General features: G+C 74.8%; 74 protein-coding genes and 1 pseudogene (1 of these 75 running past the window's edge). 41 read left to right on the top strand and 34 right to left on the bottom strand.

All coding sequences use genetic code 11. The annotated features are described in order from the left end of the window. Nucleotides 1-2,288, top strand: the 3' portion of a protein-coding gene (locus Q3W71_RS25580) for a M14 family zinc carboxypeptidase (RefSeq protein ID WP_302922004.1). 511 nt of this gene lie to the left of the window's left edge; the window shows 2,288 of its 2,799 coding nt (coding positions 512-2,799); its start codon lies off the left edge, out of view; the stop codon is at nt 2,286-2,288. Nucleotides 2,289-2,384: 96 nt separating this feature from the next. On the opposite strand, the gene Q3W71_RS25585 is transcribed toward Q3W71_RS25580, so the two are convergent. Then, nucleotides 2,385-3,497 carry an NYN domain-containing protein gene (locus Q3W71_RS25585; protein ID WP_302922005.1) on the bottom strand — a complete coding sequence of 371 codons (1,113 nt, stop codon included), beginning with the start codon at nt 3,495-3,497 and terminating at the stop codon, nt 2,385-2,387. Between the two features lie 310 nt (nt 3,498-3,807). On the opposite strand from Q3W71_RS25585, the gene Q3W71_RS25590 reads away from it, so the two are divergent. From Q3W71_RS25590 to Q3W71_RS25600, 3 genes are all read left to right on the top strand, one after another. Continuing rightward, a complete protein-coding gene (locus Q3W71_RS25590) occupies nt 3,808-5,067 on the top strand; it encodes a family 16 glycosylhydrolase (protein WP_302922006.1) in 1,260 nt (419 codons plus the stop codon). 200 nt (nt 5,068-5,267) lie between these two features. Next, a complete protein-coding gene (locus Q3W71_RS25595; protein WP_302922007.1) occupies nt 5,268-6,353 on the top strand; it encodes a Gfo/Idh/MocA family oxidoreductase in 1,086 nt (361 codons plus the stop codon). A 13-nt stretch (nt 6,354-6,366) separates the two neighbouring features. Beyond that, complete coding sequence (locus Q3W71_RS25600) at nt 6,367-6,744, top strand: nuclear transport factor 2 family protein (protein ID WP_302922008.1); 378 nt, start codon at nt 6,367-6,369, stop codon at nt 6,742-6,744. Between the two features lie 106 nt (nt 6,745-6,850). Here Q3W71_RS25600 and Q3W71_RS25605 read toward each other — a convergent pair whose 3' ends face one another. After that, the gene (locus Q3W71_RS25605; RefSeq protein ID WP_302922009.1) at nt 6,851-7,933 is read right to left on the bottom strand and encodes a cellulose binding domain-containing protein; all 1,083 of its coding nucleotides are present in this window, start codon (nt 7,931-7,933) and stop codon (nt 6,851-6,853) included. Nucleotides 7,934-8,340: 407 nt separating this feature from the next. On the opposite strand from Q3W71_RS25605, the gene Q3W71_RS25610 reads away from it, so the two are divergent. Continuing rightward, the gene (locus tag Q3W71_RS25610) at nt 8,341-9,555 is read left to right on the top strand and encodes a cyanophycinase (protein ID WP_302922010.1); all 1,215 of its coding nucleotides are present in this window, start codon (nt 8,341-8,343) and stop codon (nt 9,553-9,555) included. A gap of 51 nt (nt 9,556-9,606) precedes the next feature. Here the strand turns inward: Q3W71_RS25610 and Q3W71_RS25615 are convergent, their stop codons facing one another. The 4 genes from Q3W71_RS25615 to Q3W71_RS25630 form a co-directional block, all read right to left on the bottom strand. Next, nucleotides 9,607-11,718 (bottom strand): iron ABC transporter permease, encoded by a 2,112-nt coding sequence (locus Q3W71_RS25615; RefSeq protein ID WP_302922011.1) that lies wholly within the window; start codon nt 11,716-11,718, stop codon nt 9,607-9,609. Then, entirely contained in the window at nt 11,715-12,698 is a 984-nt protein-coding gene (locus Q3W71_RS25620; RefSeq protein ID WP_302922012.1) for an ABC transporter substrate-binding protein, read from the bottom strand. Before Q3W71_RS25620 ends, Q3W71_RS25615 begins: the two co-directional genes overlap by 4 nt. A 33-nt stretch (nt 12,699-12,731) precedes the next feature. After that, nucleotides 12,732-13,562: an ABC transporter ATP-binding protein gene (locus tag Q3W71_RS25625; RefSeq protein WP_302922013.1), complete on the bottom strand. Its 831-nt coding sequence runs from the start codon at nt 13,560-13,562 to the stop codon at nt 12,732-12,734. An 86-nt stretch (nt 13,563-13,648) separates the two neighbouring features. Next, nucleotides 13,649-14,362: a siderophore-interacting protein gene (locus tag Q3W71_RS25630; RefSeq protein WP_302922088.1), complete on the bottom strand. Its 714-nt coding sequence runs from the start codon at nt 14,360-14,362 to the stop codon at nt 13,649-13,651. Nucleotides 14,363-14,503: 141 nt separating this feature from the next. Between Q3W71_RS25630 and Q3W71_RS25635 the strand changes: the two genes are divergently transcribed. Further along, nucleotides 14,504-15,247, top strand: a complete 744-nt coding sequence (locus tag Q3W71_RS25635) for an N-acetyltransferase (RefSeq protein ID WP_302922014.1) — start codon at nt 14,504-14,506, stop codon at nt 15,245-15,247. Between the two features lie 153 nt (nt 15,248-15,400). Here the strand turns inward: Q3W71_RS25635 and Q3W71_RS25640 are convergent, their stop codons facing one another. Further along, nucleotides 15,401-15,961 carry an NADPH-dependent FMN reductase gene (locus tag Q3W71_RS25640; RefSeq protein ID WP_302922015.1) on the bottom strand — a complete coding sequence of 187 codons (561 nt, stop codon included), beginning with the start codon at nt 15,959-15,961 and terminating at the stop codon, nt 15,401-15,403. A gap of 133 nt (nt 15,962-16,094) precedes the next feature. On the opposite strand from Q3W71_RS25640, the gene Q3W71_RS25645 reads away from it, so the two are divergent. Continuing rightward, on the top strand, nt 16,095-16,550 hold the full coding sequence (locus Q3W71_RS25645; RefSeq protein ID WP_302922016.1) for a MarR family winged helix-turn-helix transcriptional regulator: 456 nt from the start codon (nt 16,095-16,097) through the stop codon (nt 16,548-16,550). Between the two features lie 143 nt (nt 16,551-16,693). Beyond that, on the top strand, nt 16,694-17,542 hold the full coding sequence (locus Q3W71_RS25650) for a hypothetical protein (protein WP_302922017.1): 849 nt from the start codon (nt 16,694-16,696) through the stop codon (nt 17,540-17,542). A gap of 84 nt (nt 17,543-17,626) precedes the next feature. Here Q3W71_RS25650 and Q3W71_RS25655 read toward each other — a convergent pair whose 3' ends face one another. Further along, complete coding sequence (locus tag Q3W71_RS25655) at nt 17,627-19,129, bottom strand: aspartate aminotransferase family protein (RefSeq protein ID WP_302922018.1); 1,503 nt, start codon at nt 19,127-19,129, stop codon at nt 17,627-17,629. An 85-nt stretch (nt 19,130-19,214) separates the two neighbouring features. Between Q3W71_RS25655 and Q3W71_RS25660 the strand changes: the two genes are divergently transcribed. Continuing rightward, nucleotides 19,215-19,586 carry a nucleotide pyrophosphohydrolase gene (locus Q3W71_RS25660; protein WP_302922019.1) on the top strand — a complete coding sequence of 124 codons (372 nt, stop codon included), beginning with the start codon at nt 19,215-19,217 and terminating at the stop codon, nt 19,584-19,586. 146 nt (nt 19,587-19,732) lie between these two features. Here Q3W71_RS25660 and Q3W71_RS25665 read toward each other — a convergent pair whose 3' ends face one another. From Q3W71_RS25665 to Q3W71_RS25685, 5 genes are all read right to left on the bottom strand, one after another. Beyond that, a complete protein-coding gene (locus tag Q3W71_RS25665; protein ID WP_302922020.1) occupies nt 19,733-20,296 on the bottom strand; it encodes a TetR/AcrR family transcriptional regulator in 564 nt (187 codons plus the stop codon). Then, nucleotides 20,286-20,747 carry an SRPBCC family protein gene (locus Q3W71_RS25670; RefSeq protein ID WP_302922021.1) on the bottom strand — a complete coding sequence of 154 codons (462 nt, stop codon included), beginning with the start codon at nt 20,745-20,747 and terminating at the stop codon, nt 20,286-20,288. Before Q3W71_RS25670 ends, Q3W71_RS25665 begins: the two co-directional genes overlap by 11 nt. A gap of 28 nt (nt 20,748-20,775) precedes the next feature. After that, on the bottom strand, nt 20,776-21,396 hold the full coding sequence (locus tag Q3W71_RS25675) for an L-threonylcarbamoyladenylate synthase (RefSeq protein WP_302922022.1): 621 nt from the start codon (nt 21,394-21,396) through the stop codon (nt 20,776-20,778). 79 nt (nt 21,397-21,475) lie between these two features. Further along, nucleotides 21,476-22,813, bottom strand: a complete 1,338-nt coding sequence (locus Q3W71_RS25680) for a nicotinate phosphoribosyltransferase (RefSeq protein WP_302922023.1) — start codon at nt 22,811-22,813, stop codon at nt 21,476-21,478. Between the two features lie 101 nt (nt 22,814-22,914). After that, nucleotides 22,915-23,628 (bottom strand): alpha/beta fold hydrolase, encoded by a 714-nt coding sequence (locus Q3W71_RS25685; protein ID WP_302922024.1) that lies wholly within the window; start codon nt 23,626-23,628, stop codon nt 22,915-22,917. A gap of 85 nt (nt 23,629-23,713) precedes the next feature. Here Q3W71_RS25685 and Q3W71_RS25690 point away from each other — a divergent pair, with 85 nt between their 5' ends. Beyond that, a complete protein-coding gene (locus Q3W71_RS25690; protein ID WP_302922025.1) occupies nt 23,714-24,265 on the top strand; it encodes a TetR/AcrR family transcriptional regulator in 552 nt (183 codons plus the stop codon). Between the two features lie 129 nt (nt 24,266-24,394). After that, nucleotides 24,395-26,050 carry a hypothetical protein gene (locus Q3W71_RS25695; RefSeq protein ID WP_302922026.1) on the top strand — a complete coding sequence of 552 codons (1,656 nt, stop codon included), beginning with the start codon at nt 24,395-24,397 and terminating at the stop codon, nt 26,048-26,050. Between the two features lie 70 nt (nt 26,051-26,120). Here the strand turns inward: Q3W71_RS25695 and Q3W71_RS25700 are convergent, their stop codons facing one another. After that, nucleotides 26,121-27,359: an NAD(P)/FAD-dependent oxidoreductase gene (locus Q3W71_RS25700; RefSeq protein WP_302922027.1), complete on the bottom strand. Its 1,239-nt coding sequence runs from the start codon at nt 27,357-27,359 to the stop codon at nt 26,121-26,123. 18 nt (nt 27,360-27,377) lie between these two features. Further along, nucleotides 27,378-28,034 carry a GTP cyclohydrolase I FolE gene (gene folE, locus Q3W71_RS25705; RefSeq protein ID WP_302922028.1) on the bottom strand — a complete coding sequence of 219 codons (657 nt, stop codon included), beginning with the start codon at nt 28,032-28,034 and terminating at the stop codon, nt 27,378-27,380. A gap of 100 nt (nt 28,035-28,134) precedes the next feature. Between folE and Q3W71_RS25710 the strand changes: the two genes are divergently transcribed. After that, entirely contained in the window at nt 28,135-28,821 is a 687-nt protein-coding gene (locus Q3W71_RS25710) for a metalloregulator ArsR/SmtB family transcription factor (protein ID WP_302922029.1), read from the top strand. Between the two features lie 7 nt (nt 28,822-28,828). Here the strand turns inward: Q3W71_RS25710 and Q3W71_RS25715 are convergent, their stop codons facing one another. Next, on the bottom strand, nt 28,829-30,430 hold the full coding sequence (locus Q3W71_RS25715) for a Na+/H+ antiporter (RefSeq protein WP_302922030.1): 1,602 nt from the start codon (nt 30,428-30,430) through the stop codon (nt 28,829-28,831). A 192-nt stretch (nt 30,431-30,622) separates the two neighbouring features. On the opposite strand from Q3W71_RS25715, the gene Q3W71_RS25720 reads away from it, so the two are divergent. The 3 genes from Q3W71_RS25720 to Q3W71_RS25730 all read left to right on the top strand — a co-directional run bounded on the left by Q3W71_RS25720 (nt 30,623) and on the right by Q3W71_RS25730 (nt 34,109). Next, nucleotides 30,623-31,462, top strand: coding sequence for a S1 family peptidase (locus Q3W71_RS25720; RefSeq protein ID WP_302922031.1), 840 nt, complete (start codon nt 30,623-30,625; stop codon nt 31,460-31,462). A gap of 128 nt (nt 31,463-31,590) precedes the next feature. After that, entirely contained in the window at nt 31,591-32,475 is an 885-nt protein-coding gene (locus Q3W71_RS25725; RefSeq protein WP_302922032.1) for an ABC transporter ATP-binding protein, read from the top strand. After that, nucleotides 32,472-34,109 carry a hypothetical protein gene (locus tag Q3W71_RS25730; RefSeq protein ID WP_302922033.1) on the top strand — a complete coding sequence of 546 codons (1,638 nt, stop codon included), beginning with the start codon at nt 32,472-32,474 and terminating at the stop codon, nt 34,107-34,109. The genes Q3W71_RS25725 and Q3W71_RS25730 overlap by 4 nt, the downstream gene beginning before the upstream one ends. Nucleotides 34,110-34,343: 234 nt before the next feature. Here Q3W71_RS25730 and nhaA read toward each other — a convergent pair whose 3' ends face one another. The 4 genes from nhaA to Q3W71_RS25750 form a co-directional block, all read right to left on the bottom strand. Then, nucleotides 34,344-35,663 (bottom strand): Na+/H+ antiporter NhaA, encoded by a 1,320-nt coding sequence (gene nhaA, locus Q3W71_RS25735; RefSeq protein WP_302922034.1) that lies wholly within the window; start codon nt 35,661-35,663, stop codon nt 34,344-34,346. Between the two features lie 120 nt (nt 35,664-35,783). Next, entirely contained in the window at nt 35,784-36,887 is a 1,104-nt protein-coding gene (locus Q3W71_RS25740; protein ID WP_302922035.1) for an FUSC family protein, read from the bottom strand. Between the two features lie 67 nt (nt 36,888-36,954). Beyond that, on the bottom strand, nt 36,955-37,332 hold the full coding sequence (locus Q3W71_RS25745; RefSeq protein ID WP_302922036.1) for a sensory rhodopsin transducer: 378 nt from the start codon (nt 37,330-37,332) through the stop codon (nt 36,955-36,957). Then, nucleotides 37,329-38,546, bottom strand: a complete 1,218-nt coding sequence (locus tag Q3W71_RS25750) for a D-arabinono-1,4-lactone oxidase (RefSeq protein ID WP_302922037.1) — start codon at nt 38,544-38,546, stop codon at nt 37,329-37,331. Before Q3W71_RS25750 ends, Q3W71_RS25745 begins: the two co-directional genes overlap by 4 nt. A 102-nt stretch (nt 38,547-38,648) precedes the next feature. Here Q3W71_RS25750 and Q3W71_RS25755 point away from each other — a divergent pair, with 102 nt between their 5' ends. The 3 genes from Q3W71_RS25755 (at nt 38,649) to Q3W71_RS25765 (ending at nt 42,220) form a co-directional block, all read left to right on the top strand. Then, nucleotides 38,649-39,275, top strand: coding sequence for a universal stress protein (locus Q3W71_RS25755; RefSeq protein ID WP_302922038.1), 627 nt, complete (start codon nt 38,649-38,651; stop codon nt 39,273-39,275). Nucleotides 39,276-39,345: 70 nt separating this feature from the next. Then, nucleotides 39,346-40,302, top strand: coding sequence for a TIGR03885 family FMN-dependent LLM class oxidoreductase (locus Q3W71_RS25760; protein WP_302922039.1), 957 nt, complete (start codon nt 39,346-39,348; stop codon nt 40,300-40,302). Nucleotides 40,303-40,378: 76 nt separating this feature from the next. Further along, nucleotides 40,379-42,220, top strand: coding sequence for a glycoside hydrolase family 15 protein (locus Q3W71_RS25765; RefSeq protein ID WP_302922040.1), 1,842 nt, complete (start codon nt 40,379-40,381; stop codon nt 42,218-42,220). Nucleotides 42,221-42,354: 134 nt separating this feature from the next. Here Q3W71_RS25765 and Q3W71_RS25770 read toward each other — a convergent pair whose 3' ends face one another. From Q3W71_RS25770 to Q3W71_RS25780, 3 genes are all read right to left on the bottom strand, one after another. Then, complete coding sequence (locus Q3W71_RS25770; protein WP_302922041.1) at nt 42,355-44,781, bottom strand: M14 family metallopeptidase; 2,427 nt, start codon at nt 44,779-44,781, stop codon at nt 42,355-42,357. Nucleotides 44,782-45,082: 301 nt separating this feature from the next. After that, nucleotides 45,083-45,724 carry a LysE family translocator gene (locus Q3W71_RS25775; RefSeq protein ID WP_302922042.1) on the bottom strand — a complete coding sequence of 214 codons (642 nt, stop codon included), beginning with the start codon at nt 45,722-45,724 and terminating at the stop codon, nt 45,083-45,085. A gap of 3 nt (nt 45,725-45,727) precedes the next feature. Then, the gene (locus tag Q3W71_RS25780; protein ID WP_302922043.1) at nt 45,728-46,474 is read right to left on the bottom strand and encodes a metallophosphoesterase; all 747 of its coding nucleotides are present in this window, start codon (nt 46,472-46,474) and stop codon (nt 45,728-45,730) included. Between the two features lie 94 nt (nt 46,475-46,568). Here Q3W71_RS25780 and Q3W71_RS25785 point away from each other — a divergent pair, with 94 nt between their 5' ends. Further along, complete coding sequence (locus Q3W71_RS25785; RefSeq protein ID WP_302922044.1) at nt 46,569-47,195, top strand: ABATE domain-containing protein; 627 nt, start codon at nt 46,569-46,571, stop codon at nt 47,193-47,195. A gap of 470 nt (nt 47,196-47,665) precedes the next feature. Next, the gene (katG, locus tag Q3W71_RS25790; protein ID WP_302922045.1) at nt 47,666-49,864 is read left to right on the top strand and encodes a catalase/peroxidase HPI; all 2,199 of its coding nucleotides are present in this window, start codon (nt 47,666-47,668) and stop codon (nt 49,862-49,864) included. Between the two features lie 50 nt (nt 49,865-49,914). Here katG and Q3W71_RS25795 read toward each other — a convergent pair whose 3' ends face one another. Further along, nucleotides 49,915-51,117 (bottom strand): low temperature requirement protein A, encoded by a 1,203-nt coding sequence (locus Q3W71_RS25795; RefSeq protein WP_302922046.1) that lies wholly within the window; start codon nt 51,115-51,117, stop codon nt 49,915-49,917. Between the two features lie 286 nt (nt 51,118-51,403). On the opposite strand from Q3W71_RS25795, the gene msrB reads away from it, so the two are divergent. The 5 genes from msrB (at nt 51,404) to Q3W71_RS25820 (ending at nt 56,088) form a co-directional block, all read left to right on the top strand. After that, the gene (msrB, locus tag Q3W71_RS25800; RefSeq protein ID WP_302922047.1) at nt 51,404-51,871 is read left to right on the top strand and encodes a peptide-methionine (R)-S-oxide reductase MsrB; all 468 of its coding nucleotides are present in this window, start codon (nt 51,404-51,406) and stop codon (nt 51,869-51,871) included. After that, nucleotides 51,868-52,386 carry a peptide-methionine (S)-S-oxide reductase MsrA gene (msrA, locus tag Q3W71_RS25805; protein ID WP_302922048.1) on the top strand — a complete coding sequence of 173 codons (519 nt, stop codon included), beginning with the start codon at nt 51,868-51,870 and terminating at the stop codon, nt 52,384-52,386. Before msrB ends, msrA begins: the two co-directional genes overlap by 4 nt. Nucleotides 52,387-52,505: 119 nt before the next feature. Next, on the top strand, nt 52,506-53,732 hold the full coding sequence (locus Q3W71_RS25810) for an epoxide hydrolase family protein (protein WP_302922049.1): 1,227 nt from the start codon (nt 52,506-52,508) through the stop codon (nt 53,730-53,732). A 232-nt stretch (nt 53,733-53,964) separates the two neighbouring features. Further along, a complete protein-coding gene (locus tag Q3W71_RS25815; RefSeq protein WP_302922050.1) occupies nt 53,965-55,113 on the top strand; it encodes a low temperature requirement protein A in 1,149 nt (382 codons plus the stop codon). Nucleotides 55,114-55,206: 93 nt separating this feature from the next. After that, entirely contained in the window at nt 55,207-56,088 is an 882-nt protein-coding gene (locus tag Q3W71_RS25820) for a redoxin domain-containing protein (RefSeq protein ID WP_302922051.1), read from the top strand. A gap of 48 nt (nt 56,089-56,136) precedes the next feature. On the opposite strand, the gene iolD is transcribed toward Q3W71_RS25820, so the two are convergent. From iolD to iolC, 4 genes are all read right to left on the bottom strand, one after another. After that, on the bottom strand, nt 56,137-57,981 hold the full coding sequence (gene iolD / locus Q3W71_RS25825) for a 3D-(3,5/4)-trihydroxycyclohexane-1,2-dione acylhydrolase (decyclizing) (RefSeq protein ID WP_302922052.1): 1,845 nt from the start codon (nt 57,979-57,981) through the stop codon (nt 56,137-56,139). Beyond that, nucleotides 57,981-58,877, bottom strand: a complete 897-nt coding sequence (gene iolB, locus Q3W71_RS25830) for a 5-deoxy-glucuronate isomerase (protein WP_302922053.1) — start codon at nt 58,875-58,877, stop codon at nt 57,981-57,983. The genes iolD and iolB overlap by 1 nt, the downstream gene beginning before the upstream one ends. Nucleotides 58,878-58,953: 76 nt before the next feature. Continuing rightward, nucleotides 58,954-59,841 (bottom strand): aldolase, encoded by an 888-nt coding sequence (locus Q3W71_RS25835; protein ID WP_302922054.1) that lies wholly within the window; start codon nt 59,839-59,841, stop codon nt 58,954-58,956. Then, nucleotides 59,838-60,857 carry a 5-dehydro-2-deoxygluconokinase gene (gene iolC / locus Q3W71_RS25840; protein WP_302922055.1) on the bottom strand — a complete coding sequence of 340 codons (1,020 nt, stop codon included), beginning with the start codon at nt 60,855-60,857 and terminating at the stop codon, nt 59,838-59,840. The genes Q3W71_RS25835 and iolC overlap by 4 nt, the downstream gene beginning before the upstream one ends. A 191-nt stretch (nt 60,858-61,048) precedes the next feature. On the opposite strand from iolC, the gene Q3W71_RS25845 reads away from it, so the two are divergent. From Q3W71_RS25845 to Q3W71_RS25900, 12 genes are all read left to right on the top strand, one after another. Beyond that, nucleotides 61,049-61,786 (top strand): GntR family transcriptional regulator, encoded by a 738-nt coding sequence (locus tag Q3W71_RS25845; RefSeq protein WP_302922056.1) that lies wholly within the window; start codon nt 61,049-61,051, stop codon nt 61,784-61,786. Nucleotides 61,787-61,938: 152 nt separating this feature from the next. After that, nucleotides 61,939-63,336 (top strand): extracellular solute-binding protein, encoded by a 1,398-nt coding sequence (locus tag Q3W71_RS25850; protein WP_302922057.1) that lies wholly within the window; start codon nt 61,939-61,941, stop codon nt 63,334-63,336. After that, on the top strand, nt 63,311-64,258 hold the full coding sequence (locus tag Q3W71_RS25855) for a carbohydrate ABC transporter permease (protein ID WP_302922058.1): 948 nt from the start codon (nt 63,311-63,313) through the stop codon (nt 64,256-64,258). Before Q3W71_RS25850 ends, Q3W71_RS25855 begins: the two co-directional genes overlap by 26 nt. Continuing rightward, complete coding sequence (locus Q3W71_RS25860; protein WP_302922059.1) at nt 64,255-65,139, top strand: carbohydrate ABC transporter permease; 885 nt, start codon at nt 64,255-64,257, stop codon at nt 65,137-65,139. The genes Q3W71_RS25855 and Q3W71_RS25860 overlap by 4 nt, the downstream gene beginning before the upstream one ends. Next, nucleotides 65,139-66,353, top strand: coding sequence for an ABC transporter ATP-binding protein (locus Q3W71_RS25865; protein WP_302922060.1), 1,215 nt, complete (start codon nt 65,139-65,141; stop codon nt 66,351-66,353). Before Q3W71_RS25860 ends, Q3W71_RS25865 begins: the two co-directional genes overlap by 1 nt. Before the next feature lie 2 nt (nt 66,354-66,355). Further along, entirely contained in the window at nt 66,356-67,564 is a 1,209-nt protein-coding gene (locus Q3W71_RS25870) for a CehA/McbA family metallohydrolase (RefSeq protein WP_302922061.1), read from the top strand. Further along, a complete protein-coding gene (locus Q3W71_RS25875; RefSeq protein ID WP_302922062.1) occupies nt 67,555-68,466 on the top strand; it encodes a sugar phosphate isomerase/epimerase in 912 nt (303 codons plus the stop codon). Before Q3W71_RS25870 ends, Q3W71_RS25875 begins: the two co-directional genes overlap by 10 nt. Next, nucleotides 68,463-69,608, top strand: a complete 1,146-nt coding sequence (locus Q3W71_RS25880; protein WP_302922063.1) for a Gfo/Idh/MocA family protein — start codon at nt 68,463-68,465, stop codon at nt 69,606-69,608. The genes Q3W71_RS25875 and Q3W71_RS25880 overlap by 4 nt, the downstream gene beginning before the upstream one ends. After that, nucleotides 69,608-72,355, top strand: coding sequence for a glycoside hydrolase family 38 C-terminal domain-containing protein (locus Q3W71_RS25885; RefSeq protein ID WP_302922064.1), 2,748 nt, complete (start codon nt 69,608-69,610; stop codon nt 72,353-72,355). Before Q3W71_RS25880 ends, Q3W71_RS25885 begins: the two co-directional genes overlap by 1 nt. Before the next feature lie 267 nt (nt 72,356-72,622). Next, nucleotides 72,623-72,934, top strand: coding sequence for a hypothetical protein (locus Q3W71_RS25890; RefSeq protein WP_302922065.1), 312 nt, complete (start codon nt 72,623-72,625; stop codon nt 72,932-72,934). 115 nt (nt 72,935-73,049) lie between these two features. Continuing rightward, nucleotides 73,050-73,553 (top strand): helix-turn-helix domain-containing protein, encoded by a 504-nt coding sequence (locus tag Q3W71_RS25895; RefSeq protein ID WP_302922066.1) that lies wholly within the window; start codon nt 73,050-73,052, stop codon nt 73,551-73,553. A gap of 53 nt (nt 73,554-73,606) precedes the next feature. Continuing rightward, on the top strand, nt 73,607-74,305 hold the full coding sequence (locus Q3W71_RS25900) for an SDR family oxidoreductase (RefSeq protein WP_302922067.1): 699 nt from the start codon (nt 73,607-73,609) through the stop codon (nt 74,303-74,305). A 43-nt stretch (nt 74,306-74,348) separates the two neighbouring features. Here Q3W71_RS25900 and Q3W71_RS25905 read toward each other — a convergent pair whose 3' ends face one another. The 5 genes from Q3W71_RS25905 to Q3W71_RS25925 form a co-directional block, all read right to left on the bottom strand. Then, nucleotides 74,349-77,768 (bottom strand): DUF3892 domain-containing protein, encoded by a 3,420-nt coding sequence (locus Q3W71_RS25905; RefSeq protein ID WP_302922068.1) that lies wholly within the window; start codon nt 77,766-77,768, stop codon nt 74,349-74,351. 67 nt (nt 77,769-77,835) lie between these two features. After that, a complete protein-coding gene (locus Q3W71_RS25910; RefSeq protein WP_302922069.1) occupies nt 77,836-78,873 on the bottom strand; it encodes a hypothetical protein in 1,038 nt (345 codons plus the stop codon). Further along, nucleotides 78,870-80,201: a hypothetical protein gene (locus Q3W71_RS25915; protein ID WP_302922070.1), complete on the bottom strand. Its 1,332-nt coding sequence runs from the start codon at nt 80,199-80,201 to the stop codon at nt 78,870-78,872. The genes Q3W71_RS25910 and Q3W71_RS25915 overlap by 4 nt, the downstream gene beginning before the upstream one ends. After that, nucleotides 80,201-89,755: a DUF6603 domain-containing protein gene (locus Q3W71_RS25920; protein ID WP_302922071.1), complete on the bottom strand. Its 9,555-nt coding sequence runs from the start codon at nt 89,753-89,755 to the stop codon at nt 80,201-80,203. The genes Q3W71_RS25915 and Q3W71_RS25920 overlap by 1 nt, the downstream gene beginning before the upstream one ends. Further along, nucleotides 89,752-91,923, bottom strand: coding sequence for a hypothetical protein (locus Q3W71_RS25925; protein WP_302922072.1), 2,172 nt, complete (start codon nt 91,921-91,923; stop codon nt 89,752-89,754). The genes Q3W71_RS25920 and Q3W71_RS25925 overlap by 4 nt, the downstream gene beginning before the upstream one ends. A 515-nt stretch (nt 91,924-92,438) precedes the next feature. On the opposite strand from Q3W71_RS25925, the gene Q3W71_RS25930 reads away from it, so the two are divergent. The 3 genes from Q3W71_RS25930 (at nt 92,439) to Q3W71_RS25940 (ending at nt 96,804) form a co-directional block, all read left to right on the top strand. After that, nucleotides 92,439-92,564: a hypothetical protein gene (locus Q3W71_RS25930; protein ID WP_302922073.1), complete on the top strand. Its 126-nt coding sequence runs from the start codon at nt 92,439-92,441 to the stop codon at nt 92,562-92,564. A 2-nt stretch (nt 92,565-92,566) separates the two neighbouring features. Continuing rightward, entirely contained in the window at nt 92,567-93,430 is an 864-nt protein-coding gene (locus Q3W71_RS25935; protein ID WP_302922074.1) for a peptidoglycan-binding protein, read from the top strand. A 137-nt stretch (nt 93,431-93,567) separates the two neighbouring features. Further along, nucleotides 93,568-96,804, top strand: coding sequence for a hypothetical protein (locus tag Q3W71_RS25940; protein ID WP_302922075.1), 3,237 nt, complete (start codon nt 93,568-93,570; stop codon nt 96,802-96,804). A gap of 368 nt (nt 96,805-97,172) precedes the next feature. On the opposite strand, the gene Q3W71_RS25945 is transcribed toward Q3W71_RS25940, so the two are convergent. Beyond that, on the bottom strand, nt 97,173-97,595 hold the full coding sequence (locus Q3W71_RS25945) for an MmcQ/YjbR family DNA-binding protein (protein WP_302922076.1): 423 nt from the start codon (nt 97,593-97,595) through the stop codon (nt 97,173-97,175). 772 nt (nt 97,596-98,367) lie between these two features. On the opposite strand from Q3W71_RS25945, the pseudogene Q3W71_RS25950 reads away from it, so the two are divergent. Continuing rightward, a pseudogene (locus Q3W71_RS25950) lies at nt 98,368-98,700 on the top strand (hypothetical protein); the annotation flags it as partial.

Consider the following 98,700-nt stretch of genomic DNA (forward strand, 5'->3'; position numbering starts at 1 on the left):
CGCTCAAGACGCTGTACGAGCTGGCCTCGGGGCTCTCCTGCGAGGTCGCCCGGCGCAACGAGAACCTGGTCACCGTCATCGTGCCGACGCAGAACCCGGACGGCCGGGACGCCAGCCGGCGGCAGAACGAGTACGGCTTCGACCTGAACCGGGACTGGTTCGCCCGCACCCAGCAGGAGACCGACAGCAAGCTGGAACTGATGCGGCGGTACCCGCCGCAGGTGTTCATCGACGCGCACGAGATGGGCGGCCGGCAGTACTTCTTCCCGCCCAACGCCGACCCGATCCACCACGAGATCGCCGGTGAGGCGGTCGACTGGATCAACCGGATCGGCGAGGCCAACAAGGCCGGCTTCGGCTACAACGGCGCCTGCGGCGGCGCGGTCACCACCGAGTGCTACTTCAACTACTCCACCTACGACCTGTTCTTCATGGGCTACGGCGACACGGTCCCGGCCGCCGGCTTCGGGGCCGCCGGCATGACCTTCGAGAAGGGCAGCGCCTCGGCGGTGGCCGACCGGGTGCAGCAGCAGTTCCACACCCAGTGGTCCACGCTCGGCTGGGCGGCGGCGCACAAGCGCGAGCTGCTGGCCGGCTACTTCCGGATCTGGACCGACGCGCTGGCCCAGGGCCGGGCCGGCGCGCTGGAGCCGAACGAGGTGGTGCAGCCGACCAACACCGTGCAGTTCCCGGTGCCGGACATCCGGATCCGCTCGTACTTCCTGCTGCCCGACCGGCAGCTCGCCGACGTGCGCCAGCTGGTCGAGCGGCTGCGGCGGATGGACGTCGAGGTGTACGAGGTGCAGCGGCCGACCCGGTTGCCGACCGCCCGGATCTTCGGCGGGCGCAGCGCCACCAACCTGACAGTGCCGAAGGGCGCGTACTGGATCCCGATGGACCAGCCGCAGAAGCACTGGATCCAGGCGATCATGGGCGAGGACCCGTACACCCCGTTCCCGTACTTCTATGACGTGTCGTCCTGGAGCAACCCGCTGCTGATGGGCGTGTCCGCCGTCTACACCGGGGACGACGTCCGGCCGTGGGCGCGGCCGGTCCGAGAGATCACCGGCGGGCGCACCGCCTGGGCCGGGCCGACCGGTTCGTACGCGTACCCGCTGGACTCCGCCGCAGCCGCGGAGTTCACCTTCGCGCTGCTGGGCCGGGGCGTACCGCTGGTGCGGGACCTGGACAGCGGGGTGGTCGGGCTGCCGGCGACCAGCCTGACCCGCGAGGTCGACCGGCTCGCCGGGTCGCTCGGGGTGACCCTGGCCCCGCGGCGTGGGCCGGCCACGGGCAGCGCGCTCGACCTGCCCGACGTGGGGCTGTTCCAGGGCACCGGCATCTCCACCACCGCCGGCTCGCACGGGGAGGCCCGCTACGTGCTGGGCAAGCGGTGGGGGCTGGAGCTCACCCCGGTGACCACCGCCGACATCAACGACAACACCGAGGCGTTCACCGGGCGCACCGTGCTGCTCGTGCCGGACGGCAACAGCCCGACCGGCGGTCTCACCGCCGCCGGGCAGGCCAACCTGCGGAACTGGATCGCGCAGGGCCACACCTACGTCGGGCTGCGCAACGAGGGCACCCGGCTGGCCCGGGCCGCCGGGCTCACCTCCACCACCGAGCAGCCGAAACCGACCGGCTACACGGTGATCGGCTCGCACCTGCGGGTGGACGTGGACCGCGACAGCCCGGTCGCGCTGGGCCGGCCGGCGGAGGACTTCGAGTTCAACAACAACGACCCGATCCTGACCCCGAGCACCACCGGCACGAACGTGCTCCGCTACCCGAGCGGCGACACCTTCTGGGCCAACGGCTACACCGTCGGCGCGGACACGCTGAAGGGCACGGTCGCGCTGGTCGACGAGCCGACCGGGGCCGGCCGGGCGGTGCTGTTCGCGTTCAACCCGCTCTTCCGGGCGTACAACGAGAACGGGCTGCACCTGGTGGCCAACGCGCTGCTGCTGCCCGGCGGCGCGGCGAGCCGCGCCGCGACGCCGCCCGCCGTCGCCCCGGCCCGCGCGGCCGCCGCGGCCGCACCGGTGCCGGCGGATCTCGGCGGCGGCTGGCGACCGATCACCATCGAGGTCGCCCCCGCCGACCTGGCCCGCACCCGGGCGGTCGTCGCCGGCTTCACCGGTGCCGGGCGGGCGTCCCTGGCGAACGGGTCGGCCTACCTGGTGATCCCGAACCCGGACGGTCTCCAGGCCGACGAGCACCCGTTCCTCGGTGATCTGGTACGGGCGCTGCGCGACGCCCGGGTGCCGCTGCGCTCGGTGGTGGCCTGAGGTGGCCTGAGGTGCCCTCTGGTCCGGCCGGCCCACGACGGCCGGCCGGACCGCCGGCACGCGGTCGGCCTGCCGCGGTCCGGGGTCGGGACGGCGTCAGGCGGGTCGGGCGGTCAGCAGGTAGTCGTCCGCCTCCGGGCTCCACCGCAGGTCGACCACGCCGCTGGTGGCCGCCGCCTTGCAGAACTGCAGGAAGCTGCGGTAGCCGAGCTTCTTCTCGCTGAAGTCGGGCCGGGCCCGGCGGAGCTGGTTCTTCAGGCCGGAGAGCGCCACCGCGCCGTCGGCGGCCAGGTCGAGCACGACGGAGTGGAGCAGCCCGAACGCGACCTCGCGGTCGCCGTGTTCGGGCAGCGAGACCTCGGGGTCGCCCTTGGCCGGGCCCTCGGCCAACTCGACCACGTTGTGCTGCGCCAGGTGGCGCAGGAGTTCGCCGAAGGTGCGGTAGCCGTAGTCGGACTCACTGAACGTGGGGTCCTTGCGCAACAGGGTGCGCTTCAACCGGGACGCGGTCACCTCGCCGCCGGAGCTGCCCTGCAGGCCGGCCACCGTCTGGGCGACCAGGACGGAGAGCGTGTCGACGTCGCGGGCCGGCTCCTCGGCCGCCGGCTGCGCCTCGGGTTCCGGCTCCACCGGCTCCATCCGCTCCACCGGTTCCGCCTGCTCCACCGCCGCCACCTGCTGCGGCTCCCGGCTGGGTCGGGCCGGACGCCCGCGCCGGGCCCGGGCGGACGGGATGTCGACGCCCTCCAGCCGGTCGTAGTAGAGGAACTCGTCGCACGCGGGCGGCAGCAGCGCCGAAGTGGACTTCTCGACCCCGACACCGATGACCTGCTTGTTGAGCTCGCGGAGCTTGTGCACCAGCGGGGTGAAGTCGCTGTCGCCGGTGCAGATCACGAACGTCGAGATGTAGTCGCGCTCGAAGGCCAGCTCCACCGCGTCGACCGCCATCTTGATGTCGGCGGCGTTCTTCCGGGTGGCGCCCATCCGCTGCGGTATCTCGATCAGCTCGACGTGGGACCGGGTGAGCATCCGCCGGTCCTCGTCGAAGTACGACCAGTCCGCGTACGCCCGCCGCACCACCACCCGTCCCCGTTCGGCGAGCGCGTCGGCGATCGGGCGGAAGTCGAAAGGCGTGCCGTGGTGGTCTCGCGCGCCCAGGGCGAGGTTCTCGTAGTCGAGAAACAGGGCGATCCGGTCTTCTTGATCCACGGCAGCCAGCCTACGCCCGGCGCCCGCGCGGGGCCGGCAACCACCCGGGCCGGCCCGAGTGTCCGCCGGCGGTGGCGACGCCCGAGCCGAGGCAACCAACTGGCAACAGTCTTGACAAATGCGACGAGCATCGACAAGCATCGCTAGAGAGCGCTCTCTCACCGTTCCGGCAAGGCTCAGCGGCGTGGGCCACGACCGGATCGCTGCGGATCCCCGGGGGGCGGACCGCCCGCCTCCTCCGACCACCCGTGCCCGACCGAGGGCACGGCGCACCGCCCCGATCCCCGACCCCCGTCCACAGGAGAACTCCATGTCCACCGCACTCCGCCGACCACGCGCGCTCGTTCTCGCCGCAGTCGCGATCCTCGGCCTCACCGCAGCCCTCGTCCTGCCCGGCCGCGCCGACACCGCCGAGGCCGCCATCGGCGCCATCACCTGGCAGGATGAGTTCAACGCGCCCGCCGGTACCCCCGTCGACCAGGGCAAGTGGCGCTTCGACATCGGCGGCCACGGCTGGGGCAACAACGAGCGGCAGTACTACACCAACAGCACCAGCAACGCCGTGCACGACGGCCAGGGCAACCTGGTCATCACCGCTCGGCGGGAGAACCCGGCCAACTACCAGTGCCACTACGGCCGGTGCGAGTACACCTCCGCCCGGCTGCTGACCGCCGCCACCTTCACCCAGGCGTACGGGCGGTTCGAGGCGCGGATCAAGATCCCGCGCGGGCAGGGCATCTGGCCGGCGTTCTGGATGCTCGGCAACGACATGGGCGCCGTCGGCTGGCCGGCCGCCGGCGAGATCGACATCATGGAGAACATCGGCCGCGAGCCGAACACCGTCTACGGCACCATCCACGGCCCGGGCTACTCCGGTGGCGGCGGCATCACCGGCAGCCGCACCATCGGCCAGCCGCTGGCGGACGCCTTCCACACCTACCGGGTGGACTGGGAGCCGAACTCGATCATCTGGTACCTGGACGGCGTCGAGTACCACCGGGTCGACCCGAGCCGGCTCGGCGGCAACCGCTGGGTGTTCGACCACCCCTTCTTCATGATCCTGAACGTGGCGGTCGGCGGGAACTGGCCCGGCTACCCGGACGGCTCGACCCAGTTCCCGCAGCAGATGCTGGTGGACTACGTCCGGGTCTCCGGCTACACCTCCGGCGGCACCCCGCCGCCGTCCGGCACCACCCGGCTGCGGGGCGCGCACAGCGGCCGGTGCATCGACATCCCCGGCGCCAACCCCGTCGACGGGGCGAAGCTGCAGATCTGGGACTGCAACACCACCGCCGCGCAGGCGTGGACCTTCGCCAGCGACGGCACCGTCCGGGCGATGGGCAAGTGCATGGACCCGGCCTGGGCCGGCACGGCCAACGGCACCGAGGTCAACCTGGTCACCTGCAACGGCAACCCGGCGCAACGGTTCACCCTCAACGGCGCCGGCGACCTGGTCAACCTGAGCAGCAACCGGTGCGTCGACGTGCGCGACTGGGTCGCCACCAACGGCGGCAAGCTGCACCTGTGGGACTGCACCGGCGGCGCCAACCAGAAGTGGTCGCGCTACTGAGCCGTACGCCGGGAAGGGCCGGCACGCCGCGAGCGGCGACCCGGCACGCGAGGCCGACAGGGCCGCACGCCGACCGGCGTGCGGCCCTGTCCCGCGCCACCGCCACCCACAATGCGGCCATGCCGTGAGGCGACGCCCGCGCGGGGCGTAAGTTCGGTGCCATCGGAGCCGGGCGACCGGCGGTACGCGACGGGGGTGCCATGGCGGGGACGACGCCGCTGCGGGCGGGTCTGCTGGGCTACGGGATCGCCGGCCGGGTGTTCCACGCCCCGCTGATCGCCGCGACACCGGGGCTGCGGCTGGCGGCGGTGCTGACCCGCGACCCGCAGCGGCGCGAGCAGGTGCGCGACGAGCACCCGGACGCCCGGATCGTCGACGACGCCGACCAGCTGTGGCGCGCGCCGGACGAACTCGACCTGGTCGTGGTGGCGACGCCGAACCGGCTGCACGTGCCGTTGGCCCGGGCGGCGGTGGCCGCCGGTCTGCCGGTGGTGGTGGACAAGCCGCTCGCCGCCACCGCGGCGCGGGCGCGCGATCTGGTGGACGAGGCGGCCCGCCGGGGCGTGCCGCTGACGGTGTTCCAGAACCGGCGCTGGGACGGCGACTTCCTGACCGCCCGCCGGCTGGTCGAGGAGGGCGCGCTGGGGCGGGTGGTCCGCTTCGAGTCCCGCTTCGAACGCTGGCGGCCGGCGATCAAGCCGGGCTGGCGGGAGAGCGGGACCCCCGACGAGGCCGGCGGCACCCTGTACGACCTGGGCGCCCACCTCGTCGACCAGGCGGTGCAGCTGTTCGGGCCGGTCCGCGCCGTCTACGCCGAGGTGGACCGCCGGCGGCCGGGCGCCCGGGTCGACGACGACGCCTTCGTCGCGCTGACCCACACCAACGGCGTCCGCTCCCACCTCTGGATGACCACACTGGCCGCGCAGCTCGGACCGCGCCTGCGGATCCTCGGCGACCGCGCCGCGTACACCAGCCACGGGCTCGACGTGCAGGAGGCCGCGCTGCGCGCCGGGGGCCGCCCCGGCACGCCGGGCTGGGGCGAGGTCAGCCCCGAGCGGTACGGTCAGCTCGGCGTCGACGGCGACCTGCGCCCGGTGCCCACCGAGCCCGGCCGGTACCAGAGCTTCTACCAGCGGCTGGTCGCGGCGTTGCGGGACGGGGCACCACTGCCGGTCGACCCGTACGACGCGGTCGACACCGTCGCGTTGCTCGAGCTGGCCCACCGCTCCGCGGCCGAGGGCCGGGTGCTGACCGTGGCGCCGACGGGCCCGTCCATCCACGCCTGAGCAGGAGGGTTGCATGCCGGACAGCGAACGCGAGGCCGAGCTGCTCGACGCGGAGCGCCGGCTCCAGGCCGCGCAGCGCGCCGGGGACGTGGCCGCGCTCGACGAGTTGCTCGACGACCACCTGATCGCCATCGGCCCGGACGGCCAGCGGTACGGCAAGCGGGACGACCTGGCCGCCCACCGGAGCCGGACCTCGATCGTCGACGAGCTGATCGAGGAGCACCTGGACCTGATCGTCAAGGGCACCACCGGGGTGACCATCTTCGTCGGGCGGGTGACGGGGTTGTTCGGCGGGGAGCCGTTCGCGGCCCGGCTGCGCTACACCCGCACCTGGGTGTACGACGACGACCGCGGCTGGCGGATCCTCGCGGCCCACATCAGCCCGGCCTGAGCCGCGCCGGGGCGAGCGGAGGTCCCCGCTGCCTGTGCTGCTCGCCTGCTCATCGCGCCGGCGCGCCGATGGCGGTCGGACGCGGCGGCGGGTCAGAGTCGGCGGGTCAGAGGCCGGCGCAGGGGTTGCCGTTCACCGTGCACGCCTCGGGCTCCTTGCGGAGCCCGGCGTCACGGACGTCGAACTCGACCGTCTGCGACCCGCCGGCCGGCACGGGTTGGCCGGTGAACGTGACGACCTGTCCGTCCTGCCGCCACTCCACCTTCTTGGCACTGGTGACCGTGCTGCCCTCGGGCAGCGTGAGCACCAGGGTCCAGCCCGTCGCCGCCGCGTCGCCCGGGTTGTCGAGCACCACCTCGGCGGTGTAGCCGAGCAGCCGGGTCGAGACCGACTCGTAGCGGGCGGCCAACGGGGGCCCGGACGGCGCGGCAGAGGCCGACGTACGGGTGGGCTTCGCCGTGGGGGTGCGGCTGGACCGGTCGGGGCCGGACGTGGCGCTGCGGCTGGGGCGGGCGGAGGGCGTCGGTCGGGGTGCTTGCGCGGTGGCGGTGGTGGCGGTCGGCAGCGCCAGCGGATCGGGGGCGGCCGATCCGTCCGACCCGCCCGGCAGCACGGCCCAGGCCACCACCCCGGCGGCGACCAGCACGGCGCCGACCAGCGCCCCGACCAGCACCGGAGGAAGGCGGCGGTCGACCGGCGCCGGTTCCTCCCCGAACACCTCGGTCACCGGCATCTCGGCGGTCATCGCGACGTCGGCGCGGCGCAGGTCGATCTGCTGGAAGGCGAGCCAGTCCAGGATGGCCGGCAACTGCACGGTGAGGGCCTGCTGGTAGTACTCCTCCCGGCGGGTGCGCTGGTCGTCCGGCCAGCTGCCGTGCTCCAGGGTCTCGGTGACCGACAGCCGGCAGCCCTCGGCGGTGGGAGCGACGGCGCAGGTCAGCCGGGTACGCCGGCTCGCCTCCTGGCAGCGCAGCGCGAGCAGTTCCGGCGCCCGACGGTCGACCACCTCGGCGTCCACGGCGGCGTCGAAACCGGGCAGCCCGGCGGTGTGCAGCAGCAGCCGCTGGTCCGCCCCGGCCACCGGCTCGGCCTCGGTGAACCACCGGGCGAGCGCCTCCCGGTCGGTCAGTGCGTGCCACACCCGGTCAGCCGGGTGGAACAGATTGACCTGCGCGCCGATCTCAGTCACGGCGAGACTCTACGACCCGAGTCGCCGCGTGGCCCTACCGGACGGGTTCGACCGTCGCGGGTGGCGGCCGACGACCACCGCGCAGTGGCCGGACGGGCACGGACCGTCGATGGGTCGGTCCTCGCGAGCTGGGCGGCGAGGTGGGTCGGGGCCGGGCGGAACGCCGAGGGTGGGGACGTCCCGCCCAGCCGTGGCCAGCCATCGCACCCGACTGTCCACTGTGTTGCGTCGCCGATCATGCCCGAGCGTTACATCGCTGTAAAGCCCCACCCTCCGCTGGTTCCCCGCTGACCCTCGCGTCACGGCCTTGCCGGCTTTCGGCGCCGTACCGGGTGCCGACCGGTCGAGGACTGTCGCGCATCGACGGTCCTTGACGCGCGTCATGCGGCTCTCTAGCGTCGGGTGCCATGACCCGGCCGAGGTTCCTGCCGCTGCTCACCGCCCTGATCGTCGCGGCCGCGGCGGCCGCGTTCCCGCCGTCGCCCGCCGCCGCCGGCCCATCCGGGACGTCCGCCGGACCGGGCGTGATGATCCTGGCCGGCGGCGCCCTCGCGGACGACAACGCCGCCGTGTACGGCGAGTTCGTCCGGCAGGCCGGCGGCGCCCGGGCGCGCATCGGCGTGCTGAGCGCGTCGTCGGCGACGCCGCACTGGAGCGCCAACCAGGTCGGCAAGGTGCTCAAGCGGCACGGCGCCGCGGAGGTGACCTGGATCCCGGTGAACGTGAAGCGGGACGGCAGCGGGGACGACCCGGAGCACGCCGCGCTGGCCGCCTCCATGACCGGCTTCTTCTTCGCCGGCGGCGACCAGTACCGCTACGTGCAGTCGATGATCCGCCCGGACGGGGCGGACGGGGCGGTTCTGGCGGCGGTCCGGCAGCGGTTCCTCGCCGGCGCGCCGGTGGCCGGCACCAGCGCCGGCATGCAGATCCTCGCCGGCCCCGCCATGATCACCGGCGGGGTGAGCTACCCCGGCGTCCGCGACGGATCCCGGCCCGGCTACTTCGACACCGACGAGGTCCTCGGCTACTGGCCCGCCGGCGGCTTCGGGTTCTTCACCTCGGGCCTGGTCGACACGCACTTCGACGCGCGCGGCCGGACCGGACGCTCGATCCGGCTCGCCGCGGACACCGGCCACGACCGGGTGTACGGGGTCGGCGAGAACACCGCGCTGATCGTCACCGGCGCCGGGACCGCCGCGGAGACCGCCCGGGTGGTGGGCACCAACGGGGTGTCCGTGCTCGACCTGCGCGCGGCACAGGTGGGCCGGGTCGACGGGCACTGGGCGATCAGCGGCGTCCGGTGGAGCTACCTCACCGACGGCGACACCTACGATCCCGGGCGGTGGCAGGTCACCAAGGCGGCCACCACCGCGCCGCTGGTCCCGGCAGACCGGTCGGCGGCGGCGCCGACGGCTGACGTGTTCGGCCCGTACGCGCTGCTCGACGCGGCGCTCGACCTCGCCGGTGCCGGCCGGTCCGCCGCGACGACCGGCAGGACGGCCGAGGACGAGCCGCCCTTCGTGGTGGGCCTGACCAAGGACGCCCGGTTCGCCGCCCACACCCGGGGCGGGAGCGAGGCCGACTCGTTCACCGACCTGGCGCTGTCGATCCAGGTCGGCTAGGCGCGGCCGGCTCGCCCCGGGTGGACCCTCACCCGGGGCGAGCCGCAGCGGTCAGCGGGCCGACGGCGACACCACGGCGCGGGAGCGCCACAGCAGCCAGACGAAGTACGGCGTGCCGATCAGCGCGGTGACCAGACCCGCCGGGATCTGGGCGGGCGCGATGACCGTACGGCCCAGGGTGTCGGCGACGCTGACCAGCACCGCGCCGAGCAGCGCGGCGACCGGCAGCACCCGGCTGTGCCGGCCGCCGACCAGCGCCCGGGCGAGGTGCGGGGCGACCAGGCCGACGAAGCCGATCACGCCGACCGCCGAGACGGCGGTGGAGGTGAGCAGCGCCGCGGCGACCAGCGCGACCAGCCGGGTGCGTTCCAGCCGGACGCCGAGCACCCGTGGCGTGTCGTCGTCGAGGGCGAGCAGGTCCAACTCCCGCCGGGCCGCGACGACCGCCGGAGTGAGCAGCAGCAGCGCGATCGCCACCGGCAGCACCTGGGTCGCGGTCCGGCCGTAGGTGGAGCCGGAGAGCCAGGTCAGCGCCTTGCCGGTGTTCCACGGGTCGAACGCGACGATCATGAAGGTGATGAGCGCCATGCCGCCGTGCCAGGCGCCGAACCCGATCAGCACCAGCCGGTCGGAGCTCAGCCCGCCGCGCCAGGCCGCGCCGTAGACCAGCGCGAAGGCGAGGATCGCGCCGATCCCGGCGACGCCGGAGACCGCCCACACGCCGGCCAGCGGCACGAAGGTGAGCAGCGAGACCGCGCCGAGGCCGGCGCCGGCGGTGATGCCGAGGATGCCGGGCTCGGCGAGCGGGTTGCGGCAGACCGCCTGCACGGTGGTGCCGGCGACCGCGAGCGCCGCGCCGGCCAGCACCGCCGCGGCGACCCGCGGCCACCGCTGGTCCAGCACGAAGGTGTACGCCGGCCCGGTTCGCCCCTGCACCCAGTTGACGATGTCGCCGAGCAGCACCCAGGTGTCGCCGGCGAGCATGCCCACGACGACGGCGGTGACGGCGACCACGGCGCAGCAGGCGACCACGGCGCGGTGGAAGGTCGCCGAGCGCACGGCCGCGTGGCCGCCGGGCGGGCGGCGGGTGGGGCCGGCGTCGCGGTGCCGGCGGGCCAGCCAGATGAGGATCGCGGCGCCGAACAGCGTGGTGACCACGCCGGTGGGGATGTCCACGCCGGCCTGCGCGCCCATCACGGCGCGCAGCAGCACGTCGGAGGCGAGCACGATGACCGTGCCGGCGATGCCGGAGAGCGGGAGCAGCACGCGGTGCCGGTGCACGCCGGGCACCAGCGGCCCGAGCAGCCGGACGATGACCGGCGCGCAGAGCCCGACGAAGCCGACCGGGCCGGTGAGGGTCACCGCGGCGGCGGAGAGCAGCACCGCCAGCACGGTGACGATCAGCCGGGTACGCCGTACGTCGAGGCCGAGCACGGTGGCGGTGTCGTCGCCGAGGCCCAGGATGTCCAGGCGGTGCCCGAGCAGGATCAGGGCGACCACGGCGACGCCGATGACCGGGGCGAGCTGGGTGAGCGCGTCCAGGTCGCTCTGCACCAGCGAGCCGTTGCCCCAGGCGAACAGGCCGATGGTGGCCTGCTCGAACAGGATCAGCATCAGCATCGTGGCCGAGTTCAGCGCCAGCGCGGTGGCGGAGCCGGCCAGGATGAGCCGGGTGGTGTTCGACTGGCCGCCGCCGGACATCGCCATCACCAGCGCGGCCGCGGCCAGCCCGCCGAACAGGGCGAGTCCGCCGGCCGGCAGCACGGGCAGCGAGATGCCGAACGCGGCGACCGTCACGATGGCCAGGTGCGCGCCGGCGTTGACGGCGAGGGTGTCCGGCGAGGCGAGCGGGTTGCGGGCGATGGACTGCAGGGCGGCGCCGGCGAAGCCGAGGGCGACGCCGATGGCGAGCCCGGCGAGCAGGCGCGGGACCCGGGAGGCGACCAGGACCCGGGCCGCCTCGTCCTCGCCGCCGGTGACCAGCCGCAGCAGGTCGAGGGCACCGACGGTGGAGGTGCCCTGGGTCAGGTGCACCGCCGCGACCACGAGCAGCAGCACGATCCCGGCGACGAACGCCCCGACCACGCGGGGCGCGGACAGCGGCCCGGCCGGAGCCGGCCGGGTGGCCGGCTCCGGGCGCGGGGGTGCGGCCAGCGTGGTCACACCGTGTAGGTCTTCACGAAGTGGTCGATGAACTGCTTGGCGGAGAGCGGCCCGCCGAAGGTCCAGATGCCGTCCGGCATCCGGTGCAGGTTGCCCTGCTTGACGAAGGGCAGCGACTTCCAGATGGCGTTGCTGGCGAGCCCGGTGGCGAAGACGTCGTCGCCGTCGGAGGCGTTGTAGAAGAAGTGCAGGTTCGGGTCCTTGAGCGCCGTCATGCCCTCGACGTCGGTCTGGCCCAGGCCCCACACCTCGTCGGTCTTGCCGGTCCAGGCGTTGGTCAGGCCGAGCTGGATGCCGAGCTGGGAGACGAACGCGCCCTGACCGAACATCCGGATGCTGATCGTGCTGCCCTCCTTCCAGCCGTCGGCGAAGGCGAACGGCCGGCCGGCGGCCCCGGCGTCGGCGATCTTCTTCTTGCCGTCGGCGATGGCGGCGTCGAAGTCGGCCAACAGCTTCCCGGCCTCGGTGGTCTTGCCGACCGCCTGGGCGATCATGTTCAGGTCCGACCGCATCCGGCCGAGGTTGTCCTTGGCGTCGCTGCCCTTGGTGACGATCACCGGGACGTACTTCTCCAGCTGGGTGATCAGGGCGCCGCCCCGGCCCTCCTCCATCACCACCAGGTCGGGCTGGAGGGCGACGATGGAGTCCACACTGGGCTCCGCCCGGGTGCCGACGTCCTTCACGTTCGCGTCGAGCTTGGCGGCGGTGACCCAGGTGGCGTAGCCCTTGGTGTCGGCGACGCCGACCGGCATGACGCCGAGGCTGACGAGCATCTCGACCTCGCCCCACTCCAGGCCGACGACCTTGGTCGCCGGGGCCTTGAGGGTGACCTGCTTGCCCCGGCTGTCGGTGACGGTCACCGGGCCGCTGGCGGAGGAGCTGGACGCCGCCGGGGTGCCGGCGTTCTCGGTGGTGCCGCAGGCGCTGAGCAGCAACGCGGCCGCGGCGGCGACCAGGGCGGTGACACGGGTACGGGTCATGGTGATCTTTCTCGGGTGCGAACGGATGACGGGTCAGGCCGGCAGCCGGGTCAGGTGCCGGCCCACCGGGCGGGTGGTGACGATGCCGCTGACCGGATCGGTGGTCACCTCGATCCGGATGCCGTACGTCTCGGTGAGGGCGTCCTCGGTGAGGACGTCGACGGGAGCGCCGGCGGCGCGTACCCGTCCGTTGTGCAGCAGCACCACCTCGTCGGCGACGGCGGCGGCCTGGTTGAGGTCGTGCAGGACGACACCCACGGCGACGTGGTGGTCGTCGGCGAGATCCCGCATCAGGTCGAGGATCTCCACCTGGTAGCGCAGGTCGAGGAAGGTGGTCGGCTCGTCGAGGAGCAGGACCGGGGTGTCCTGCGCCAGGCAGGTGGCGAGCCACACCCGCTGGAGTTCGCCGCCGGACAGCTCGTCGACCGGGCGGTCGGCCATCGCCGTGACCCCGGTGACCTCCATGGCGCGGCTGACCGCGGCCGGCCCGTCCGGGTCGTCGGCCCGCCAGCGCCCCCGGTACGGGTGCCGGCCGTAGCCGACCACGTCCCGGACGGTGACCCCGCTGGGCACCGGGCGGCTCTGGGCCAGCAGGGTGACCCGCCGGGCGAACTCCCGGGCCGGCAGCCCGGCGGCGGTGCTGCCGTCGCCGAGCAGCACCGCGCCGCTGCCGATCGGGTGCAGCCGGGCGAGCGCCCGCAGCAGGGTGGACTTTCCGCTGCCGTTCGGGCCGACCAGGGCGGTGACCGCTCCGGGCCGCAGCGCGATGGACGCGCCCCGTACCACGGTGGTGCCGTGGTACCCCAGGTGCAGGTCCACGCCACGCAGGCTCTCGTCACGGGGCAACGCTCGGTCGTCGGACACGCGCTTAGGTTAGCCTAACCTTCTTGCGTGTCAAGCAGCCCCCCGCCACCCGATCCGGCGCCGACGCGGCACCCACGGGCCCCCGCTCAGCGGGCACTCCAGTAGCCGAGCGCGTCCACCCGCTGCTTGGCGACGCCGAGCCCCTTGCGGATGTGCTTGACGATGCCGCGGGTGCTGGCCGCCTCGCAGGCCACCCAGTAGTAGGCGCCGTCCGGGTCGGACGGGATGGCGGCGGTGACCGTCTCCACCAGGTGCCGCCCGCCGTCGCGGCGCGGCACCCAGACCACCTCGTGGTGCGCCCGGGCGCGCGGGGTCAGCGCCTTCTCGCCCTCGTGGGCGTACTCCAGCCAGACGGTCGCCGGGATGTCGGCCGCGGAGTCGAGCAGGCTGTTGACCGCCGGCAGCGAGGCCGCGTCACCGGCCAGGAAGAGGTGGGTCGGGGTGGGGTCGGGCAGGGTGAAGCCGCTGCCCTGGACGGTGGCGTCGATGGTGTCGCCGGGCCGGGCCGCGGTGGCCCAGCGGGCCGCGCAGCCGTCGTGCAGCGCGAACTCCAGGTGGAACCGTCCGGTCGCCGGATCCGGGTCGACCAGCGTGTACGCCCGCTGGTGCGGGCGGCCGTCGTTGTCGAACCACAGCCGGATCCACATTGTCGGGTGCACCCCGCACGCCTCGAGCAGCCCGCCCCCGTCGACCAGGAGACGGTGGTAGTGCTCGTTCACCGGTTCCGATTCGAGCACGGTCAGCCGGAAGTCCTTGCCGCCCATGGCCTTGAGCACGAGGGCTTCCCAGTTCTTCTTCACACGCCCCTCCACCTACCAGAGTTAGGGAAGGGTAACCTAAGCGAGCGGTTTCGGGGAGCGGTGACCGGCCGGGTCGCCGCGAGGACGCAGGGGCCGGTTATTGAGGTGCGACCGCCGGCGGCGCGGCTCTAGGGTGCCGCGGTGACCATCGACATCCTGAGCCTGGCGGACCGCCCGGACCTGACCCCGCTGCTCGACGAGGACTTCGACGGGGCATGGCCGCCGTTCATGAAGTGGGACCCGATGGGCGCTGTCTACTACGGCGTCGCCCACGACCTGTACCCCGAGTTCGTGTTCGCCGCCGTCGACCGGGACGAGCCGGGCCGCGCCGTCGCCAAGGCGTACGCCGTGCCGCTGCGCTGGACGGAGCCCGAGCTTCCGGACGGCGGCTGGGACCGGATGATCCAGCGCGCCACCATCAACCGGCTCACCGGCGCCACCCCCAACCTCGTGTCGGCCCTGGAGATCTGCATCCGGCCCGACCGGCGCGGCACCGGCCTGTCCGCGCGGATGCTCGCCGCCATGCGGGAGGCGGTCGCGAAGCGGGGCTACGACACGCTGGTCGCGCCGGTCCGGCCGAACGGCAAGCACACCCGGCCCGACGTGCCGATGACCGAGTACGCGGCCGAGGTCCGCGCGGACGGCCTGCCGGTCGACCCGTGGCTGCGGGTGCACGTACGGGCGGGCGGCCGCGTCGAGCGGGTGGCGCCCCGGTCGATGGTGATCAGCGGGACGCTGGACGACTGGCGCGGCTGGACCGGCCTGCCGTTCGACGCCGACGGGCCGGTGCACGTGCCGGGCGCGCTGGTGCCGGTGCACTGCGACCTGGCGCACGACCACGCCGTCTACGTCGAGCCGAACGTCTGGGTCCGCCACCGGCTGTGACCCGGGAACGCACCGGCCGGCGGCCGACACCGACCGTGGCGTCCGGCCGGTGCGCTCCCCCGCGCTGGACCCGGCGCGCTCCCCCGCGCCGGGTCCGGCGCGGCCCCTCGAACCCGGTGCGCTGCCCCGCGCCGGGTCCGGTGCGGGGCCGGATCAGCGAGCGCGCAGCGGTGCGAGCGCGCCGCTCCAGGCCACCACCTGGTCGAGGGTGGTGTTCAGCGCGCCCCGCTGGAACTCGTTGGGCGTGAACACGCTGAAGTTCTCGAAGTCGGTGAAGAGCGACAGCGCGACCTGGGCGCGTACGTCGGCCATCTGCAACTCGCCGGCGATCAGCCGCAGGTGCTCCACCGCCCGGGTGCCGCCGGCGGAGCCGTAGCTGACGAACCCGACCGCCTTGTTGTTCCACTCCGCGTAGAGGAAGTCGATGGCGTTCTTCAGCGCGCCGGAGGTGGAGTGGTTGTACTCGGGCGTGACCATCACGAAGCCGTCGAACGAGGCGATGGTGCTGGCCCAGCGCTGGGTGTGCGGCTGGGTGTACTGGCCGAGCGAGGGCGGGATGCTCTCGTCGAGGTGGGGCAGCTGGTAGTCGAGCAGGTCGACGAGCTCGAACTCGGCGTCGGTGCGCTGCTTGGCGACGTCGAGGACCCAGCGGGCGACCGCCTCGCCGTTGCGGCCGGGACGGGTGCTGCCGAGGATGATGCCGATCCTGGTCATCGTGGTGCCTTTCTCACGTGGGGGTCGAGCCCTGCCGGGCCCACGGTACAGAACTTGCTTGTTCAAGCAATATCTTCCGGACATGGCCCCGGTCACAGGCTGGTTGTTCGGTCAAGCAACTATGCTGGGCGGTATGGCCGACGAGCGTCCGCAGCCGCTGAACCCGGAGGAGGAGGCGCTGGTCCGCGCCCTGCGCCGGGTGATGTACGTCCTCCCCCGCACCATCGACGCCGACATGGTCGGTGACGGGCAGCTCCCGCTCACCGAGTACACCGCCCTGATGCACCTCTCCGAGGCGCCGGACCGGCAGCTGCGGATGAGCGAGCTGGCGGCGGCGTGCGAGCTCTCGCTGAGCGGGATGACCCGGACCATCAACCGCCTGGAGGGCCAGGGCCTGGTCGAGCGGGTCAAGTGCGCCGACGACGCCCGGGGCTGGAACGCCGTCCTCACCGACGCCGGCCTGGCGCGGCTGGAGCGCGCCTGGCCGAGTCACCTGGCCGCGGTCCGGCGGCGCTTCCTCGACCACTTCCGGGGCTTCGACCTCGCTCGACTGGCCCACGCGTTCGAGCGGGTCGGCACGGCGGACTGACCCCGCCCCCGACGGTCGAACCAGTCGGGAATCGGCCACCGCGGCACCGCGGAGACCCGGCCGGGCCACCATAGAATCGACGGTGATTCATGCCCCGAAATCCGGGGCGTCCCGGGTGGCTGTCGCGGAGGGTGGTGCCGGGCATGGGGCCGGACGAGCGGAAACGGCTGTTCGACCGGGCACGCGAGTACTCCACCCAGCAACACAGGTGGACGGAGGCGGACCGCCTCTGGGTCAAGGTGATCGACGCCTACCGGGAAGCGATCCGCCGCCCCGGCCCGGTCGACTCGGAGGACCGGCGACAACTGGCCCGGGCGCTGTGGCGGCGGGCGATGCTGCTGTCGGCGCTGGGCCGGCCCGGGTCCGGGATGGTGCCGGGCCGGGAGGCGGTGGCGATCTTCGAGCAGCTCAACGACGCGGCGCGGGGCACCGGGCAGGACCATGCCACGCCCCGCCGGGACGAGGCGCTGGCCGAGTTGGTCACGGCCGTGGTCGACGTCGCGGAGATCGCCTTCGCGGCCGGGCAGCCCGCCGCCCGCGTCCAGTTGCTGGAGCGGGCGATCGCCGCGGGCCTGCTCACGGTCGGCTCCCCGACCGCCGCCGGCCCGCGTACCCGGGAGGCGCTGGGCACGGCGTACCACAACCAGGCGACCGCGCTGCTGCACCGTGCCCTGGGCGGGTCCACCCCCGACCTGCGGGAGGCGGCACTGGCCGCCTCCCGCGCCTGCGAGCTGCGCCAGGGCCTGCTCGACCCGGCCCGCCCGATCAGCCTGTGGGAGCTGGCCAACACCTACGGCCTGTACGCGCAGTGCCTGGTGCTCACCGGCGACGTCGACCGGGCCGGCACCGTGCTGAAGCTGGGCAACCGGTTGGCCGGCACGCTCGGGCCGGCCGGCGCCGAACCCGCGCTGAAGCTGCGCGTCGCCGCCGAGATGCTGTCCCAGCATCGGGGCGGGGTGCCCCGGCCGCGCCGCTGGGGCTGGCGCCGCTGACCGGGACCCACGCCCGGCCGCACCGTCCACCTCGGACCCGACGGCCGTGCCGGACGCCGGCCGGGCCGCCGCGGTGCCGGCCGGCTATCCGGCGCCGGACAGCGCGGCGGCGCGGCGTACGTCGTCGAGCAGGACCTCCATGTCGGACCGGGTGGTGCGGTAGTTGAGCACGCATCCGCGCAGCGCGAAACGGCCGTTGATGGTCGCGTTCGACAGGTACGAACTGCCGGCCTGTTGCAGCGACACCATGATGCGCTCGTTGAGGCGATCGAGCCTCTCCTCGTCGACCTCTGATCGTGACCCCGTCCGCGCCGCCGGAGGCAGGTAGCGGAAGCAGAAGATGGAGAGCCCGACCGGGGCCAGCAGCTCGAAGTCGTCGCTCGCCGCGATGAGTTCCCCGACGTGGCGGGCGCAGTCGAGATTGGCCTCGATCGCCTCCCCGATCGCCCGGGAACCGGCGTGTCCCAGCAGCATCCACACCTTGAGGGCCCGGAAGCGCCGGGAGAGCTCCGGGCCGTAGTCCCAGAACGCGAACGCCTCGGCGGGCTCGGTCTGCACGATCCGGGTGTAGTCGGCGTCCAGGCTGAAGGCCGCGCGCGCCGCCTCCGGATCGCGGTAGATCAGACAGCCGCAGTCGGCGGGCAGGTAGAGCCACTTGTGCGGGTCGAGGGCGATCGAGTCGGCCTCCGCCAGGCCGTCGAAGAGTGGGCGGGCCGAGGGGGCCAGTCGGGCGAAGCCGCCGTAGCACGCGTCGACGTGCATCCACAGCCCGTACCGGCGGGCGATCGCCGCGATCTCCGGCAGCGGGTCGACCGCCCCGGTGACGACAGTGCCCGCGGTCGCCACCACGCAGAACGGTTCCGCGCCCGCGGCCCGGTCCGCCTCGATGGCGCGCACGAGGTCGTCGACGTCCATCCGGAACCGGGCGTCTACCGCGACCTCCCGGACGTTCGCGCGGCCGATGCCGAGCAGCGCGGCGGCCTTGTGGACCGAGTGGTGGGTCTGCGTGGAGACGTAGACGCGCAGCGGTGCGGGGTGGGCGCTCGCGCCACGGGTGGCGACCTCGTCGCCGCAGTGGCGGTGCCGGGCGGCGGCCAGCGCGCTGAGGTTGGCCATCGAGCCGCCGCTGGTGAAGAGGCCGCCGGCACCCTGGTGGCACCCCAGCGCTTCCTTGATCCAGTCGATCGTGACGTGCTCCAGCTCGGTGGGCGCGGGCGCCGATCGCCAGGCGGGCAGGTTCGCGTTCAACGTCGACGCGAGGAGGTCCGCCACCGACGCGACAGCAGTGCCCGGCGCCGAGACGTACCCGAAGAAGCGCGGATGCCCGTTGTGCCGGCTGCCCGGCACGACCACCTCGCGGAAGACCTCGAGCAGGTCGGCGAAGTCGCGGCCCTCGACGGGCAGCGGCTCGGCGAGCTGCTCCCGCACTGCGGCAGCGGTGGTGCGCGGAGCGATGGGCAGGTCGCGGAGCGAGGCGTGGTAGGCGGCCATCCACTCCACGGCCCGGCCGGCCAGCTCCCTGATCGTTTCGGGCGAGGGGTCCAACGCGGAGAGGTCGCCGCGCCGGTCGGGAGAGGTCGAACTCATGGCCGGAAGAGTAGGTCAGCCGGGTGACATTGCTCCGCGCACGCCACTGCCTCGACCGGCGGGCGGGCACGTATCCTCGGCGACCATGACGGCCGAACCCGTGGAACCCGGACGCGACGCGCATGCCGTGCTGCGCGACCGCGTCCGCCGGTTCGCCGAGGAACGCGACTGGCAACCGTTCCACACGCCGAAGAACCTGGCCATGGCGCTCGCCGGCGAGGTCGGTGAACTGCTGGCGGAGTTCCAGTGGCTCACCCCCGAACAGTCCGCCGAGGTGCTCGCCGATCCGGAGGCCGGCGCCCGGGTCCGGGCGGAGCTCGGCGACGTGATGATCTACCTGACCCGCCTCGCCGACGTGCTCGGCGTCGACCTGGTCGAAGCCGCCCTGACCAAACTGGACGAGGCCGCTGTCCGCTACCCGGTCGAGCAGGCGAAGGGTTCCGCCGCGAAACGGTGACGCCGCGGTGCGGCGGTAGCGGTGCGCGCGTCGGAGCCGTCTGGTTCGCCGAGGGCGAGGCGACGGTCCGGCACGCGGCCGGGGGGCGGCCGGTGGACGGTGTCGCGCGCACCCGAGCCCGGCCCGCCGGACCGTAGCCTGCGGCGTCAGTCCGGGTGCGGGGCCGTGACGAGCCGCGCGAACAGGTCGGCGGCGGCGTCCAGGGTTTCCCGGTCACCGGTGACGAGCAGGTCCAGCAGCAGGCCCCGGGTGGCCGCCAGGGCGAGCCGGGCCCGCTGGCGGGCCTGCGCGGCGTCGAAGCCGAGCCGCACGAACAGGTCCTCGACGGGACCGGCCCACGCGGCGATGACCGTGGCCCGGAACGACTCGGTCCAGGCACGCCCGAACAGCGCCTGGGCGTAGATCTCGAAGAACAGCCGCTCCGCCGGGGCCAACGCCGGGTCGGCCAGGCGCCGCCAGTACCGCCGGCTCACCTCGACCGGGTCGTCCAGCCCGTCGGCGAGCGCGGTCAGCGCGGCCCGCTGCTCTGCCTCGGTGCGCCGGACGACCTCCGCGAGCAGGCCCTCCCGGCTGCCGAAGTGGTAGATGAGCATGCGGTGGCTGGTCCCCGTACCGGCGGCGATCTCGCGCAGGCTGAGCTGGCTGAACCCGCCCTCGGTCAGGAAGTCGACGCAGCGGTCGAGCAGCGCCGCGCGGGCGTCACCGGCCACCGGTGGCCGCCGGCCCGCCGCCGGCCGCCGCCGGGTCCTCGGCGGCCGCCGCCAGCCCGACCGCCTCCATCCGCACGTAGCGCCGGGTCTTCGCCGCGATCAGCAGCGCGACCAGCCCGGCGAGGGCACCGGTCTGCCGGATGCCGATGGTGATCCGGGCGGTGCCGTCCGGTTGGCGGTCGACCCGGTGGTACCCGACGGTGCGCACGCCGGGGGCCGTGGCCTCCCAGACGAACGAGGCGCCCTCCCGGACCTCGGCGACCCGCCACACGGTAGTCAGCAGGCCCGGTTGCCGGATCCGGAACCGGCTGCCCACCGCGAGCGCCGGACCGTCGAGCGGCTCCACCGAGGACATCGAGGCCGTCCATCGTGGATACGCCGTCACGTCGCGCACCGCCGCCCAGGCCCGGTCGGGGCCGACGGAGGTGGTGATCGTCTCCTCGTAGCTCATGTACCAGATGGTACATAGACGCCGGCGGTCACTCGAAGCGGGACGGGTCTCCGGCGCCCCGGCGCAGGATCTCCGGCTCCGGCTGCGACAGGTCGACCACTGTCGTCGGCTCCTTGCCGCAGTCGCCGGCGTCGAGCACGGCGTCGACCAGGTGGTCGAGCCGCTCCTTGATCTCCCAGCCCTGGGTCAGCGGCTCGGTCTCCCCCGGCAGGACGAGGGTGCTCGACAGCAGCGGCTCACCGAGCTCGGCCAGCAGCGCCTGGGCCACCGTGTGGTCGGGTACCCGCACGCCGACGGTGCGCTTGCGGGGGTGCAGCAAGCGGCGCGGCACCTCGCGGGTCGCCGGCAGGATGAACGTGTAACTGCCCGGCGTGCACGCCTTCACCAGCCGGAATACCGCGTTGCTCACCTTGACGAACTGGCCGAGCTGGGCGAAGTCGCGGCACACCAGCGTGAAGTGGTGCCGGTCGTCCAGCTGCCGGATCTCCCGGATCCGGTCCAGCCCGTCCCGGTTGCCCAGCTGGCTGCCCAGCGCGTAGCAGGAGTCCGTGGGGTAGGCGACCAGCCCACCGCCGCGGATCAGGTCGACGACCTGGCGCAGCGCCCGGGGCTGGGGGTTGTCCGGGTGCACGTCGTAGTACCTCGCCATCCACCGAGACTAGGCGCTTCCCGGCGGCCGTGCCCTCCCCCGGCCGGTCGGTGACCACCGCGGCCGGCACCGGACCCGGTCAGTACCTGCCACCACCGACCCGCGCGGCCACCCGGTCGTGCAGCGCGGCGAGCGCCGGGCTGACCGAGGCGGTGAGCGGCACCGGGTCGGCCAGCCGCCGCGCCGCCTCCGGCAGCCAGGCCAGGTCGGCGTCGAAGCGGGCGCGGGCGGCGCGGACCTCGCCGGCCGGGTCGGCCGGATCGAGGCGCCGGCCGCCGCGCATCACCGGTACCAGCAGCGGCTCGCGGCCGCCCGGCGGCGGTTCGTCGCGCAGCCCGACCACGTCGCCGCTGGCCCCGGTGGGGTCGCGGAAGACCTGCTTGGGCCCGGGCAGGGTGGCCTTGCCCGGGGAGAGCTTGAGCACCGGCCGGTCGCCGACGGCCACCAGCTTGTACGCGCTGTCCAGCGACGGTGCGTCGTAGGAGACGCCCATCCGGGTGCCGACGCCGTACCCGTCGATCGGCGCACCGGCCGCGACGAGCGCCGCGATGACGTCCTCGTCGAGGCTGCCGCTGGCCACGATCCGCGCCCGGCTCAGCCCGGCGTCGTCCAGGATCGCCCGGGTCTGCTTGGCCAGGGCGGCCAGGTCGCCGGAGTCGAGCCGGACGCCGAGCGGCCCGGTCAGGCCGAGTTCGGCGACGACCTCGACGGCGGCCCGGACGCCGGCCGGCGTGTCGTAGGTGTCGACCAGGAAGATCGGGTTCGTCGGGAAGTCGGTGGCGAACGCCCGGAACGCGGCGCGCTCGTCCAGGAACGCCTCGACGTACGAGTGGGCCATCGTGCCCGAGGGCTTGAGCCCGTAGCGCTTGGCGGCCTCGACGTGGCTGGTCGCGGCGAACCCGGCGATGGCCGAGGCCCGGGCCACCGCCGCCCCGGCCTCGATGCCGTGGGTACGGCGGAAGGCGAAGTCGATCAGCTGGGCCTCACCGGCGGCGAGCCGGCAGCGGGCGGCCTTGCTGGCGATCGTGGTCTGGAACGTGATCAGGTTCAGCACGCCGGTCTCCACGAGCTGCGCCTCGGCGAGCGGTGCGGTGATCTCCAGCAGCGGCTCGTCGGCGAAGACCACCCGCCCCTCCGGCACGGCCCGGACGTCGCCGGTGAACCGGATCCCGGCCAGCGCGCTCAGCGTCGGCTCGTCGAAGCCGCCGACCTCGCGCAGGTAGCCGAGGTCGGCGTCGTCGAACGCGAAGTTCTCCAGGAACGCCAGCGCGTCGGCCAGCCCGGCGGCCACCAGGAAGCCGCGCCGCGTGGGCAGGCGGCGGGCGAACAGGCTGAACGTGGCGGGTTCGACCATGCCGCGGCGCAGGTAGCTGGCCGCCATCCGCAGCTCGTACAGGTCGGTCCGCAATCCGGTCATGCCGCCTCCTCGACCACGCCACCACTGTGGCCGAGCGGGTGAGGTCGCGTACCGCGAACCGGAGAACCGGCGGCCGGGCGCGGGGCGCGGCGCCGGCCCGCTCAGCGCGCGGCGCGGTGGTGCCGCTCGGCGTGGGCGGCCGCGTCCTCGATCAGCCGGGCCAGCCGGACCGGATCGGCCAGCGTCGTGACGTGCCCGGCGCGCGGCAGCCGGATCAGCCGACCGTCGCGGCAGGCGGCCAGGTACGCCCGCTCGTCGGCGCGGAACGGGTCGCGGTCGCCGTTGACCAGCCAGACCGGGCCGGGATAGCCGGCCAGGGCAGCGAGCTGGTCGTGACCGGCGACCGCCGCGACCACCGCGGGCATCACCTCGCTGGACAGGCCGCCGGCGACGACCGCGTCCGCCGCCGGGCGCGGCAGGGCGCGGCGGAAGGCGTACGCGCTGAACCGGTTGGCCTGCTCGGGGAAGCGCGCGGCGAGCGCGGCCGCCCCGCGGTAGAGCCCGACGAGTCGCGCCGGCCGCGCGGTGCAACCGATGGCGACCAGCCCGGCCACCCGCTCCGGGAAGCGGCCGGCGGCGGCGATGCCGACGAAGCCGCCGAGCGACAGGCCGGCGAGCAGCGCCCGCCCGCCGAGGCGGTCGACGGCGTCGGCGACCGCCCCGGTCGCGGCGGCCATGGTGAAGGTCTCGCCGCGGCGGGCGCCGTGGCCGGGCAGGTCGAGCGCGAGCGCGGGCCGGTCGAGTTCGCCGACCACCGGCTCCCACATGGTGCGGCTGACGCGGATGCCATGGACGAGGACGACGGGCAGGGTCATCGGGCTCCCCCCTTCCAACGCAACGCAACGGTGCGTTGCGGTCCAGTAGACCACAACGCAACGGTGCGTTGCTATTCTGGTCGCCGTGGCCCCACGAAGACAGCAGGCGATCTTCGACAGCACGCTGACCCTCCTGGCCGAGAAGGGGTACGACGGCCTCACCATCGAGGCGGTGGCCGAGCGGGCCGGGGTGAACAAGACGACCATCTACCGGTGGTGGCCGTCCAAGGCCGCGCTGCTGGCCGACGCGCTCGTCGAGGCGCCGCTGCTCGACCTCCACACGCCGGACACCGGCACCCTGCGCGGCGACCTGACGGCGGCGGTGGGCGCCATCGTCGGGCTGCTCACCACGCCGCCCGCCGCGGACGTGGCCGTCGCGGCGCTCGCCGCCGCCGCCCACCGGGCCGAGCTGGCCTCGGCCACCCAGCGGTTCTTCGCCGACCGGCTGGCCCGCGAGCGCCCCATCTTCGAGCGGGCCGTCCGCCGGGGCGAACTGGACCCCGACGCCGACCCCATGACGATCATGGACGCGCTCGCCGGAGCCGTCTGGTGCCGCGCGGTGTTCCGGGGGCGCCCCGTCGACGACGCCTTCGTCGAGCGCACCGTGGCGATGGTCCTGCACGGCGTGGCCGGGTGACGGGCGGGACGCCGGGACCGGTGGCGTACTTCCGCCGAACGGAGCAGCACAAAGGGCGGCAAGCGGGGTAAGCAGCGCCGCGCGGGGATCCCGCGACGCAGGATCGGTTGCCGGCAGGAGCTGCTTGACGTGCGTACGTCCGAGGGGGCCGCGGTGGCCGCGCGGCGCGGGAGGACCCTCCCGCTGCTCACGCTGGCCGCCGTCCCGCCGGCGCTGGAGGCCGCCGTGCTGGCCGCGCTCAGCTTCTACTCCGCGCGGGGGCTGGCGCCGCAGGCCACCGCCGTCTGGCCGTACGACTCCTACCACGACCTGCGGTGGCTGCTGGTCTACCACAACTCCTGGTCGTCGTTCCTGCTCGGCCTGCTGGCGGTGACCGCGGTGCGCGGCCTGCTGTCGGCGTGGATGACCGGCCTCGCGTGGCCGGCGAACGCGCCGCGACCGTCGTACCGGTGGCTGATCCTGCGCAACATCGAGGTGGCCGCGCTCGCCACGGTGATCATCTCGCCGTGGGCCGCCCTCGCCGTGGCGTACTCGGCGGTCGCGCTGTCGTGGTACCTGCTGGCGTCGTTGCTGCCCATGCTGGTGCTGGCGCCGTTCCTGGTGCGCGGCGGCGTGGTCAGCCGGTGGTGGCGCGGGCTGCCCTCGGCGGCCCTGTTCGGCTGGTCGCTGCTCAACTTCCTGGTCCTCACCGTCGCCGGGGCGCTGATGTCGGCCGTGCCGCTGTGGTGGGGCGTGCCGGTCGCCGCCGCGGCCGGCGTGGCCAACGGGCTGCTCTGGCGGGGCACGGTCGCGGCCGCGGCACTCCAGGCCCCGGTGCGCCTGGGTCGGGTGCCCGTGGCGCCGTTGGCGATCGTCGTCACCATGGCCGGGTCGGTGGTCGCCGAGGCCGGCGTCGGCGTCGCGGCCGGCGGGCAGGGCGACTGGCGCGCTCCGGTGCTCTCCGAGCGCCTGGAGGACCGCATCCCGTACGCCGTCATCGCCATCGCCGGGCACGACTCCAGCTACGACGGCCGACCGGCGGTGGACCCCCGGGTGGAACGGTTCTCCTACCGGGGCCTGGACGAGCGGGAGCGCCCGCTGCCGTACCGGCCGCAGGACACGCACCGGTCGGTGGGCTCCAGCGCCGCGCTGCTCTCCCAGCACATCGACTCCCTGCAGCGGCGGACCGGCCGGCCGGTGGCGCTGCTCGGCGAGAGCGAGGGCGCCATGGTGGCCCGGATGTACCTGGAGCGGTGGCCCGAGTCACCGGTGGACGCCGTCGTCATGTTCAGCCCGCTGACCCGCCCCGGCCGGGTGTACTACCCGCCGGCCGGGTACGACGGCTGGGGCGTGGTGGCGGGATGGGAGCTGCGGCTGGTGGCGAAGCTGTCCAACCTCACCAAGCGGATCGACAGCAATCCGGACGAGCCGTTCGTCCGGTCGGTGCTCGCGGACGCGCCCTTCTTCCGCAACCGCACGCTGTGCCCGGTCGCCGGGGTGCGCATGATCGCGTTCCTGCCGACCGTCGCCGCCGTCGAGGCGCCGCCGGGCGAGTACTCCCGGATCCCCACCGTCGAGGTGCCGGGGCCGCACGCCTTCCCGCTCGACCAGGAGCTGGTGCGGGAGACGGTGCTGGACTTCCTGGCCAACGAGCCGGTCGACCGGCCCCGCCGGGAGTACCGGCTCTTCCAGCACCTGGGGGCCGCCTGGCAGGCGCCGCCCCTGGCCATCGGGCTCAACCCCATCTGGTCGGCGAACCGGGAGGGCGACCCGGCGTTCAGCGGGCGCATCTGCGAAGGCCGGTGACCGCCGGCCCGGCGGTCGGTCGGCGCCCGGTGGCCGCAGGGGTCAGCCGGCGCCCGGTGATCGCGGGCGGTCAGCCGGCGCCCGGGGTGAGCAGGCTGTCGAGGGCGACCGCGGGGTCGGCCAGCCGGTCGGGGTCGACCGGCCGCCGGGAGCGGATCAGTTCCTTGATCGGGTCGGTCACGTCCCACACGTTCACGTTCATGCCCGCCAGCACCCGCCCCCGGGCGGTCCAGAAGGCGACGAACTCGCCGCCGAGGTCGCCACGGACGACCACCCGGTCGTACGAGCCGGGCGGGGCGTGGCCGGTGTACTCCATGCCCAGCTCGTACTGGTCGGTGTAGAAGTAGGGCAGCCGGTCGTAGCTGACCGGCCGGCCGAGCATGCCGCGGGCGGCGGCCGGCCCCGAGTGCAGGGCGTTGGCCCAGTGCTCGACCCGGACCCGGGTGCCCAGCAGCGGGTGGTGGGCGTTGGCCAGGTCGCCGGCGGCCCAGATATGCGGGTCGCCGGTGCGCAGGGTGTCGTCGACGAGGACGCCGTCGTCGACCGCGAGGCCGGCCTGCTCGGCGAGGTCGGTGGCGGGCCGTACCCCGACGGCGACGACCACCAGGTCGGCGGGGAGGGCGGTGCCGTCGGCCAGCCGGACGGCGCTGACCCGACCCGTCCCCTCGAACTGCCGCACCTGGGCCCGGAAGCGGAAGGTGACCCCGTGGTCGCGGTGCAGGTCGGCGAAGACGGTGGCGAGCCGGTCGCCGAGCACCCGGTGCAGGGGCAGCTCGCCGACCTCGACCACGGTGACGGCGGCGCCGCGGGCCCGGGCGGCGGCGGCCACCTCCAGGCCGATCCACCCGGCGCCGACGATCACGACCTGTGCGCCGTCGACCAGCGCGGCGCCGAGCCGGTCGCTGTCGGCGAGGGTACGCAGCCGCAGCACCCCGTCGAGGTCCGCGCCGGGGACCGCCAGGGTGCGCGCCCGCGCCCCGGTGGCCAGCAGCAGGCTGGCGTAGCGCAGGCGCTGCCCGTCGGCGGTCTCGACCGTGCGCGACTCCCGGTCCAGCCCGGTCACCCGGGTGCCGGTACGCAGGTCGACGTGGTGTTCGGGGTACCAGCCGGCGTCGTGCACGTGGACGCTGTCCCGCCCGGCGGTGCCCAGCAGCAGGCCCTTGGAGAGCGCCGGCCGTTCATATGGGCGCTCGGCCTCCTCGCCGAGCAGGACGACGTCGCCGTCGTACCCCTCCTCGCGCAGGGTCTGGGCGGCCCGGGCCCCGGCCAGGCCGGCGCCGACGATCACGATCGGAGCTTGCTCGGTCACGGTTCCTCCTCGTGCGGGTCAGGCGCGGGCGCCGACGCCGGTCAGGGCAAAGAACTCGGCGCGCGAGCGCGGGTCGTCGCGCAGCGTGCCGAGCAGGGTCGAGGTGATGGTGGTGGCGCCGACCGCCCGCACCCCGCGCAGGGTCATGCAGAGGTGCTCGGCCTCGACCACCACACCGACCCCCTTCGGTCGCAGGTGGGCGGTGAGCCAGTCGGCGATCTGCCTGGTCAGCCGTTCCTGCACCTGCGGGCCGTGCGCGAAGAGCTCCACCACCCGGGCCAGCTTGGACAGCCCGAGGATCCGCCGGCCGGGCAGGTAGCCGACGTGGGCGACGCCGAGGAACGGCAGGAAGTGGTGTTCGCACACCGAGCGGATCGGGATGGCGCGGGCGACCACGAGTTCGTCGTAGCCCTCGTCGTTGTCGAAGGTGGTGAGCCGGAACTCGCGGGGGGTGAGCAGTTCGGCGTAGGCGCGGGCCACCCGGCCCGGCGTGTCGGCCAGCCCGTCGGCGTCGACGTCGACACCGAGGGCCGCGAGGAAGGCGGCCGCGGCCCGTTCGGCGGCGGCCAGGTCCCGGCCGGCCCGTGGTCGCAGCACCCGCAGCGGGCCCGGTTCGGCCTCGTCCGCCGGGACCGGCCGACCGTCGGTCGTGGACGCGGGGTCCATCAGGTCCATGTCGGCCACCCATCGTTTTCGCCAACCAATGTTGTCGTTAATCATGCTGGACCCCGCGCGGCGGAATTTCAATAGTGGACGCTGGTGATAATCTCGGTGGGTGCCGGACCGGTGGACCGCCGTGGCCGCGCTCGCCGATCCGTCCCGGCGGGCGCTCTACGACCACGTCCGCCACCAGGACCACCCGGTCACCCGGGAGGAGGCCGCGGACGCCACCGGGATCACCCGCGGGCTGGCCGCCTTCCACCTCGACAAGCTGGTCGACGCCGGCCTGCTGCGGGCCCGCTACCAGGCGCCGCCCGGCCAGCCCCGGGGTCGGGGCCGCAGTCCCAAGGTCTACGAGCCGGCCGGCGACGGACTCGCCGTCACCATCCCGGAGCGCCGCTACGAGCTGATCGCCGAGATCCTCGCCGACGCGGTCGCCGAGGACCCGACCCGGGCCGACGCCGCCGCGCACCGCCTCGCCGGACAGCGCGGCCGCGAGCTCGGCGCCGGCCTGGCCGCGGACGGGTGCGGGGTGCTGTCCGCGCTGGACGGGCTCGGCTTCGAGCCGCGCCCCGAGGGCGCCGGCCCGGCCGCGGGTGACCCCGCGCCGGCCGCACCGCGCCGGGTGCTGTTGCACAACTGCCCGTTCCACGCCCTGGCCACCCGGCACACCGCGCTGGTCTGCGGGCTCAACCACGCCTTCCTCACCGGGCTGCTCGACGGGCTGGGCGCGGCGGACGTCGCGGCCCGGCTGGCGCCCCGCCCCGGCGCCTGCTGCGTGGCGCTGGACCTGCCGTCCTGAGCCCCGGTCACGACGGCGGCAGCGGCAGCACGCTCTCCACGTGGTCCAGTTCGCGTTCCAGGACGCGCATGTCGGCGTCGGCCAGGCGGCCCGCGTCCCGCCAGGCGAGCAGCTCCTCCCGCTCGGCGGCGATCATCTCCCGCCGGACCCGCAGCGCGGCCCGGTACCGCTCGTCGGTCGGCAACATCTGGTCCTCGACCGCGGAGAGCAGCTCGACCCGGGCGGTGTAGCGCTGGTGGCGGACCTCGGCCGCCCGGCGCAGCGGGCCGGCGATCTCCCGTACGGCGGGATCGGCCGCGGCGAGCGACTCCAGCCGTTGCAGGGCGGCCTGCACGGCGGCGGCGCGCGCCTGGTTGCGGGTCAGCGCCCGGCTGACGTCGGTGCCGGGCAGCCGCAGCCGGCGCAGCAGCGGGGCGAAGGTCAACCCCTGGCCGATCAGGGTCACCAGCACCACCAGGTAGGCGCAGAACAGCAGCAGGTCCCGGGCGGGCGTGCTGGCGGGCAGGGTGAACGCCGCGGCGAGGGTGATCACCCCGCGGGTGCCGGCCCAGCTCAGCGCGAGCAGTTCCCGCCCGGACAGCGGCGGGTTGTCCGGGCGGGGGTCGCCGCCCAGCCGGGCGTGCATCCGGCTGGGCAGGTGCGCCGCCAGCAGCAGCCACAGCGGGCGCACCAGCAGCACCGTGCCGACGGTGACGGCGGCGGCGGTGACGACCGTGCTCACGTCGTAGTCGCGCAGGCCGCGGACGACCGCCGGCAGTTGCTGGCCGATGAGCACGAACACGTAGCCCTCGAGGAGGAACTCCACCAGGTGCCACACCGCGCGGGTCTGCAGGCGCGCCCGGCTGGACTGCAACGACGCGCTGCGGTGACCGAGCCACAGGCCGGCCACCACGACCGCGAGCACCCCGGAGACGTGCAGCTTCTCGGCCGCCAGGTAGGTGGCGAACGGGGTGCCGAGCGACAGCGCGTTGTCGATCAGCGGGTCGTTGACCTTCTTCCGGACCTGGGCGATGGCCGCGGCGATGACCAGGCCGACGACCAGCCCGCCGGCGGCCACGAAGAGGAACTCCCCCACCGCGTGGCCGAACGAGAACGCGCCGCCGACCGCGGCCGCGACGGCGACCTGGAGGATGGTCAGGGCGGTGGCGTCGTTGAGCAGCCCCTCCCCCTCGACCAGGGTGATCAGTCGAGGCGGCAGGCCGGCGCGCCGGCCGATGGACAGCGCCGCCACCGGGTCCGGCGGCGACACCGCCGCACCCACCGCGATGCCGACGCTCAACGGCACGGCGGCCACGGCCGCGCTCAGCCCGAACCCGACGGCGAGCGCGGTGACCAGCACCAGCGCCACCGACAGGCCGACCACCGTACGGGCGTTGGCGCGCAGCGCGGTCAGGCTCGACTGCAACGCGGCGGCGTAGAGCAGCGGCGGGATGACCAGGTAGAGCACGAACTCGGGATCGAGGGTCAGGTTCGGGCCGGGCAGGTAGCCGTAGCCGATGCCGGCGAGGACCAGCAGCACCGACGCCGGCAGGCCGCTGCGGTGGGCCACCGCGTTGGCGACCATCACCACCACCAGGCCGCCCAGCACCAGCGCCAGTACGGTCACCATCCGAGCCGATCCCTCCTGTCCGGTCGGCGAGCTGCGGCGTTCGCACCGGCGGCCGGGTCACCGGCCCACGCTCGCACGGGCGCGGGTCCCGGCCGGCGGACGACACGCCCGGTGCCCGACACCTGGTTGAAAGCGGCGGGCCCGTGGCGGATGCTGTGATGGCATCTACGTTCGCCGATATAGGAGGGTCGGATGCGCCGCCTGCCGATCGTCGTCCTCGTCCTGGCCACCCTGCTGCTCGGCGGGTCGCCCGCCGCCAACGCCGCCGCCCCCGACGCCGCGGCGGCGCTGGCCGGGATCCGTACCCCCGGCACCGCCTGGGGTGTCGACCCGGCCACCGGTCGGCCGACAGTCACCGTCGACGACAGCGTCACCGGCGCGGACCTCGCCGCCGTGCGCGCGACCGCCGCCCGGGCCGGCGCCGTGTTCCGGCACGAACCGGGGCGGCTGCGCATCCTCATCGCCGGCGGTCAGGCCGTCCACGGCAGCGGCGGCGGGCGCTGCTCGCTCGGCGCGAACGTGCGCAGCGGCAGCACCTACTACTTCGTCACCGCCGGGCACTGCACCGCGACGGCCGCCACCTGGTACGCCGACGCCGCGCACAGCACGGCGATCGGCTCCCGGGTCGGCAGCAGCTTCCCGGCCAACGACTACGGCCTGGTCCGCTACACCGGCCGGATCGCCCATCCCAGCGCGGTCTACACCCACCCCGGCCTGCTCACCGTCTACGGCGCCGGCACCGCGTACGTCGGGCAGGCGGTGTGCCGCAGCGGCGCCACCACCGGCGTCCGGTGCGGTCAGGTCACCGCCCTCAACCAGACGGTGAACTACGCCCAGGGCAGCGTGTCCGGCCTGATCCGCACCAACATCTGCGCCGAGCCCGGTGACAGCGGCGGCCCGCTCTACGTGGCGGCCACCGGCACGATCATCGGCATCCTCTCCGGCGGCAGCGGCAACTGCACCACCGGCGGCACCACCTACTACCAGCCGATCACCGAGGTGCTCGCCGCGTACGGCCTGACCATCCCCTGACCCGGACCGGCGCTGCCCGGTCGCGACATCACCCGCTTCCCCCGGCGCACCAGCGATAGTACGGTGACCAGTGGTGCGCCGGGAAGCCTGGTCGGCAGTCGTGACACGTCGTCGACCGGAGGCGCCGCATGGCCACCCCTGCCGTCCGCACCGAACACCTGACCAAGCGCTACGGGTCGCTGCTCGCCCTCGACGGGCTGGATCTCACCGTGCCGACCGGCGAGGTGTTCGGGTTCCTCGGCCCCAACGGCGCCGGGAAGTCCACCACCATCCGGCTGCTGCTCGGCCTGGCCCGGCCCACCGCCGGCCGTGCCTGGATCTTCGACACCGACGCCGGTGACGTCGCGGCCCACCACCGACTGGCCTACGTGCCCGCCGACGTCGCGCTGTGGCCGCAGCTCACCGGCGCGGAAACCCTCGAACTGCTCGCCGCCACCGGACCCGGCGTCGACCGCGCCTACCGCGACGAACTGGTCGACCGGTTCGCCCTCGACCCGTCCAAGCCGGGGCGGACGTACTCGACCGGCAACCGGCAGAAGGTCGCGCTGATCGCCGCGTTCGCCACCCGCGCGCCGCTGCTGGTCCTCGACGAACCGACCAGCGGCCTCGACCCCCTGATGGAGCGGGAGTTCCGCCGGGCCGTCCGGCACGCCCGCGACCGGGGCCAGGCCGTCTTCCTCTGCTCCCACCAGCTCGCCGAGGTCGAGGCGGTCTGCGACCGGGTCGCGATCCTGCGCGCCGGCCGGTTGGTGGACGTTGCCGGCGTGCCCGAGCTGCGCCGGCTGCACCGCACCGAGGTGACCGCCCGCTTCACCGGCCCCGCGCCCGACCTGCGCGGCCTCGCCGGAGTCGACGTCCTCGCGGAGGACCCGGAGCTGCTGCGGCTCACCCTGACCGGGCCACCCGCGCCGGCCCTGCGCGCCCTCGCGGCCGCCGAGATCACCGCCCTCACCGTGCGCGAGCCGGGCCTGGAGGAGATCTTCCTCGACTACTACGGCGAGGCGGACCGGTGACCGCCACCACGTACCCCGCCACCACCACCCGCCCCGGCCGTGGGCCCGGCGCGGCCGGCCGCGCCGCCACCCGACTCGCGGTACGCCAGGTCCGCCGCTCGGCTCTCGTCGTGGTGGCGCTGACGGTCGGCATGTCGACGCTGGTCGCCGCCACCTACGCCAGCACGGTCGGCGACGGGCTGGACGCGGGTTCGCTGGCCGCGCTGGCCCGCAACCCCGCGGTCCGCACCCTGTTCGGCGAGCCGGCCGCCCTCGACACCGCCGGCGGCTTCACCGCCTGGCGCACCGGCACCGTGCTGGCCGTCCTGCTGTCGGTCTGGGGCCTGCTCGCCACCACCCGGATCACCCGCGGCGAGGAGGAGACCGGCCGCTGGGACCTGCTGCTCGCCGGCCGGCTGACCCCGGCGGGGATGCTCGGCCGGCATCTCGCGGTGCTGGTCGCCACGTTGGCCGGGACCGGGATCGCGCTCGCCGCGGCGCTCACCGCCGCCGGCACGCCGGTTCCCGGAGCCGCACTGCACGCCACCGGCCTGGCCCTGGTCGGCGCCTACGCCGTCGCGACCGCCGCCCTGGCCGCCCAGGTTTTCCCCACCCGGGCCGGCGCCACGGCGGGCACCCTGGCCCTGCTGGGCGTCGCCCTGCTGGCCCGGATGGTGGGCGACGGCGTCGCCCCGCTCGGCTGGCTGCGCTGGCTGCCCCCGTACGGCCCGCTCGCGCTGACCCGCCCGTACCAGGACGACCGGTGGGCGCCGCTGGCCGTGGTCGCCGTCACCACCGTGGCCCTGGCCGGCGCCGCGCTCGCCCTGGCCGGCCGGCGGGACGTCCGGGACGGGCTGCTGCGCACCACCACGGGTCGGCCGCCCCGGCTGCGGCTGCTCGGCTCGGTCGAAGCCTTCGCCGTCCGGCGGGTGCTACGGCCGCTCGCCGGCTGGTCCGCCGGGATCGGCGCGTACTTCCTGCTGATCGGGCTGCTCGCCGACTCGATGACCGCCTTCCTCACCGAGAACCCCCGCTTCGCCGATCTGGCCGCGCAGGCAGGCTTCGCCGGTCTCGGCACCGTCCGGGGCTACGCGGCCACCCTGTTCGCCCTGCTCGCCATCCCGGTCGGCGCGTTCGCCGCGGTCCGGCTCGCCGCGTTCGCCGCCGCCGAGACGGGCGGACGGCTGACCCTGCTCCAGGCCGGCCCGAACAGCCGGACCCGGCTGCTCGCCGCCGAGGCGATGACCACTGCCGCCGGGGTCGCCGTCCTGGTCACCGTCGCGGCGGTGGCGACCTGGCTGGGTGCGGTCACCGTCGATGCGGACCTGTCGCTACGCGCGGCGCTCGCCGGCACCTGGAACGTCGTCCCGCTGGCGCTGCTCAGCCTCGGCGCCGCGGTACTCGCGCTCGGCGGGGGCACCCGGGCGGTGGCCGCCCTGGGCATGCTGCCGACGGCCGGCGGGTTCCTGCTCGAAGTGCTCGCGGACAGTCTGGCGGCGCCGAGCTGGGTGAGCCGGCTGTCACCGTACGCCCATCTGTCAGCCGTGCCGGAGGCGGCGCCGGACCAGCCGGCGGCGGCCGTCATGCTCGCCCTGACCGGCGCTGCCCTGGCGATCGGCGCCTGGGGCTACCGCCGCCGCGACCTGCGTCCGTGAGCGGCGACCCCACCGGGTGGCGTCGGTCCGGACGCACGGATCCGGCTGCGCTACGACCCGGACGATCCGGCCGGCCGGGTGGCCGACGCCCACGACGACGCGGCCGTCGTCATGCGATGGATGCTCGTGGTCGGTGGCGGGGCGCTGCTGACCACGACCGGGTGGGCGATGTGGCGACTGCCGGACCGCCCGGGTCGGTGACGCTCCCGCGGGACCGGACGCCCGGCACTCGGCTCAGCGGATGTCCGGCCGGTCCGGGTCCGGGTCGTAGACGTCCGGCACCCCGTCGTGGTCGCGGTCGACCGCCTCCGCCTCGCACACCTGCCGGTGCACCCGGCTGCGGGCGCGCAGCACCACCGAGGCGAGCAGGGCGGAGAGCAGGGAGCCGGCGAGCACGGCGACCTTGACGTGGTCGTCGCGTTCGCTGCCCGGCCCGAAGGCCAACTCGCCGACCAGCAGCGAGACGGTGAAGCCGATGCCGCCGAGCAGCGAGAGACCGAGCGCGTCGAGCCAGTTGAGCCCCTCCTCCGGGTCGGCCCGGGTGAACCGGGAGATCAGCCAGGTCGCGCCCAGGATGCCGATCGGCTTGCCGACGACCAGCCCGACCACGATGCCGAGCGCGACCCGGTCGGTCAGCGCGGTGGTCAGGCCGGTCAGGCCGCCCACCGCGACCCCGGCGGAGAAGAACGCGAAGACGGGCACCGCCACGCCGGCCGAGATCGGCCGGAACCGGTGCTCGAAGTGCTCGGCCAGGCCGGGACCGGCGTCCGGCCCGCCGGCGGCCTCGCTGCGGCGCACCGGAACGGTGAAGGCCAGCAGCACCCCGGCCACGGTGGCGTGCACCCCGGACTCGTGCATCAGCACCCAGGTCGCCACGGCCAGCGGCAGCAGCAGCCACCAGGACCGGACCCGCCGCTGGACCAGCAGGCCGAAGATCACCAGCGGGACCAGGGTGCCCAGCAACGGCAGGATCGACAGGTCGGTGGTGTAGAAGACGGCGATGATCACGATGGCGATCAGGTCGTCGACGACCGCCAGGGTGAGCAGGAAGGTCCGCAGCGCCGGTGGCAGGAAGCGGCCGACCACGGCCAGCACCGCCAGGGCGAAGGCGATGTCGGTGGCCGTCGGGATCGCCCACCCCCGGCCCGCGCCGGCACCGGCGATCAGGACGTAGAGCAGGGCTGGCACCAGCACCCCACCGAAGGCCGCGGCCACCGGCACCGCCGCCCGCCGCGGGTCCCGCAGGTCCCCCGCGACGAACTCGCGCTTGAGTTCCAGCCCGGCGACGAAGAAGAAGATCGCCAGCAGGCCGTCCGCAGCCCAGGTGCCCAGGCTGAGGTCGAGGTGCAGCGCGGCCGGGCCGAGCCGGAGGTCCCGCAGTGCCTGGTACTGCTCGGTCCAGGGCGAGTTCGACCAGATCAGGGCCAGCAGCGCCCCGACGAGCAGGAGGGCCCCGCCCACGGTCTCCCGCCGCAGGATCTCGGAGATGCGGCTGGTCTCGGCCCAGGAACGGCGGGCGAACAGGCTGGTACGGCGCCGAGTGGCGTCGGTCACGGAAGCTCCTCGTCGGCAGGGGTCGCGTCATCCATCGCCGACCAGACTTCCCGGCACACCAGAGCCACAACGTTATCCGCTGCCGGCGCGAACGCGTACGGCGGACGCCACGGCGGGCCTCTAGTACCCGGCGGCGGCCCGCCGAACCATCCGCCGCGCCTCGTCGCCCGGTACGCCGGTGGCGCGCAGCAGGTCGTTGGCGGCGGTGCGCAGTTGGGAGACCACGATGGTGCCGGAGAAGCCCATCTCCTGCCGGCAGGCCGCGCCGGCCTCCCGTACCGCCTGCACCACCCGCTCGCGCGCCCGCACCGGTTCCTCGGCAGCCAGAAAAGCGCGGTGCAGCATCCGCACGGCCTCGCCGAAGCGCTCCACGGCGGCGGGCAGGTCGGCGGGCACCGGTTCCTCGTCGCGCAGGGTGGTGCCGATCCGGCGCACCATGGCCCGGCTGTTGCGGAAGGCCCGGTCCATGTGCTCGACACCCCGCCCGTAGGCGGCCAGCGTCCGGCGGCGGCGCCAGCGCACCGGAGAGAACCGGACGACCTCCTCGGCGGCGGTCACCGCCTCGCTGAGCTGCCGCAGTTGCGGCTCGGTGGCACGCATCCGGTCCAGCACGCCCTGCGCGGCGTGCGGGTCGGCCCGCGCCAGGGCCTGCGCCGAGGCAGTCATCTGCCGGGCGAAGGTGTCCAGCGCCGGATCCGCCACCCGGCGTACGGTGCGCAGCGGGTTCAACGGGGCCAGCACCAGCACCACCAGCAGGCCGACCGCTCCCCCGACCAGCGCGTTGAGGGTCCGGGGCAGTTCCAGGTCGGGCGACATGGGCGTGAGCGTGGCGACCAGCACCGCGGTACCGCCGGCCTGGGTCATCAGCGCGCCGGTGCCCCGGACCACCGCCGCCGCCGTGATGGCAAGGAACACGATGACGCCGGTCTGCCACGGCCCGGTGCCGAGCAGCCCGATCAACCCGTCACCCACCGCGATGCCGAGGACCACGCCGACGATCAGCTCCACGGTGCGCCGCGTCCGGTTGCCCAGGGCGGCCACGATCACACCGACCGCCGCCGCCGGCGCGAACGTCGGATCCGGGTTCTGCAGCACCTCCCGGGCTACTACCCAGGCCAGCGCCGCGGCGAGACCGGCCTGCACGGCCAGGATGAGGTACGTCCGCAACCGGCGGTAGCTCGCCTCCGCGGCGTCACCGAGCCGAGCGCGTAGTGCGGTTCCCACCTCTCCGACCACCGTCGAGCGCATCACCGGGCATACCCGGGCTCTGCCGGCGGGAACCTCCCTGCGGTCAGCCGGGATGGGCCATGGTGCCGGTGAGGGCCACCACGCCCGGCAGCCGGGTGTCCTGCCGGAGGAACTGCACCACCACCGGCACCGGCGAGCGCAGCACGCACCCGTACGGCCGGTCCAGCCGTACCGCCTCGGGGTCGATCAGGTCGTTGACCCGGACGTGCCGGATGCGCCGGGCACCGACCAGGATCCGGTACGGGCCGACCGGGTCCGCGTCCTCGTAGTAGAAGTCCAGGCCGACCTCGGCGTCCCGACCGGTGGCGTTGAGCACGCAGAGCTGGTCGAAGCCGGTGAACTCCGGTTCCGGCCCGTGGCTCGGAAACGGCACGTGCCCGCCGGGCACCACCCAGATCCGCGCGCCGATCTCCGGTATCACCCCTCCTCCAGCAACCGGGCCTGGTCGGGGCCGAGGAACACCCCGTCCGGGTCGAGTCGCCGCCGCAACGCCTGGAAGTCGTCCCAGCGCGGGTACAGGGGGCGCAGCTCGCGGGCGGTCAGCCAGTGCTTCTTGCCCCAGTGCGGCCGGCCGCCGTACTGCCGGAAGACCGCCTCCACGTCCCGGAAGTACTCCTCGTGGGGCAGCGAGGTGTTCTGCAGGCAGGCGATGGTGGTGGTGGGCCGGCCGTACGCGTTGCTGAGCCAGATGTCGTCGGCGGCGATGCTGCGTACCAGCACCCGCCACCCGACGGTCCGGCGGTGCCGCTCCCGGATCCGCCGCCGGACCTCCGCGAAGCAGGCCGGGAACGCCTCCGCCGGCAGCATGTACTCGATCTCCTCGAACCGCAGCTCCCGGTGCCGGGGGATGGTGCGGTGCGTCGGTCCGACCTGGACCTCCCGGGGTCGCGCCCACGGGTCCGACCCGGACACCCGGGGCAGGGCCCAGACCCGCTCCTCGGGTGTCTCGTCGGCCCGGTTCATCACCCGGATCTGGGTCTGGTCGCTGCGCGGGTACCAGTAGAAGTCCATGTTGCGGTTGGTGTGCTGCAACTCCGCGAGGTGGTCGAGGGTCCACTCGATGGGCGCGCACCAGGACCGCCGGTGCAGGTCGTAGCGGGGCTGCACCTCGAGGGTGACCCGGGTGACCACGCCCAGGACGCCGAGGGACAACCGCACCGCCGGCAGGAGTTCCGGGTTGCTGTCCGCGCCGACGTCCAGGAGCTCGCCCGTGCCGGTGACCAGCCGGACGCCGGCCACCTGGGTGGACAGGTTCCCGAAGCCGAGGCCGGTGCCGTGGGTGCCGGTTGCCGTCGCCCCGGCGATGGACTGGTAGTCCACGTCGCCGAGGTTGTCCATCGCCAGACCGGCGTCGTACAGGCCCTCCCCCAGCGTCTTCAGCTTGGTGCCCGCCCACACCGTGGCCAGACCGGCCCGGTCGGAGATCACTCCGGCCATCCGGTCCAGGCTGAGCAGGATGCCGTCGGTCCGGACCAGCGGACTCGACGAGTGCCCCGAGCCCACCGGGCGGACCGTGGTCCCGTCCTGCCGGGCCCGCCGCACGAGGGCGCGGACCTCGTCCTCGTCGTCCGGTTCGGCGTACCGGGCCGGCGTGAAGACCAGGCTGCCGGACCAGTTGACGAACTCGTGTCCCACGACCCTTCCTCCCCCGACCGGACGCGGTGGCGTACCCGCCGCCGCCGGGGGTAGTCACCGGCATGACCCACCCGCCCGCGCCGCCCATGCCGGGAAGCCACCATGGCTGAGCTGGGCTGGGGCCTGCTGGCGCTGGTGGCCTGGCTGGCGACGGGACTGGTCACCGCGGCGGTCTTCGTCACCCGCGGCGGGCACCGCAACCTGCTCTGGTACCTCGTCGGCGGGCTGCTCGGCCCGCTGTTCGTCCCGATCGCCGTCGAGCGCGGCCGGGCCGCTCCGCAGCGGATCGACGTCCGCTCCCGGGCGCCGGCACCCACCCGGCCCGGCCTGCGGGTGCTGGTCGGCCTGGACGGCTCGCCCGACTCCGACCGGGCGCTGCGCGCCGTCGCCCACGCGCTGACCGGGACCACCAGCGAGCTGGTGCTGGTCACCGTCACCGACCCGGATCTGGTCGATCTGGAGGCGGACGCGGAGCGCCAGCGGGCCCGGCGGATGCTGGACGAGGTCGCCCGCACCCTGCCGGACGGGCTGGGCGACGCGAGCACGGAGATCGTCGCCGGCCATCCGGCGGACGCCATCCTGGCCGTCGCCGACGCCCGCGACGTGGACCTGCTGGTGATCGGACGGCGGGGGCACGGGCTCGACGAGAAACTGCTCGGCAACGTGGCGGAGGACCTGGCCCACCGCAGCAGCCGCGCGGTCCTGCTCGGCAGCCTGCCCGACCGGTGAGGAGCATCGTTTCCCCGCGCCACGGACGGGTAGCCCGCACCCGGCGGAGCACCGACGGCGGGAGGAGCACATGCCGCTCTTCGGCTTCCACGCCTCGCACGAGCAGTTCGCGCCGAGCACGCTGCTGCGGCTGGTCGAGGCGGCGCGCACGGCCGGCTTCACCCGCGCGATGTGCTCGGACCACTTCGCCCCGTTCGGTGCGGAGCAGGGCCACTCCGGGTTCGCCTGGTCCTGGCTGGGGGCGGCGCTGGCCCGTACCGACCTGCCGCTGGGCGTGGTGAACGCGCCCGGCCAGCGCTACCACCCGGCCATCGTCGCGCAGGCCGCGGCCACCCTGGCGGAGATGTTCCCGGGACGGTTCTGGCTCGCGCTCGGCAGCGGTCAGGCGCTCAACGAGCACATCACCGGCGACCGGTGGCCGGCCAAGCCGGAACGCAACGCCCGGCTGCGGGAGTGCGTCCAGGTGATCCGCGCGCTGTTCGCCGGCGAGTGCGTCGACCACCGGGGGCTGGTCACCGTCGACCGGGCGGTGCTGTGGTCGCGGCCGGCGCAGCCGCCACCGGTGTACGCGGCGGCGGTCACCCCGGAGACCGCTCGCTGGGCCGGTTCCTGGGCGGACGGGCTGATCACCATCAACCAGGGAGTCGACGGGGTACGGCGGGTGGTCGACGCGTACCGGGACGGCGGGGGTGGCGGACCGGTGCTGCTGCAGGTGCACCTGTCCTGGGCCGCCGACGAGGAGACCGCCCTGCGGGTGGCCCACGAGCAGTGGCGTACCGCCATCCTCGGCAGCGACCTCGGCTGGGACCTCGCCACTCCGGCCGATTTCGCCGCGGCCACCGCCTACGTCCGCCCGGAGGACATGCGGGAGCACGTGCTGGTCTCCAGCGACCCCGGTCGGCACGCGCACTGGTTGCGCGAGTACGCCGACCTGGGCGTGGACGAGATCTTTCTGCACCACGTCGGGCGGGACCAGGACCGGTTTCTGGAGGTCTTCGGCTCCCAGGTGCTGCCGGAGCTGCCATGAGCGGGCGTCAGCGAGCGGACCATCAGCTCAGCGCGTTGGTGCCGCATCACGGCACGGAGCGAAGCGGAGTGCCGACATGAGCTTTCCGCCCGTCGACTCGTACGCCTTCCTCTCCGACACCCACACCGCCGCGCTGGTCGCGCCGGACGGGACGGTCGAGTGGCTCTGCGTACCGCACTTCGAGGGCGACGCCGTCTTCGCCCGGCTGCTCGACCGTCAGGTCGGCGGTGCCTTCTCGCTCACCGTCGACGGCTGCCCCGCGCCGGCCCGCCGGTACCTGCCGGACACCCTGGTGCTGCACACCGAGTACGACGGCCCGGGCGGCCGGGCCGTCGGACGGGACTTCCTCGCCGTCGCGCCGGGCGACGCGGCCCAACCGATCCGGGCCGGCAAGGTGCTGGTCCGCCAACTGACGGCCGAGCGCGGTGCGGTGCGGCTGGCGGTGCGGATCGTCCCGCGACCCGGCTACGGCGCCCGGAGCACCGGCTGGACCCGGGTCGACGGCCGGTGGCACGCCTCCGGGGTCCCGCTGCGGATCGGCGCCGACCTGCCGCTCGTGGCGGACGGGACGGCGCTGACCGCCGACCTGGAGCTGCCCGCCGGCCGGACGGTCACCATCCTGCTCCACTACGGCGACGGCGACGACGCGGGACCGGCGGCGCAGGACCCGACCGTCCTGCTCGACCAGACCTGCCGCACCTGGCGGGACTGGTCCGGCCGCAGCGACTACACCGGCTTCGCCGCCGACGCCGTCCGGCGCAGCGCCCTGGTGCTGCGCGGCCTGTCGTTCGACGAGACCGGCGCGCTGCTGGCCGCCGCCACCACCGCGCTGCCCGAGGAGATCGGCGGGGTGCGCAACTGGGACTACCGGTACACCTGGCACCGGGACGCGGCCCTGCTGCTGCTCGCCCTGTTCCGGCTCGGTCATGCCGAGGAGGGCCGGCGGTACCTGCGCTTCCTGCTGGACATCTGCGCCACGCGGGCGGACCCGCTCGCCCCGCTCGTCGGCATCCACGGCCACACGACCACCGAGCGGGAACTGCCGCACCTGTCCGGCTACGCCGACTCGCGGCCGGTCCGCACCGGCAACGAGGCCGCCGACCAGGTCCAGTTCGACACCTACGGTCACATCCTCGACGCGGCCCTGGTCTACCAGCAACTCACCGGCGACCTCACCGGCGACCAGTGGGGGCTGCTGCGGTGGCACGTCGACACCATGGCCCGGCGGTGGCGAGAACCCGACCACGGCGCCTGGGAGATCCGCGGCCCGCGCCGGCACTACGTCAACTCGAAGGTGATGACCTGGGTCTGCCTCGATCGGGGCGTTCGCCTGGCCGATCTGCTCGACGACCGCACCGCCGCCGTCGACCGCTGGCGGCAGGCCCGCGACGACCTGCACGCCGAGGTCCTCGACCGCGGTTTCGACGAGTCGGTGGGCAGCTTCGTGCTGGCGTACGGCAGCAGCGAACTCGACGCGGCCCTGCTGCGGATCCCCCTGGTCGGCTTCCTCCCCGCCGACGATCCGCGGATGCTCGCCACCATCGACCGGATCCGCCAGCGGCTCGCCATCGGCCCGGCCCTGATCCGCCGGTACCGCGCGGACGACGGCCTGCCCGGCGCGGAGGGGGCATTCCTGCTCTGCTCGTTCGAACTGGTCTCCGCCCTCGCGCTGGCCGGCGAGCGGAAGCCGGCACGGCAGCTCTTCGACCAGCTCAGCGCGTACGCGGGGCCGCTGGGCTTCTACTCCGAACAGCTCGCCGCCGACGGGACCGCGCTGGGCAACTATCCCCAGGCGTTCACCCACCTCGCCCTCATCGAGGCGGCCCTGAACCTGGACGCCGCCGGCGACCGGGACGCCCTGCACGCCTGGGCCGAGCGCTCGCGGCGGATGCCGGCGGGTCGTCCCGCCGGGCGGTGACCGGGACGCCGATCCGGAGCGGGCTCGGGCCACCGCCGGCGGCTCGGCGTACGCCCGGTCGAGCCGACGCGGCGGGGGTGTGCGGGGTCGGCAACCCCCGCACACCCCCTGTGCGCGATGTTCGACTGTCCGCCCTAGGGCAGGACCGCTGTGCCCTTGCGGTAGTTCTTCCCGTTGCCGTCCGGGCGGTAGTTGTTCTCCACGTTGCCCGCCGAGTCGACGGAGAACCAGTGCACCCGGGTGCCGGCCGGGACGGTCAGCGTCTCCCCGCCCTCGCGGATGCCGGCGGAGCCGTACAGCGTCGAGTCGTACGTCGGGGCGGCCCGGTCCAGGGTGTAGAAGACCGCCGCCGGTTCGCTGGTCTCGAAGGACACGTTCACCATGCCCGGCGTGGAGCTGGGCGCGACCTTCAGCGTGCTCGCCGGCCGTTGCTTGTCCTTGGCGAAGTCACGGGCCACCCGCATCAGCTCGACCAGCCCGTTGGCGAACTCCATCGTCTCGGCGTGCGCCTCCTCCCACTCCGGCTGGAAGGAGGTGCCGACCTCGAAGTTCCACGCGTAGATGCCGTACTTGTACCAGAGCATGTCGCCGGAGTTGCCGGCCGCCGAGTAGAGCACGTCGGAGATCGGGCCGGTGCGCGCCGGGGTGACCGCCATGTTCCGGTGCCGCTTGATTGCGCTGAGGATCCGCGACGAGGCACCCCAGAACGCCGACTCCTCGGCGAGCGTCGGCCGCGGCGCCGAGACCCGGTCCGGCAGCGCGTACGCGCCGGGCGACCACATGAAGTAGTTGCCCGAGGAGTGCAGGTTCATCGAGAACCGGATGTTCGGGCGGGCCGCCAGCCAGTCCAGGTTCCGGTTCTCCGGCTCGGACAGCTCGCTCGGGCCGGCGTAGGTGCCGCTGGTGCAGCTCGACGACGCGCCGGAGTAGCCGTCGAAGAGGCTGTACTCGGTGTAGTTGCGGTTGTTGTCCACACCCCACGAGTTGCGGGCCAGGAAGTCGGCCGAGCCGGTCAGCGGGCAGTGGTTGGTCATGTTCTTGCGCTGCGAGTTGAAGTCGTAGAACGAGTAGTGCCCACCGTCCGGGTTGACCGACGGCGCGATCCAGATGTCGAGGTTGTTCAGCAGCTGCTTGGTCTGCCCGTCGTGGCCGTAGTTGCGCAGCAGCCGCTCGGCGGTTTCGATGGTGACCAGCGGCGGCACCCACTCCCGGGCGTGCTCCTGGGCGTAGGCCAGCACGCCGAGCTTGGAACCGTCGCGGTGCTTGCCGATCCGGATCGCGTACACCGGGTGCGGCTCGCGGGAGACGCTGGCCGGCGCGCTCAGCCCGTCGGTGAGCGGGGTCCGCGCGGCCGGCGCGACCACGCCGGTGCCCGGGCTGCCCCGATAGGTGTACGCCCGCAGCAGCGACCCGGCGTTGGCGTTGAGCGCGGCCACCACCTGGGCGGCGGTGCTGGTGACCGTGCCGGCGGAGTCGGTGCCCAGGGTCACCCGGACCGCCGAGCCGGCGACACTCACCGACAGCGGCGTGTTCGGCGCGCCCGGGTCGGCGAGCTCCACCGAGACGTCGTTGCCGCCCTCGTGGCCCCAGGCCAGCGAGTCCACCGCGACCCGGCTGGCGGTGGCGGTGCCGAGCACGGCCTGCGCGTGCCGCCGGTAGCCGTTGGTCTTGTACGGCAGCTCCACGATCTCCGCCAGGTCCGGGAACTCGGCGGCCAGCTGGTGGATCCGCGCGTACAGCTCCGTGGGGGTCAGGTAGCTGGTGACGAAGTCCTTCTGGTAGCCGGGCCCCTCCGGGCCGTCGCCCGGGGTCGGCAACCACTCCCGGACGGTGGCGATGGCGACGTCACCGGTCGGGCTGGTGATCCGGACGCGGTCCGGACGGGTGGTCACGGTGGCGGCGCCCCGGTGGTACAGGTAGACGCCGGCGTCGACGAAGCGGGAGATGGTCTGCGTACCACCGGAGCCGAAAGCGGTGCCCGGGCCGCTGTCCCGCTCGACGGTGAGCGGGGTGGCGACCGTCTGGCCCTGCGCCCACTTCGCCTCCACGGACAGGATCTGGTCGGTGCCGGAGGTGTAGTAGTCGGCCCGGATGATCTTGACGTCGGAGACGTCCGGCGCGGTCGGGTCGGCCGCCGCGGCGGCGAACTGCCGGTTGTCGGCCACGTGCTCGGCGATCGTCGCCGCGCGCTCGGCCACCCGGGCCTGGGCGTCGGCGGGCCGGTGCAGCACCTTGCCGAGCCGGAACCCGGCGGCGGTCAGCGCCGCGCCCTCGCTGGCCGTGATGACCGCGTGCGCGACCACGCCGTCCTCGGTCCGGCTGACGTGGTGGTCGAGGTCGACGCCGGTCGCGACCAGGGCGTCCAACTGGGCGGTGCCGTCGAGCAGCACCTCGACGACGTTCGCCTCCTCGTCGCCGACCCGGACCAGGTCGACCGAGGGTGCGGCCGGCGGTGCGGTGGCCGAGGCCGGGCTGACCAGCAGCACCACGGCCATGGCCCCGGCCAGCGCGGCGGGGAGCGGAAGGCGGCGTCGCCACCGGGGACCTAGGGGATCACGCATCTGTCGACCCTTCTGTTGCTCGGCATGGGTGACCGAATGAGCTGGCCGAGGGGCCCCGCCCGGGGTACGCGGCTCCGCCCCGTCGGTCGCGCGCCGCGCTGGCGGCGTCACGACCCGGTGGAAGGAAGGTGATGGTGTCCGGTTGCGGCGGACCGACGCTGCCCGCATCGCCGAGTTGCGGAAGCGCCGTCGAGTGGTGGACGGGAGGATGTTCCGGTTGCGGTCGGTGGACTGAGCCAATCCTCAGTGTCGACAAAGTGGTCTGTCAATCCTCCGGGTAAGGTCCGGCTCCGGGTGCCGGTCAGTTCAGCGCGGACCGTACGCCCAGCCCGACGAGGACGACGCCGGTGACCCGGTCCAGCGCCCGGCGCACCCGCTCGGTCCGCAGCAGCCGGGCGGCCGCCCCGGTGACCGCCGTCCAGCCGGCCAGCCACCCGGTGTGCAGCACGGCGTGCGCGGTGGCCAGCAGCAGCATCGGCGCCAGCACCGGCCCGGACGGGTCGAGGAACTGCGGGGCCAGCGTCAGGTAGACGGCCGCCGCCTTGGGGTTCAGCACGTTCCCGAGCAGCCCCTGCGGGTACGGGTGCCGAGCCCGGCCGGCGAGCCGGCGCCACCCGGCCCGGGCGGACGGCCGGCCGGGTGCGGCGGGCCGCCGGCGGGCGGCGGAGACCAGCAGCCAGACACCGAGCCCGACGAGATAGCCGGCGCCGGCCAGCTTGACGATCCAGAACGCCTGCGACGAGCGCAGCACCAGCGCCGCCAGACCGGCCGCGGCCAGCGCCGCGTGCAGGTAGATCCCGGTCACCGTACCGAGGATCACCCACCAGCCCTGGCGCCGGCCGCCGGCGCCCACCCGGGAGACGACCAGCGCGAAGCTGGTGCCGGGGGTGAGCGTGATCGGCGCGACGGCGAGCGCGAAGCCCAGCATGCCGGCCCCGGTCACCGGTCAGACCACCACCCGGTAGTGGGTGGTCAGCAGGCCGGTGTCGTCGTACACGTGGAAGGCGATGCCCGGCGGTTGCCGCTGGTCGGTCAGCGTCCCCTCGCCCTCCCACGGCATCCGTAGGGTCGAGACGACGCCGGGCGCGATCCGCAGCGGGCGGCCGGCGAAGGTGCTCGCCGCGGCCGTGTGGAAGTGCCCGGTCAGCACGGCGACGATCTGCGGGTGGGCGGCCACCAGCTCGGCGAGCGGGTCCGTGGGCAGCAGCCGCATGTCGTCGATGACCGGGTGGTGCAGCGCGACCGGCGGGTGGTGGAAGGCGATGAAGACCGGGACGTCGGCCGCCACCGAGGCGAGCTGCTCCCGCAGCCAGCCCATGGTCTCCTCGTCCAGGTGACCGTCGTCGCGGCCGGGGATGCTGGAGTCGGCGAGCAGGAAGGTGGCGCCGCCGACGTCGTGCCGGCTGTTGATCGGCCCGTCGCCGCCGCCGGTTTCGCCCAGCAGCCCCTTGCGGTAGGCGTCGCGCACGTCGTGGTTTCCCGGGCAGACCAGCACCGGGTGCGGCGAGGCGAAGAGCTTCGCGGCCAACTCGTACTCGGACACCTGCCCGTGGTCGGCGATGTCCCCGGTGATCAGGATGGCGTCCACCGGCCGGGCCAGGTTGTGCAGGTGGTCCATGACCCGGGCGGTCCGCTCCGCCGAGCGCGGATGGTCGTCGAGGTGGGTGTCGCTGAGGTGCGCGATGGTCAGCACGAGGGCTCCCTAACGGGTTACGCTGCTTTTGCCGTTAGGGACGCTACACTGGCCCCCCGGAGATCCACAACACGCCCGCGACCCCGGAGGCACGATGTCCGTCCAGCTCACGCTCGCCCTGGCCGGCACCATCCGGCACGACGGCAACGGCGGCGTGACCGACGATCTCGCCGACACCGGCGGGCTCGCCCGGTGGCTGCGCGACCACGCCGAACCGCTGCGCGGCTACGACCACGACCTGGCGCCCCCGGCCGACCTGCCCGACGAGCGGACCCGGCTCGACGTGGTCGCGCTGCGCCGGGCCGTCCGCACGCTGCTCGCCCGCGCGGTGGCGCCGGCACCGCCCAGCCGGGCCGACCACGCGTCGCTGCTGACACCGGACGAGGCGGTGCGCCACCTCAACGACGTCGCCGGCCGGCTGCCCACCAGCCCCCGGCTGCACTGGCCCGCCGACGGGGCGCCGATCCTCACCCGACACGCCGGTCCGGCCGAGCCACGGCTACGGCTCACCGCGGCGCTGGCCCGCGCCGCCGTCGACTTCCTGGCCGGCCCCGAACGGGAGCAGCTGCGCGCCTGCCCGGCGCCGCGGTGCGTGCGGTACTTCGTCCGGGAGCACGCCCGCCAGCAGTGGTGCAAGCCGTCCTGCGGCAACCGCGCCCGGGTCGCCCGCCACTACCAGCGCCAGCAGGCCGGAGCCGGGCGGCCGGCCGACGCTGACTGACCGCCTACTCCGCGCACCGTACCGGCGGCCTCCTGCTCGGGATCAGCCGGCTGCGCCGCGCCGCGCGCGGCCGGGTCTGACCGGTAGGGCGACGATCTCCGGGCAGGCGTGCGGTGCCCGGAGGTTCTCGTTTCCGGAGCGCCGGCTCGTCGCGCGCGCCATGCCGCTTCTTGATGCAGTCAAGAAAAAAGTCGGGCATACTGCGCACCGTGGCCACCTCGGACGTCGAGCGCGTGCCGCGCGGGGCCGCGCTCCGCGTGACCCGTCCGCGGCTGGCCGCGCTGTCCGCGGTGCACGCACATCCGCACGCCGGCACCGGCTCCATCGTCGGTGCCGCGTCGGGAGCTTCCCGAGTGTCCTATCAGGCCAGGTACCACGTGCCCCGCGCTGACCGGCGCGGGGCTGGTACGTCACGTGTCGCGGCGCCAGCAACCAGTTGACCGAACGAGACCGACAGGAGAAGGACCGACGTGCCTGAGCACGGCAGCGAGAGCGAGAACCCGGCAATCCCCTCCCCGACGCCGAAGCCGAGTCGGCCGAGGTCGAACCAGGACTGGTGGCCGAACCAGCTGAACCTGCAGGTACTCCATCAGCACTCACCCCGGGCCAACCCGCTGGGCGAGTCGTTCAGCTACCGGCAGGAGTTCAAGAGCCTCGACGTCGAGGCGCTCAAGCGGGACGTCTTCGAGGTGATGACGACCTCGCAGGACTGGTGGCCGGCGGACTACGGCCACTACGGGCCGCTGTTCATCCGGATGAGCTGGCACTCCGCCGGCACGTACCGGATCGAGGACGGCCGCGGTGGTGGCGGCGACGGCGCCCAGCGGTTCGCCCCGCTCAACAGCTGGCCGGACAACGCGAACCTCGACAAGGCGCGCCGGCTGCTCTGGCCGGTCAAGCAGAAGTACGGTCAGAAGATCTCCTGGGCCGACCTTCTGGTCTTCGCCGGCAACTGCGCGCTGGAGTCGATGGGGTTCAGGACGTTCGGCTTCGGCTTCGGGCGGGAGGACGTCTGGGAGCCCGAGGAGGTCTTCTGGGGGCCCGAGGACACCTGGCTCGGCGACGAGCGCTACAGCGGCGACCGGGAACTTGCCGCCCCGCTGGGCGCCGTCCAGATGGGGCTGATCTACGTGAACCCGGAGGGCCCCAACGGCACCCCGGATCCCCTCGCCGCCGCCCGGGACATCCGGGAGACCTTCCGACGGATGGCGATGAACGACGAGGAGACAGTGGCGCTCATCGCCGGTGGCCACACGTTCGGCAAGACCCACGGCGCCGCCCGCGCCGACGAGTACGTCGGGCCGGAGCCCGAGGCCGCCCCGCTCGAGGCGCAGGGCCTGGGCTGGAAGAACAGCTACGGCAGCGGCAAGGGCGCCGACACGATCACCAGCGGCCTCGAAGGCGCCTGGACGCCCACCCCGATCACCTGGGACAACAGCTTCTTCGAGACGCTCTTCGGCTTCGAGTGGGAGGTCTGCGAGAGCCCGGCCGGCGCGAAGCAGTGGCGGCCGAAGGGTGGCGCCGGGTCGGACGCCGTACCCGGGGCCCACGACCCCTCCGTCCGGTACGCCCCGATGATGGCGACGACCGACATCGCGCTGCGCGTCGACCCGACCTACGAACCCATCTCGCGGCGCTTCCTGGAGAACCCGGACCAGTTCGCCGACGCGTTCGCCCGGGCCTGGTACAAGCTGCTGCACCGCGACATGGGACCGGCCTCGCGCTACCTCGGCCCGTGGGTGCCGGAGCCGCAGCTGTGGCAGGACCCGGTCCCGGCGGTCGACCACGAGCTGATCGGGGCCGAGGACGTCGCCACCCTCAAGAACACGGTCCTCGCCTCCGGACTGTCCATCCCCCAGCTCGTCCGGACCGCCTGGGCGTCGGCGGCGAGCTTCCGTGGCACCGACATGCGGGGCGGCGCGAACGGAGCCCGGATCCGCCTGGAGCCGCAGCGGAACTGGGAGGTCAACGAGCCGGCCGAACTCGCCACGGTGCTGCCGGTCCTGGAGCGGATCCAGCAGGACTTCAACAGCGCGCAGTCCGGCGGGAAGAAGGTCTCGCTCGCCGACCTGATCGTCCTGGCCGGATGCGCGGCCGTCGAGCAGGCCGCGCGGAACGCCGGGCACGAGGTGACGGTGCCGTTCTCGCCCGGACGCACCGACGCCGCGCAGGAGCAGACCGACGTCGAATCGTTCGCCGTGCTGGAACTGAGGGCTGACGGGTTCCGCAACTACCTGCGCGCCGGCCAGAAGCTGTCGCCGGAGACCCTGCTGCTGGACCGGGCCAACCTGTTGACGCTGACCGCTCCCGAGATGACCGTGCTGGTCGGCGGCATGCGGGCGCTGAACGCCAACGTGGGGCGGACCCGGCACGGCGTCCTCACCGACCGGCCCGAGTCGTTGACGACCGACTTCTTCCGCAACCTGCTCGACATCGGCACGGAGTGGAAGGCCGCCACCGACACCGAGAACGTCTACGAGGGCCGGGACCGCGCCACCGGCGAACTCCGGTGGACGGCCACCGCCGTCGACCTGGTCTTCGGCGCGAACTCCCAGCTCCGCGGCATCGCCGAGGTCTACGCCAGCGCGGACGGGCAGGAGCGGTTCGTCCGGGACTTCGTCGCGGCGTGGGTCAAGGTCATGAACCTGGACCGGTTCGACCTCGCCTGATCCGTACGGGCCCCGGTCGGCGTGACCGGGGCCCGTCCGTCCCGCCGGGCTCAGCCGGGCCGCCCGCGCAACGCCGGCCGTGCCGGTCGTGCCGGCCGCTCGCCCAGCACGTCGCCGACCACCACCGCGGCCAGGACCAGCACGACGAGGCTGGTGACGAGCACCGGCGGCCAGCCGCCCACCCACGGTGCCGCGGCAGCGAGCACCACCAGCCAGAACACCCGGTGCCAGGGCACCACCCCGATGATCCGGAAGGTGAACAGGGTGCGCCCGACCAGGAACAGCGCGGGACCGCCGACGATCAGGGCGATCCAGCGCGCCGGTGTGTCGCCGGTGGGCCGGTCGACGACCAGGTCGAACCCCGCGGCGGTGCAGACGACGCCCGCCAACATCACCAAATGGGTGTACGGCGCCAGCCGGGTCGCCCGCCGCAGCAGGTGGGCGGAGAGCGTCCGCAGGATGGCACCGGCCCCCAGGACGTAGACCTGCCAGAGCAGCAGCATGGTGAGGAAGGCGCAGAGGAACGCGGCCAGTCGGGCGTGGGTGAACTCCGCGCTGCTGATCTTCAGGGTCGGCGCCAGGATGATGTCGCCGAGCGCCAGGATGACGAACTGCTGGTACCGCTCACCCAGGTGCGCGGTGGTCATCTCGTACTGCCCGAGCGGTACCCGGCCGAGCCAGGGGGTGGGGTAGCGCGCCGCCGCCGAGACGTAGTCGATCGCCACCGCGACGGTCCACAGCTGCCACCACGGCGCGCCGGGCAGCAGCGCCCCGGCGATCCAGAAGACGCCGGAGACCAGGAACCAGAAGAGGAAGCGCGCCGCCCGTCCCTTGGCCTGGTGCCGGTGCCGGTGCCGGCGCTGGTGCTGGTGCAGCACCCCGACCAGCACCAGGCCCCGTACCAGGTGGGGGGTCACGTATCCGACGGCGAAGACCAGCGCGTGCGCGGCGGAGGCGAGCGCCGCCGCCGTCACCACGGCACCGAGCGCGGTGACCATGAGGATGGCCTGGATCGGCCGCTGTTCCGGGTCGTAGAAGTCGGTGGTGGTCGAGGTGATCGACCAGGTCCACCAGATCGCCATCAACATGAGCACGACCGGCCCGACGCCGGCCCACGAGTCCCGCTCGGCGATCAGCATCGAGACCAGCGCGAGGGCGGCCACGAAGACGACGTCGAAGAGCAGTTCCAGCAGGGTGGCCCGGTTCGAGGCGTTCGGCCGGCGGACCAACTCGGTGCTGCCCCCGGTCGTCATGCCGGCCTCCCCGCCGCCGTCGCACCCGGTCGTGGGCGAAGCCGCGCCGTGGGGCGCCCCCGCGCCGCCGGGCGTACGGCCTGCCGGTCGCCGGGCCCGCGAGGATTATCGGTGCGGCCGCGACGAGCCGTCCCGAGAACGGCGATTCCGGACTTCGCCCCCCGTGCCCACCGGCCCCCAGCCGCGACCGCGGTTAGTCGTCCGCGGGCGGGGTACGCGTCCGGGGCGCGCTGCCGGCCCGTTGACCCGGCCCCTCCTGCCGAGGACCGATCCGAGAGGAACGACGGTGTCACACGAGTACCGCAAGAGCGCTGAGGCGATCTCCCGGCTGTCGCCGGAGCAGTACCGCGTCACCCAGGAAGCCGGCACGGAGCCGCCCTTCGCCAACGCGTACTGGGACAACAAGGAACCGGGCATCTACGTCGACGTGGTGTCCGGTGAGCCCCTGTTCGCGTCCGTCGACAAGTACGACAGCGGCACCGGCTGGCCCACCTTCAGCAAGCCGATCGACCGGCGGAACGTGGTCGAGGTGCAGGATTCGAGCCTCGGCATGTTCCGCATCGAGGTCCGGTCGGCGCGCGGGGACAGTCACCTCGGGCACGTGTTCGACGACGGTCCGGTGGAGACCGGTGGGATGCGGTACTGCATGAACTCTGCGGCGCTCCGGTTCGTCGGGCGCGACGACCTCGAGCGCGAAGGCTACGGCGAATACCGCACGTTGTTCGAGCACCCGGACGGGGAGCGGAAGCGATGACGGAGAAGACGGAGAAGGCGATTCTGGCCGGCGGCTGCTTCTGGGGCATGCAGGACCTCATCCGCAAACGCCCCGGCGTGCTGGACACCAGGGTCGGATACACCGGCGGGGACGTGCCGAACGCGACGTACCGGAACCACGGGACCCACGCCGAGGCGATCGAGATCGTCTACGACCCGCAGCGACTCTCCTACCGTGACCTGCTGGAGTTCTTCTTCCAGGTCCACGACCCGACCACGAAGAACCGCCAGGGCAACGACGTGGGCCTGAGCTACCGGTCGGCCATCTTCTACACCGACGAGCAGCAGCGGCAGGTCGCGGAGGACACCATCGCCGACGTCGACGCCTCGGGCCTGTGGCCGGGCAAGGTGGTCACCGAGGTCAGCCCGGCCGGGCCGTTCTGGGAGGCCGAGCCGGAGCACCAGGACTACCTGGAGCGCAACCCCGGCGGCTACACCTGCCACTACGTCCGGCCGGACTGGAAGCTGCCCCGACGCGGGGAGAACGCCGGCTGACACCGACCGGGGCCGATCGCCGGGCGCGGCCGCCCGCGGGCCGGCCAGGTGTAGACGGCACGCCAGGTGGTATCCGGGGCTCGACTCCAGCACCTCGACTCACGGAAGGGTGGCCACCCATGGCGGTCAAGACCGAAGCGCGGGTGGACGTTGCCGGGATCCGGCCGTTCACGGTAGAGATCCCCGAGGCGGAACTGACGGCGCTGCGGCAGCGCATCGCGGCCACCCGCTGGCCGGAGCGGGAGACCGTCGGCGACCAGTCGCAGGGTGTGCCGCTCGAGACGATCCAGGCGCTGGCGCGCTACTGGGAGAAGGAGTACGACTGGCGCCGGGTCGAGGCGCGGCTGAACAGCCTGCCGAACTTCGTCACCGAGATCGACGGGCTCGACATCCACTTCGTCCACGTCCGTTCCCGGCACGACGACGCGCTGCCGCTGATCGTCACGCACGGCTGGCCCGGTTCGGTGATCGAGCAGCTGAAGATCGTCGGCCCGCTCACCGATCCCACGGCGCACGGCGGGGACGCGTCGGACGCCTTCCACCTGGTGATCCCGTCGCTGCCCGGTTTCGGGTTCTCCGGCAAGCCGACCGCGCCCGGCTGGGGCCCGGACCGGGTCGCGCGCGCCTGGGCGCAACTGATGGACCGCCTCGGCTACACCCGCTACGTGGCGCAGGGCGGCGACTGGGGAGCCCTGATCACCGACCTGCTGGCGTTGCAGAAGCCGCCCGGGCTGATCGGCATCCACACCAACATGCCCGGCGCGATTCCGCCCGACATCGACGCGCTGTTCCAGTCCGACATCACCGGCGCGAACAACGCGCTCGGCAAGCTGCCCGCCGGTCTCTCCGACGAGGAGAAGCGTACCTGCGAGCAGTTGGACTTCTTCTGGAAGCACTCCGCCTACGCCCTGATGATGGGTACGCGCCCGGAGACGCTGACCGGGCTGGCCGACTCCCCCGTCGCGCTCGCCAGCTACATGCTCGACCACGACGCGGCCAGCCTGGACCTGATCTGCCGGTCCTTCGCCGGAGAGCAGGTGGGCCTGTCGCGGGACGACGTCCTCGACAACATCACCCTGTTCTGGTTGACGAACACCGGGGTCTCCTCGGCCCGGATCTACTGGGAGAACGCGTACTCCTTCTTCGCCGCCAAGGGCGTCACCGTGCCCGCCGCCGTGAGCGTCTTCCCCGACGAGCTCTACGAGACGCCGCGCAGTTGGGCTGAGCGGGCCTATCCGAACCTGATCCACTACAACAAGCTCGACCGGGGCGGTCACTTCGCGGCCTGGGAACAGCCGCAACTGCTGTCGCAGGAGTTGCGCGGCGCCTTCCGGTCGCTGCGCTGAGCCGACGCGCCGACCACGGGTCCTTGTTCCGACGAACCGGCACCGACTCCTCGGCGAGCCGGAGCACCGGGCGCAGGCGTGACCACCGCCGCCTCGCCGGGTGCTCCGGCTCGCCGTCCTGCCCGCGGTACGCGGCGCGGATCCCGGCCGCGTCGCCACCGGGTGTCGCGGGTGGGATCGAGCCGGCAGGACGGGCGGGCCGGTGACGACGGGCGGGGGCAGGCTGCTGCGGATGCCCGGCGGGCCGCGGCGGGCGATCTTCCTGGAGCTCTTCTTCGACCTGGTGTTCGTCGCCACCCTCGTGCAGCTCTCCCGGGGGCTGATGCGGGATCTCGGCTGGGGCGGCGCCTTCCAGACGCTGGTGCTGCTGTTGGCGATGTGGTGGACCTGGAGCATCACCACCTGGACGACCAACCTGTACGACCCGCAGCGCATGGAGATCCAGTTCCTGGTCACCGCCACCATGCTCGGCAGCCTGCTGATGGTGGCCGCGCTGCCCGAGGCGTTCGGCGCGCGGGGTCTGGTCTTCGCCGGGGCGTACGTGGCCATCCACGTCGGTCGGCAGGTCTACTTCGTCCTCGCCCTGCGCGGCCACCAGTTGCAGCGCCGGAGCCTGCGGCTGCTGTTCTGGTTCGGCGTGTCGGCGGTGCCGTGGTTCGCCGGCGCGCTCGCGGCCGGTACGGCCCGGCCGGCCCTCTGGGCGCTGGCGGTCGCCATCGACTACACCGGCGGGATCCTCCGCTTCCCCACGCCGGGGCTGGGCCGCTCACCGGAATCGGACTTCCCCGTGCTGGCCGAGCACCTGGCCGAGCGGTACCGGCAGCTCTTCATCATCGCGCTGGGCGAGCTGATCCTGGTCACCGCGCTGACCCTGGGCGGCACCGGCTTCGCGGGCGACCGGATCGTGGCGTTCGTGGTGGCGTTCGCCGGCACCGTGCTGTTCTGGCGGATCTACGTCTACCGGGCCGGGAACCTGCTGCCCGACGCCATCACCGCGGCCGGCAGACCGGACAGCCTGGCCCGGTGGGCGGCGCTCGCCCACCTGATCATGCTGGCCGGCATCGTGGCCACCGCGGTGGGCGACGAACTCGTCATCGCCCATCCCCTCGACGCCGCCGAACCGGCCTGGGTCGCCGTCATCCTCGGCGGACCCGCGCTGTTCCTGGCCGGGCGGGCCGGCTTCGAGTACACCGTGTTCGCCCGGGTGTCCCGGCCACTGCTGACCGGCATCCTGGTGCTGGCCGTCCTGGCGCCACCGCTGCTGCTGGCGCCGCCGCTGCTGGTCGCCGCCGCCGCCCTCGCGGTGCTCGTCGGGGTCGCCGGGGCCGACACGGTCCGTGCCCGGCGGCATCCGGCCGAGCCGCCGTCACCGCCGGACTGACCGCCGGGGTCACCCACGCCGGCGAAGCCTCGTCCGGGTGAGTAGCCGGACGGGCCGCCCCACGACCGGTCCCGCCGGCGGGACAATCGGCGGATGCTGCTCCCCGCGCTGGCCGTCCAGCGGTGGGTGAACTCGCCGCCGCAGACCCCGGACGCGCTGCGCGGCCGGGTGGTGCTGGTCGACGTCTGGGAGTACACCTGCGTCAACTGGATCCGCACCGCGCCCTACCTGCGGGCGTGGCACCGCGACTACGCGGACCTGGGGCTGACCGTGATCGGGGTGCACGCGCCGGAGTTCGAGTTCGGCCGGCACGCCGAGAACGTCGAGCGGGGCATCCGCGACCACGAGCTGACCTACCCGATCGCGCTGGACGACGACTTCCGGATCTGGCGGGCCCTGCGCAACGACGCCTGGCCGGCGAAGTACCTCTTCGACGCCGACGGGCTCCTCGTGGACCGGTGGGTCGGCGAGGGCGGCTACGAGCGGGTGGAGTCGGAGATCCGGCGGCTGATCGAGGTCCGGGCACCCGGCACCCGGCTGCCGCCGGTCAGCCCCGAGGCGACGGCCTTCGCCCGGACCGGCCAGCCGTCCTACCTCGGCATCACCCCGGAGACGTACCTGGGCGCCGACCGGGCGGTGCCGGGCAGCTTCGCGGTGGCCGGCGACTGGCGCCGCAGCGGCGAGTACGTCGAACTCGCCGGCGGGACCGGCGAACTCGGGCTGCCCTTCAACGCCGGCGAGGTGAACCTGGTCGTCGACCCCGGACCCGGCCGGCCGGTCCCGGTCCGCGTACTGCTCGACGGGGAGCCGATCGGCACCGAACGCGGCGCCGACGTCGGCCCGGACGCGGTGGCCCACATCGACCGGGCGGCCATGATCCGCCTCGTCGCCGGGGCGTCCCGCGACGACCACCTGCTGACCCTGGTCACCGACCGACCCGGCTTCCGCCCGCACGTGTTCACGTTCGGCCCCTAGCCGCCCCGCCGCGGCGACCGGTTCAGCCGCCCCGCTGGGGCGACCGGTTCAGCTGGGCCGCAGGTGGGTGCGCCGGCTCTTGCGCCCCGCCTCGTACGTGGCCCGCGCCGCCCGCCCCTCCGCCGTGCTGGCGACCTCGGCGACCGGGACGTCCCACCAGGCGCCGGCGTCGGGCCCGGCCTCGAACCGGTCGGTGGTCACGTGCAGCACCGTGGTGCGCGTCGCCGCCGTCGCCGTGTCCAGCGCGGCGCGCAGCTCCGCCATGGTGGACACCCGGATCAGCTCCGCGCCGAGGCTGGCCGCGTTGGCGCCGAGGTCGACCGGCAGCGGCGCCCCCGACCGGTCGAGGTACGCGGTGCCGAGCCGGTGCGCGCCGACGCTCTCGGACAGCCGCCCGATGGAGGCGAAACCGGAGTTGTCGACCAGCACCACGACCAGCTTGACGCCCTCGGCGACAGCGGTGGCCAGCTCGCTCGGCAGCATGAGGTAGGACCCGTCGCCGACGAGCACGAACACCTCGCGGTCCGGCGCGGCGAGCTTCACCCCGATCCCACCGGCGATCTCGTAGCCCATGCAGGAGTAGCCGTACTCGACGTGGTAGCTCTTCGGGTCGGCGCTGCGCCACAGCCGGTGCAGGTCGCCGGGCATCGACCCGGCAGCGCAGACCACCACGCCCCGGTCGCCGGCGGCGTCGTTGACCGCGCCGATCACCGCGGTCTGGCTGGGCGCCGCGTCCGGGGCGGCCTGCCGGGCGGCGTCCGCCACGGCCACCCACCGCTCGCGCAGCCGGGTCACCTGCTCCCGGTAGTCCGGCGGGGTCTCCCAGCCGGCGCAGGCCGCGTCCAGGGCGGCCAGGCTCTCCCGGGCGTCGCCGACCACCTGCGTGCCGGAGAGCTTCGCCGCGTCGAAGCCGGTGATGTTGAGGTTGACGAAGCGCACCCCGTCGCCGAAGAGGGTGCCGGAGGCCGTGGTGAAGTCGCTGTACCGGGTGCCCACCCCGATCACCACGTCCGCGCCGGCCGCGATCTCGTTGGCCGCGGTCGTCCCGGTGACCCCGACCGCGCCGAGGGCCAGCGGATGGTCGTGCGGCATGGCGCCGGTGCCGGCCTGGGTCTCGGCCACCGGCACCCCGTGCTCGTCGGCGAACCAGCGCAGCGCCTCGGTGGCCCCGCTGTAGATCACCCCGCCGCCGGCCACCACCAGCGGCCGGCGCGCCGCCCGCACGATCCCGGCCGCCCGGGCCAGCGCCGCGATGTCCGGCAGCGGTCGGGGCACGTGCCAGACCCGCTCGGCGAACAGCTCGTCCGGCCAGTCGTACGCCTCGGCCTGCACGTCCTGCGGCAGGGCGAGGGTGACCGCGCCGGTCTCCGCCGGGTCGGTGAGCACCCGCATCGCGGCCAGCAGCGCCGCCGGCAACTGCTCCGGCCGGTTGATCCGGTCCCAGTAGCGGGAGACCGGCCGCAGCGCGTCGGTGACGCTGACGTCGTAGGAGCGGGGGTCCTCCAGTTCCTGGAGCACCGGGTTGGCCACCCGGGTGGCGAAGATGTCGCCGGGCAGCAGCAGCACCGGCAGCCGGTTGATGGTGGCGCCCGCCGCGCCGGTGACCAGGTTGGTCGCCCCCGGCCCGATCGAGGTGGTGCAGGCCAGCGTGCTCAGCCGGTCGGTCATCCGGGCGTACGCCGCGGCGGTGTGCACCATGCCCTGCTCGGTGCGGCACAGGTGGTACGGCAGGTCCGCTCCGGCGGCGGCCAGCGCCTCGCCGATGCCGGCGACGTTGCCGTGGCCGAAGATGCCGAAGCAGGCCGGGATGAGCCGTTGCCGCCGCCCGTCGCGTTCGGAGAACTGCCGGGCGAGGAACGTCACGACCGCCTGCGCCACCGTCAACCTGGGCATCACGCCTCTTTCGTTCCGGGCCGGGTCAGCGGCAGCCGCTCGTCGACCGGCTGGTCGGCCCAGCTGCCCCGGATCCAGCCGTGCCGGGGATCGTCCACACAGGCCATGGTCCGGGTCGCCCCCGGCCCGGCCAGCACGTTGAGGTAGTAGAGGTGGTAGCCGGGCGCGGCCATCGACGGCCCGTGGTAGCCGTACGGGACGAGCACCACGTCGCCGGTGCGCACCTCGGCCAGCACGTCGATCGGCCGCTCGGCGGTGCCGTAGACCCGCTGGTAGCCGACCGGCCCGTCGCCGGGCGCGCCGCCGGCCACCTCGAAGTAGTAGATCTCCTCCAGCGCCGCCTCCACCCGCCCGTCGTCGTAGGTCCGGTCCTCCTCGTGCTTGTGCGGCGGGTACGACGACCAGTTGCCACCGGGGGTGAGCACCTCGACGGCGACCAGCCGGTCGCAGTCGAAGGCGTCCGGCGCGCAGAAGTTGTTGACCTGCCGGCTGGCCGGCCCGGCACCGCGCAACTCCACCGGCACGTCCCGGGCCGCGCCGTAGCGGGGCGACATCCGGCGGGTGGCCCGCGCCGAGGGCAGGGCGAAACGTCCGGCGCCGCGGATCGTCGCGGTGGCGTCCCGGGGCAGGTAGGCGAAGTCGGTGACCGCGGTGAACACCGACTCGCGCCCGGTCAGGTTGAGCCGCAGCCCGTCGCAGTGCACGCTGGCCGCCCCGGCCAGCGGCACCACCAGCATCTCCTCCTCCCCGGTGGCGAAGGTCAGTTCGCCGCCGGCGGGCAGGGTGAGCACCCGCAGGCCCGCGTACCGCCAGCCGGCCCACTCGGGGGTCACCTCCAGGGCCCAGGGCGCGCGGGCGGTGCCGCCCCAGGGCAGGTGGGCGTCGGCGGTCCTCATGCCCGTCCTCGCTTCGCTGCCGGCGGGCATGAGGCTCCACGCCCGCTGTGCTGATGATCCGCTCGCGGCCGCTGGCTCATGCGTCCTGCCCGGTGGGCAGCAGCGAGCCGGCCAGGTCCACCGCGGCGGCCACGTCGTCGTCCGGCGGGTAGAGCAGCGCCCGGCCGACCACCAGGCCGCGCACGCCGGGCAGCCGCAGCGCCCGCTGCCACCGCGCGTACACCACGTCCGGCGCCTCCACCGGGTCGCCGCCGAGCAGCAGGACCGGCAGCGTGGTCGCGGCCATCACCGCCTCCATCTCGTCGATCGCCGGCAGCTTCAACCAGGTGTACGCGCTGGTCGCGCCGAGCGCCTGCCCGACGCTGACCCCCTTGATGACCGCCTCGGGGCGCAGGTCGGCGCTGACCCGGCCGTTCGCGCGGGCCACCCAGAGCGGCTCGACCAGGGCGACGGTGCGGTGGGCCGCCAGCGCGGTGACCGCCTGGGCGCAGGCCTGCAGGGTGGAGGCGGTGCCCGGGTCGTCCGGGTCGATGCGGCAGAGCATCTTGCCGCCGTCGTAGCGCATCGCGGCGATGCTGTCGGCGTCGTACGCGGTGAACCGGTCGTCGAGTTCGAAGGTGGCGCCGGAGAGGCCGCCGCGGTTCATCGAGCCGATCGCCAGCCGGTTCTCCAGCGCACCCAGCAGCAGCAGGTCCTCCAGGATGTCGGGGGTGCCGAGCACGCCGTCGACACCGGGCCGGGACAGCGCCAGGCGCAGCCGGTCGAGCAGGTCCGCCCGGCCGGCCATGGCCATCGGCCGGTCCCGCACCCCGAGCGCGCCCCGGGCCGGGTGGTCGGCGGCGATGACGAACAGCGGCCGGCCGGGCTCGGGCCAGGGCCGGCGGGTACGGCGGGCGGCGGCTTCGGCGATCGCCTGCGGCCGGTGCGCGCGGGTGCGGGTCAGCGCGGCGTACTCGGTGCTCACCGGTCTTCTCCTGTCAGGACGGCGGTCGGCGGCGCGGGCGGTGGCGCGGCGTCCCCGGCCAGCGCCGCGGTCTCGGCCAGCGCCGCGGTCTCGGCCAGCGCCGCGGTCTCGGCGTAGTCGGGCATGGCGGCGGAACAGGCCAGGCGGGAGGCGACGATGGCGCCGGCGGCGTTGGCGAAGCGCAGGGTCCGCTCCAGCGGCCAGCCACGCAGCAGCCCGAGGCAGAGCGCCCCGCCGAAGGCGTCGCCGGCGCCCAGCCCGTTGACCACCTCCACCGGCACCGGCGGCACCCGTACGCTCTGCTGCCCGGTGCGGGCGAGCACCCCGGCGGGCCCGAGCTTGACCACGGCGAGCCGGGGCCCGCGGGCCAGCAGCAGGTCCGCGGCCCGGTCCGGGTCGCGGGTGCCGACCGCGACCTCCACCTCGTCGAGGTTGCCGACGGCAACGGTGACCCGGGGCAGCACCTCGGCGACGGCCGCGGTGGCGGTGGCCGGGTCGGGCCAGAACATCGGCCGGTAGTCGAGGTCCAGCACGGTGTGCGGGCGGCCGTCCCGGGCGTCCAGCGCGGCGCCGTGCGCGGCGCGGCTGGGTTGCTGGCACAGCCCGGTGCCGGTGAGCCAGAAGACGCGCGCGGCCACGATCGCCTCCAGGTCCAGCTCGTCGGCGTGGATCTGCAGGTCCGGGGCGGTGGGCGTGCGGTAGAACCAGAGCGGGAAGTGGTCCGGCGGGAAGATCTCGCAGAAGGTGACCGGAGTGGGCAGCCCGTCGACCGGGTGGACCTGGCTGTCGTCCACCCCGTACTCGCGCAGCGCCCGGTGCACGTAGTCGGCGAACGCGTCGGCGCCGGTGCGGGTGATCACTCCCGCGCGCAGCCCCTGCCGGCTGGCCGCCACCGCCACGTTGGTGGGGCTGCCGCCGAGGAACCGGCCGAACCTCTCGACCTCGGCCAGCGGCGTGGCGATCTGCAACGGATAGATGTCCACCCCGACCCGGCCGATGGTGAGCACATCGAGCATGCGGCGCCCTCCGTCCCGGCCGGCGTCGGCGTACCCGCCGGCTCGTTGCCGTCCCTGATTGGTAACAGTGCCGTGCGAGTTGTGTCAATGTGTTGTCATGACATCCGCGCTCTGCGCTCGGTGACCGCTTCGGTACAGTGGCGCCCATCGTTCCCGCCCCGATCCCGCGTAGCCGCAGCGAGGAGGTTTCCGTGACCGGCCCCGAGATCGCGGTCGACCGCAGCAGCCCGGTCCCGCTCTACTTCCAGGTCGCCGAGCAGTTCGCCGCGGCGATCCAGCGTGGCGACCTGGCCCCGGGTGACCGCCTGGACAGCGAGTTGCAGCTGGCCGACCGGTTGGGCCTGTCCCGGCCCACCGTGCGGCAGGCCATCCAGCACCTGGTCGACAAGGGACTGATCGTCCGCCGGCGCGGCGTGGGCACCCAGGTGGTGCGCGGCGAGGTGCGCCGGGCGGTGGAGCTGACCAGCCTGCACGACGACCTGGTCCGGGCCGGCCAGCGGCCGTCCACCTCGGTGCTGGAGCTGGCCGTCGTGCCCTGCCCGCCGGCGGTGGCCAGCGCGCTCGGCCTGCCGCCCGGCGGCGAGGTGCAGCACCTGCGCCGGCTGCGGTTCTCCGACGGCGAGCCCCTCGCGGTGATGGAGAACTGGCTCCCGCTCGACGTGCCGCGGCTGACCATGGAGGCGTTGCAGGCCGACGGCCTGTACGCGATCCTGCGCAGCGGCGGCCGGCGCATCCGCGGCGCCCACCAGCGGATCGGCGCCCGGGCCGCCACCGCGGCCGAGGCGCAGATGCTCGGCGAACGGCGCGGCGCGCCGCTGCTCACCATGACCCGCACCGCCTACGACGACCAGGGCCGCTACGTCGAGCACGGCGCGCACATCTACCGGGCCAGCCGCTACTCGCTGGAGGTGACCGTCGCCGAACGGTGACGGTGCGTGTTTCGCGCTCATTTCAGTGACAGGTATTTACGTCGTCAAGCTGTCATGACATTGTGGCCGCAAGCACCGCCGGCGCGGGACGTGCGGCCGGCGGGCGACCCGCGAGTCTCTTCGAAGTCTCTCCTTGCGAAGGGAAGCAGCCCATGTCAGCCAAGCCGAGACACGCAGCAGGCGTGCTCGCCGCGCTCACCGCCGTCGCTCTCACCGCCACGGCCTGCGGCGGCTCGGACGAGCCCGCCGGCAAGGACGCCAAGAACATCACCCTCACCATCTCCGCCAACGCGATCGCCGGCGGCAAGAACTCCGCCGGTGCGGAGTGGATCCAGAACTGGGTCATCCCCAAGTTCGTCGAGGCACAGAAGGCCAAGGGCGTCACCGCCAAGGTGACGTTCGTGCCCAGCGGCGTCGACGACGAGCAGTTCAAGACCAAGCTGGCCCTGGACCTGCGCTCCAAGGGCGGCGCCGACGTGATCGCCGTGGACGGCATCTGGGTCGGCGAGTTCGTCCAGGCCGGCTACCTCAAGCCGCTGTCCGAGGTGGCCGGCGACCAGGTCGACTCCTGGGAGGGCTGGTCGCAGATCCCGGACACGGTGCAGGGCCTCGGCTCGTTCGAGGACAAGCGCTACGGCATTCCGCTCGGCACCGACGGCCGGGTGCTCTACTACAACAAGAAGCTCTTCGCCCAGGCCGGCCTGCCCGCCGACTGGCAGCCCAAGAGCTGGCAGGAGATCCTCGACGCCGGCGCCAAGCTCAAGGCGCTGCCCGGGGTGACCCCGATCCAGATCAACGCGGGCACCGCGATGGGCGAGGCCACCTCGATGCAGGGCGCCCTGCCGCTGCTGGTCGGCGCCGGCGGCGAGATCTACAAGGACAGCAAGTGGGCCGGCGCCAGTCAGCCGGTCAAGGACATGCTCGACTTCTACGCCAAGGTCTACGGCGGCGGGCTGGGCGACCCGAAGCTGCAACAGGAGGCGAAGGGGCGGGACAAGTCCTTCGCCGAGTTCGCCGCCGGCAAGATCGGCATCCTGGCCGAGGGCGACTACTTCTGGCGCAGCGTGGTGAACCCCAAGGACGGCATCGCCAAGATGGCCGACCGGGACACCACCGTCGGCTACGCGATGATCCCGGCCAAGCAGCCCGGCGCCGGCATCCGCGGCCAGGACTTCGTCAGCATGTCCGGCGGCGGCGTTCGGGTGCTCAACCCCAACTCCAAGTTCCCGTCGCAGGCGTGGGAACTGCTGTCGTTCATGCACTCCGCGGAGGCGGTCAAGGCCGAACTGGCCGGCGCCGCCCGGATCACCGCCCGCACCGACGTCAACAAGGAGGTGCTGGCGGCCGACCCGATGCTCAACTTCGTCGCCGAGAAGGTGCTGCCGATCACCGCGTACCGGCCGCCGCTGGCGGTCTACCCGCAGGTCTCGGTGGCGCTGCAGGAGGCCACCGCCGAGGTCACGGCGGGCAAGAGCGTGGACGAGGCGGCCAGCGCGTACCAGAAGAAGGTCGAAGGGTTCGTCGGTGGTCCAGGTAACGTCACCTCCTGACGAGGTGGTCGAGGGAGTGCGCCCGGCAACGGGCGCCTCCCCGGCCCCCGACGCCGCCGGGCTGGGCCGGGCCCGGGCGACCGGTTTCCTCGTCCCCGCCATGGTGCTGATCCTGGTCTTCCTGGTGGTGCCGGCCGCGTGGACGATCTACCTGGGCGTCACCAACTACCGGCTGACCGGCCTGGCCGCCGCCAATCCGGAGATCGTCGGCCTGGACAACTACACCCAGGCGCTGGGCGACGAGCGGTTCCGCACCTCGCTGCTGCTGACCCTCCAGTTCGTCCTCGGCTCGGCGGTCATCGGGCAGGCCGGGCTCGGGTTCGCCATCGCCTTCGCGCTGCGCGACCGCCGCGGCCCGCTGCGCCGGCTGGTCGAGGGGTTCGTCCTGCTCTCCTGGATCCTGCCCAGCTCGGTGGTCGCCTTCCTGTGGATCGCTCTGCTCGACCGGGACGCCGGCACGCTCAACGCGCTGCTCGGCATCCCCGGGATGGCCTGGCTGCTCGACTACCCGATGCTGTCGATCATCATCTTCAACACCTGGCGCGGCACCGCGTTCTCGATGATGCTCTACGCCGCCGCGCTGGAGAACGTCCCCCGCTCCCACCTGGAGACCGCCCGGCTGGCCGGCGCGTCGACCTGGCAGCAGCTGCGCGACGTGGTCTTCCCCCGCATCCGCGGGCACGTGCTGACCAACCTGCTGCTGATCAGCCTCTGGACGTTCAACGACTTCGCGCCGTTCCTGATCACCGCCGGCGGCCCCGAGCAGCGCTCGGAGATCCTGCCGGTCTACGTGTACAAGGTGGCGCTCTCCGGCGGCGAACTCGGCTTCGGCGCCGCCATCTCGTTCATCATGCTGCTGATCAACCTGGTCATCGCGCTGGTCTACCTGCGCATGCTGGGCCGGCGGAAGGAGCCGGCGTGACCGCCACCACCGCGCCGTCCGCACCCACCACCGCGCCGCCCGGGCCCACCGGGCCCACCGTCGCGGTACGGCACGTGCTCGCCCAGATCGGCCGCTACACGTTCCTCTGCGCCGTGCTCGGATTCTTCGCGCTGCCGCTGCTGTGGCTGGCCACCGCCCCGTTCGACGACACCCCGACGGTCACCGCGTCGCTGCCGCAGTTCACCCTGGACAACTTCCGTGCCCTGCTGGACAACCCGTACGCGCTCAGCTCGCTGCTCAACTCGGTCTACCTGGCCGGTGGCACCGCGGCGCTGGTGGTGGTCTTCGCCGCGCTCGCCGCGTACGCGCTGAGCCGGGTCCGGGTGCCCGGCCGGGACGCGCTGCTCTACGGGCTGCTGCTGCTGTCGTCGATCGTCACCGGCACCGCGACCATGGTGCCGCTGTTCGAGCTGGCCTTCCGGCTCAACCTGATCGACTCGCGGCTCGGCGTGATCCTGATTCTCAGTGGCGGCCTGTTGCCCGCGGCCATCTTCATCCTCAAGGACTTCATGGACTCGACGCCGACCTCCTACGAGGAGTCGGCCCGGGTCTTCGGCGCCAGCCCGCTGCAGATCATGCGGCACATCGTGGTGCCGGTGGTCCGTCCCGGCCTGGCCACCGTCGGGGTGTGGGCGGTCGCCAACGTGTGGGGCAACTTCCTGGTGCCGTTCCTGCTGCTGCGCGGCCCGGAGAAGGCCCCCGCCGCGGTGATCATGTACACCCTCTACACCGAGGGCGGCCAGGCCGACCTGCGGCTGCTCTCCACCTTCTCGCTGCTCTACTCGCTGCCGGTGGCGCTCATGTTCGTCTTCGTCAGCAGCCGGTACGGATTCCGCTTCCACGGAGGGATCAAGCGCTGATGTCCGCCATCACCATGCGCGAGCTGACCAAGGTCTACCCCAACGGGGTACGCGCCCTGGACGCCCTCGACCTGGAGATCGCCGACGGCGAGTTCTTCGCCCTGCTCGGCCCCTCCGGCTGCGGCAAGACCACGCTGCTGCGCACCATCGCCGGGCTGGAGGTCGCCTCCGGCGGCAGCGTGCACATCGGCGAGCGCAACGTCACCAACCTGCCCCCGGGCAAGCGCGACGTGGCAATGGTCTTCCAGGACTACGCCCTCTTCCCGCACATGACAGTGCAGGAGAACATCGCCTACCCGCTGCGGATCAAGAAGGTGGACCGCCGCGCCCGCGCGGACAAGGCCGCCGAGACCGCCGACGAGCTGGGCCTGTCCGCGCTGCTGCAACGGCGTCCCGGGCAGCTCTCCGGCGGCCAGCAGCAACGGGTGGCGCTGGCCCGGGCGATGGCCTGCCACCCGCAGGTGTTCCTGCTCGACGAGCCGCTGTCCAACCTCGACGCCCGGCTCCGGCTGGAGGCGCGCACCTTCCTCAAGCGGCTGCAACGCGAACTCGGGGTGACCACCGTCTTCGTCACCCACGACCAGGCCGAGGCGCTGGCCCTGGCCGACCGGATCGCGGTCATGGAGGGCGGGCGGATCCGCCAGGTCGGCACCCCCACCGAGGTGTTCCGCCGTCCCGCCAACACCTTCGTCGCCGGCTTCATCGGCTCCACCCCGATGAACCTGGTCGACGCCCGGGTGGACGGCGACGAACTGGTCGTGGGGCGGGCCCGGCTGCCACTGCCCGAGGACGCCCGCGGCCAGGTCGGCGGCGGCGAGCGGCTGGTCTACGGGGTCCGGCCGGAGTACCTCGACTACTCCCCCACCCCGGTTCCCGGCGCGCTGAGCGGGCAGGTGGTGGTCGTGGAGAACCTGGGCAGCGTCTCGCTGGTCTCCCTGGACGTGCCCGGCGACGACGCCGCCGAGGCGCCCGGGGACGCCGGCTCGACCGGGGACGCCGGCACGACCGGGGCGGGCGGCGCGGCCGGCGACGCCGGCGGGCGGACCAGCGTGCAGGTGGTGGTCGCCGAGGGGGGCGAACCAACACCGGGCGACACCGGCTGGGTGGTGCCCCGGCCCGGCCGGTCGCTGCTCTACCGCGACGGCGACCTGGTCACCGTCGCCGAGGCGGCGAGCGTGCCGGCGCCGCGCGCCGGAGCCGGGGTGCAGGGCTGAGCATGGTCACGCACCGGGGCACGTGGACCCTCCAGGACCGGGCCGACGACGTGATGCGGTCCCTGCCGGTCACCGTCGCGCCCGGCACGGCCGCGCTCACCGTCCGGCTGGACTACCCGCGCGCGGCCGGGGTGCTCGACCTCGGCTGCGTCGGCCCGGCCGGCTTCCGCGGCTGGTCCGGCGGCGCCCGCGACGGCTACACCGTGGCCGCCGACTGGGCCACCCCCGGCTACCTCCCGGGCGAGTTGGAACCCGGCGAGTGGCAGGTGCTGCTGCGGCTGCACCGCATCCCGCCCGACGGGCTGGCGTACGAGGTCACCGCCACCACCAGCGGCACCGCGCCGCCGGCTCCCGAGCCGCCGGCCGCGCCGCCGCGCCCCGACCGGCCGCCCCGCCGGGACCTGCCCGGCGTCGACGGCCGGCACTGGCTCGCCGGTGACCTGCACGCGCACACCGTGCACAGCGACGGCGCGCAGAGCATCGACGAACTCGCCGCGCTCGCCGCCTCCCGCGGGCTGGACTTCCTCGCCGTCACCGACCACAACACCGTCAGCCACCACCCGTGGCTGCCGGCCGCCTCCGGCCGCTACGGCATCACCCTGCTGCCCGGGCAGGAGGTGACCACCGACCGGGGGCACGCCAACGTCTTCGGCCCGGTGGGCTGGGTCGACTTCCGCCGGCCACCGGACGAGTGGCTCGCCGCCGCCCGGCGCGACGGCGGGCTGATGTCGGTCAACCACCCGCTCGGCGGCGACTGCGCCTGGCGGCAGCCGCTGGCCGACCGGACCCCGCTGGTCGAGGTCTGGCACTCCGGCTGGTGGGACCGCACCTGGGGCGCCCCGCTGGCCTGGGCGCGGGCGTGGCGGGCGGACGTCGTACCGGTCGGCGGCAGCGACTACCACCGCCCGGACGCCGACGCGCTGCCCGGCGCCCCCACCACCTGGGTGCTCGCCGACCGGGACGCGCCGCCCGGGGACGCCGTGCTGGACGCGCTGCGCGGCGGCCGTACCGCCATCTCCGCCGACCCGTACGGGCCGCTGCTGCTGCGCCTCGGCGACGAGCTGCTGGTGCTCGACGCCGACGGCGCGCTGCTGGCCTACCCGGACGGGCGGCACCGGCTGGTCCGCGGCGACCGGTGCCTGCTACCGGCCGGCGACGGGCTGCACGTCCTGGAGTCCCACCGCATGGAGGTGATCGCACTGTGCAGCTGACCGGACGCACACGGGTGGCCGGCGCCCCCGTCAACTACGGCATCTACCAGCCCACCGGCGCACCCGTCGGCCCCGACGACCTGCTCGCCGCGCTGGCCGACGACGGCTACACCGGGGTGGACTCCGGCCCGATCGGCTACCTCGGCACCGGCGAGGCCCTCGCCCGCCGGCTGGACACGACGGGCATCGCGCTCGCCGGCGGCTGGGTCGACCTGCGCTTCGCCGACCCGGCCGGCTTCGCCGACGACCTGGCCCAGCTCGACGCGGCGCTCGACGTGTTCACCGCCGCGCCGGTCGACGACCACCGGTTCGCGCCCCGGCCGACCCTGGCCTGCCCCGGCAACCCGGCCCGGATGGCCCGCCCCGGCGCCCCGACCGACCTGGCCTCGGCGCTGCCCGCCGCGGCCTGGCCGGACTTCGCGGCCCGGGTGCAGCAGGCCGCCGACCGGTGCCGCGACCGCGGTCTGGAGCCGGTGTTCCACTACCACCTCGGCACCGACGTGGAGACCGAGGCGGAGGCCGACCGGCTGCTCGAACTCACCGACATCGCGGTCTGCCTGGACACCGGGCACCTGGCGCTGGCCGGCGGCGACCCGGTGGCCGCGGTACGCCGCTGGGCCGGGCGGATCGGTCAGGTGCACCTCAAGGACGCCGACCTCGCCGCGCACGCCCGGGTCCGGGCGGCCGGCGGCGGGCTGATGGACGTGGTCGCCGCGGGCGGCTTCTGCGCACTGGGCCGCGGCGACGTCGACCTCGCCGGGGTGCTCGCCGGCCTCGACGCCACCGGCTACACCGGCTGGCTGGTGATCGAGCAGGACGCTCCGGCGGACGGCCGGGACCTCGACCGGATCCGCGCCGACCAGCACGCCAATCTCCGCTGGCTCGAGGAGGCGCTGCGATGACCGAGCCGGGCAAGCGGATCCGGATCGCGGTGGCCGGGCTGGGCATCATCGCCCGCACCGTGCACCTGCCGCTGCTGCAACGCCGGAGCGACCTGTTCGAGATCGTCGCGCTGGCCGACCTGTCCCCGACCCGGGTGGCCGAGCTGGGCGAGCGGTACGGCGTGGAACCGGCCCGCCGCCACACCGACGCGGCCCGGATGGTGACCGACGGCGGCTGCGACGGGGTGCTGCTGGCCACCTCCGGCTCGCACGGCGAGCTGGCCGCGCTGGCGCTGCGCGCCGGGCTGCCGGTGCTCTCCGAGAAGCCGCTGGCGTACACGATCGCCGAGACCGACCGGCTGGCCGAGCTGGCCGGTGGCGGCACCGCCCTGATGGTCGGCTACATGAAGCAGTACGACCCGGCGGTGGCCGAGGCCGCGCGGCTGCTGGCGGAGCTCGGCGGCGCGGAGCGGGTGCACGCGGTGGAGGTGACCGTGCTGCACGCCGGCGGCGACCGGCAACTGCGCTTCGCCAACCTGCCGCCGGCCGCCGGCGACGTGCCGGCCGAGGAGGCGGCCCGGTTCGCCGCCGCCGACCGGGCGCTGCTGGACGCCGCCGTCGGCGCGGACCCGGGCGCCCGCACCCTCTACCAGATCCTGGTCAACAGCATCTCGCACGACCTGTCCCTGCTGCGGCTCTTCACCGGCGCACCGGCCACCGTGGAGCAGGTGGCCACCTGGCCGCTGACCCCGGCCGGCCCGGCCGAGCCGTCCGTGGAGATCAGCGGGCGGCTGCCCGGTGGCGCCCGCTACGGCATCCGGTGGCTCAACCTGCCCGACTACCCGGCCTACCGGGAGACGGTCACCCTGCACCACGCCCGCGGCTCGCTGGAGCTGGTGTTCCCCTCGCCGTACCTGCTCAACGCGCCCACCACGCTGACCGTGGTGGACGAGCACGGCGGCGGCGAGCGGCGGGCCGCGTTCCGGTCGGTGACCGAGGCGTTCGAGCAGGAACTGGTCGCGTTCCACGCGATGGTCACCGCGGGCGCCGCGCCGCTGACCGGGATCGCCGAGGGCGCGGCCGACGTACGGACCAGCCAGCAGGTGGTACGCCGCTACGGGGAGCTGACCGGGGCGGCGATCGGCGGAGAGGCGGCGAGCTGATGGGGCGACCGACCGAGATCATCGTGGTGCCACACACCCACTGGGACCGGGAGTGGTACGAGCCGTTCCAGCGCTTCCGGTTGCGGCTGGTGGCGCTGCTGGACGACGTGTTCGACCGGATGGAGCGCGACCCGCGACAGCGGTTCACCCTGGACGGGCAGCTCGCCGCGGTCGACGACTACCTGGAGGTTCGCCCGGAACGGCGGGAGCAGGTGATCGCCCTGGTCCGCGCCGGGCGGCTGGCGGTGGGCCCGTGGCAGATCCTGCTCGACGAGTTCCTCTGCTCCGGCGAGAACATCGTCCGCAACCTGGAACGCGGGCTGGCCCGCAGCGCCGACCTGGGCGGCGCCATGCCGGTCGGCTACCTGCCCGACATGTTCGGCCACATCGCCCAGATGCCGCAGATCCTGGCCGGCGCCGGGCTGGCCCACGCCTGCGTGTTCCGCGGCGTGCCCGAGGGGATGCACCGCCACGCGTTCGCCTGGCAGGCGCCCGACGGCACCACCGTCCGCACCGAGTACCTGCCCGGCGGCTACGGCAACGCGGCCGCGCTGATGGAGGACCCCGCGCAGATCACCCGCCGGGCCGCCGACCTGGCCGGCAAGCTCGCCGACTGGCGGTTCGACGGCGAGGACACCCCGGTACTGGCGATGTACGGCACCGACCACGCCGCCCCGGCGCCGGACGCGCCCGACCTGCTCGCCGCCGCCGACCTCGCGGATGTCCGGCTGCGGCTGGGCACCCTCGCCGAGTACTTCGCCACCCAACCGGCCACCGTCGACGGCCTGCCCGTCGTCCGGGGGGAACTGCGCTCGCACGCCCGGGCCAACATCCTGCCCGGCGTGATCTCCGTCCGCGGCCACCTGAAGCGGGCGATGAACCGCGCCGAGCGGCGGGTCGAACGGTACGCCGAACCGCTCGCCGCGCTCACCCACGACGGTTCCGTGCAGCGCTTCCTCGACATGGCCTGGACCCGGCTGATCGACGCCAGCTGCCACGACTCGGTGACCGGCTGCGGCTGCGACGAGACCGCCGAGCAGGTCGCCGCCCGCCTCGCCGAGGCCGACCAGCTCGGCCGGGCGGTCTGCGACCTGGTCGGCGCGCGGCTGGCCGCGGCCGTGCCCCGGGACGGCTACCTGGTGTTCAACCCCACCCCAGCGGCGCGCACCGCCGTGGTCCGCCTGGACGTGGCGGCACCGGCCGACGCCACCGTGGCCCTGGCCGACGCCGCCGGCCGCAGCGTGGCCGCGCAGGTCCTCGACCGGGGCCGGACGCTGCTCGCCGACGACCTGGTGCCGGCGGCCGACCTGCCCGCCGTGCTCACCCGGGTGCACGGCCGCGAACTGTACGGCCAGGAGGTGGCCGCCTGGTCCGTCTCGCCCGACGACGCCACCCTCACCTTCCAGGTGGCGCGGCACGGCGACCCGGCCTTCGACGTGGCGGACGTGCGGCTGGCGCTGGCCGCGGCCGGGCCGCACGACCGCTGGCGGGTACGCATCCTCGCCGCGCCCCGGGCCACCGTCGCCGCCCTGGTCGAGGTGCCGCCGCTCGGGCGCGCCGCGGTCCGGCCGGTGCCGCTGCCGGCGACGGCGGACCCGCGGTTCGCCCCGGTGCGGGTGGCCGGCCGCAGCGTCGACAACGGGCTGCTGCGGGTGGACGTCGCCGAGGACGGCACGCTGGCGCTGAGCACCCCGGACGGCGTGACGGTCGACGGGGTCGGCCGGGTGGTCGACGGCGGCGACGTGGGCGACAGCTACAACTACGCCCCGCCGGCCGCCGACGAGGCGGTCGACAAGCCGCGCGCGGTGCGCACCGTGGTCCGCCACGACGGGCCGCTGGTCGCCGTCCTCGACGTGGTGCGGGAGTACCGCTGGCCGGTGGCCGCGGACGTCGACGCCGGTTCCCGCGCGGTGGACCACGAGGCGATCGTCGTCACCACCCGGGTGGAGCTGCGCTGCGGCGAGCCGTTCGTCCGGCTGCGCGTCGAGTTCGACAACCGCTGCGACGACCACCGGGTGCGGCTGCACCTGCCGCTGCCGTCGCCGGCCGACACCTCGTACGCCGAGGGGCAGTTCGCCGTCGTGCGGCGGGGGCTGACCGCGGAGGGCGGCGGCGGTGAGGTGCCGTTGCCGACGTTCCCGGCCAACGGGTTCGTCGCCGCCGGCGGGCCGGACGGCGCCCTCGCGGTGCTGCTCACCCAGCCCACCGAGTACGAGCTGACCGACTCGGGTGGGGAACTGGCGGTCACCCTGCTGCGGTCGATCGGGATGCTGTCACGCAACCGGCACGCGCTGCGCGACGAGCCGGCCGGTCCGCAACTGCCCACCCCCGAGGCGCAGTGCCGCGGCCTGCGCACTGTCGAGCTGGCGGTGCTGCCGTACCGGGGCGGCTGGCACTCCGCCGGGGTGCTGGCGGCCGCCGAGGCGTACCGGCACGAGCTGCTGGCCTTCCCCGGCACGGCCGACCCGGCCACCGAGCTGCCGGCGCCGGCGGTCGGGCTCGCCGTGGACGGCGCCGGCGTCGCGCTGACCAGCGTGCGGGACCGGGCGGGCCGCACCGAGGTGCGGCTGGTGGCACAGACCCCGACGGACACCGTCGCCGTGCTCGGCGGCGCCGACATCCGCGGGGCGTGCCGGGCGGACCTGCTCGGCCGGCCGGGCGAGCCGCTCGGCGTGGACGGTGACGGGCGGGTCCGGGTGCCGCTGCGGGCCTGGGAGATCGCCACCGTGCAGCTCGACCTGGGCTGACCCGGTGGGTCCGGCGGGCCCCCGCCCCCGCCGGACCCACCGCCGGTGGTTGCCGGCCTGGCGGCCGAGCCGACGTGGTCCGGACGACCCGGTACAGCCGGCCCGGCGGACAGCGACTCCCGCCCGTCCGTACCGCAGTCCCGCCGAGCAGCGGGATCTTCCGGCGGAAACACCCTCATAACCGGCGCGCCGTAACGGTAGAAGGTTTCACCCGCGCTGAAACTGGTGAAGGTGGGCCCAGCACCTGCGCCCAAGGGGGGATCATCCGTGCCCGAAACCAGCCTCGACCGGTCCGACCACCAGGCCGACCGTCCCGAAGAGGTGACCGACCCGCTGCTGTGGAAGCTGGCTCTGGAGGTGGCCGACGCCCACGAGCCGGACGGCGACGGCGGCTGCCGCAACCTGCTCTGCGCCGGCCAGTCCTGGCCCTGCGCCGCGTGGAACAACGCCCAGCACGCGTTGAGCGTGGCGCGGGCCGACACCCCGCCGGCGCCGCCCGCCGCGGACCGCGAGCCGGTCACCGGCTGGGCCGCCACCGCGCCGGCCCAGCGCCGGCCGGCCTCCCGGGTCGCCGCCTAACCAGCTCATCGGATCGATGCCGGCCACCCGACGGGTGGTCGGCATCGTCGTGTCCGGGCCCCTGTGACGCACCTGGCTTTTGTTTAGCTAAGTCAGGTGCGGTAGCGTCGCCGGCATGACCGACGACCTGCTCGCCGACCGGGACTCCTGGCTGACCAGCACCTGCTCGATCGCCCGGGCCCTGGACGTGGTCGGCAACCGCACCACCCTCCTGCTGCTGCGCGAGGCGTCGCTGGGCACCCGCCGCTTCGACGCGTTCGCCCGCCGGGCCGGCGTCAGCGAGCCGGTCGCCGCCGCGCGGCTCCGCCAGCTCGTCGCCGACGGGCTGCTGGAACGGCACCCCTACCGGGAGCCCGGCCAGCGCACCCGCGACGAGTACCACCTCACCCGCAAGGGCGCCGAGCTACTGCCGGTGCTCACCGCGCTGCGCCAGTGGGGCGACGCCTGGGCCGCCGACGAGGCGGGGCCCGCGATCCGCCTCGAACACCACGACTGCGGCGCCGCCGTGCACGCCCGGCTGCGCTGCGACGCCGGCCACGACGTCGCCGCCGACGAGATCGCCGTACGCCCGGGGCCCGGCCTGCGCCGCGCCGACCGGAACCCGCCGACGGCGCCCTGAACCCCACCCCGGCACGTGACCGTCACGGGCCCGACCCAGCCAGGAGCACGCACATGAAGATCGCCGGAACCACCGCCCTCGTCACCGGCGCCAACCGGGGCTTCGGCCGGCACCTCGCCGCCGAGCTGACCGCCCGCGGCGCCACCGTCTACGCGGGCGCGCGCGACCCCGACCGGATCGACCTGCCCGGCGTCACGCCGGTGCGGCTGGACATCACCGACCCCGCCTCGGTGGCCGCCGCCGCCGACCGCGCCGGCGACGTCACGCTCCTGGTCAACAACGCCGGCTCGGCCACCGGCGCGGACCTGCTCGACGCCGACCTCGACCGGATCCGGCTGGAGCTGGAGACCCACTACGTCGGCACGCTGTCCATGGTCCGCGCGTTCGCCCCGGTCATCACCGGCAACGGCGGCGGGTCGATCCTCAACGTGCTGTCGGTGCTGTCCTGGGTGAGCTTCCCGCACCTGGGCGCGTACAGCGCGGCGAAATCCGCCGAGTGGTCGATGACCAACGCGCTGCGCGCCCAGCTCGCCGGGCGCGGCATCCGGGTCGCCGGCCTGCACGTCGGGTACATGGACACCGACATGGCCGCCGGCGTCACCGGGCCGAAGTCCGACCCGGCGGACATCGCCCGGATCGCGGTGGACGGCATCGAGGCCGACGCGTACGAGATCGTCGCCGACGACGTCAGCCGGCAGGTGCGGGCCGGGCTCGCCGGTGGGGTCGCCGCGCTCTACCCGCGGCTGCCGTGACCCGGCGGTGGGGTGGCACCCAGGTGCCACCCCACCGGCCGGATCACCGTACGTGGTTGCACTCCGGCAGGCTGTCCAGGTTGTTCGGCGAGGTGGCGTCGGCCACCGTGCGCAGGTACGGCCGGCCCACCCGCGGGCGGACCACCCGGATGGCGGTCCGCGCGGTGCCCGGCTCCTGCACGAAGAACGCGAACCGCCCGCTGCCGATCAGCTCGATCGCCTCCGGCACCGGGATCAGGAAGTGGCTCCCGTCGCCGTTCTGCCCGCCCAGTCCGACCGTGGTCCCGTTCACCGTCCGCACGCAGCTCACCCGCACCGGCACCGCCGCGTCGTAGTACTCGGTGTCGGCGACCAGCGCCACCTGCAACCAGCCCTCGCTGGTCACCGACGGCTCGTTCGGCAGCAACGCGTCCGGCGTGGTCGGCACCACCGAGTCGCTGGTCCACTCCCCCGGCGCGGCGCGCCGGTGCCAGTGCCACGAGCCGCGCACGTCCTGCGGCAGCGGCAGCCGGGTGGTCTCCAGGTCCCGCAGCACCGGACCGTAGCGCAGCGCCGGCGACAGCCGGGACAGCGCCGGCGCGGTCCACTCCCGCAGCAGCCCCACCGACTTCTGCGGCACCAGCCCGGCGGTGACGTGCACGTCCGAACCCGGCACCATCAGCAGGGTCAGCGGCACCGGCACCCCGGGGTTCACCGTGAAGATCCCGGAGGTGTCCACGTACGGCGAGGTGATCGGGTCGGCGCCCGGCAGCGCGGCCGTCCCGCTCTCGTCGGGCAGCCCCGGGGCGAGCAGCGCCACCGCCGGGTCCACGATGTGCAGCCGGTCCATGTCGTCGCCGACGCAGTACGCCAGCAGCCCGTCCTGCGACCGCGACAGCGTGCCCAACCGCACCGGTACGCCGGTCCGCGCGTTCTCCGGAGGCTGCCGGGGGTCCTCCACCTCCACCTTCAGGTACGCCCGCACCACCGCGACCGGCCGGCCGAGCAGCAGCGCCAGGTGCTCGTCGCCGGCCCGGCCGGTGACGTCCACCGTCCACCGGGTGGTGTCCAGCACCCGCAGCAGCGACTCCAGCGCGCTCTGCGCCCCGCCGGCCGGGTGGCCGCCCGCGCGGGCGGTGGCCAGCGCGTTGTCGGCGGCCAGCATGCGGTCGGCGAACCGGGCGAGCAGCGGGTTCGGCAGGAACCGGCTGGGCGGCGCGCCCAGCGTCGCCGGCCGGCCCGGGTCCTCCTCCCAGGCGGTCACCGTCTCCGGGTCCGGCCGCAGCCGCCCGTAGCCGCTGCCCTTGTCGTCGAAGAACTCCAGCGTCCGGTCGACCAGCGACGGCACCAGGTAGCCGCAGACCGGGCTGATCCCGGCGTCGGCGTCGCGGGTCGCGCCGGTGGCGTCGGCGAAGCGCAGCAGCACCCGGGCCGGGGCGGTGAACCGGGGGCGCAGCGCGGCCAGGTCCGGGTGCCCGGGCACGGCCAGCGTCGCCCCGTGCGTCACCGGCGCCGGCGCGGCCACCTCCGGGCCGAGCACCGCCAGGAACCGGCCGAAGCCGTCCACCAGCCGGGCCCGGTCCACCCGCAGGTAGCCCGCCCGCAGGGGAACGAAGTCCGGCGCCCGCGGCGGCTGCGGCGGCTGTGCCGTGTCGGTGGCGTTCGGCGCGTCCACCACCAGGCCGGTGGCGTCGCGGCGCAACTGCTCGGCGATACCCACCAGCTCGCCGGAGAGCAGGTCCCGCTCGGCGTCCTCGGCGTCGATCGTGCCGTCCAGCAGCGCGGTCGCCGACGCCGACAGCATCACCCGGCCGCGCAGCGTACGGCCGGTCTCGGCGGGCGGCTCGGTCACCGTGGCGGGCAGGTCGAAGTCCACCTCGCCCAGCGGCCAGTCGTGCGCCCCGCGCGGGGACGGCAGGTAGGTGCCCGACCACTCCAGCAGCAATGGATTCCACGGCCGGCTCGGCGGGGTCACCCCCACCGGGCTGGGCAGCTGACCCTCCACCACGGTGCCCGGCGGCGCGGTCGTCGGATCGCCCACGCCCGGGTCGAAGGTCGCCCACCAGGCGGCCCGGGCGGCGGCCACCGGGGACGGCTGGGTGTCGGTGGACCGGGCCAGGTCCGGGGCGGAGCCCGGGTCGATGCTGGCCAGCTCGACGAGCAGGTCGGTGGCGACCGCCGGCACGCCGTACTGCGGCAGCAGCCCGGCGAGCGGGGTGGCCGGCAGCACCGCCGCGCCCCGGCCGGCGTCGCCGCCGGCCACCCCGAACCCGCGTACCGTCTGCCCGTCCACCCGGCACAGCAGGGTGCCCAGGGTGGAGTAGCGGCCGTCCGCGCCGTGCTTCGGGCTGCGCCCGCCGCCGGTCACCACCAGCGTCGGCTCCAGCGCGTGCCAGACCCGCGGCCGGGTCCGCTCCACCTGCACGAACGACCCGTCACCGGCGGCACCGCCGGAGCCGATCGCCGGCTGCCAGATGTACTCGTTGCCGGCCGCCGCCGGGGCCGAGCCGAACCGGCTCTGGTGCAGCGTGGCGTCCAGCCGGGCGGGGCCGTCGGCGCCGGTCACGTCGGCCAGCGCGCCCTGCAGCAGCGCCTCGACCATCCGGGCCGCCTCGGTCGGGTCGTCCGGCTCGGCGGCGACCGCCGCGAGTGCCTCGGCCAGGGTCTCGCCCAGGGCCAGCGCCACCTGGTCCGCCGCCGGGCGGTAGTCGGTCTCCCGGCCGAGCAGCCCGCCGTCGCCCGGCCAGTTCGGCGTCGGCCAGCCGATGGAGACCGCCGCCGCGTGGTAGACCGACCGGTCCGGCACCGGCTGGTCGGCGTCACCGTCGCCGTCCACGTCGAGCGGCGGGTGGATCTGCCAGCCGAGATCCTCCATCCGCTCGGCGTGCGCCGTCTCCCCGGTCACGTGCAGCGGGTCCCGGGCCAGGTCGGTGTACCAACCCACCACCAGGTAGGCCACCGGCCCGGTGACCCCGGTCAGCTCGTCGTGCAGCGCGAACCGGTGGGTCACGTTGTCGTAGTAGCCGGCCCAGCCGAGATCCCCGTGGCCGAGCGCGGTCAGCGGGGAACGCGGCGCGGCGCCGGGGGCGGGCAGGGTCGGGCCGGTCAGCGCGCGGTCCACCCGCACCGGCTCGATCGCGCCCGCGTACGGCAGCAGCCACGCCTCCACCGCCCGGGGGCCGGGCGTCGCCGCGCCGGAGAGCCGCACCACCAGCCACCGGTCCGGCACCGGCGGGAAGGTGGTGGCGCCGGTGTCGTCGGCGACGCCCCGGGTCAACCCGTCGGGGAGGCCCCAGTGCAGGTGCGCGCCCGCCGGCCGGGCGGTGGACCGGGCGCTGAACGGCTCGGGCAGCAGGTCCTGCCGCACCCGGCCGTTGGCGGGCGGGGTGGGCCGGGTCAGCGCGGTGTCCGCCCAGTCGGACGCGGCACCGGGCTCCCGGACGACCAGCACGTCGAGCGCGACCGGGACGAGGAGAGTTGGCACGGAAGGGCTCCCTTGTTCGGGGCGGGCCGGTGTCGGGCCCGGCGGTGGGATCGGCGGGGCCGCGGGATCAGGACGGTGGGGTGGAGGAGCCGAACCGCTGCCGGGACGGCGCCTGCAGCAGGGACAGCGCCAGCGCGGCGCCGCCGCGCGGCTGGGGCAGGCCGTGGGCCCGGTCCAGGGCGGCGGCCAGACCTTTGACGTCCACCACGCCGGGCACCGGGCCGGACCGCATCGGCACCGCGACGCTGCCCAGGTCGGGTCCCGCGCCGGTGCGGATCGGCGCCCGCCAGCCCGTCCCGTCGGCCTCCAGGCCGAACTGCACGCTCTGCGGCGGCTCCTCCAGCCACACCAGGCGGGGGGCGCCGCGGAACAACGCCACCAGCACCGACGGCGACAGCCGCTCCAGCCGCAGCGGCTCCACCACCAGGTCGGGTCGGGTGCGGGCGAGCTCGTCCGGGTCCACCCCCGGTCGTACGACTGCCGGGTCGTCGGTGGTCCAGGCCCGCACCTCCATGCCGGGCCAACCGCTGACCAGCGCGGAGCGGAGCAGGAACCCGGTGACCGGGACCTCCCCGGCCGCCGCGGTGAGCTCCCCGGCGGCCCGGGCCTCGGCGAGCAGGTCGGCGGCGACCGGGATCGACATGCGGGTGCGCTGCACCTCCCGGACCAGCGGCAACTGCTCGGTGACCGCGGCGGTGACCTGCGGCAGCACCGTCCGGGTCCCGGCGCGTTCCCGGCTGCCGTCGCCGCCGACGGCGAGCGCCCCCGCCCGCAGCCGCTCCAGCCAGCCGGCGTCCAGCCGGAAGAACCGGATGGACTCCGGGGGCAGCAGCCGGGCGTCGGGCACCAGGTAGCGGAACGGCAGGTCGTGCAGCAGGCTCCAGCGGGCGAGCAGGTGCTCGACGTACGGCGGCAGCGGCGGCGCGCCGGCGGTCGCCGCCGCGGTCGGCTCGGCGACCGTGGCCACCGTCCGCGCCGCGGGCTGCTCGGCGAGCAGGGCGCGCACCCCCGGGGCGGGCTGCCCGGCGGGGGCGGTCAGCGGGCCGACCAGCGTGCCGAGCCGCTCGGCGAGCAGCCGCCCGCCGGTGGACAGGTGGGTGGTCACGAGTCTTCTCCTTCCGGGCGCAGCTGGCGCGGGATGACGCTGTCGCCACCCGGGTGCGTCTGCCACAGGTCGGCGCGGCCGGTACGGGACAGCAGCCGCCGCGCGAACGTCGCGCCGAGGTCGGCGAGCGGGTCGGCGGACGCCGGGGCGGCGCGCAGGTCCGCCCCGGCCGAGTGGTCGGCCTCGGCGGGTGCCACGGCCGCGGTGCGGCGCAGCCCGGGGCCGGCGGCGGTGTAGGCGCGGGCGCTGTCCGCGCGGAGGCTCGCCGCGCTGTCGCTGCGGGCGGCGTCATCGGCGGCACGGTGCCAGGCCACCACCTCGCGGATGAACCGCCCGTCGGCGGCGGCGAGCAGCCGGCCCAGCTCGAACGCGGCGTCGCCGGTCACGTCGTCCGGCCCGGCGGGCAGCGGGTCGGGGGCCGCGCCGAGCAGCGGCGGGCGGTAGCCCACGGTGGTCGGGGTGCCGTCACGGCGGGTGCCGGCCAGCGTGAGCGCCCCGTCCGCGTCCACCAGCGGCGGCTGCCCGGCCGGCGGGGCGCCGAACGCGCCGAGGTCGAGGTGCGCCGCGACGTGTTCGAAGGTGCCGCCCGCTGAGCTGGTCACGAACGGCCAGGACGCCAGCACGATCAGCGTGGGCACGCTGGTCAGGGTGGTCGTCCAGACGTCGTCGCGGGCCTCCAGCGAGACCAGGCAGGCGGTGTACCTGATGGGCGCGGCTCCGCCCAGCGGCAGCCGGTTGGCGGTGACCACGGCGAACCAGCCGTCGTCGTCGCTGCCGGCCAGTGCGGTGTCGGCGACGTTGACCTGGCGGACGTGGGTGAGCAGCCGGACGTCGTCGCGGCTGGGCAGCAGCGCCCGGAAGGTGGCCAGGTCCTTGGCGCGCAGCCCGACGACGGCCCGGTTGGGGTCGACCGGCTCGATGGCGTTGAGCCGGTTGAACGCCGTCTCACCGATGGTCGTCCGCAGCGTGCCGGTGACCAGGGTCGCCTCGTCCGCCCGGACGACCAGCAACGCCAGCCAGGGCGTGCCGTCGGTGAACCGCCGCTCCCACGGCAGGGCCCGCCGGCCCAGGACGACGTGCGGCAACCGGTCGCCGAAGGCGCCCACCGCGTCCCGGGGCGGATGGTGCCCGGTGACCTCGGTGCCGTCGAGGGTCAGCCGCGGCGCACCGACCTGCACGTGGGTGAAATGCTCGGGCGGCGGGCCGGCCTCGGTGCCCTTGCCGGTCACCTCCAGCTTGCTGACGAACCGGTAGATGCCGGCGGTGAGCGTCGGCGTCACCGTGTCGTGCAGCCGGATCGAACCCGGCGCCACTGGCGTCTCCGTCATCACGCCTCCGTTTCCTCGTCGAAGGCGACGAACGCCGCCGCTGGTGCCGGAGCCGCCGGCTCGGTGAGCGCGGCCGCCGGGGCGACCGCGGTACGCGCCGCCGACCGGGCGGCGGCACCCGGCCGCGCGGGCATCGTCGCCGGCCTGCCGACCCGCCTCAGTTCCCGCCGGGCGGCGGTCAGGCGGGTGTCGACGGCGTAGTCCGGGGTGCCGATCACCCCGGAGACCCGCCAGCCCTTCCCCGCGACGACCCGCACCGAGATCGTGTCGACGTCCCGTTCGGCGTCGACGGTGAGCAGGATGCGGTGCGGCTGGTCGGCGTCCGGGGCGTCCTCGCGGCTGCTCACCCGCACCCCGTCCAGGTCGATCCGGACGTCGTCGAGCCGGGCGTCGGCGGACACCGGCTCCAGCGACACCACCACCGCGCGGGTGGTGGCGGGCAGGTTGGTGACCAGCCCGTCGACGGCCGCGGCGAGCAGCGCCGCGGGCACCGGGACGTGCTCGCCGGCCTGCCGGTAGCGCACCGGCGGGTACCACGGGTGCGGCAGCAGCACGGTGGCGCCCGGTGCGACCAGCACGCCCTCGGTCACCGGGACCAGCGGCGTGTCGGCGGCCCAGCCGGCGGCGACGCCGGCCGCCGGGGTCACCACCACCCGGGCGGCGTCGGCCGACACCCGGGCGCCCGGCCGGGCCGGACCGTCGCTGAGCGGCGCGCCGGTGCCGGTGAAGGTGACCAGCCGCAGCGGCGCCGCACCCTCGTCGAGGCGCAGCCGCAGCCCGCCGGCGTGCGTGGTGTCCCAGACCTGGGTGCCGCCCACCGGCAGCGCGGTCCCGGCGTCCCGGTCGGGTCGGGCGGCCCGGCCGGCGGCCCGGGCCGCTCCCCGGTGCTGGTCGGCCGACACGGTCGCCCGCAGCCGCGGTCCGGTCGGCGCGGCCGCGGCGCGCGGGGCCACGACGCCGGCGGACTCGGCGGCGGTGGTGTCGGCGGTGCGCCGCAGCCGCAGCACCGACGGCGCCGGCGCCACCGCGGCGGGCACCGACAGCGGCAGGTGCCGCTGCTGCTCCTCCTCGATCATCGTGGCCAGGGCTACGTCCGGCAGCACACCGGTCGCCTCGGAGACGGTGATCGGGGCGGCGAGGTCCACCGAGGACAGCGCGCGCACCATGGTGGACGTCGCGTTCTGCCCGCCGGCGAGGGCGGCGTCCCACAGCGCGGCCGGGAAGCCGGTGCTGCCCGTGCCCGTCCGCAACCGCTGGACCTGCGCGGTGGACACCGGGATCCAGGTGCTGCCGCTGCGCTGCTCGAGCGTGACGACCATGACCGCGCGGGTCTTGGCCATGTGCGAGCCGGCCGGGACCACGTCGACCTGCCGGCCGCCGGTGAGGTCGTCGGCGCGGCCGCTGCCGGCCAGCCGCCAGCCGTACAGCGGCATCAGCGACTCGACCCGGACCGCGAACTCCGGCGCCACCGTCCACGGGCGCTCCGCGGTGCCGTCCGGGCGGCTGCCCACCACCGGCGGCAGCGTGCCCGCGGTGACCGTGCCGCTGGTCGCCGGCCGGTTCGCGTCGCCGCCGCCGAGGTACTTGACCCGGACCTCCTTCCAGGTCAGGTACGGCGGCGCCTGCGCCTTGCCGAACCGGACGGTGACCGAGGCGATGGCCAGGTCGACGGTGACCGTGCCGTGCAGCGGCGGGCCCTGGATGCGCACCTTGGCGCCGAGCGAGACGCTGACGTTGATCCGGGCGCAGGCGAAGAAGCACACCTTGATGGTGAAGCGGGCGCCGACGCTGACGCTGGCGGTGATGTCGTACATCAGCGGGTCCCAGCGCAGGAACACGTCGAGCGCGGCGATGAACCAGACCCGCACCGGTGAGCGGTCGTACGAGGCCTCCAGGCGACCGCCGAGCATCACTGTCGACGGGGTGAGGGTGAAGTACGCCTGGCCCTTGACCACCACGCCGCCGCCGACCGACCAGTGGAAGCCCACCCGGGGCACGTCCGGGTAGTGCGCGGGCTTGGTGAACCGGGGGTGGTAGCCGCCGATGGAGAGCAGCACCTCCGGCCGGTCGAACCAGACCACGAAGGCGAACCCGCCGGTGACCTGGCAGTCGCGGCTGAGCAGCCACGAGTTGCGGGTGAGCGCCGCCCGCACGGAGAGCACCTTGTCCACCGTGCTGTACCGGGCGGCCAGCGCGAGTTCGAGGTTCACCACCGCCGACTGCGAGTCGGGCAGCGCCATCCGCATCAGGCCGAGCAGGCCGACCTCCAGCCCCCGGTCGGCGGAGACGTAGGCCAGGGCCGTGGTGTGCAGCAGCTGGAAGGTGGAGAACTTCACCCCGGCGGCGAGCCAGAACGCGCCCCGGGCCGGCGGGATGTCCTTCGACATCCGGGCCAGCGCCCCCATCGGGCCGCCGGAGCCGCCGAACCCGCCGTCGTCGATCGCCTTCACCAGCGGGAACGCCGGCACGCCCTGCGGGTCGCGGGGCACCATCAGCCGGCGGTTGTACCCGGCGCCACCGGCCAGGCCGAGGACGTACAGGTACGGCGGGCCGCCGAGCGGGAACCCGGCCGACAGGAACACGAAGAGCGAGGTGTACTCGCCGAGGTCGTCGCGGGGCCGGGCGTACGAGCCCACCGCGGTCAGGCCGCGGCCGGCCAGGTCGACCGAGAGCATGCCGTCGTACTGCACGCCGTTGGCGCCGGTGACCTTGACCAGCCCGCCGGCGACCGACACCCCGGGCGAGGTGAACGACACCGACAGGCCGGCCAGGTCCACCTCCCAGGCGCTCAGGTCGGCCGGGTTGCGCAGTGGCACCAGCAGCGACAGGTCGTCGACGTCGACGGTGAGCCCGGCGACCGCCACGCCGCCGTCGACGGCCACCCCGACCTTGCCCGGCCCGGACGTGGCCGCCTTGTACAGCAGCGCCAGCTCGGCGATGTGCAGCGGACCGAAGCTGCGGTTGATCTCGAACCGGGCCTCGGCCTTCCCGCCGAAGAGCACCAGCCACTTGCCGCCGCCCCGGGCCACCAGCACGTCCAGCGGCGGGTTGGCCGGGGCCGCGTCGCCGCCCCCGCCGGTCTGCAGCAGCGAGGCCGCGACCGGGTTGCCGCCGCCCCCGCCGGGGGCCATCGGGAAGCCCAGCCCGTCGAGCATGACCGCGCCGTCCACCACGGTCGGCCGCTTGAGCGCCGTCGAGCCGGTCAGCGCCAGGTCGGCGCGGACGTGGGCACTGGCCGCGCCGAGGCGGAAGCCGCCGGTCTCTACCAGCGCCTTGCCGGACGTAGCCGCGGCCACCCGGATGCCCAGCCCGCCCAGCCGCAGCACCGGACGCAGCCGCGGCGCGGCGGAGTCGGTGAGGTCCAGCAGCAACACCCCGACGCCCCGGCCGGCCGGGCCCCACCCGGCGTCGACGGTGTCAGGCAGGCCGAAGCGCAGCTGCACGGCGGTGGTGCCGACGGGCAGGGTCAGCGCGCCCTTCAGCACGACGCCGTAGCGGGGGCCGTCGGCGGCCACGGCGAGGGCCAGCCCACCCGGCACCGGCACGTCGACCCCGGCGACCGCGTCGAGCGCCCCGCGCAGCACCCCGACCGGGGTGGGCAGGACGGGCGCCATCCGCATCCCGTCCGGGGTGTCGACGGCGACGTCCGCGGCGACGAGGATCTGCGCGGCGGTGCGCCCGCCGGACCACAGCGGCTTGCGCAGCCACGGCTCGGCGGCACGCAGCGCCAGGGTGCCGGCCATCGGCACCACCAGCCGCTGGGCGAGCTGCGCCAGCTCCGCCGGGCCGGGCAGCCGCACCACCGGCGCGAGCTGGACGGTCAGTTCCCCGGTGCCGGTGTCGTCGGTGCCGAGCAGTCCGAGCCGTACCGCCAGCCCCTGGGCGCTGGCCTGGATCGCCAGGCCGGCGCGCAGGGCGACCCCGAGGCCGGTGTCGACGTGCGCGCGGGCGGTCAGCGACGCGGTGACCGTGGAGTTGGCGTAGCCGACGTCGATGCCGGCGGTGATCGCGCCGGCGGTGACGCCGCGTACGGACAGCGCGAGCGCCGGCCGGGGCGTGGCGAGGTTGGTGCGCAGCTCGACGGTGCCGGCGAGCACGCTGGCGACCACCACCACCTCCCCCGGCGTGGTCGAAGCCGGCACGTGGGCGGGGCCCAGGAGCCGGCGGAGCAGCACGGCGGCCGCGGACGCGGCGGCGGTGCCGACCCCGGCGAGTGACCCGTCGGCCAGGTCCCCGGCCAGGTCGGCGAGGGCGTTACCGCGTGCGGCGAAGCCGTGCGGGGCCTGCGTCGGGTCGTAGACCCCGAGCGCCTCGGCGATGGCGAGCGCGTCGTCGAGGACGGCCGGTCGCGGCTGGCGGGCCCGCAGTCCCTCGACGAGCCCGTCGAGCACCTCCGGCAGCAGCCGTTGCCCGGCCGCGGTGACCAGCGCGTCCAGTCCCGTGACGGTCGGCAACAGGGTGACCGTGGTGCCCAGCGCGGCCGGCGTGACGGCCACGGACAGGCCGCCGGCGTCGGCGCCCAGCCGCAGGTCGAGCGCGCCCCAGTCGCCGGGCAGCGGCAGGTGCAGGGTCAGCTCGCCACCCGGCCGGACCTGCCGGGCGCCGTCGACGTCCAGTCGCAGCGCCAGGTCCAGGGTGGCCGGGCCGGCGTCGTCGGCCCACAGCACGATCGGCGCGTCGGTACCGACCAGCAGCCGCAGCACCCGGGCGTCGGCGGTGCCCACGTCGAGCAGGTCGACGGTGACGCCACCGGGCAGGGTGAGGGCGTGCGCCGGGTCGGCGGCCAGGCCCAGCGGGGCCGCGGCCAGGCGCAGCAGGTCGGCCAGTGGCGCGGCCCGCGGCGGTGCGCCGGGCGTGCCGGCGAAGGTGCGTCGCAGCCAGCCGGCCGGGTCGGTGAGCAGCCCGTCGAGGGACGCCACCCGGACGTCGTCGCCGGTGAGCTGTTCGAGCAGGACGCCGAGCGCGCCGCCGACGAGCAGCCGGGGCAGTAGCGGGGCGAGCCGGGCGGGCAGGTCCGGGGCGGCCGGCCGGAGCGTGACCGGCTCGGGCAGCCAGGACGCGGCCAGCGACACCCCGTCGGCGGTCCGGGCCAGGGTGACCCCGCCGACCGCGAGCGCGGCCCGCACCTGCGGCCGGGGATCGGCCAGCGGGACGGTGGTGGCGCCGGTCAGCGTCACCCCGTGGCCGAGCCGCAGGCCGGTGCCGGTGGTGCGGGCGGTGAGGCGCCACGGCTGGGCCTCCAGCACCAGCTCCACCGGCAGCCCGGTGAGCCGGCGGCGCCACGGGCCGCCGCCGGCGGCGGCGCCGGTGTCGCGGGCCAGGCCGAGCAGCCCGGCGGTCCGGTCGACCAGCGCCGGCAGTCGCGGCGCCAGCCACCCGGTGGCGTCGGTACGCAGCGCGCCGATCGCGTCGGCGAGCACCGCCGCCGGCCGCCCCGGGGCGGCGCGGTGCAGCACGCCGAGGGCGGCGAGGTCGTTCAGCAGCCGGGCCAGCCGGCCGTCGGCGGCGGCGGTCCGGTCGAGTTCCCGCACCAGGGCGTCGAGCAGTTCCGGCGCCCGCGGGTCGGTCAGGTCGACCGCGGCGGCCGCCTCGCCGCGCAGCGCGGCGTCGTGCAGCACCACGTCGACGTCGGTGACCGGGGCGGCGACGCCGGCCCGCACCGTCGCGCGGACGGTGAGGGCCCGCACCCGGGCGGCCAGCGGGCTGCCCGTGCCGGGTCCGCCGAGCAGCCACCCGTCGGGGCGGGCGACCCGGATGCGGACCTGCGCGGACGGGAGCTCGTCCGGGGCCGCCGGGTCCAGCGCCACCGCGCCGAGCCCGAGGCGGACGTCCACGTCGACCTCGGGATCCCCGGCCGCCGGGCGGCCCAGGTCGAGCGCGAGCCGCACCGCGGCGACCGCGTGGCTGGGCGCCGCGACCGGCCCGGCCTCCTCGACGGTGTGCGTGGTGAGCGCGGCCAGCAGCGCCGCCCGCAGGTCGGGATTGCCGTCGGCGGCGTCGAGGCTGCCGTGCAGCGCGAGCGCCGGCACTCCGGCCAGGTCGACCGGCGCGCCGAGCCAGCGGGTGAACGCGGCAGCGGGCAGCGGGGCGGGGTGGGCCTGCGCGCCGGGCTCGGCGGCGTACCCGTCGAGCAGCCGGCGTTGCAGGCCCAGCGCCGCGTCGAGCAGCGGCGCGGCCGGCAGGCCGGCGGGGGCCAGCACGCTGGCCAGCCGCACCCCGTCGGCCACCTGCGGCGCGTCCAGCGGCAGCAGCGCGCCGTCGAACGCGGTGCCGACGGTGACCAGCCCGAGCACCTGCGCGGGGACCGCCGCGGCGAGCTGCCGGGCGACCAGGCCGAGGTACGAGTGCCCGACGAGCACCGTGCGCACCCCGGGGCGGACCGTCCGTACCGCGTCCTGCACGTGCCGCAGCGCGGCGAGCGCGGTGGCGGCGGGCAGGGTGCCGTCGTCGGCGAGGTCCACCACGTACCAGCGGGCGGCCGGCAGCGTGCCCAGGTCGACCAGGTTCGGCGGGGTGCCCGGCACCCGCAGGTCCACCGTGGCGACCTGTTCGGGCGGGACGTCGTCGAGCAGCGCGGCCCACGGCCGCGAGCCGGCCAGCGGAGGCGCGAGCAGCAGCACCGCCCAGTCGTCGCCGGCGGTCGCGGTGCGGGCGGTGATCTCCGCGCGGAGCTGGCTCACCGCCGCCGGGGCGCCGGTGAGGGTGTCGTGGGTGGCGGCGACCGGGGTGCCGGCGCGCCAGCCGGGTTCGGGCGGCAGCGGGGTGCCGGCGGGCACCAGCCCGTCGCCGTCGGCGAGCACCCCGGCCAGCGCGCCGAGCGCCGCCGCGGCGTGGGCGGCGTCCACGCCGTCGAGCACGTCACCGATCTCGGGCAGGTACGCCCCGACGACCTCGGCCGCGGCGAGCACGTCGGCGCCGGTGACCGGGACCGGTTCGGGGTCGGTGTCGTCGGCGGCGGCGTACCGGTCGGCCAGCGGCGCGATCACCCACTGCGCGGGCGGGCCCTGCGGTTCCAGCCAGGCGAGCACCTCGACCGCGTCCTCGCCGGTGTGGTGCACCGGCACCCGCCACGGCGCCGACGGGGTGCCGCCCCCGGTCACCGGCAGGTCGACCTGCGGCAGGTCCTGCCCGGGCCGGGCGGGCAACCGGTCGGTCAGCGCGGCCTGCAGCAGCCGCAGCAGCACGACCAGGTACGGCGTCCCGTCGGCGGTGCGGGCGTCCTCGTCGCGGGCCAGGTCGGCCAGCCACCGGCGGACCGCGGCGGCGGGATCGGCCAGCAGCGACGACAGGTCGGCCGGGTCGGGGGGCAGCAGCGGTGGCAGGCCGGCCAGCGGACCGGTGGTGCCCGGCCCGGCGATGCCGACCAGCCCCAGCAGGTCGCGGGCGGTGGGGCCGGCCCAGGACTCGGCGACCCGGGCGAGCAGGCCGCGGGCGGCGCCCCACAGCGCGGTCGGGTCGACGCCGAGACCCAGGTCGGGCAGGGTCGCATCGATCGGGCCGGCCGGCGGCAGGGTGAGGTCGCCCAGCACGTGGGCCACCCCGTCGACGGTGACGGCGAGGTCGCCGACGGTCGCGGCCACCCGCACCGGCGACCCGAGCGACCACGTGACGTCGACCCGGATCCCGTCGGTGGAGACCCGCACCGGCGCGCCGACGGCCAGGGCCGGCGGCTCGAAGGCGGCGGTGGCGGTGACCCCGCCGAGCCAGGCCGGGCCGGTCGCCCCGTCGAGCGGGATGCTGGCCAGCGCGGCGCGCAGGTCCACCCGCCACGGCAGGGTGGCGTCGAGGTGGGCGCCGCCGCGCAGGGCCAGACCCAGCTCGACGACGGGCGCGGCGGCGGTGCCGGAGTCCCACAGGACCAGCTCCAGGGCCACCGGTGCGCCTTCGGGGGCGGCGAGGGCGGCCACCGGAACCCGCCACGGGTCGGCCGGCGTGCCGGCGCCGGTCACCACCGCGTCGGCGGTGCCGGCGAGCCGGGCCACCTCGCGCAGCACGCCGGGCCAGCCGTCGGGGTCCTGGCGCAACTGCCGGTAGTAGGCGGCCAGCGCGCGGGTCGGCGCGGTGGTCAGCAGCCCGAGGTCCACGCCGGGGGTGGTGCCCAGCCCGAGCAGGTGCCGCAGCGCCGCCACCGGGCCGGCGGCCGGGCCGAGCCCGGTCTCGATCGCCTCCTCCAGCAGCGACTGCGCGGCCGAGGTCAGCGACCGGGCGTCGGTCAGGTCGACCAGGTCCAGGTGGTGCGGGTCGTCGCCGATCGCGACGCTGACGTCGCGCAGCTCCAGCACCGGCGTGATCGCGCCGGTGGCCGCGCGGTAGCGCAGCCCGGCGCGCAGCCCGCCGACCTGGACGGCGCCAGCCGGCTCGCCGGCCGCCGGGTAGAGCCGTCCGCCGTTGGCGGGCGCGGTGACCAGCAGGTCTAGGCGTTCGAAGAGGGTGACCGGCGTCGACCCGCTCAGCGGCACCACCAGCAGCACGGCGTCGCCGCGGACGACCGCGTCGAGCGCGCCGCCGGGGTAGCTGACCCGGGCACCGAGCACCAGGGCGGCCGCGCCGGTGGCCGGGTCGGTGCGGACGGCCACCGTGAGGTCCACCGACGGCGGGCCGACGAGCACCGGGACGACCAGCGGGTCGGCCTCGGTGGGCAGGTCGGTGCGCTTGGACGGATCGGCGCCGAGCAGGCCGGCGATCGAGTCCAGCCAGCCGACCAGGCCGGGCGCGCCGTCCGGGGTACGGGCGGTGACCAGCGCGGCCAGCCAGGACCGGAAGGCGGCGGGGTCGGTGGCGAGGTCGCCCAGCGGCAGCGGCACCAGGCCCGGGGTGAGCCCCAGCAGGCCGGGCAGGTTCGCCGCGACCAGGTGCACCGGCGCGGGTACGCCGTCGCCGACCTCGGCCAGCACGTACCGCAGCAGCGCGGTGACCAGCAGGGCGAGCTGCGAGCTGTCGGCGGCCGGGTCCAGCACCAGCGGCTCGGTGGTGCCGGGCAGACCGCGCACGGTGACGGTGACCCGGCTGAACCCTTCGTCCGGCGGCGCGACCAGCAGGACGGCGGCCTCGACACTGGCTCCGGTGTCGCCGAGCGGCGCCCGGGCGCGCAGCCGGATCGGGTGGTTCCGGCTGGCGGCGACCGCGCTGACCGTACCGCCGGCGGCCACCAGCAGGTCCAGCCGCGCGGTGACGGCGGGGCCGCCGGCGACCGGCCCGGCCTCGGCCGCGATCGCCAGGGTCAGCGGGGCGGACGCGGCCACCCCGGTGCGTTCGACGACCAGGTAGACCTGCCCCTTGCCGCCCTCCTCCAGCAGCGGCACGTGCCGGGCGACCCGGCCGGGCTGGCTGGCCGGGTCGGTCGGGAACCGCGGGCGGGCGGCGGGCAGCAGGCCCTCGACGGCGCGGACCAGCGCGGCGCGCTGCACGTCGTTGGCGACCAGCTTGCCGACCCGGGTCCACGGGTCGGCGAAGAACTCCTCGACCAGCCGGACGCCACCGCCGGCCGGGGCCAGCAGGCCCAGTGCGATGCCGAGGTCCTCGACCTCGGCCGGAATACCGTCAACGTTGATCATGGCCCCACCCACCCCGCGAAGCTCCCGGGCTCGGGATCGAGCCCGACCCAGTTGTTGGTCTTGTCGAACTGGTCGTGCAGGCGCAGGATGCGCAGGTCCCGCTCGTCCTTGCCGTTGAGGTTCCGCTCGTTCAGGTAGTTGATCTGGAACAGCCGCAGCCATGGCGCGCGCAACGGGCCGGAGGCGCCCTCGTCGAAGGGGCGCAGCTCGGTCCGTACCGGCTCGGCCATCCGGGCGATCGCCTGCTCGGTACGGGCGATCGCCCGGTCGATCGCCGTGGTCACCGCGCTCGGCGCGTTGATGTGCTGGTCGATCACCAGCGCCGCGGCCAACTCGGAGGTGACGAAGTCCCGGAGCCGGTACTGCCGGCCCCGGACGAGCAGCTTCGCCTTGCCCAGCGGCTGCCGGGCCAGCCGCTCGAACCGCCACACCGCCGTCCACACCTGCACCAGGTCGTACGGCACCGAGCACAACGCGGCGAGCCGGACCCGGCCGCACCACTCGGGCGCGATGGTGAACACCCTGCCCTGCGCCGTGGCCCCGAAGAAGTCGTGCCGGGGCAGGACCGCGTCGGGCTCCTCCGGCGGCTCGGGCAGGCGGCGGCGACCACCGCCGGGCGGGATCTCGAACACCGTCGCGTACCGCGGCGCGTAGTCCTTGCCCTGGTGCGGCGTCCCGTCCGCGGCGAACGCCTCCGGGTTGGCGGCCCGCACCTGCGCCGGGTCGGCGACCTCGGCCCGGGCCTCCTTGCCGTCGGCTCCCCGCCACCACGGCTCGACGTCGAGTCCGTACATGCCGAAGAAGAGGTCGTAGTGGTCGGGCGCGGCCCGTTTGAACCGGGCCAGCAGCACCGGAAGCTCCGGGTTGGCGTGCGCCGACCACTGCTGGATGCCGGTGGAGAGGGTGGCCTTGTCGGCGCCCCGGGACCCGTCGAGCCGGCCCTCGTTCGGGGCGATCAGCTCGACGATCCGCAGCCGGGCCCGCTCGTGCGGCGCGTCCAGACCGATCGTGGCGGCCTGCGCCCGGATGAACGCGGCCGGGTCCAACCGCCCCGCGTAGGCCGGGCCGGTCCACACCGTCTTGTTCTCCTGGACGTGGCTGTCGGTGACGCCGACGCAGAGGTCCCGGCCGAGCACCATGGTGTGCCGGCCGCCGGGGTTCTCGGTGGGGTCCTTCCAGGGCGACCGCAGGCCCTGCGGGGCCGGCTTCTTCCCCTTCACCGGCGGCGCCGGCGGGACCGGGGGCAGCTCGTCGGGGACCACGGTCGGGCCGATCACGTCCGGCGGCTGCCACGCTCCCGAGCCGGTGCGGGTCAGCCCGAGCGCGGGTCCGAGGGCGTCCCGGGCGTCCTCGGCGTCACCGTCGTCGGCGGGGCCCACCAGCGCCCACAGTCGACGCAGCAGCGCGTGCCCGGCGGTCACGCCGGCCAGCGTCGCCAGCTCCCCGGCGGTCAGCCGGCCGACGAGGGTGGCAGCCAGCTCGACGGCGTCGTCCGGGTCGGCGGCGCGGATCTGGCGGAGGATCTCGACGACCCGGAACACCGCCTCGAACGGGTTGCCGACCAGGTCCCGCTCGACCGCGTCGGCCACCTCGTCGAGGTCCCGGCCGGCCAGCCCGGCGGCCACCTCGCGGGTCAGCGCGGCCGGGTCGGGCAGCGGCAGGTGCTGGGCGGGCTGGTCCAGCGAGATGCCGACGCCGGTCGGGAGGCCGTCGGCCCAGCCGGCGACGGTGTCCCAGTCGGTCACCCACTGCGCGCCGTCCGCCGCGATCTCCACCGGCACCGGCAGCCACAGTCCGGTACGCCAGGCCGCCGGGCCGCCGAGCGCGGCGAGGTAGTCCCGGTTCCACGCCCACAGCGCGCGGGCCAGCCGCATCTCGTCGTACGGGGTGGCGTCCGGCGCGCCGGCCGGCTTGACGGTCCTCCGCAGCCAGTACGCGATGCCGCGCAGCGTCGCGCCCGGGCCCAGGAAGAGCGAGAGCGTGGGCCGCTGCGCCGGCGTGCGGCGGCCGCCGACGGTGTTCAGTAGCGTGCCGGCCACCGTGGTCGGGGTGCCGGCGGCCGAACCGGCGGGTACCCGCAGCAGCACGTTGTAGGTCATCGGTGGCGTGGCGCCGGGGTGGTCGGTGACCAGTCCGGCGGTGGCCACCGCCTCCGCGACCGCGGTCACCACTCGTCCACCCGGCGGCCGTCCTCGGCCCGGCGTTCACGCGAATCCATTGTCCCCCCTCGGTTTCCCGCCCTCCCCGACAGGTTCGCCGCGGGAGTTGCGGGGAGGCTACGGACGATCGACCGCGAATCTCTGTCGCGCTTCGGACGCTACGGCCCGTGCCGGCGGAGGAACGGACCGAAGCGGCACCGGCGCTCCACCGTTGGGCCGCGCCGGCCGGCCGACTGGTTGACCGGGTCAACCAGTCACAGTGGACAAGTGTTGACTGTTCGATCAATCGAACGCCGGATCGGATGGAGGAAACGCCAGCGGCGGGCCATCGATCGGCGATCGGCGCCGGCCGGTCGGGCAGTCCTGCTGCGGAAAGGCGACTCATCCCTTGCCGATGCGCCACCGCCGTCCCGAAGGTGTGCCCACGACGCCAGTCACCCGACGGCGGTCCGCCCTGCCCGGGCCCGACCGGGCCCGACGGGCCCCGCGGGTCGGCCGGTGACGACCGGAAGGGGGGACCACTGATGGAGACCGCCAGCATCGACGTCGAGTACCTGGTGGCCACGCTGGAGGAGGACGACGACCCGGAGGCCCTGATCGGCGACGACGTCGACGTCGACCTCCTGGCCGCGCTGGAAGAGGAGGAGTGACGATGGGCGTGCACCTGGCCCCGACGCTCCGGGTACTGCGGGAGGAGATCAACACCCGCTGGCCGCACCGGGACAAGGCCTCCGACGGGTGGATCGGCGACGCGGCGCACCAGGCCCGCAAGTCCGACCACAACCCGGACGGCGACGACCGCTCGGTCAACGCGGCCGACTTCGACATCGACGGGATCGACCCGCTGCTGGTGGTCCGGCAGTGCATCGCGCACCCGTCCACCCAGTACGTCATCTTCGACCGGACCATCTGGAGCCGCACCCGCGGGTTCCGGGCGGCCCGCTACACCGGGTCCAACCCGCACACCAAGCACCTGCACGTCAGCGTGAGCCACTCCCGCGCCCTGGAGGACAGCCTCCGGCCGTGGGGCATCGCCACCGCCCGCGCCGCCAAGCTGGGCGACCGGACACTGAAGGCCGGCTGCAAGGGCAGCGACGTGCGGGAGCTGCAGACCCTCGCCAACCGCCTCGGCGCCGGGCTGGCCGCCGACGGGGTGTTCGGCCCGAAGACCGCGACCTGGGTCCGGTCCTTCCAGAAGTCGCGCAAGCTGGCCGTCGACGCGGTGGTCGGGCCGAAGACCCTCGCCGCGCTGCGCGCCGCCACCAAACCGCCGGCACCCAGGCCGGGACCCACCCGGGCGCCCGGCTCGCGCACCATCCGCGCCGGCAGCACCGGGGAGGACGTGGCGTACGTCAAGCGGTTCATCGGCACCCGGCACTGCGGCCCGCCGGGCGACCGGTTCGACACCAGGACCGAGTCGGGGGTCCGCTGGTACCAACGGATGCGGGGGCTCACCGACGACGGCATCGTCGGCCGGCTCACCTGGGCCGAGATGGGCGTCCGGGTCACCTATTGAACCAACGCGGCGGGTGACCGGCGACCCGGTCACCCGCCCATGCCAACCCGGCCGGCACACCGACGACCGCCGGGTGCACACCGAACGATCGGACAGGTCCGGCCGCGGCGTCGCCGCGCCGGCGGGGCGGGGAGCTGATGACCCAGACCGTGAGCGAACCGGGCGTGCGGGAAGCCGTCCTCGACAGCGTGGGCACGCGACGACCCGAGCAGGTGGCGGTCAGCCAGCGCGCGGACAGCCGGGTGCCGCACCACCTGCTCCGCACCGAGCTGTACGCGGCGGTGGACGAGCTGGTGCCGTACGCGCTGGAGCTGCGGCCGGTGCGCGGGCGGCTGTACGCCTGGGCGAACCCGCCCGCGGACGCGCCGGCGCCGTCGGCCGCCACGCTGGCCCGGCGGGTACGCGGCGTCGAACTGGCCTGGGTGATGGTGGTGACCCTCGGGCCGACCCTGCGGCAGCTCGCGGACCTGAACCGGCCCGACCGCTACCTGCCCCCGTTCGCGCCCGAGCTGGGCGGGCTGCTGACCCAGGCCCGGCGGGCGTACTGCGTGGCAATCGCGGCGGCGCTCGACGCGGCGCCGGCGTACCGGATCGAGGCCCAGCAGAACGAGGGCGACCGGCTCGTGAACGCCTTCTCGACCCGGATGCCGCTGCTCTACCTGCATGACAGCAAGGGCCTGGAGAGCACCATCCGGCAGCTGGCCGACCAGGTCGCCGACCTGGTCGCGCTGCGCGCCGAACGGGAATCCGACGCGCTGCCGGAGCGCGCCGCGGACGCCGAGACCGGCGTCGGCATGACCGACCCGGGCCAGGACTGGTTCCTGCGGCGGCGGCTGCTGACCGAGCTGCAGAGCGTGCGCGACTACCCGTTCCACGACTACATGCAGCCGTACCTGCGGTTCAGCCAGCGGCTGAGCGCGATCAGCCTGGCGGTGCAGATCCTGGTCGTCCGCGAGCAGCTGTCCTGGCTCGCCGACCAGCCGCTGCTGCCCAGCGACGCCGCCGACCGGGCGGACGGTTACGTGGTCGAGCTCGCCGCGGCGCTCACCCACGTCGAGCAGAGCATCCTCCTGCACAAGCAGGGCAGGTACGTCGAGGCGGCGGACGCCGAGCGGCTGGCCCGCGCCGTACTGGCCACCGTCACCGGGCGGCCGCAGTACCGGGAGGACTTCAAGGAGCTCACCGACACCGTCGAGCTGCACCGCACGGCCAAGGCGGTCGCCACCGCCGTGGCGATCGGCGTCGCCACCGCCATCACCGCCGGCGCGGTCGGTGCCGCCGCCGGTGTGGCGCTGGCCGCCGTCGTCGACACCACCACCGTCTTCGGCTCCCTCGTCGTCTCGGCCGGCGTGGTCACCACCCGGCTGATGTGGGAGACGCTCGTCGCGCGCAACGGGTCGGAGCTGCTGCTCGGGCCGCAGTCCATCACCGGATCGTCGTTCCAGGAGGATCTCGCCTGGCAGGCGTTGCAGACCGCGGTCGTCCGGGTGGTGCTCTTCGGCTCCGGCGACATCTTCAAGGCCATCGCCCGCTCCGGCGACCGGGCCGAGCAGGCCGCCCGGCTGGCCGTCGAGCAGATCACCACCTACGGCTTCGGCGAGGTGCAGCACCTGGTCAAGACCGGTGAGCTGCGCGGCCTGCGGGACAGCGTGGTGGCCGCGGTGACGCAGGCCGCCACCACCGGCACGATCATGGTCGGCGGTCTGCTCGCGACCAGGTTCATCGACCGGCTCGGCGACGCCCGCGGCGGGCTCAGCGCGGACGGCGAGCGGCGGCTGCAGGAGTTGGAGGCCGAACGCGCCCAGGTCGCCGCGGACTTCGCGGCCGTACGGGACGGCACCGCCACCCCGGAGCAGTTCCGGGCCTGGGCCGGTCGGGCCGCCGACGCCTGGAACGGGCTGGTCAAGCTCGTCGACGAGATGGCCGCGGGGCCGGAACGCGACGCCGCCCAGCTCCGGCTCGCCGCGGCCAAGGGCGAGATCGAGCTACGGCTGGCCGAGGCGGGCATCAGCGCCACGCTGACCTGGCCGGACGCCGTACCCACCTTCGAGGGCCTGCTGCCCGGCCTGGTGGCCTACAGCGAGGACGGCCGGGCGGTGCTCGACACCGCCTACCCGCCCGCCACCCGGAAGCCCACCGAAACCCCGGACGCCGTGCTGGTCCAGGGCACCGGCGGCCGGCGGCTGCTCCTGCTGCCCGAGGGGGACCTGCCGGCGCGACCGGCACCCCCGGAGCGGCTGACCCACGTGCCCGAGCTGGGTCGGCGTCCCGGGCCGCCGCCCGAGCCGGTGGTGTTGCCCGGCGCCGCCACCGTCGGACTGGAGCTGCTGCAGGCCGCCTACAGCCCGGACAAGGCGGCGGGCATGCTCGCCCAGGCGGGCAAGGGTCGGGAGGCCTTCCTGAGCCTGCTCGCGCACCCGGACCTGGGCAGCGTCGGAAAGATCCAGTCCCGGACCCCGGCGCTGCACGGCCTGGCGTCACATCCGGCGTCGATCGCGTTCGGCCGGCGGTGGGGCCCGCGGCTGGTGCTGCGGCTGCGCGGCCTGGGCACCGTCGGGGTCGACGACGTGCTGCTGCGGGCCGAGGCGTTGCTGGAGCAGACGCCGGAGGCGGAGCGCCCGGCACTGATCGAGCGGCTGATCGACCGGAAGGGCGACAAGCTGCGCCGGGAGTTGGCGCTGATCCCGCCGCTGCGGCGGCCCCGCCGCATCGTCACACCGGGCAACCTCGGCATCGACCGCAGCCATCCCAGCTGGCACGCGCTCGCCGTGGAGATCGCCCGGCACCACCCCAACCTGACGGCGGAGCAGCTCGCCGTGATGACCGACTGCCGGCAGATCATCGAGGTCGCCGAGTCCGGCGCGTTCGACCGGTACGCGCCGTCGACCCGGCTCGGCGTCATCGACGCGTTCGAGCGCCTGATGGTCAACGGCCAGATCCGCATCCCGGAGCTGACCGCCGTGGCGAACCGGATGCGGGGCCGGCTCGCCGAGCACGTCTTCCTGGGTCCGCTGCCGATCCAGCAGCAGACCATGTGGTTCCAGGGCGTACGGACCACCGTCTGGCTGACCGGGCGGTCCAACCTCGACGGCCACTGGATGACCGGCGACGTCCCGGGCTTCCTGGAGCTGAAGTCCGACGACATCCACGTGCAGACCGCCAGCCAGCAGCGGGCCACCGCCCAGCTGTACCTGCAGCACGCGCTGGGCGACTTCGAGAACATCCCGGCGAACGCGCACTACCACCTGTGGTTCATCCGGGACCCGGGGCTGGAGGCGCGGCAGCGGATGTTGGAGATCCTGTTGCCGGCCGGCGGGAAGATCACCGGGGTGCACTTCGGGCCGCAGCCGCCGGCACCGGTGCCGCAGCGGTGACCGTCGGCCGCCGCCGCGACGAGCGCCGGCCGCCGCGCTGTACGTCGGGCGCCGCCGCGCTGTACGTCGGCCGCCGCGCTGGGCGTCGGGTGCCGCGCTGGGCGCCGGGCGCCGCCACGGTGAGTGGCGGGCGGCTCGTCACCGCCGCGCCGGCCCTCCTCCGGCGGCGGCGTGGTGAGCGGGCCGCCCGGTCAGCGCCGGGCGGATCGGGGCGGCGGTCGACGCGGCGTCACCGCCTCGCCCGGCCGGACGAGCCACCCCGACGGTCGCCGCCGAGGGCTTCGGCCTCCGCGCCCGGTCCGCCCCGTCGGTACCCGGCCACCGTTCCGCCCGGTCGGCGCGGCGTCACCGGTCCGGTCGGCGCGGCGTCACCGGTCCGCCGCGCTGGGGCGGGCCACCCGCGCGGCCAGCTTCTTCGGGGCGAGCCGGCAGTAGCTCTCGGTGAGCAGCTCGCCCACCTCGTCCCAGTCGACGCCGTCGTCGAGGACCATGCCCAGCACGTCGGCGCCCCAGTCGGGCTTGTAGAAGGGGAAGCCGCCGGCGACCAGGGCGTGCACCTCGTCGACCGGCGCCCGGAACGTGAGCACACACGTCGGCTGGTCGGTGGCGAAGGCCCGCGCGTAGGCCATCTGGTGGTCGGGGTCGACGGTGAGCACGTGGGCGAAGGTCCGCTTGCGGATCCGCCACCGGATGCCCACCCAGGCCGGTTCCTCGTAGGTCTCCGGCAGGCGCCGACAGATCGGCCGGAGCTGGTCGAGAAACTCGGGCGGTACGTCGGCGGGAGCACTCACGTAGGCACGCTAACCCGACCCCCCGACACTCTCCGGCCGCCCCGGCTCGATGACTCCGCATGACCGGTACAGGCGGCAGCGCATGAACGAGCCGGGGCCGGAGTCGTCCCGGGCGCGCGTCGGGTCATCCAGACATTCCGCGCATGGGGGTGCCGGGGTGTGTGAGGCGCTGCGCTGTTTCGCCGATGTGGCGGTGTCGCCCCGGAGGGCCTGCGCCGTTTCGCCGATGTGGCGGTGTCAGCCCGGTCGGGATGGCCCCATATCGGCGGTATGGAGTCGATCATCCGGCGGCTGCCGACTGGCACATGAGCCGTCGTGCCGGTGTGGGTTGTTTGTCCGGTTCGTGGGTGTGACCGGTGGCATCCGGGTGGTGGAATCGGGCCCGGGTCGGGGGCGTTATACCTTGCGGACGATCGAGCAAGGGGCACCGGCGCTGGCACGGCCGGCGTGAGACCCCGGGCCTGGCGGAATGATGGCGGGCAGCCGGTCGTTGCATCCCCCTGAACGATCGCGGCAGCCCTTGCCCCGGCACACGTCGGTGAGGGTTGAGGGCCCCGGAATGATGGTGGCCCGGTGGTCGTTACACACAGTCCGGCACCGCGAAGGGACGCCCCCTGTCCCGCAGGTCTGCCGGGCATCCCGGTACCAGGGCATCCCCCGCCCCGCGCGTGCCGGATCCCCCGAAGTCTTTCTGAGCGCCCTGATGGTGCTTGCGCCCCTGTGCCCGTCCCCCCTTGGGCTGGTGGCGTTGACCCCCGAAGGAGCCTTTGTGATGAACACGATCATGCGTAAGAGCGTTCTGGGTATCGCTGGTCTGGCGTTCGCCGGTGGCGTCGTCGCCGGCCCCGCCACCGCCCACGCCGACGCCGCCCCGGTGCAGGCGGTCAAGCCGGTCGCCGTGACCGTGCAGGCCGACAAGCCGGACAAGGCGAAGCTGATCCCGCACGGTGTGCAGGGCGAGCAGTCGCGCATCGACCTGAACGACGAGCAGACCGCGAACGTGAAGGCGATCATCGCGGCGACGAAGAAGTCCGGCATGGACAAGCGGGCCGCCGTGGTGGCCATCGCCACCGCGCTGCAGGAGTCGAAGCTGGAGAACCTGGGC

Source organism: Micromonospora sp. C28SCA-DRY-2 (assembly GCF_030519475.1).
Taxonomy (GTDB): domain Bacteria; phylum Actinomycetota; class Actinomycetes; order Mycobacteriales; family Micromonosporaceae; genus Micromonospora.

Excerpts from the sequence above, each read along its gene's own strand:
- Q3W71_RS25590 (WP_302922006.1), top strand. The coding sequence starts at position 3,808 with ATGTCCACCGCACTCCGCCGACCACGCGCGCTCGTTCTCGCCGCAGTC.
- Q3W71_RS25595 (WP_302922007.1), top strand. The coding sequence starts at position 5,268 with ATGGCGGGGACGACGCCGCTGCGGGCGGGTCTGCTGGGCTACGGGATC.
- Q3W71_RS25600 (WP_302922008.1), top strand. The coding sequence starts at position 6,367 with ATGCCGGACAGCGAACGCGAGGCCGAGCTGCTCGACGCGGAGCGCCGG.
- Q3W71_RS25610 (WP_302922010.1), top strand. The coding sequence starts at position 8,341 with ATGACCCGGCCGAGGTTCCTGCCGCTGCTCACCGCCCTGATCGTCGCG.
- Q3W71_RS25620 (WP_302922012.1), bottom strand. The coding sequence starts at position 12,698 with ATGACCCGTACCCGTGTCACCGCCCTGGTCGCCGCCGCGGCCGCGTTG.
- Q3W71_RS25640 (WP_302922015.1), bottom strand. The coding sequence starts at position 15,961 with ATGACCAGGATCGGCATCATCCTCGGCAGCACCCGTCCCGGCCGCAAC.
- Q3W71_RS25645 (WP_302922016.1), top strand. The coding sequence starts at position 16,095 with ATGGCCGACGAGCGTCCGCAGCCGCTGAACCCGGAGGAGGAGGCGCTG.
- Q3W71_RS25650 (WP_302922017.1), top strand. The coding sequence starts at position 16,694 with ATGGGGCCGGACGAGCGGAAACGGCTGTTCGACCGGGCACGCGAGTAC.
- Q3W71_RS25655 (WP_302922018.1), bottom strand. The coding sequence starts at position 19,129 with ATGAGTTCGACCTCTCCCGACCGGCGCGGCGACCTCTCCGCGTTGGAC.
- Q3W71_RS25660 (WP_302922019.1), top strand. The coding sequence starts at position 19,215 with ATGACGGCCGAACCCGTGGAACCCGGACGCGACGCGCATGCCGTGCTG.
- Q3W71_RS25670 (WP_302922021.1), bottom strand. The coding sequence starts at position 20,747 with ATGAGCTACGAGGAGACGATCACCACCTCCGTCGGCCCCGACCGGGCC.
- Q3W71_RS25675 (WP_302922022.1), bottom strand. The coding sequence starts at position 21,396 with ATGGCGAGGTACTACGACGTGCACCCGGACAACCCCCAGCCCCGGGCG.
- Q3W71_RS25680 (WP_302922023.1), bottom strand. The coding sequence starts at position 22,813 with ATGACCGGATTGCGGACCGACCTGTACGAGCTGCGGATGGCGGCCAGC.
- Q3W71_RS25685 (WP_302922024.1), bottom strand. The coding sequence starts at position 23,628 with ATGACCCTGCCCGTCGTCCTCGTCCATGGCATCCGCGTCAGCCGCACC.
- folE (WP_302922028.1), bottom strand. The coding sequence starts at position 28,034 with ATGGACCTGATGGACCCCGCGTCCACGACCGACGGTCGGCCGGTCCCG.
- Q3W71_RS25715 (WP_302922030.1), bottom strand. The coding sequence starts at position 30,430 with ATGGTGACCGTACTGGCGCTGGTGCTGGGCGGCCTGGTGGTGGTGATG.
- Q3W71_RS25720 (WP_302922031.1), top strand. The coding sequence starts at position 30,623 with ATGCGCCGCCTGCCGATCGTCGTCCTCGTCCTGGCCACCCTGCTGCTC.
- Q3W71_RS25725 (WP_302922032.1), top strand. The coding sequence starts at position 31,591 with ATGGCCACCCCTGCCGTCCGCACCGAACACCTGACCAAGCGCTACGGG.
- Q3W71_RS25755 (WP_302922038.1), top strand. The coding sequence starts at position 38,649 with ATGGCTGAGCTGGGCTGGGGCCTGCTGGCGCTGGTGGCCTGGCTGGCG.
- Q3W71_RS25760 (WP_302922039.1), top strand. The coding sequence starts at position 39,346 with ATGCCGCTCTTCGGCTTCCACGCCTCGCACGAGCAGTTCGCGCCGAGC.
- Q3W71_RS25765 (WP_302922040.1), top strand. The coding sequence starts at position 40,379 with ATGAGCTTTCCGCCCGTCGACTCGTACGCCTTCCTCTCCGACACCCAC.
- Q3W71_RS25770 (WP_302922041.1), bottom strand. The coding sequence starts at position 44,781 with ATGCGTGATCCCCTAGGTCCCCGGTGGCGACGCCGCCTTCCGCTCCCC.
- Q3W71_RS25785 (WP_302922044.1), top strand. The coding sequence starts at position 46,569 with ATGTCCGTCCAGCTCACGCTCGCCCTGGCCGGCACCATCCGGCACGAC.
- Q3W71_RS25795 (WP_302922046.1), bottom strand. The coding sequence starts at position 51,117 with ATGACGACCGGGGGCAGCACCGAGTTGGTCCGCCGGCCGAACGCCTCG.
- msrA (WP_302922048.1), top strand. The coding sequence starts at position 51,868 with ATGACGGAGAAGACGGAGAAGGCGATTCTGGCCGGCGGCTGCTTCTGG.
- Q3W71_RS25810 (WP_302922049.1), top strand. The coding sequence starts at position 52,506 with ATGGCGGTCAAGACCGAAGCGCGGGTGGACGTTGCCGGGATCCGGCCG.
- Q3W71_RS25815 (WP_302922050.1), top strand. The coding sequence starts at position 53,965 with ATGCCCGGCGGGCCGCGGCGGGCGATCTTCCTGGAGCTCTTCTTCGAC.
- Q3W71_RS25820 (WP_302922051.1), top strand. The coding sequence starts at position 55,207 with ATGCTGCTCCCCGCGCTGGCCGTCCAGCGGTGGGTGAACTCGCCGCCG.
- iolD (WP_302922052.1), bottom strand. The coding sequence starts at position 57,981 with ATGCCCAGGTTGACGGTGGCGCAGGCGGTCGTGACGTTCCTCGCCCGG.
- iolB (WP_302922053.1), bottom strand. The coding sequence starts at position 58,877 with ATGAGGACCGCCGACGCCCACCTGCCCTGGGGCGGCACCGCCCGCGCG.
- iolC (WP_302922055.1), bottom strand. The coding sequence starts at position 60,857 with ATGCTCGATGTGCTCACCATCGGCCGGGTCGGGGTGGACATCTATCCG.
- Q3W71_RS25850 (WP_302922057.1), top strand. The coding sequence starts at position 61,939 with ATGTCAGCCAAGCCGAGACACGCAGCAGGCGTGCTCGCCGCGCTCACC.
- Q3W71_RS25865 (WP_302922060.1), top strand. The coding sequence starts at position 65,139 with ATGTCCGCCATCACCATGCGCGAGCTGACCAAGGTCTACCCCAACGGG.
- Q3W71_RS25870 (WP_302922061.1), top strand. The coding sequence starts at position 66,356 with ATGGTCACGCACCGGGGCACGTGGACCCTCCAGGACCGGGCCGACGAC.
- Q3W71_RS25880 (WP_302922063.1), top strand. The coding sequence starts at position 68,463 with ATGACCGAGCCGGGCAAGCGGATCCGGATCGCGGTGGCCGGGCTGGGC.
- Q3W71_RS25885 (WP_302922064.1), top strand. The coding sequence starts at position 69,608 with ATGGGGCGACCGACCGAGATCATCGTGGTGCCACACACCCACTGGGAC.
- Q3W71_RS25895 (WP_302922066.1), top strand. The coding sequence starts at position 73,050 with ATGACCGACGACCTGCTCGCCGACCGGGACTCCTGGCTGACCAGCACC.
- Q3W71_RS25900 (WP_302922067.1), top strand. The coding sequence starts at position 73,607 with ATGAAGATCGCCGGAACCACCGCCCTCGTCACCGGCGCCAACCGGGGC.
- Q3W71_RS25915 (WP_302922070.1), bottom strand. The coding sequence starts at position 80,201 with ATGACGGAGACGCCAGTGGCGCCGGGTTCGATCCGGCTGCACGACACG.
- Q3W71_RS25920 (WP_302922071.1), bottom strand. The coding sequence starts at position 89,755 with ATGATCAACGTTGACGGTATTCCGGCCGAGGTCGAGGACCTCGGCATC.
- Q3W71_RS25930 (WP_302922073.1), top strand. The coding sequence starts at position 92,439 with ATGGAGACCGCCAGCATCGACGTCGAGTACCTGGTGGCCACGCTGGAG.
- Q3W71_RS25935 (WP_302922074.1), top strand. The coding sequence starts at position 92,567 with ATGGGCGTGCACCTGGCCCCGACGCTCCGGGTACTGCGGGAGGAGATC.
- Q3W71_RS25940 (WP_302922075.1), top strand. The coding sequence starts at position 93,568 with ATGACCCAGACCGTGAGCGAACCGGGCGTGCGGGAAGCCGTCCTCGAC.